Genomic DNA, 115,343 nt, shown 5'->3' on the forward strand with positions numbered 1-115,343 from the left:
GATGACCGATAATCCGCGTCCGGCGCTCTATGACTCCAAATATGAGGCGATGCTGGCAAATCGGGGGAATGACAGCAATGAAGAGACGGTGTCGATCGCTGGGAAATGCTGCGAGAGCGGGGATATGCTCATCTGGGATCTGGAGCTTCCTAGAGTAAACCAAGGGGATTTGCTCGCCGTATCCTGTACGGGGGCCTATAACTATGCGATGGCCAGCAATTATAACCGTATTCGTCGTCCGGCTGTCGTCTTTGTCAAGGACGGGGTCAGCGATGTTGTCGTCAAGCGCGAAACGCTGGAGGATATCATTTCCTGTGATGTTATTCCCGAGCGTATCTCGAAGCAGCCTTCGTATAAATAAAGTGTAATTATCCGCTGCCAAAATTGGTGGCGGGCTTTTTTTTGCTCATCGTCCGATTTCATAGTAAACTGTAAGAGGTTTGTCTTAATCGAGAATAAAGAAGGAAGTGATCCGATATGAAAAAAGGTAAGATCGTACTGGAAAACGGCGGAGAGGTAGAAATTCAATTTTTGCCGGAAGAAGCGCCAGGCACTGTAGCAAACTTTGAGAAGCTGGCTAACTCCGGTTATTATAACGGACTGTCTTTCCACCGCGTTATCCCTGGCTTTGTAGCTCAAGGCGGCTGTCCGGTAGGCAACGGGACTGGCGGACCTGGCTACACGATCAAATGCGAAACAGCAACGAACACGACTAAGCACGAGCGTGGAGTGCTCTCTATGGCGCATGCGGGCAAAGATACGGGTGGAAGCCAGTTCTTTATCGTATACGAGCCACAGCCGCATTTAAACGGCGTACACACGGTATTCGGAAAAGTAACTTCTGGCATGGAGCTGGTGGATCAAGTTCGCCCTGGCGACAAGATGAAGGAAGTTACTGTCTGGGATGAAGCTTAATCCTGGAGTTCAAGTTTAACTAAACGTAAATTGCAACATAAACAAAAGAAATGGCATCGATCGGTGGATCGGTGTCATTTCTTTTGTCTTTGAGGAGCGGAAGAATAAAGAAGAGAGAGAACGGAAGATGCGATGATCTTTGTTCTCTCTGGGGGATTCGGATATTCGATAAAAGGGTGATGTTATTCCTTAGCATTGTCGGCTTCGTCTTTTACCTCTTCACGGAAGCCTTGGATGCTGTGCAGACGGCGTTGATTTTTGGCCTCAATCTGGGCTTCCTCTTCGCCGCTAATTTCGTCGGCATGCTCGCTTAAATAATCCTGTCCCTCACGGAAATTTTCGATGGTATCCTGAATAGCATCCTGTAATTTTTCCACGTTATCGGAACGATCATCCGGCTTGGCCACAATAATTACCTCCTTGTAAGCATGTTGAGTCGTTAGTTTTCCTCTTTTTTATGCTTTTATGCAAGCGGAGGGAGGAATGAGGAAGGCGGGTTAGTCCTTAGAACAAGCCTACACGAAATATAGTACAGTTATAATGTCATAAAAGTTCTTGCTGCTTATGTGTGTCTCATTGACGCGTAATGATTTTGAGCTAATTGATTCAAGTCTTAATTATGTTTTTCTTTGCCCTTAAGCAAAGCGATTTTCTCTTTAATGAATTCTGGGAAGGGGAGCTCTAGTCTCCCGTAATTCTCGGCCAGCGAAATAATTTCATTGGCGTACCAGAAATAAATACTCCCGATCATGACGGCATTCGTATTCATCACGATGTCTACATGGTGAGCAATTAGCACGGCAAGAAGCATTAGGCCTTTCTTGATCAGACCCCAAAATGATGCGGCGCTTGCGATACCCCGGCCTTCCTTCAGACTGGCGAGAATTCCTGTAATGTAGTCAGAACCCATTAGGATAATAAGTAATGTCATTGCTGGACTCCAACCCCCATATGTTTGAGCAATCATGCTTCCAATAACGCCAAAAATGCCATAGAATCCTATTTCCTTTGTAGTAAGCGGTTTAAGATAGGTGAAAATCAAATCTTTAATTTCGAGTAATAGCGGCATTATTTACTCCCCTTTATATAAAAATAAAAGGAATGCCCTTTTTGAGGACATTCCTTATGAAATTATTACAGAATATACACATAATTTCTATTTCCTCTTCCTCTCACAGCAATGGAGCTGTCAAGGTCAGTAACATATCTTTTCCTGATCATAGCAGATGCAGTCAACTCTTCAATTCTTTCTACACGAGGGCTTAAGAAACCAGCTAGATCAGGCTGACTGATTACTATTTCAGTGTCTGTCTCATTAATTTGCTTTGCGACAATGATTGAATCAAGCTCATTGATGTTTCTTACATCTACTACAGAGTCTAAATAATTCCTTTCTTTAACCTCAATGAAGGCATCTGTTTCGCTTATATGTTTTACTGTGATTGAGGAGCTAAGATCAGGGCGCGAAGCCCTTATGATGCCATCCAAGTCTTCGTAATAAGGAATTTCTAGTACGCTGTCAATGTCGTGTTCATCTTGAACTCTTGCGATAATATTAGCACTTAAATCCTGTCTGGATACCGAAAGAAAAGATTCGAGAAACTCTTCTCGCTCTGATACAACAGTTATTTCGGCTTTAATATCACTTGCTTCTCTTGAATAGTCAGATACCTCTAAAGCTGCTCCTAGATCTCTTTGGTTAATAGTAATAGTAGCATTAATTTGTGAACATTCTTTACGTGATACAGTCATTACACTTGGCAAGGAAATGTTAGGATCAACTGTAATGGCTGCTGTTAAATCAGGCTTACTAATACTAATCGTAGAGGACAAACTCGTCTGTAGCTCATTCCGCACTGCTATGGTAGATTCTAATTCATCATACCTACGGATTCCAATGATAAGTGAGGAGCTGATTTCTCTCCTGTTTACGGCAATCAGTGCATCTCGATCCTCATCCAGAGGGTCTTCTTTTCGATGAACATAAATAGAGGATTCAAGCCACTCTAATCCAACATCACTTTTAACAGTGATCATGCCAGTTATATCTTTATGGCCCTTGCCATGAATGAAAATCCCAGCCTCTAGCTCACTGCGTCCAATGGAGTATACTTGTGAGGTGATATAATCAATAATCAAAAGAGGCGAGTGATCTGACTCCCTAGTGAAAAAGCTAAGAGAATTCCCGTCAGATGTTTTAATAATGAATCCAAAGTTATCCAAGGATTTCTCTTGCCATTTCAAAGCGATATCAAGAACATCGAATTCAACATATCTCTCTTTTGTGTTAATTACATATTGATCTTTTAACAGCTCAACAGAGTATGGCTGGTTTGCGTGAGTAATCCCCAATTCTCTCCATATTGTATTTGGCTGATGCAATTCCAAATTGCTGTTGATGGGGAAATTGATGTAATAGAGTCTTAGTTTTGCTGACTCTAAGTACTTCAAATCAGGAATAGATGCTTCAAAGTTTGCGAACTGTATAAAAGAGCTAAATTCCTCTTCACTACTTTTCCCAGTCAACATACTTCTAGCATCTCCATAGTTGATCATTTGGAAATCAGGACGGCTTCTCGTCGTCGAGTCTGCAATTGGAGGCATTTTCACTTGCACTCTAGGAGCCTCAAGAAGCTCAAACTTCCCGAACATTTGATTATGCGGTCTGACCTCAATTATTGAATCTAGAAAATCTGCTGCTATTGCCAGAATTTCAGAATCAATGTCATCATTTCCACGATATTTAATATCGATAGCAGCATCTAAATTCAGTTCATGCTTTGTCCTTATTGACAAAATTGAGTTTAGATCACTACCGGACGGCTTTTTTATCAGAACAGTAGATTCCAAATCTTCATCAAGGGAGCGATATAGAATAAAGCTGCCCCCTAATCGGTTGGACAGCTTACTCTTTACGATTATTTCGCTGCTTATGTCAAATACTTCATCCAAAATGTCACTTCCCATCTCATTGTATTGAGACTATTACACGGTGTCTGCTTTTGCTCTAATTTCAAAAGTACCGTTTGGCCTAGGTGGAGCTAATAAATCTGTTACAATTCTTACGTAGAATTCAAACTCCTCATCCTCATTAAAAAATCTGTTGAACAGAAGAGGATCTTCAGCAGTGAACGGAAAGTTAGAGCGTGATAATTCTATGGTCACTCCCTCTGGCAATTGTTCCTTTACTACCTCTAGTATCAAGTTTTGCACACGATAGCCAATCTGGTTCTTTACAATTACTTTTTGCTCCAGCGTGGTTTGCCCAGCAATAATGACCCCGAAGTCGAGATATTTCAAAATTTCGCCAAAAGAGTTGGATAGATACTCCTTATTACTGTCCATAAATATAATGCCAGAGTAAGTGCCGATAAAGGTGGTTTCCCAATAGTCTTCTTGTCCCCAAGCATCCTGGAAATCGATTCGTAGTGTATTATATACACCAAACAAAATGTCCCGATCTGAGATATTAATATTAATTGCTTGCGGGGAATTCATTAATGGTGTGTAGCTCCCGCTTGAAGGATAATACGGATTTCCATTCAAAGATACTCTATACTGCACTTTGCCCAAATCTTCATCGGAAATTTCACCACTTAATTTATTTCCAGCAAATTCAACTTGAATAGTAGCTGCTGTATTAAGTATGTAGAATGCAACATCACTAAATTTAACTGTACCTGTTGGGGATGTGACACCTACCTTTGTGCTATGTAGAAGAGTATGTCCATCAGCAAGGTGGATATTATCGGCAATTAAATAACCAATTCGTATCTTTTCACCTTTATTCATGAATGATTTCTCTTTTAGCTTCGAAACATCATGCGGTGACATGCCACGGGAAATGATTACATCTTTGTTCGTATGGTCAATAGTTAGCCATTTTCCATATTTATTGGATTCCCATGTTCGCCCACCGTCAAAAGACATGATCACTCTTAGTTTTCCTACAGATTCATTTGAATTCTGCTCCAGAATAAGGGATTGCAGCTTGCCGAATATCTCTTGGTCACTGGCCTGAAGCACGATTTGCTCAAACGGAACCCCTTCGACTTGAAGCAGGGGAGGGGTATCTGAATCACTCCAAGTTACAACTTCAAAATCCCCATCCAATTCATCGAGAGGGGAGTAGTTGGCGTTGATTTCCAGTTCAGCAGAAGTCTTGTTTGGATCATCGGTGTAGTATAGAATATCGACTTCATCGCCCAGCTCATCGTATAGTGTAAATGGCTCTGTTTCTAAAGTGATGCTTGACTCTGTTTGATTTGGATTGTCGGTGTATTCGATAATCTTGATCGTTTGACCTGCGAATTCATCTTCGAGTGTGAATGGTTCAGTTTCAATGGTGAATTGAGCTTCTGTTTTGTATGGATCGTCTGTCCAATGGCACAATTCAACATCTCCTGAGAGTTCTGCCCATGCGGATTCGGGAATGATTGAGATATCGTCCATACCCTCTGTGAGAAATAACTGATCGGTTGGAGTATTAGAAAGAGATATCCATCCGCTGTCGTATTTTTTGTATTCATTATTGTGGTAGATTAGCGTTTTGTTGTCGTAGACTAACTCAAACATTTCTACTTCGTCAATATAAATATTGTTATGCCCATTATTGGCAGAGATGTTTATTCTGTACTTTATATAATTTATCGTATTAAAAATAGAAAACTCTTTTCGCTCACCTTGATTCCATGTTATATTTGATTGAGTGTCTAGCACTACCCAATCTACACTATTATTCGTCGCTTCAAACAGCCATGACTTGGGGGCGGCTGTAGGGGCGGAAACTTTAATTGAATACTTTACTACAGTTTTTTTATTAGGAAATTCATATGCTATCCACTCCGTCGCCTTTCCATAGGAGCTCCAAAGCAGAGAAGATGATTGATCAAATGCTCTAAAAGCTGCATATGCCTGATTGTTATTTAGATAACTCCCCGCACTAGCAATTCCACTTGGAGTTGTATTTGATGACATTGCAGGAATAGCTGTTGTATCACTTATATATGCCATACTGTGCACTCTCACTCCTTTCATATCCACTTAAAACAATCATTTTATAGATACATTTTTAATTGATTTGCTCAATGTATCTATTTCTTTTCTGAAAACCTTCCCTGAATCGAGAGTTTCATTATCACTAACAAGATAACTCACCTTAGTGATTATAGAATTTAAATCAATTTCTGCTCCCGCATCCATACCATGGTTGATAAAATTGTTTTCCGATGATGTTTCAATTTCTACAATCTCACCAGGTATGTGCTCGTACATTTTCAACTCATTTATATCTGTATAGCTGGGGAAACCATTATTTTCACTCCATTTTATTCTATACTTTTTATAAGGCTTAGGATTTTTTATTAAATACTCTTTATCTGTGTTAACCGTAGTCCAAGACTGGTTAGCCTGTGTATCTAATAAGTCCCAACCAACCCCATCAATCGACCCCTCAAACATCCATGACTTGGGGAGTTTATACAAATTAGAAGCGGAATTCATACTTCTAACAGCATATTTTGCTATCGCTATTTTTGCAGGAAACTCATACCCTAAATGACCAGCTACTCTGCCGGATACACTTGCATATCCTTCGTTATCATCTACTTGATTGAATGCATACCAAGCATCGTAGCTTGCAGAAGAAATTGATTCAGCAAACGCTTTGCCTGATGGGGATGTATTGCTAGTCATTTTTGGGATCGCGGATTCAGTTGTAATTTTATTGGGTAAAAAGCTGTAGACGTTATTGCTTTCTGTGGTAATCAAGAATTTATCTTCCCACTTTCTAAAGGGTTTTATCTCTCCGTTTGCGTCAATATCAATTGCATCTAGAATAAAATCAGTACTAAAAGTACCTTTATTAATTTTTGTTAGTTCAATGCTGTGTTCTCTAAATTCTAATCCTTCTTTTATATATGCAACCGCTTTGTTTAAATTTTTTGTGGCAAGAGAATAATAATCTACAACTTCTCCATCAATTTTCACTTCAATTTTGTCTGAATAAGTAGTATAGAGACTTGAAATAATTAAAAAATTGCTTCCCACAAAATTAAATTTTATCTTACTGTTTTCGCTTGTGTTTAAACAAAAATGCCTGCTTCCCCCACTGTATGCAGTGTTGAAATGAGAGTCCCAGGTTCCTTCATATAAAATGTTAGTATCAGAGTCTTCAATTCTTCTCCACCCTGCCTCTGGCTCTGGCAATGCCTCTCCTACAATTATCATTTTCCCATCCCCTTTCTATTAAGATTATTCCTCTACTCCAATATAATCTTGTCTACCCTTCGTTTGCTCAAATCAATAGTGTGAGTAAACTTTCTACCAGATTCATATGGAGTGAAAGTAGATTTGATAAATTTAGTACCTGCAAGTTGAGTAAGGTTTATTGGTGACTCAACACCATAATTGATGAAAAATTGCTCCGATTGATCTGGTAATGATAGCAGAGTAAGAGAGGCTTCATACATTTTTAACTCATTGATACACGTTGTTACACTTCCGTTATTGCTAGTCCAATTTAGTCTATACATTTTATAATTATTAATTTTCTCTGGAGCGACAAAATAGTTTTTGTCCTCAGATATGTTTCCCCAAATCTGATCTATTCTACTGTCTAAAATTTTCCAACTAGAACCATCATTAGACCCTTCAAAAGTCCAATTTTTTGGTGGGGTATCAGCAGCACTTGCCCTATTTCTTACAGCATATTTCCCAATCGCAATAGGATTAACAAATTCATATCCAAGGTGACCAACTTTTCCCACTGTATTTACAGCACTATAATAACTTTCAGTTCTGTCAAATGCTTTCCACGCTGCTTCAGAGGGGCTTCTTACACTGCTGGCAAAGGCTCTTCCATTAGGGGATATATCAGATGTCATTTCAGGAATAGTTGTTTCAGTTAAATAAACTAGTGACCTCAGTGAATAAGTTTTGTTTTTAGATGAAAGTAAGATTTTTTGAATATTGGATTGAGAGTCATCATAAGACTTATAATTTATTGGGAGCTCATATATAAAAGGAGTCGCACCAAAATTTGCTGTCACCGTACCATTGTTACCTGTCGATTCATATCCAGATACTATTACCCATTCTTTTGTATTATCAATTCCGCTTACAATTGCCTGACCAATTCCATTTTTCCAAAATTCAATAGTGCCACTGTCTAAATCTAAAAGAACGCTAACGATATCTCCTGTAGTAAATTTACTTCTAGTTTCTTTTATTACGCCTGAAACGGCTATATTTCCTACTCCCCCATTGTAGATTATGCACTCTGATCTGGTACTTATAAATTCAGAATTGGAATAATTAATTGTTGGACATATGCCAATTGAAAGATAACCATTGCTAATAGCTCCTAAAGTAAATTCAATATAATATTTCCCATTCGTACGACCTATCGAAGATCTTACATTTGATCGACTATTTGAAAAATAAGCCGTCAGGTCATTATTGCTTAGAGTTACCATCGTTCCCTTTGTTATTGAATCCCACGTAACAGTTTGTACTGCCATTTTCTCACCATCCCATCTTTTTAAAATTGGTATTTTAAACGCAAAAAGAAGTAGTCAAATTTAATCAACTACTTCACATTAATACTGTTTATTTCTATAAATTTCTTAAGATTGATTTTTTCTTTAAATACTTTACCATTGCCCAAAGGTTGTCCTTGTGGAGTATTATCATCCATTGGAATAGTGAATGTCGTTGGATCGCGATCTAATATTGATAGATCAGGCATTCCATCGCTTATAAAAATGTCTCTTGAGGGCAATATTTCAGAGACTGCGACCCACGAATCCCCCTTTAAACTTTTGTATGTATTGCTGTTCTTGATAAAGCTTTTGGTAATATTTGTGTCGATAATAAGCACAGGTCGAAAACCAAATGATGCAGAATTAGAAGTTGTAGTGCTACTACTGTATGATGAAGCAGCGGTATTACCTCTAAGTACCCTATTTACGGATGAAGTAGTAGGTGTAGTTGATGTAACACTCCAAACACCTGACCAATTCCATATGTCATTGCTTCCCGGGGTAATTTTTTCGTTTAGAGTAGAATTAATTATATATTCATACCACTCGTTGTTATTGCCATCCTCTGAAACACCGCCAGATAGTAGTCTAACACTTAGCTCTTTGCAGTCTTTTATTTGCGGTTGAGAGTCTGAATATGGTGAAAATCCTTTCGGTGGAACGTATTTAAAAGGCCGAGAACCAAAATTATATTTTGTTTGACTTGCCCACTTTGATGCATTAAATGGAAACCATTCAATTCCTGGTTCAATTGGAGATTTAAGTTGCTCAGCTCCATCAAGATAAACTGTAAAAACATAGTTTTCGAGATCAACAGCTATCCCAATTGTTTTATTAACACTATCACAATAATAGGATAAGCATTTATTAACAGATGACAAGAACTCACCGTTATTTGCCCCATTAGAGGAGGAGATATTTGATATTTTGTCAATTAGTCCGATTATCAGTCTGTAGCCCGGCCATCTACTATCGTAGCTAATTGATGTAGCTTCATAGTACCATTTACCGCTTGTAACCCCATTAGTTGCTCTTACAGCTACAAAATTATCTCCACTAGTCATTGCAGTGTCTGAAACAGTTATTCCTAAATCAGATACTACCTTTTTTATACCCCCGTCATTGTTGAATACAGTTTTTGATATATTGATACCACTTCCACTAGCAATACCAGCAGCATTTAGAGTATCCCAGCTAATGGTGTGTTGGATATTTCTATCAGCAACTAGCATTTTCTTTCCGTTCCAATTATCGACCATTATAAACCTAAAATAACCATCAGGTGTTGCACTTGAGGTTGTAGGAATTAGTTGATTTATAACATCCGAGTCTGTTTTGGTTGCTACATCACTAAAAACTCCAACCTTGCCAGGGTTGGCTGTATATTTACACCAAAAATAATCGCCAACTTCCATCAAGAGGATGTCATTATTTAATGCTATACCCAAAATTTACACCTCCTTATACTCAAAGATTGGGCGAAAGCCTATTTTATCAGAAGAAAATATACTAGGCACTGCCCAAAAATCAGTAATTAATCTATTGTTACCAGCTTCAATGTTGCTTCCTCTATAGGTTCTTCTTGACGAATCTGCAACCTTAGTTGCAGAACTCTTGTTGATTGCTATTCCTAGCATTGGGGTATCACTAGTTGCTGAAATTATACCTGACCAATGAAAAACATCGTCTAATGTTTTTCCATCCTCAATCAATTCATGTGGAAAATTAACGATATATCTATCCCATTCGTTATTTGATGGAAATGCACCAAAGCCCATATTGGTTGGCGACACTTCCCCAAATTCATTAGTATATGCAACTCCGCCAGTTAGAGATCGGATAACACCTTCAATGCCACTAATAGATTCATATTTCGACTCAATTGATCGGGAACTATTAATACTGCCCCAAGACCAGGAGTATCTAATAACTCTGTCTGAAATTATTAGACCCTTTGACGCTTTAACACCATACCAATACATGGCTAATCCTGATATGCTATTCGATTGCCCTTCGGTTGGAATCTCCGACATGCTGCCTGTGTTATTGTTCATCACATAGTTAACACCATCATGATACCATCGAATATAATCACCAATTTTCATATCCTCAATTCGATCACATAATTTACCCGTTGTAGCTGGAACAGCCATTAGATCACCTCTATCTCACTATAACTTTGTTTATCTTATTAAAGCTATTTCTTATTATTAGTTTTGTAGATATTGATTCGTTAGATGGTAAAACATTCATCTCATATTCATAAACCCTCTTTAACTCCAAAACACCCTTGTCACTATTCACAAACTCATTGCTATACTTTCCCTCAATCATAAAATCATCAATTGTTACAATTTCATCTGACATTGTAGATTTAATTTCAATTCTAACCTTGGCATAGCTGTTCTTAGGGCTCTTAATTGTGCCATCTGTATAATCAATTTCTTCCCAAGCACTCCACGCAGATCTATCCTCGGAGGAAGAGGTGAAGATCTTATAGGTTGCGCCATTAACCAATTCAGACGTTTTACTAATTCTTTTGAATGCTGCAATCTTATCTTTTATATCAATAACTTCAGATTCCCAATAGCCAGATTCAGCAAAAATGGCATTACCCTTGTCAGAGATTTTCATAACTTTTAATTGCAAAAATCCATCTATATGCTCTGTATTAGCGAATGTGCCTTTGCTTAAATCAAGAGGTAATCCAACCTCATGTGTCACAGCCATATTTTCACCTACTTTTAAATAGAGTTAAAGAACTCATCAAAGAATGAGCCATTAATATCCTGAATCTCTGATCCATCTGATAAGCGGAAAACTATTGAGTTGTATTTTACATCCTTATGATTACCACCGAGATACACTTGAACAGGAAATTGGTTGTATTCAAACTCTTCAGCAATTGCCTCAATAAGTTCAGATTTATTCAATGTATACTCTGTATGATATGTACCTGGTGGAATTGTAATCGTATAAATATTGCTGCCTGATTCAATGTTCAAGGTATTGTTTGTGGATGTGATTTGCACGGCTCCACCAATGTCCTTGTTGCCCCAAACCTTGTTATACGTATCAATATAAAAATCCTCTAGCATTCGAACACTTCCTTTCCATTTTTTACGGTGTCCAATTAATAATTCCAGCCATATTAGCTTTGAGAGGTGCTTCAATTTCACTTGCAATTAGTCCATTCATACGAACTATTAATTTTCCGTTTAAGTCCTGACTGGATGAGATTTTAATTTGTAAATATGCTGGCTGATCTAGCGGAAGATGCAGTATCGTTTGAAAGTGAATTTTTACCCCAGAGATATCCATTGCTTTTTTATATCCAATGGCGTGAGTCATAATAGTGCTATGCATTCTTCCTTCGGATTTTCCCTTAGTTAGCAGGTTTGCTTCAGCCGCTGCCTCTTTAAATTGGATGATGTCATTATAGAGAATAGCTCTTCCTGTTAGTGGATACTCTGTTCCATCAGCAACATATGAGAGCATGATCCTATCACGATTAATATTATAAATACCATTAGCTACATCAAAATAGATTTGGTTACCGCAACCGATTAACCCAAACTTAATGAGTTTATTTTTGTCTATATCATAAAAACTATTTGTTTTTCGATTTTCAAGATCATATTCTGTTAAAAAAGTACCGTCATAATATTCTGCCAGCCAGATATACTTTTGAGACTGGACTGGAGATTTAGCAAAGTGACCATTGCCAAAAATCATTAAAGCGTACCTCCCATTGTATTGTGAGCTGTGTTGCAAAAAATAAAAAAGAGACAGAATTAATTCTGCCTCTTCAAATAACATGAACCTAATTAAACGTAGCGATAAGAAATACGTTTCTTAAATTGTTGCTGTCCACTTTTTGCATCGAGTGGGACTTCGGCCCGAAAACTAATTGTGACATAGTTTCCTGCTGCGTCTGTAGGGTTTCCATTGTTTCTGACACCTAATATTTCTCTTGCTCCTGGAACAAGGGGAGTGGGATAGCTTGCCCCAGTGTCGTCTTTTGTGGTTACACCTGTAGTACCAATCGGCTTTGAATAATCTTTGCCAATGCGACTAGACTCTTCATTGATATCTGTTTCATCTAAAGAATCAACTTGGGCATGAAACCAATTGTTCTTTACTACTTCAATCTCATTTCCTACTGTGTCACCAAGTCCACCTGACATATCTCTAGTTGTAATGGTGCAATCTTCCATCTTAGATACGTCAGTTGTTCCACTTCTGTTATTCCAGATATTGAATGTATGGACAGGAGACCAATCCCCTGCATCAATTACTCCATAGTTATGCGGAGCCGTTACTTGCTGAGTATGAGTAGCATTCATCCATGTAATGACGGGTTGAGACATTATACATTTCTCCTTTAGTTTTAAATTTTAATACGCATGGTAACCGTGGCATTGTTGATACCAACTCCCAGGTGGGTTACGTTTATCCGAAAAAAATCACCAGGTTCGACTTCATAGCTGGCCAAGACCATACCTTTATCGTCTAGATGGGAATTGGGCTCAAAGCGCATTCTACGAGAGGTAATTTCCGTCCAATTAATTAAATTTCGAGACTTTTCAATTGATAGTTCTGTTCTTGTTTCTCCTGCTGAAATACAAAAGCCATCCACCGCAACAATTTCTCCCTTGAAGGGAAATGGGGTGAATGGCATATCTTGAATCCCTTGCGCCATATCTGACAGGCAGAACACTAGGACTCGATCTTTTAGCTCTACTGGAAATGATTTTAACTTTAAATGCTCCGCAACGGACATGAGCCCATCTTTATGCTCAGTAACCACTTGAAGATTTGATCCAAAAATATCAATGAGCACCCAGTGATTGCCATCAAATCGATATCGCTTGCCATCTCGTGTGGTCTGAACAATCCAGCCGACAGAAGGGTGGGGGTAGGTCGTATAAATATCCTGCTCACGATCAACAGGTTCTTTCCAAACAAGCCTAGTTGTATCATAGGCATCTAAGGCCAAATCTCTTGCAGCATCGGCTTCTTGGGCGGCTCGATTGGCATTATCTGTAGCTTTCTCGGACTTATCAATCACGATCCTTGTTTCGGAAATCAAATCTTCAACACGTTTTATTAATGAAGTATTTTCTTTTATTTTTATTTCTATTTCTACTATGTAGTCTTGCAATGTAATAACCACGTCAGGATTTCTTCTAACCATGGCATAGATACGCGAGGCTGGATACATGATTAATCCACGGCCTTTGTATCGGCACAGAAGAGATGTTCCTTCATTTTTAGGATGAAATTGAATGATACCAATGGAATAATGAACGAGAAATTCATTTTCCTTAAGCTCTTTTCTTCGTTCATAGACTTCCTGATCAATCTCTATCAGTCCAGAAATTTGAACTCTGTCTCGCAGTGAAGGTATCTCAAAAAGAGTAATAATACCATTCACAACAGGCAAGGAGTCTGCACGATCTTTATAGGGATCGTCGTCCGTACCTTTTCTGTAAATGATAGTTAAAGGGTCATTGTATTGTAGCTGTGTTACTAAATCTGGCAATATTCCACCTCCTCTCTAATTACAGCAATGTATATTGGTATCTGAACTTGATGTCAGCATTGCCGCTTACACGAAGCACATTTTTCCCAGGAGGGAAGTTTAGATAGTTGTCATTGAAATCTTTGTATCTATAAGTAACTGCCAATGTGGTTTCAATGTCTTGGTTTTCATTGTCTACATAAACTGTTTCCCCATCAAGCAGATTAGTAAAGGCAAATTCCTCATTGCTATGAGTGATGTTTTGAATACTGAAATCACCATTTCCCAGTTTAGTAATCCAAATTTCTGGCTTGCAATTTAAATCACCTTTATTATCAAAAACAAGCACAGGTTCGAAGAAAAAAGTGATTTTTTTAAATTTCGGTTTAATGCTATAAGAATTAGACTTCATGATGACTCGATACATAATGTATGTCCCATGTAGCGGTGTATCCTCGTTAACTTCAGGGATTTGCCCCCCATTGGTGCAAGCTCGCCATTCCGTCCAGTTAACAGCGTCAAAGCTTAGTCGGGTCTGTACTACAATCTGGCTGCCCCCAGGAGTGCTGCTTTCCCAAGAAACTTTGCTTAAGGCTCCATCTGCTTGCAACGGAATTAAAATAGAAGGGGAGGTGTATATGCCTTGTAGGTTTAAAAGAGATATCCATCTAGCCATAAATCATCACCTACTCTATTTTCCCGAATGGTCTGTACAGTGCTGCAACGCCAGATTCTTGCCATTTAGCTATTTTATAGCCATGCCAGACAGCGTTTTTGTCATAAGTTGTTGCACCATCAACTAGGCTCCACACTGGCTCAACATCACCTGACTCACCAGCTTGAATACAAACGTAGAATCGTCCATTGTCAATTGTAGGCAGAGCAATGTCATTTACCTGATATAAGTGATTTACATTCCATGTATTTGCCCCTCTAGTATCTTGCACTTGCCCTTGGTCAGAAACGGGGAAGATGGGTTCGATTAAGCCAGAATATCCACTTTGAATACAAGTGTAATAATGGCCGTTATCATTTTTCGGAACGGTATGCGAACCATTGGCATAATACTTTAACTTCTCCCAAATAGGAGCTGCTTTTCCAGTCCGAATATTTACCCAGCCGATGTGTCCACCAATCGACAACTGATTAGCATACAATATATGTTTTGCAGGCCAGTCACCGGATAGGGGAGGGGAGTCGGCATAATCAGCAGAGATATCATCAAGTATCTGAAAATTTTGAGCTATTGCATCGATGCTCGAGCCAATCTCATCATTTGCCCAATCGGGCTTCACCAAGCCTAATTTAGTAGTGGTAGTTGCCATCTTAACTCCTTTCTCATATTAGCAGCTGATCCAGTTCAGTCCACTTCATGTCGTATGAAAAGTCGCTCCATTTTGTTCGTTGAGGATTGAGAATCAGTCCGCCGTCGGTATCGGAAATCAATGATAGTTTCTCTCCCTGAGAGAAATTCGTTATGGTATTCATATGACTGCTTTTATCCCATTTGTACAACTGCGATGTTCGGGTTGGAGCGTATGCATACGGACTATCGCATCGGAAAGTAAGATTTAAGTAGCCCTGTGACAGACCATTGTGAACCAAGGTAGGATCGTCAATTACAAGTGCATAATAAATGCGCTCTGGATCTCTTCCAATATCGTTGGTAAAATAAAGCTCTTGGTAGTAGTCGTGCTCGGTGAGCCATCTAGTTACTTCACGTAGCTTCTGAGAATCCCAGTGATTCTTGAAGGCGAATGAAACGTTAAACCTTAATGGATCTTTCTCAATGCTTTGAAAATAGGGCTGATCTCTTCCTTTGATGGAAACCTCATGAATCTCACGGCTTGCCACCAAAGGTTCTTCTGCCATTCCGCCGCTGCTAAGGCTGACATTTAATATGTCGAACTCTGCGGACACTCTGCCAGCGTATGAAAAATATAACGAATCCCGAATTGTGATTTTGAACACCTCCTTTCCTGGACTTAAAAGATTGGATTTTGAAATATTTTATTCTTAACTGTTGAATTTCATCTTATCGCTGCCTGTTTTGATGGTAGTTATCGTCCCTAAGCAGGTTTCAACGGTTGAGCCGATTAAGGCGATGGACTTGCCATTCAGTTTTCCTCTGTTGCTGCCTGAAATGATTTTGCCTTGGCCGCTGCCTTGTGCAGCGGAAGTTGCAATATATCTGTACCTTCTGGTATCTGAAGGGATAGGGGGAAAAGCAGTCCATGATTCAGAAGTTTTATCACCGACTTTAGCAACATTTACTCCAGAAACTTTCATATTTGAAATGGTGGCAACTACCGTCCCTGTTATCTTAGCTCCGGTACTGTCAGGACGATCGTAAACCCAATCACCACCACCAGAATTCCCATTTTCATCTGGCCCCCATGGTTCAACATATCTTTCTATGTCATAAGTTACATGTCCAGGCTTTATAACCTCATAAATCTCCGAGCCATGAATAGCCACACCTGGCATAATAATCACCTCATTGCTATGAAAATATATATTCCGTACCGGTTAAGTTAATCGTACCAGTTGACTCGATTTTGATATGATGAGCCTGGATCGTAACATGTCCTTGGCCATCCGATTGAATCGTAATGCCGTTGTCGGCCAGATCAATGCTTCTTTCGATCGCCGAACCACTGGAATGATAGGAAGTTTTTAATCCGCCGTCATATTTGTCGATCAGCGATTTTCCGCCAGAAGTATCATTTCCATCCCCGATGCCCATACGAATGAATGGAGTAGCATTAGGCCTGGTGTCGTTAAGTCCGATGACCATTTTATCCTTCTCCTCCATGTCATAAGTCATGACCGGCCAATTCGTTACTTCTGTTGTCATTTGTCCGCTTTGCGAGGCATTGATCCAATAGAGCAGTCTGCCGTCCGGGAGCGACTTGTGCACGGCAGAACCAGGTTTAATGTTACCTCTAATGAACTTTTGCGTATGGCCGTCAATCCGAATATAATCCATTGCTCTTTCTCGGATCGCACCGGTCAAGGTAGTCATCCGAGATGCCGTCAGATCGGTGACGAAGCCGTCCGTTGCAGTTACAATGTTGGCGGATAGCAGATCCGTGTCAATGGCTCCGGCGCCTACGATATCCCAGTTGTTCATGAAAATCTTCTTTTGTTCGCTATCGATCAATAGTTTATTGTTCCCATCAGTAACAATTAATTTCTTGAACTTCGCCGTACCATCCATGGCTATGCTTGCGATGGCATCGTTAAATTGTTCCGCTCCAAACCACAGTCCATGATCAGGATACATCTTGATAACCCCGCCAAGGGCATCACGCAACACGAGGGAGGAGCCTTCAATGTGACCATCTTTGAATAGCGAGTTTTTTATTTCAGCGTTATTAGCGAATAAAGAATCCAGCCAACAGTTTCCGTGCATGTCTACACGAAAAGGGGCGTAATCCCAAATGCTCGCGCCCACGCTTATCCCATTGCGGTCTGCAATGAACACTCGCTCATCTTCACCAACCCGCAGATTGCCAATCATATATAAATCCCCGTCCGTGGAGGTGTAGAGCGTTTTTTGGAATGAACCATTCCGGTTTCGTTCCAGCACAAGACCTTCGTCGGCGGTAATATTCACCCGGTTCAGAATTGTTGTGTTGTTGCAGTCCGTTGGAGAAGCATAACGATTTACGAAAATACCGAACTTATCCGGGGATTCGGACAGTAAGCCAAGCTTGAGAACTTCCCTGCCACAGCGGTCATCGATCATGAGCCGAGAGCCTTCAATCGTAAAAACTCCCGTCGTATCGCCGATGACGACCCTTTGTCCGAGGATGATTTTACCAAGCACCATTTCGGCAATCACGCCGTCGGGGGAGATAGCCGTCTCGTACTTCAATCCGCCAGAACGCGTCAAGCCCAATACACCATGGGTTGCGCGCAGAAATCTCAGAGGATCATTAGGATCGATGATCGTAATGCCTTTGCGGTCGATCACGACGTGTTCATTGGAGGCCATATTGATATCATTGGTGACCTTGTTCCAAAAATTCTCGAACAACTGCGACATTTCGGACACATCGACGATGGCTTTGCCCCATTTATGCTTGCTGGCGTCGACGATGATATTCGTATTGGTCGAGTTCTGGATGAATTTCTCCATATCCTTGCTGTCATCGCTGACGTCTTTAATGTTGGATAGGGTAAGGCTGATTTCTTGTCCTTCATAGTCGTAGCTGATACTTACAATTCGCGCCGTGACATAGGTAGCCGTAGGTTCATACTTGATATTTACAAAATCGCCAAGTACAAGTTTGTGCCAATTGCGCTGCTCGCCGACGATTTCTAGAAAGTTCACGATATCGATGTCGATCGAAAGCTGAGGCTGCTGGAGCTCTCGCAGCTTTTCTTGAGCCGCCTCATAAAGATCATGTTCGTTGACGTACACATCGTCACTGAACTCGCGCTCTATTACGAACTCGTTCAGCTCCTGAAGCTGAGCAGGGGAGAAGTTGTTGTCGGCTGCTAAAACAACTTGAAGTGCATCGATTTGATTTTGGATATCGTCGATTTGATCCATCTTGTTGTTGATTTCAATTTCCTTTAGCCGCAGCTGATTTTCCTTGTGATCCAGGCTGTATCTCTCCACGATGTCCTGCTCGTTGCCTGGGCCGTTCCATTCATCGAGGCTAATATTGGCTACTTGAATGAATACCCCCGTGTTGCCCCCTTGGAGCGCAACTTGAATTGAGGCGATGTCCTTCACTTTGCCAAGCATAGCCCATTGTCCAGATGGCAGGCTCCGAAGCTGCCCATTTAGGTAGACAGATAAACCTGATGTGTTGTCGGCTTTGATCAAAATGGCATAGGCATAAGTGCTGTTTACTTCAAAAGTGTGCGAGGAACTTCCGCTATGCGCATATTTTTCGAAAAACATTTTTCCATCAAACTGCTGGCTTAGCATTGTGCCTGTTATGACTTTCTCGTTGTTCTTGAGCCTATTATGGTCAATGTCTAATTGAGTCAGCTCATCTTCATATACTTGCCGCTGCTTAATGTAGCCTTCAATCAAGCCTGTCTTCGATTTCACAAGCTCTTCGTAGTCGAGCAGGGCGTGACAGAGGGAGTCGCTCATATGGAATGAAGAAGAGAGGACCGTTTGCTGGTCATTTCTTCTAAATGGGTATACAAAGTAGCTAAAGTTCTCAATGTATCCCTGACCCGTAGGATTGACGTGATGGATCGTTAAATCGTCTTTGCCTTTGGCCGTAAGCCTGGTCACCATTTGATCAGCCGAGGTTTGTTTATTCATGCTTTTGAGATATTTGCCGAAGCTGAACGTAAGGCCTCGATTAAGGCCGAACAATTCCGGCTTTTTGAAGCTAACGGTTTTTGCGTCCGTATTAAACTCGACGATGGCATTATATTTGTCGGCAATCGAATAAATAGCGTCCAGAACCGTACTCGACTGGAACTCGAAAGCGCGGTAGGCCAGGTCGAAATCGGCATCGATATAGTCGATATCCCATACGGTATTAGCCAGCATATCCGTCAGCACCTGCCGGCAATAGTAGGCTTCGACGCTATAGCTCTTGATCATCTTATCTGTCAGCATGTGATAGGTAGAATAACACTTTACCGTCATGCTTTCTTGATCGTTCTCCGAAGCTTGGGAAAGACTGACCACGATAAACCAGTCGATTTTTCGGCCGCGAACCACTTTGATTAAATATCTCTCGCGGATGAGCTCGGCATATTTATTTTTGATCAGCTTATGATGAATATCGATTTGCAAAGGGATGGTGAATTCTAGTTCTCCTACCTGGTTTAGCGGCTCCTGGATGGAATCATTATAAATATGTTTCAGCTTGCCAATGATTTCCCGGTTTGGTTTGCAGAGAAAATACTGCGGTTGTATCGGCTTTAAGTTGTAATCGATCTCTCCGAGCACGTGGATATAACCTCCTAAATCGCAAAAAGCAGAGCGGGCCTTCGGATGGGAAAGCGGCTCTGCCAGCATATCATTTTTTAAACGTTCCTTTCTTAATGGATCTGTTCATCGCGGATTCGAACTTGTTCAGCAGGCTGGTTCCCGTCTCGCGGTCATTGGCTTGAATGATAACAGTATCGATCGCGACACCTCCGCCAGAGACCGCCGGAACCGCATTGGCAGTGCTACTGGATGGAGAGAGGAGAGAGAGCTTCTTGGACATTTCGCCGGCAAAATTATAAACGAATTGCAGAGGATTATCCAAGACTACCTCGCCAGTTTTGAGAATGCCTAATTCTTCGTTAGGCTTCAGGGTGCTCTTTATTTTTTCCCACCAGGTTTGAGTCGTGGTTCCAGCTACTCCGACTTCTCCGCCGTCATGGTATAATTGGACGTCATTTTTGTACCATATTCCGGTTTTGTCGTCGCGTGTAGCTCCAATCTGAGCTCCGAGCCGCAGGTTTTCTGCAGCAATCTCATTTCTTCTGTTCTGATTTGTTGCTGCTGCCCATGCTTTACTGTTGCCTTCCATGATCCTAATTATTTCTTTTTCTTTATCTGTGAAAGAAGGGGAGACAGAAGAATTGTTGCTGCCAGCATTGTTACTGCTATTATTCGCCAAGGGGAAATTGAGCAGCTTCTCATAATCCATTTGCATAGCATAGTTCAGGTTCTCGAAAGCTTGGGAAGTATCGAAGGCATGGTTCTTTAGTATAGAGAAAAATGTATCATATTTGCCTTTTAGTTCAGCAAGAGTTGCTTCGACAACTTGAGCATCCTGGCTGAGCAGATTTTTCTTTATTTCATAAAAATACTTCTCGTTTTCGAGAATATCTTTATATTTTTGCTGCGTCTTCTCTTTCTCGCTATCGATCTTCTCGAGCGTATCTTTATGAAGATCGTCTTGATCTTTTTTGACCTTCTCTGTATATTTCTTGCGATCATCCAACTGATCCTGCAGGCCTTCTTTGGTGAGGGTTCTTTCACGCTCCAATTTATAGCGCTCGATCTCTTCATCCGCAGCATCCAGTTGCTCCTGCAGTTCTTTTCGTTTCGCTTTGCCCTCCATGGATTGATCCAGAGACCATTTGTTCAAGTTTTCCTGAATCTTTTGCCGCTCTTTGAGTTTTTTCTCCAGTTCGCTTTCATAATCATCGGAAGTGTTTTGACGGTCAAGCAGCTTGATTTGTTTATTGATATATTCTTCAAACCGCTTGTCTTCCTCGTCGATGTTTTGCATGAACTTTTCGTGTCTTTTGTTTTCCGCCTTGGTGCGTTCCTCAAGGGCATCCAGCTCCAGATCGCGCTTCGTTTCGATCATTTTCTTGAAGTTGGTGATGATCTGATCGGCGTAGGTTTCTCTGATATCCTGGATGGAACGGTTATATTCATGGTTAGCAATGATTAAGCTATGCAGTTCTTTGGTTAATTCTTCTTTGGCTTTTGCTGACAGCTGTTCGCTTCGTAATTGCTGTTCAAGATATTTGATGGCTTCTTCATTAATGTCGATTTGCTGACTGGTTAGCGAAATTTGTGCAGACAGTTCTTTAGAGTATTCAGCTGAAATCTCATTTACCTGTGCCATTCTAGCCTTAGAAAGTTCAAGCTCTTGATTAACGCCGGAGGCTTTTTCGCTGAATTCATCAAGCTTGCTATTGATGATGCCGAGGTTTTTGCCGTTAATTTCTAGTGTAATATCATCGATTTCTTGTAATAGCTTTCGTAGATCGGCTTCAAAAAGTTCGGGTTCAAATCCTTTCGCATCAATTGTATTTTGGAACTCTTGATATTCCTTTTTTTTTATATCTCTCTTTTTAATTAAATTACCAACGACATCAGCTTCATATTTTCTCCAAACCTCAGAGTGATCAGAGTAATTCGACTGGTTGAATTGAGATTTGTGAATATTGTCGTCTTCGATGTCTAGTAAATTTGCATAATAGGCGCGGACGCTTTCTAGATAATCCCGTTGTCCTTGATAGATTTTAGCATTATTTTCCACTATCTCTTGAGCAGCCTGTTTGCCTGCTTCGTCGAGGTCTTTTTGCGCATGATCGCCACTTATCGGAGTGCTGCTGGAATAGCTGCTGTTAGTTACTCTTTTTGCACCTTGGTATTTTTCTGACCAATATTTGCTGTCCAATTTTTGAGTGCTTAACCCGCTATTGACACCCATCTGGATGAACTCGCCGTTACCCATATAAATACCGACGTGAGAATTATCTTTTCCCGTGGTATTAAAAAATACAAGATCCCCTCTTTGCAAATCTGCTTTATCGATCTTTGTACCTTGTTTGGCTTGTTCAGCAGCGGTACGAGGGAGGTTGATTCCTAAAAACTCATCGAACATTTCTTGTACGAATTGGGAGCAATCCGACACGGCTTGCTTCGTGAATTCCTCATAGGTTCCTTTGAACTTACCGGGAACTTGTTTATAAGTGAAAGTACCTTGTAAACTGGAAGCAGCCGATAGCATATTATGGATAGGGTTACTAGACGAGCTGCTAGTTCCAGAACTATTAACTTCTTGTTTGACTGGCAGCAGCTTAGAAGGGTCTTTAACACCTTCTTCTAAAAGTCTATTTTTTTCAGCCAGTAACTTATTTTCAGCAATTATCGAATCACGATACTTTTGAGAATGCTTGGCGTATCGTTCACGCTGGTTGTTGACTTTTTTGATTGCATCGTCAACGGCATTTATTTGCTGCTGAAGCCTTGAAAGGATCTCTGTCGTTTCTTTCAAGGTTTCTTTTGAATTTTTGGTTTCTTTTTCGTTTAATTTTTGTGTCTTGGTAAGCTCATCGAGGGCAACTTGATATAACTTTAGTTTGAGAGTCTCGTCTTCAAGTTCAGATTCTAAACTATTTTGTATTGCAGACGTTTTGCCAAATGACAGTTTTTCTGCTTGAAGATCAGTCATTGTACCATTTGCTACCTTAGCAGCATATGTCTCAATTAATGCCTGACGTTCTTCTTTGATTTTTTTAATTCTCTCATTTGCATTATTGATTAAGGTTTGAGTTTCTTTAATGTCTGCTGTTATTGACTCGATTTGCTGTTTCTTTTTTGCTTGCAAGAAAAGAAGGATTTCTTCGCGTCCTAGTTTTGTAACGTCAGCGAAATCGCCATATTTATCATTGAGCATCTTTATGGTCGATATTGAGAGGGACTGGCCTTCTTCGAGCTCTTTCTCAGCGTCATTCAGAAGTTTCATTTCTTCTCTTGCATTTTGCAAATACTTGCTCAAATAGCCGATCGTACCTTCGGTATTAGTTAAGTAACCCGTAAATCCAATGACTTCGTTGTTTTCCCCAAGAACTTCCTTTAATCCATGGAAGCTGCTGGCCGCTTCATCGGCTGCACTTGCTATTCTGCCGATTTCCCTTCCGGTTTCATCATATACTGGTAAGCCTGCTTTGCCATTTTTGGATGTTTCGGCTAATGAAATGGCCAGATCGTCAAGAACATTAATGTAATCAGGGAATTTTAACTTTAAATCTTCAATAATCGCAGCGGTGTCCCCTGATTCAATTGCTTGAGCCAGATCTATTTTATTGTCTGTTAGGTACTGGTTGATATCTGAGGCTAAGTCTTCATATTGAAAAACCAATTCATCCGAATTCGACTTCGTAACATTCATTGTTTTCGAAAAGGAATTACTCAGATTGTCTAGAAATAGCCTGACATTATTATCCGTCACATTTGTTTCATTGATGAGGTTGTTATTATAGGTTTTAAAAAGATCCGTAAAGTTTTTTAATCCACTTTCATATATGCTTTCAGCATCCTGAAATTGTCCATCAAGTTTGCCCAGTTCTGATCTGGACGCAGTAACTGCTTGAGTAATGCCGCCATGACCAAATATTTCTTTAGAAAGCCAGCCTTCATCAACGTACTGGCCTTTTTTTCTGAAAATAGAAGCAACTTTATCATTAAGTTCTTGGACTATTTCAATATACTCTTTAGAATTTGTATCCAGCTCATCGAGAACTTTTCTATTATTATTAATGAATTCTTCGGCAGATAATAGTGCTTCAACCTTAGTTGAGGCGTAGTCATGTCTCTGCTGCAGCTTTTCAACTTTCTTTTGGTTTGATGCGATTTCTTTCGCGGGGCCTTTTAATGATTCCGCTGATTCTTGATATAATCTTTTGCTTCTTTCTAGATTTAGGGCTTTTTCAGACTCAATAAGTTTATCTATTTCTGCTTTAGTTTTGTAAACAGCTTTTCCCTCGGTGGTGTAATGACTGATAATATCTGGGACGGACTGGGAGGTTTGTTCAAGAGCCTTATTTAATTCTTCTTGAGATTTACTTCGGTCGCTGAGTGTTTTGCTTAAATTCTCAAGAGATACGATATTGTTTTCAGTATCCGCAATATTTTGCTTTAAATTTTCAAAATACTCTTCTTGAGACTCTTGGGCACTCCCAAATAAATTAATAACCTTCTCAAGTACAAAACCTAATGCAGCTAAGGCTAGTCCTACTCCTGTACTTGCAAGTAAGCCCTTTATGGCAATACCAGCCGCTCTTGCGGACACTCCAAGCGATGTCATACCTTTACCGAGTGTTAAAACGGCAATCGTGGTTGTTCTAAAATTTTTACTTACAGTGGCAGCCGAAGTACCAACGATTCCTAGCAGGGTAGGGAGCAAACCAAACGTATCAACACACGAGGTTAATACCTTCATCAAGCCCGTTAATATACTCGTTACGCCAATAATGGAGTCGTTGATCACGGCGTTTCCCATCGATAAGGCGAGCGTGTCCCAGGCTGTTCTCATCGTTTGCATTCTTGCTTCGAGGGAATTCATATGCTCGGCATTCTCCCGCATCGCTGATCCTTGAGAGTTAAGGGCAGTTTCGCTTGCTCTCGTACTGATGTCATAGTTCTCCATCAGGCCGATAAAACGGGATAGCTGGGACTGGCCAGCTAACTGGAGTGCGGTGTTGTACTGCTGCTCCTTGCTTAGATTGCTCCATTTGCCGGCAACTTCGTCCAGAACCACAGATCCGTTTTTCACATTGCCGTTCATGTCTTTCATGGAAATGCCAATGCTATTTAGTACCTGTTCGGATTCTCTAAGTGTCGTCAGGCGCGAGTAAATCGTGGTCAGTGAGTTCAGGCTGTTACTTTCGGACATGTGGCGTCCTACGGACTGCACAATCTTAAACCAAGAAGGCAGCGGAAACGGTGCTTCCAAGAGTGTCTTTACACTCGACCGCTTCTCACACTATTGCTAGTGTGTTCAGACTATCGCATCATCTTCATATTCCTAACTACAGGAAGGGAAGATGTCTCAACATTTAGTCGTTCAGGCTGTATTTAAACTTGCCCCTTGTCGTCCTATTTTTGAAAATAGGAGTTCCAAGTCCATTAGTTGAGATTTTCACTAATCAATCACTTGATCAGGCGGCAACGAGTTTACCGATCACTTCACCACTCTCACGCGTAGCTATGGAAATGGCTGTCGTATCACCGATCAGCTTTTCCATAGAAATTCCATAGTTGCTAGCCGCAGTTCCGGCCTGGGTTAAGCTGCTGGCCAAATCCTGGCTTGTCACGGTGAATTTGTTATCTACCGCGTTAAGCCTGTCGGCAATTAGAATGCTGTCCTTCGCTTCGATATTGAACGCGGACATCGCTGCCATCATGGTCTGGATCGCTTGATCCGAGGTCAGCTCCGAGATGTTTTGAAACAGGGCGGCCGTTTTGGCGAGGGCGAGGGTTTGCTTCTCGTCATAACCCATACGGCCAATATCAATCAGCAGGCCATTGACTGCACCGATGGAATGTCCCAGCTCATTCGCCGTTTGAATGCTTCCACGCAGCATGCTTTTGAAATCCGTTCCTTCGTTCATGACCCGCTTGAGCTGCGTGATTTGCGTATCGACCTCAAGAATGGTTTTAACAATATCCTGCATGCCTTGCTTCAGGAGAGCCTTGTTACTTTTAATGAAAGTTTGGGTTTGTTTGTAAACGGATTTTAGTGCTTGGCCAAAGCTTTTACCGACCTTATCATTTTCTTGCTTGTCGATTTCGATGGTAATTTTGATCTTCTTCAAAGAAGGGTTCTTTTCGATATTTTTTATAGCTTTATTCAGCGCGGTGATCGACGGGCTTATGTTGATATCTGCCGTAATTAGAATCTTCGTATCATTTGCCATGTTCTCACTCCTTTACATAAAAAAACGACCAATCGATGGCCATTTTTTACAAACGGTATATTAAATTTCGTCCAGATTGAGTACTTCAAACTTTGAAGCTAAAGCATCGTATTTGAACTGATCGTCACCTTCGAACTCCAGACCGCAATGCAGCACGGAGTAGGCAACGCTCTTGAGCATGTTTCGGTTGTTGTCCGTAACCTCAATGAGAAATTCCTCATTCAGCAGGGGGGCAAGGGAGGTTTGGAACGCATTCAGATCTTTGATATTGTAACGCTGGATCTCGCCCTCTGTAATAATTTCCGGTTGACCATCGTCGTCCAGTACACAGTGCTCCATCACGAGGTCAAAATATTCTTCCTTATATTGCTGAAAGCGCTCTGCCAATATTTTAATGAAGCGGGTTCTCATGCGTGAGCTAGAATCGATCAATTTCAGACGATATAAAAAAGAGAGGACATATTCCAGTTCATGTATGAAAAATTTCAAAGCGAGTCACTCCTTTGGCTTTTGGTTATTCTGGTTCAGAAGATTATTAATGACATCTTTATTTTCTAAATTCGCATTTTCGATGTAATCCCACAGTTCGCTTTGCAGCTCTTTGTTGTTTTGAACCATTTCCTCGTACATGGAGAACTTTTTCCAAATACGAGAATAAATTTTTTGAATTTCTGTTTTGTCAAAATGCTCAAAAATGGTCTCGGCCAGCTCACTGTCCAGCATTTTATTGAAGATATTGATTTTCTCCTCAAAGGAATAGTCCGTCCGTTCTGTTAAGGTAGAGAAGAATAACAGGATATGGAGACTTAAATAATCCATCAATTTGCTTTCTTTCATTTCCGGAAATCTGCGATTATATTCCGTGATAAATTCGGAGAAACTAACAAGCATTTCATCGATTTGCGTGGGTCTGAAGCAGGCATACACTTCCGTATAACGACCATCTTCAAAGCTGACCCGGTGGAGCTGCTCGTATTTATCAACATCCTGAATTAATGTATCCAATGTTAGTTTCGTATTTTTTATTTTATTCGCTTTCGTGGATTTTTTACTGCTAGCTGTTGCTTTGGTCTCTTCAGTAGTTTTGGTCGACATATCAATCATCTCCTAGGTTCGTATTCTGCTTACGCAGGTATTAATATCATAAGAATGTGATGAGCTGGTTTCTTTTCATCTGAAAATGAGCAAAGGGACGCATTCACTAGCTTTAAGATAAGAAGAAAGAAGGGAGGAGGGGAGAACCCCTCCTCAATCCTTACGCCAAATCTTCCTCATCATAAATCCGCATTACGTACAGATCGTGCGAGTCGGCTGGCTTCAACGCCTCCATCGGAATATCAAGTGGAGAAGGTTCTCCATCTGGCTGCATATTGAGGTTCCAGTTATCTTCGATCTTTGCATTGTCGACCGTAATTTGTGCTGCATAGTCCTTTTGAAGGTGATAGTCGCGCACCAATACGTCGAGCACGAGCTTGAAGCTGCCAGCGAATTTATCGGACGATGCACGAATTTCCTTCGTATCTGGACTTGCCGCTGTTTCGTAGTAAACGATGATTTTGCTTTGATCCGGAATTTCACCGCTCGCGAAGGAAATGGCTTTGCCGCTTACGGTATAGCTGTCCGCGGCTGGTGCCGAGGCAACGTATTCAAAGGCTTCGCCCACCGTTCCGTCCGCATGGAGCAGGTTTACACTCACCAGCGCTCCGCTGCTTGCCGGCGTATATGTAAGTGTAGCGGTATCTCCATTCACCACGCATACTTCATTTTTAATGACATTCTTCGCACTGGAAGTGACTTCGTTGCCGAGCAGCATGCCCAGCATTTCGTTGGAGAACAGGGCATCCTGCAGCACGAATCTTGCAGAACGACCGCCGGAGAATCCGACCAACTTAGGATTGCCGCTTCCGCCAACGGCATATACCGTTTCTGCGGTGTTCTCAATGTTAGACATTTTCAGCGTGTCGATTTTAACTTTCAGCTTTCCTGTTTCGATATCGAAAAATGATGCTGTTGCAACATCCCGTACTGCCCATCTATTTGTAACTGCCATAAAAAAATTCCTCCTAATAAATAATTTTTGTCCAATTGATTTCTTGCATATTAATCTTTTTTGCATCGATGTTGCCGGTATAAATACCAGTGACAACACTGTTGTAATGATCGATATTTTCAAGCCGGTAATAGCCGTCATAGAACTGGTAAATGCTCAGCTCAAAAATATTATTAATATTAATGCCGCTAGTCGATTTCCAGGATAGGCCCGATATGATGCTGTGCAAATTGATAACTGGCCTCTTGGCCGGCTTGTTCGCTTTGCCCTTCATCAGCTTCTCGATCATTTCCCTGGCTTTGGAATTGCCAGGATTATAGTCTTCCTCATCGTTGGTCAACTCTGCCTTGTTCGCTATTTTTACAATCTCTTGGAAGCGATGAAAATTTCCTTCGTGAAGAGTCAGCCCATCCCCTAAGTCAAAATAAGGAACGCCCTCCATCTCTACAAGCTCGATTTCCTTATGTAATAGAAGTCTGATCCCGTTAGAAAACGAATTTCGGAAGTGATCGTCCTGCATGAAAAAATAACACGCCAGCACAAATGCTGATTCCATTATTGTTCCCAAGCCGGATATCCGCGACTTGTCAAACAAAAGAGACGACAGTGCCTCGATGTAGTTGCTGTAGCCCAGCTTGATGACATCTCTCAGCTTCGGTGAGCGAATATAACCGATATCCGCGACAAACACGGGTTCATTTGCCAGCAAAGTCAGATGAATATCTTCTTCCTGGGTCATTTCGGCTGCTCCACCCATTCCGGTTGATTCATAGTTAAGCACCTCCTTAAAAGTAAAATATTTATTTAAAAGGAATATTCCAATTCCTATCACTAATACAAATTGGGGGGGATACCGTCAAAGTCTTGATGTATCAATGGTTAAGAGAGTTTTCCATCACTTCACGAACATATGTTCCCTTATTTTCTTCATGCTATTCCGCTGCCATTCCTTTTGTTTTATCCTGGAGCATTCGCTGCAGTACTTCTTGCGATTAGAGGTTTGGCGAAGCAGGATCCCGCAGGTACTGCAGCTCATGATCTTATCGCCGCGCCACTCCAGGTAGAGATAAATGTAATTTCTGAAATCTCTCACAATGATTCCTGCTGCGTCCTGATCATTCGCAAACAAAACTCTTTTGCTCAACTTTTTAGTGTTCAAGGTTGGTTCAATCATGCCAAGCGTCATGAGGTCATTGACGAGCAGCCCCTGCTTCACGCTATTCGCCGTGACCTTGGCATCTTTAAATATGTCGCTTCGCGGAGTGTTTACCCAATAGGAGTCATTGCCGTTCATCTTGTTGAAAATTTTGCCGTACACCAAGTAGACAAAGGCCAACTTTTCATGAACCAGACTATTCAATCCCCTGATGTATTCCAGTTCTTTGGCGGTAATGACGACTTCCTTGATTTCCAAGAGTGAATGATCTTGTTTTTCAATCGTTTTGACCCATCGGTCTAACGTATCCTGCCACTTGACGCTGTTGAAATGCGGATAATGGTTCTGCATAAACAGTTCGATTGCATCACGAGCTTCCAGTCGATTCATACCAAGCGAATAGTAATGTTTGATTAGACTTATCAGTGTTTTAGAAACTTTTTGATGGATAAAACCTTCTGTCAGCGCCTGTTGAACCAGCTCTTTTTCGTTAATGATCAATTTCATGCGGGCTTCAGCTCCTTATCATCAGAATCTTTTAGATTTACGGTTTCCAAGGAAAATAAGCTTCCTCCGAAGGAAATGCTGCCATACCGATCCAATTGCGGAAAAGTGATAGTATGACCCTTTTTCTCAAGCAGATTCACTAGAATCTGGTCGCTGCAAATATCCCAAACGATTTGTTTGGTCGTGTTTTTGCTGTAGCACAGATCTAGTAATATATTGCACGCATCTTCTGTATTGCTGCATTTTTCATATACGTCAAGCTTTAAGGCTTGTATGAACATCATTCTGGCGGACTGTGCTTCATCTTCCGTCATTCTAGTTTTTCTTGCAGAGAGAGCATGGCTTTTGACGCTTTCCTGATATCTCTCCAGTACCTCGGATAATTGCTGATAGATTCTTCGGGAGTAAGGCTTTGCTGTTTTGTAAATGCTGTAGTCAAATTCTGTATTTGAAACGGTATTCCTCGTGCGATCAAATACATCCTCAACCATCCAGCACAGCCGGTTCATGACGGACTTGCTGATGGAGAGAGGCATATAGCTATAGTAATTTTGTACAAATAATTGCTCGTCATCAGTTTGTTCTTCTTTGGCGATCAGCTCGCTAAGGCTGATTCTGAATCTTTCTATGCAATTCATTTCATAGGCTTTGATATGGCTGCGATATTGTTTTTGCAGCTCGGGATAGATGTAACCGAAAAAATAGGGCTTCCTATCAGCCAGAATACGCAGATTCATCTCCCGATCCTTTGAGGCGTCGGCAGCATGCCGGTCATACCATTCTTTGGGCATGTCCTTGCTATTAATACCTTTCGTTTTATCAATTGCGTTCTGCTGATAATTTTGGCCGCATTGAATGCGGTAGGTTAATGTTTTGTATTCTTTGCTGTCTTTGTGAAACTTGGCGCGGACATCGAACATGGACGTAATTCGGTTCGTGACTTTACCGATTTCGTCGCCGAAGCTGTTTTTGTTCGCTAGGATTGCATCTTCTTCGGTTACGATTTTTTTCTCGGCGATTTTTTGGACGCATACGATGGCAGGCAGTTTCTCGATGCAATCCAGCAGCACCTTGTTATTAGTAGTAAGAACGGCATCACCGTCCTTGTCCGCTCCGTTCAGAGCATGGGTGGTGGTATCCCATGAGTTAAAAATCGTGATCGTATTCATATATTTGTACCAGTAGTTCATTTCCGGTGTGTCTTCCAATTGCAAAATTCGTATATTTTCTGCACAGGTCATCGGCGCCCTGAAGCAGGCGACCTGGCTGACATTTCTATCATTCCAGTATTTTGAATAGAAGGAACCTGCATGGAGCAGCCCCGTAACCTCCATCCCGAACATGCTCTGGCATAGGCTGAAGGGGTCACCGGAAATGGTGGAGAAGTTGCCGGCTACTTTTACTACGCCAACCTTGGCGTCGTTAATTTTTTTCTTAATCATTCCGTATATTTTATTCCTTATGAACGGGTCATGAATAACGCTTGGATCAGCCATAAGGGCTTTGGAGAAATCATTGCCTTGCTTGTGAAAAGTATGCGCTGTAATATCTTTGCCGTTTAAAAATAACATGCTTTTATAGGGATCCAGTCCTAAAATATCACGGATCTCATTCAGCGTCGGCGTAATTAGCGCTCGGATTTGCCCGTCGGACAGATCCAGGGCTTGAATAAACTGGTAATTGAGGTTTCGTTCATCCTCCAGCGTTTCCGGCGTCATTTTGGTTACGCTGAAGGAATAATTGTTTTGTTGGCAGTTTTGGATATAGTGCTCCAGATGATCATAGGAATCCCATAGCTTAAGCATGGAGGCTGTCAGTACGATCTCTGCTTGTCGAATGTCTCTTTCATGTCCCCAAACATCTTTTACAATATAGCTTCCAGCTATTTGCTCCGCGAAAGCGTGGAAATCGAACGTAAAGAGCATGCCTTTCGCAAAAGCATTTCTGATGCAAAAGCCGCTCGGAATATAATTTCCCCCCAGCTGCTTGGCCCATTTTTCGCTAAGAGAAGGGAGGATCAGTCCGTAACCATCGCTTTCGTTCAGCTTGATGCCGTAATTTTCTTTGTGTCTCATCTTTGGAAACTTCTTCGTGACCGAATCGTCAATTTCAATGACATGACTGAGGAACGAGGTCTCGCAATCATTTACGACCACAATTCCACTAGGATGCGGCACCGGTGTGCTCGTACTGCACACTAGAGATTTGTAAGCTTCAAGTCTGGCAGGGACAAATGGTTTGTTCATATTCCTGCCGTTATCAATCCTTTTGATTAACTCGTCGTAAATGTCATAGTTCACGAAGACGACGGTACTATTCTTTGCTCCGCTTGTTGTTGCTAGCAATCTTCTATATTTTATTCCATTGATATAAAAGCCTTTTTTACTATTTAAGCGGTCATAGTCCTGATTGTTGTCAATAACGACACTCAGGTAACTGGAAATAAATGAGGCTTCGTATAATTCTTTATACAAAGCTCTAACCTTGTTTTTATTGGCAGCGATATTATCTTTCATTTTTAAAGATTGAATGTTATTCCTGATGCTTAATATGTACTGATCTTGATTTTCTTGTTGTTCTATTTCCGATATGAAACGTAATGCCGTGCTATCTGCCAATGTTACGATCTCTTCGTTTCTCATCGCTTCTTCAATCGAGAGAGTGAGATTCCATTTGGCTTTTCGAAGCCTGGAGGAGCGAATTTTAAATATGTATTTTAAGGACGCTGAATGTTTGGACAATAAAATTACCTCCCGCAGTATAACGATCCTCTGCACCAATAATAATGATTTCCTGCATGTCGTCGTCAAAGATTTCGGTTCTTTCGTCGATTTCACCGTCGTAGTAAAGATCTTGCCAACTTAATCTGGAATGTCCGCTTTTCATCCAGTCACCTCCTTTAGGATGTTACCAAAATGGCATCTTTTAAAAATAAAGCTCGCTACGTATTTTAGGGGTTCTTCTTCATAAAATATAGAGATACCTCCGAAATCCGCATGATATGCTGATTTTCTTGTTGAATTTTCTGCCCAGTCATGTTTTAATATGAATTAATCGATGTTGCCAATAAGGTAATACTAACATGGAATTAATCTGGTGGCAAACAAGCGTTCGTATAATGCCTATTTATAGCTAAGTATTCATTTTTTGAATGAGATTAATATGTTTCCTATAAAATCATTCATGCAGAAGTTGATCGAATACTCGCCAATAGAGAAGGGGATTGCTGAACACTCAAATCTAAGACCAAGTTATATTCATTACGCAAGTCATTATACGCTGGAATCTAGTTGCATCATTAGCAACTACCATTGTCATAAGCTCAGTGTAATCCTTATACCTATTGAAAATAATGGCTTGAAAATGATTGTTACTAGAGATATTCTTTTCCTCAAAGCTCTTAGGCTGTAGTGCGATAAATAAAATAGATTAATGAATAGCGGGTTGGGTATCACTGGGCGGCTAGGAAAGCATTATTCAAAAAATACTAGGTAAAGATAAGGGAATTCATATTATTTAAAATGAGAGGGGGATAATATGTACAGCTGTGTACATTGCGGCAGTATTTACTTAAGAAAATCAGATGCAGATGAGTGTACTGCTAAAGAGGTTGAAACCCCGCTTATTGAAGTGGGCAAGTTATTGGTAGATTACTCATATGACCAGGAAACAATTATACGATGCTTCAGTATGAGAAAGAGGGGACATCACATATCTTATTTGTTCGAATGGCTTGAACCTGAGGACAACGAATGGAAATATGTGTTTACCGTACGCAGCAACAAATGTTTAAAGGATCAGTTTTCCGATCAATTATTAATGGCTAAGGGACAATAGAGTGAATCAAAAAACGTTTATATTTCTAATTTTAGATATAGAATTCGTAAGAAGTTTTGTTCTGCAAGGTGTTCCTTTAGATTAGCGCCTTGCTTTTTATTTTTTTTGATGGTACGATTTTAACGAAGTCATTAGTTATTTTATCACTAACAACTAAATATCATTAACGTTAACTTCGGGGCAGGGTGAAATTCCCTACCGACGGTGATGACTGCTTCACTATTAGGACAGAACCATTGAAGCAAGTACAAGTCCGTGACCCGCATGTACTACATGATAAGCATGCGGCTGAGCCGGTGGGATTCCGGAACCGACAGTATAGTCTGGATGGGAGAAGGAAACGCAGAATATATGACGTATCTAAATACGTGTATATTCAAATTAATCAAAGCATAGCTTCTAAGTTCCAATTTTCACAAAGTGGGTTTAGCGGTTTGTCGGCGAATCCTAGTGAGATTGAGATGCTTGAAGTGTTGGCTGAGTGATGGCGGATTAGGATGCTTGTATCCTTCTACTTCCGCTTTGTTTACTCATATCCGAAACATTGCTTTCATTTTGCGTATCATTACTCTCATTGCCCCATCGGAATTTTTCGATGGGGCTTTTGCATTATCTAATGCACTAATTAGTATGAATAGCGTCTTATTGCAGTTTGTCAATCAACGGAGGTGAAACAGATTTGGAAGTTATTAATGACGAATACTATATGAGGTTGGCGCTGGATATGGCGAATCGATCACAAGGTCAAACCGGGGTTAATCCGGTCGTTGGAGCCGTTGTCGTAAAGGATGGCGAGATCGTCGGGCTCGGCAGCCATTTGAAGCGCGGAACTCCGCATGCCGAGGTTCATGCGCTGAATATGGCCGGTGAAGCGGCTAAAGGAGGCACGGTATACGTCACCCTGGAGCCATGCAGTCATTATGGGGCGACGCCTCCCTGCAGTGAAGGCTTGATCAAGGCAGGCGTAAGCCGCGTCGTTGTCGCCTGTGAAGACCCGAATCCTCAGGTTGCGGGCAGAGGGATCGAGCTGCTGCGGCGCAATGGGATCGAGGTGCAGGTCGGTGTGCTGCGAGATGAAGCGATCAAGCTGAACCGTAAATTTATTAAATACATCACAACGAAAATGCCGTATGTTACGATCAAAACCGCGAGCACGTTAGATGGGAAAATCGCATCTCGAAGCGGGGATAGCAAATGGATCTCTAATGCAGTGGCACGCGAGCGTGTGCATACGATGCGCCATCGCCATGACGGGATCATGGTGGGGGTAGAAACGGTAATCGCGGATGATCCGTCATTAACGACGAGGTTGACGGTTCCCGGAATTTCGCCGATCAGAATCATCGTCGACTCGAAACTCCGGATTCCCGATAATGCGAAAATGCTTCATGACGGCGCGGCCCAAACTATTCTGCTCACGACGGCGCAAGCCTCCGAAGAGAGGCGGAGTTCGCTAACCGAGCGCGGAGTACAAATCATTGTTTGCGGCGAGGGGCCTCAGGTGAATCTTCGTTTCGGTCTAGAGAAGCTTGGAGCGATGGGGGTATCGTCTGTGCTTGTCGAGGGGGGAGGCCGCCTGAATGGCTCACTGCTTCAGGAGCAGCTCGTTGATGAAGTAATTCTATTCCTAGCCCCGAAACTGATTGGCGGCTTGAATGCCCCGGGCAGCTTTGTGTTTGACGGCTTTGAGCTGATGAAGGATGCGGTCACATTAAGCGAGTTATCTGTAGAGCAAATCGAGGACAATGTTTGTATCGCAGGATATCCTGTATGGGACGCCAAGTGAGTGAATCCATGATGGACGTAAATGAAGTAAACGCAGAGCGTGCTCGAATAATCTTTAACCATGGAAATAGCATGGAGTCAGCGTAGAAAGGAGGAGGCCGCATGTTTACTGGACTAGTTGAAGAAGTAGGGGCGATTAAGTCGATTCAAAGCAAAGGCGAAGCTATGTTTATCCGTATAACGGCGAACACGGTGACGCAAGAGATGAAGCTTGGCGACAGCGTGGCTGTCAATGGAGTATGTCTGACGGCTACGCACTTTGACCGTTCATCCTTTACGGTTGATGTTATGCCGCAAACGTTTCGCAACACGAATTTAAGCCAGCTTAGATCGGGCAGCAAAGTGAATCTGGAACGGGCAATGGCCGCGGACGGCCGATTCGGCGGACATATCGTTCAAGGGCACGTGGATGGAGTAGGAACGATTACGGGGATAAAGCAGGATCAGAATGCGGTTGTATTCGAAGTAACTCCTGCGGAGAAATCCTTATTTAAATATATCATTCCCAAAGGCTCCATTACCATCGACGGGATAAGTCTAACGGTAGTCGGCACCGAAGCGAATCGATTCAGCGTATCGATTATCCCCCATACGTTGGCAGAAACTGTTCTTGCCTATAAACGTCAGGGAGATACGGTAAATTTGGAATGTGACATCCTTGGCAAATACGTCGAGCATTTGCTTGCCTTCGGCAAAGGCAATGCGGGCGAGCCGACAGGAGCGGAAGAACCGTCGCCAGGCATTGATATGCCGTTTCTGATGAAGAACGGATTTGCATAAGTCACTTTAATATAACTTTTATAGAATAGCTAAGGGGAGGGACTTGAATCATGAGTGACATTCAATTGGATCGGGTGGAAGAAGCCATTTACGAGCTCATGCGCGGCAAGGTCATTATTGTCGTTGATGATGAGGATCGGGAGAACGAAGGGGATTTCGTCGCGCTCGCCGAGAAGGCGACGCCGGAAGTGATCAATTTCATGATTACTGAAGGGCGCGGGCTAGTCTGTATGCCGATCACGGCGGAAAGAGCAGAAGAGCTGGACTTAAAACCGATGGTTGCGCAAAATACGGATTTTCACGGTACGGCTTTTACCGTATCGATTGATCATAACGATACAACAACAGGAATATCCGCGCATGAACGATCGGTGACTGTGAAAGCAATCATGGATCCGGACGCAAAGCCTGCCGACTTCCGCAGACCGGGGCATATGTTCCCGCTCATAGCGAAGAACGGCGGTGTTCTGCGGCGTGCGGGCCATACGGAAGCAGCGGTTGATTTGGCGCGGATGTGCGGGTCGTATCCGGCAGGGGTCATCTGCGAGGTTATTAAGGAAGACGGGACAATGGCTCGATTGCCCGATCTTGTCAAAATCGCCAAGCAATTCGACTTGAAGCTCATTAGCGTGAAAGATTTGATCCACTACCGGAACGAAAAGGAGAAGCTGGTTACCCGCGAGGTTGAAGTGCGCATGCCTACCGATTATGGCGAATTCCGCGCGATCGCGTATACGAACGATGTAGACTCCAAGGAGCATGTTGCCCTCGTCAAGGGAGAGATTGGCGGCGAAGAACCCGTGCTAGTCCGAGTGCATTCCGAATGCTTGACTGGGGACGTATTCCACTCGCATCGCTGCGATTGCGGCCCGCAATTCGAAGCTTCGCTTAAGCAAATTGAAGAGGCGGGCAACGGCGTTCTGCTGTACATGCGACAAGAAGGACGCGGCATCGGGCTTATTAATAAACTGAAGGCATACAAGCTTCAGGAGCAAGGGCTCGATACGGTGGATGCCAACCTGAAGCTCGGCTTCCCGGCCGACCTGCGGGACTACGGAATCGGTGCTCAAATATTGAAGGATCTCGGAGTCAGCAAGATCCGTCTGCTTACTAACAATCCTCGAAAAATCACCGGACTTGAGGGTTACGGGCTGGAGGTCGTAGAGCGTGTGCCGATCCAGATGAAAGAAAATGAAGACAACAGCAATTATTTGCATACGAAGCAAAAGAAGCTTGGGCATCTACTCAACTTCGATGTTATCGAGCAAAACGAAACAACCCAAAGCTAAGAATAAATATTTTTAATATTCGAAAATAAATTACAACTTACTTTTAATGGAGGAATTGAATTATGGCACAAGTATTTGAAGGTCATCTCGTCTCGGAAGGTTTAAAATATGGCATCGTGGTCGGTCGGTTCAACGAGTTTATTACGAGCAAACTGCTCGGCGGGGCGCTTGATGCTTTGAAGCGTCACGGTGTCAAGGATGAGGAAGTGAACGTAGCTTGGGTTCCGGGAGCTTTTGAAATTCCGTTTGCTGCACAAAAAATGGCCGAAAGCGGCAAGTATGATGCCGTTATTACGCTAGGTACGGTGATTCGAGGTTCAACTTCTCACTATGATTACGTATGTAACGAAGTGGCTAAAGGAGTAGCGGCGATCGGCCTGAAGACAGGTGTCCCAACGATCTTTGGCGTCGTGACGACGGAGAACATTGAGCAGGCAATCGAACGCGCGGGCACTAAGGCAGGGAATAAAGGCTGGGATGCAGCAATGGCTGCCATCGAAATGGCTAACTTGACGAATTTGCTAAAATAGTGCTTATTTAATGTAGTACCCTTTTTTAGGGTACTGCATTTTTTATTTAATTCGCGTGTTCAGAAGGGAAGCCTTTTGAGCTGCCTCTAACGGGTGGAGGATGTCCATTGACGACAGTAACCTATAAGCTGGATACCTTTGAGGGTCCGCTGGATCTGCTGCTGCATCTGATCGATAAGGCAGAGGTCGATATATATCAAATTTCAGTAAGTGAAATCACCGATCAATATCTGGAGTACTTGGATAATATGCAGGAGCTGGAGCTGGAAATTACGAGCGAGTTTTTGGTGATGGCTGCGACGCTGCTATCTATTAAAAGCAAACAGCTTCTTCCTAAACCGCCAGTAATTGAATTCGATGATGAATTCGATTATTTGATGGAGGACGAGGAGGATCCGCGGGACGAGCTGATTCGCAAGCTGATCGAGTATCGCAAATACAAGGGGATTGCCGAGCATTTGCATGAGCGGGAATGGGAGCGGAGCCTAATCTTTACGAAAGAGGCCGAGGATTTGACCCCTTTCATGCCTGAGGTCATTGAGAATCCGGTCAAAGGTCTTCATGCGGCCGACTTGATTGCTATGTTTCAGAAGGCGCTGCGCCGCGCCGTAAAACGCAGCTCCGTCGCCCGCATCCATCGCGACGAAATTTCCGTCAAGGATCGGATTCGCGATGTCGTTTCTTCGCTGGAGCGCATGGGGAAAGGCGGCAGGCTGTTATTTTCCAAGCTGCTGCATCCGGATATGTACCGGCATGAGATCGTTGTAACCTTTCTGGCAATTTTAGAACTAATGAAAATGAAGCAAATCGTTTGTTATCAGAACAAGCTGTTTGATGATATTGTTATGGAGTGGAGAGGGGAAGTAAAGGCAGATGAATTATCGGGACTTGAAATCGATTATTGAAGGATTGCTGTTTTTGGCCGGAGAGGAAGGCCTCAGTGTAAAGCAGCTTGCAGAAGTCACCGAGCAGCGTCAAGACATCATTACCGATGCTCTGTTGGATATGAAGTCATCGTTTGAAAGGGAGGAGCGAGGGCTGCAAATAGTTCAGCTTGCGGGAACGTATCAGTTGGCTACTTTGCCGGAGCATGCTCCGTTTTTCGAAAGACTGGCTTACTCGCCGTCCCGTTCTTCTTTGTCTCAAGCGGCGCTGGAAACGTTATCCATTATTGCCTATCGTCAGCCGATTACTCGAATTGAAGTGGAAGAGATCCGCGGGGTCAAATCGGAGCGGGCGATTCATACACTGGTGAATAAGGACTTGATTCAAGAGGTAGGACGCGCCGAGGCAATTGGTCGGCCGATTTTATATGGAACAACGGCGGCTTTTTTGGATTATTTCGGACTTGGCAGCCTGGAGGAGCTGCCGGAGCTGACCGAGTTCGAAAGTACCGAGCAACTGGAGGAAGAGACGCAGCTTTTATTCCAGAAGCTGGAGGAGCAGCAGCTTACATTTGACGATGTAAATGAGGATTAGCTCTTCGAAAAACGAATTATTTCCTTTTTTTGAAGCCATACTATTTCAAGATGTTCATTTGAATTGGTATGGAGGGCTTTCCTGTGTGGATTTGGCTCGGAGTCATCCTGATCCTGTTACTTGTACTCATCGCTGTTGTCATTATCTTGTTATCTCCGATCAAGTTCCACTTGGTTGCCCGTAAAGTAGATCAGCACGAAACAGTTCAGCTTGAGGTGACGATGCTCTACGGGTTGGCTCGGCTTCGCTACGAAATTCCTTCCATCATATTCAAAAATATGAAAGAAGGTTTTAAAGTGGAGCAGCAGAGCGCGAATAACCTATTGTCAGGTCGGACGTCGAGCAGCGAGCAGGATGTCAATAAGGATAAAGTTCGCATATGGTCAGAGCAATTTTATGATTTGCTGCGAGCAACCAAGGGACTTAAGAAGTGGATGACAAGTACGTTGAAGCATATTTCCTTCAATAAGCTGGATTGGTCTACAAATGTGGCTTTATCGGATGCAGCCTATACGGCAACTTTATCGGGGGCCTTGTGGGGCGTAAAAACAACCTTCATTGGTTGGCTGTCATGCTACATACGTTTAAAGCAAAGACCGAGGCTGTTCGTTGTGCCGGTTTTTGGCAAGCCGCCGTTATTTGCAACCGAAATGGAGTTGAATGGAGAAATGCGCTGCGGACCCGCGCTGTATGCGGGATTCGTGCTTATGGTTCGCGTATTAAAAGTTAAAGGCGGATTCAAAAAATGGCTTAGCATCGCCGCCAAAGGGCAGAAGAAGGGGAGCTCGTGATCTTTAGAAAGATCAGCGTGCTCCTTTTTGTTCTTTATACCGCGCATATTCCCCTTCCGGGCTGAGCAAACTGTAGGAGTGAAGGTAGTTCTTATTATTTAGTTTGAAGAGGAGGAGTAATCATGTCCGATCATCCGATCCAAGGGTTAATGCAAACGGCTATGGAAAACATCAAGGATATGGTTGATGTCAATACGATCGTCGGCGAGCCTGTGGAAACCCCGGACGGCAGCGTCATCATGCCGATAAGCCGCGTGGGCTTCGGATTTGCTGCGGGAGGCAGTGATTTTAACGTGGATGAAAATGGCGGCACCTCAAGTACATCAGATAAAGCGCGTCCTTTTGGCGGAGGCAGCGGGGGAGGCGTGTCGATTAATCCGATTGCCTTTCTCGTCGTGGGCCAGCAGGGTGTGCATATCGTTCCGCTCGATAATCAAACCCATCTGTTTGAGAAAATGATTGATGCTGTTCCTTACGTGATGGATAAAATCCAATCCATGATTCCTAATAGTACGGGAACGTCGCAGACAGCTTCGATTCAAGGTATTCCCCTCAATAATCAAAATAATGGGAATACTTACAGCTAAACAGCGCTAGACAAGCCGATTAGGTTGACCGATCCTTTCCGCCATTTCGGGAGGGGTCTTTTTTTGCCGGGATAAGTGGACATACTCCCCTCAGTTCCCGCATATAGTGTACAAGTATTAGCGCCACATACCGGAGGAGTTACACGATGACAAAACAGTCGATATTTCCCTTTAGCCTTACAGTAATGATGGTAATAACGCTGCTGCTGACCGCAGGCACCCTCGCTGGAGCAGTAGAAAACAATGAACCACGTCCACCGAGAACGAATGCGCAGGCGGCTTCCCTAATTGATGTAAAGTCGGGCCGCATTCTGTACAGCCATCATGGGGACGCTGAAATGCCAGTGGCCAGCTTAACTAAGATCATGACAGCGATCGTCGCGATCGAGCAGGGCAAGTTGGATGAAAGAGTGACCGTCTCCAAAAATGCTTATCGTAAGGAAGGCTCTTCTATTTATTTGGAGCTCGGGGAAGAGATGACCTTGGAGAACATGCTGTATGGTCTTATGCTTCGATCAGGCAACGATGCCGCTACAGCGATTGCCGAGCATGTCGGCGGGTCAGAAGAAGGCTTTGTCCACTTGATGAATGAAAAGGTAAAGATGCTTGGCCTCAAGCATACTCAGTTTCAAAATCCCCATGGCCTTGACGCCAAAGGCCATTATTCCTCGGCGAATGATCTGGCGGTCATTACCGCCTATAGCCTTCAGAATCCGGTGTTCAAGGAAATTGTTAAAACGCCAATCAAGAAAGCTCCTAACCCAAATAATCCTTGGGATTATAAATGGGATAACAAAAATAAAATGCTGCGGTTCTATGAGGGAGCAGATGGTGTCAAAACGGGATACACTAAAATCGCGCGACGCTGTCTTGTGAGTTCGGCAAGCCGTGCCGGACAGCAGTTAGCTGTCGTTACACTCGACGATGGAGACGATTGGAATGATCATCAGAAGCTGCTCGATTTCGGATTTGCCCATTATCCGCTGAGGGAGATCATCGAGGCCGGGCAGCCTGTTCAGGACGGGTTTATAACTGGGTCTGGCTTTAGCTATGCCCTAGCGAGTGGAGAGCATGAAAGAATACAGCGAAAGCTATTTCTTCAAAACGCTCGAGCTAACGACTTTGGATATCGCGGGCAGATCAAAATCTCATTAGATGGTCATGAGATCGGGCAGGTTCCTATATATAAGAAAGGCAGTTTCATTCCCCTGCCAGATTTGGCGAGAGGCAAACAACCGGCATCCAGGCTTGCACTTGCCGGAGGCAGCATAGGGAATACGTTTACTGCAGTCATTAAATCACTTTTTTTCGTAGATTAGATTAGCTATACCCTATGGGAGAGGGGATGATCGTGTGGTCAACAAAATTTGGTTAGGGCTTATCGTAGTTGGCTTTGCCTTTGCAGCAATAAAAGGAGACATTAATCTCGTCACACAGGCCGCTTTCGAGGGGGCAGCCACCGGGGTAACTGTGTGCTTCGGCCTGATCAGCGTCCTTGTCTTCTGGATGGGCATGATGCGTATGGCCGAGGATGCCGGACTTGTCAAAGCGATATCCAAGCTGCTTGGCCCTGTCGTAACCTATTTGTTCCCGGACGTACCAAAAGAGCATCCGGCGATGGGGTATATTCTTTCGAACATGAGCGCCAACCTGCTTGGCTTGGGAAATGCTGCGACACCGATGGGGATAAAAGCAATGCAGGAGCTGCAGAACCTCAATCCGGACAAGGAGACTGCTTCGGCAGCAATGTGTACGCTGTTGGCCTTGAATACGGCCAGCATCACCTTGATTCCGACGACATTGATCGCGATTCGGCTTAACTTTGGCTCTGCCAACGCAGCTGAGATTGTCGGCTCTACTTTGTTAGCCACCGCGATTGCAACGACGGCAGCGATCATTGCCGATCGCTGGTATCGCAACAGAACTTTTCGCCGCACTCCGAATCCGCCTGCGCCTGCTTCCCCATTAACTTTGAAGAGGTGATCGTCCTTGCTAGGTTGGATTAATATCGTTTCAGCCTGGGCTGTGCCTGTAATGATTGCGTTTATTCCATTATACGCTTTTATGAAGAAGGTTCCGGTGTATGAATCGTTTGTAGATGGAGCGAAGGACGGCTTTTCTACTGCCGTTGGCATTATTCCACATTTAGTGGGCATGATGGTAGCGATTAGCGTGTTCCGGGCATCTGGAGCGTTGGAATTCTTTGTAGGCTGGATGGCGCCGTTCCTGGAGAAACTGCATGTTCCTGCCGAAATTTTGCCTCTGGGGATTCTGCGGCCGCTGACAGGAACAGGCTCACTGGCCTTTACTACCGATCTGATCAAGACGTACGGGCCCGATTCGATGATAGGTCGGATAGCTTCTACGGTACAAGGCAGCACGGATACGACGCTATACGTCCTCACGGTCTATTTCGGGGCTGTCGGAATTCGCAACGGCCGCTATGCTCTGAAGGTGGGGCTTTTCTCGGATGTCGTTGGATTTGTGGCAGCAATCATGGTATGTTTATTGATTTTTGGCTGAGGATGCCGTTTCGACTGTTCATAAACAGCTCGAACGGCTCTTTATTTTTATCGGCTGACCTGTCCTATTGTGATTTTTCTTTCATATAGGTATCATGTTTATGAGGTGACTATTAGACAATGGAAAGATTACAAAAGATATTAGCAGGTGCCGGTGTGGCATCGCGTCGCAAATGCGAGGAATTGATTTTGAATGGTCAGGTGCAAGTGAACGGCGAAACGGTAACTACGCTCGGAACCAAGGCCGATCCGGCAGTTGACGTTATTACCGTAAACGGGAAAACGATCGGTGCGGAGAAGAAGATTTACATTATGCTCAACAAACCTAAGGGTGTCATAACAAGCGCATCCGATCCGCAGGGAAGAAAAATTGTCACCGACTATTTGAAAGGTATTTCTGAGCGGCTGTATCCAGTGGGCCGCCTGGATTATGATACAGAGGGCTTGCTGTTATTAACGAACGACGGCGATTTTGCCCACCTGCTGACGCATCCGAAACATCATGTTCCCAAGACCTACTTGGCAACGGTAAAAGGAGTGCCGCATGGAACAGAACTGGACAAGCTGAAGCAGGGCATTATGCTGGAGGATGGGATGACTTCTCCAGCCGAGGTTGAATATTACGATGTGGATCCCGAGGGCAAGCAGTCGGTGATCAGCATTACGATTCACGAAGGGCGTAACCGCCAGGTTCGGCGGATGTTTGAAGCGATTCAGCATCCAGTCACGAAGCTGAAGAGGATTTCTTTTGGCGATGTGTATCTCGATAATTTAAAAAGAGGAATTTACCGCCATTTGAGCAAAGAAGAGGTTGAAGGCTTATTTAAACAAGCACGTAATGCAGGTAAACCAAGAAAACACTAGAAGGTCACATAAAGTTCATATTTACCCCTACTGAATCTATGACATATTTCGTTATAATGTTCATAGGATATTCACTTTTTGTTCATATAATATGAGATTTGTCATAGAAGGGGTGTTGATAATGGGTAGGGCGAGACGTCCGATACAAATTGTTATATTGATGCTCATTGTCATCTTAGGCGGCTATGCGGTAGGCACAGCTGTATTTGGAGGCGGCGAGAATATTAGACCTAAGGTAGGCGACAGCCCTCCTGACTTTAATTTGCGCGGTTTAGACGGGCAGGTACATAATCTGGATAAATATCAGGGCAAGTCGCTGGTGATCAACTTCTGGGCTACCTGGTGTAAGTTCTGCGTGAGTGAAATGCCCGCTTTACAGACGCAATGGGAGAAATGGCAGGATCAAGGCGTGGTCATCCTTGGGATTAATACCGGTGAGGACGATATAACCGTATCCAATTTCGTGAAGCAGACCGGGGTCGATTTCCCCATATTATTCGATAAGCAAAATGAAATTGTCGGCAAGTATGGGGTAGTGCCGATGCCGACTACTTTTTTTGTGAATAAGAAAGGAAAGATTACCTCCATCATTCAGGGTGAGCTGGATTTGAAGACGCTTAACCAACAAATTGACCAGTTGGTGAGATCCCGATGAGAATAGGAGGACAAGACCTTGATTAAAAATACGAAATGTGAATGCGGGCATCAGAATCCTGTCGGAACGGTGCTCTGCGAAGCTTGCGGCAAACCGCAGAATGAAGAGAAGGGCCACAAATCCAGCGAATTGCTGGAAATGCGCTACGATGGAGTAGCTCGCCGCTCCCAGCGGGCAAATCCAAATTTTATTGATAAAGTTTGGAATTTCTTTTCTTCGGTTAAGGTAGCGGTATATCTGATCACCATTACATTAATCGGGGCTATGCTGGGAACCATTTTTACTCAGGAAACGATGTTTGTACAAATCGATCCCGAAGACTACTACAAACGGAAATATGGAACCATCGGAGAAATTTACTACAGGCTCGGGCTATCCGACACGTATAATTCCTGGTGGTTCATTCTGCTGCTCGTCATGATCGGTGCATCGCTCGTCATTTGCAGTCTCGATCGAGTGCTGCCGCTATACAGAGCGCTATCCAAACAGAAAATACGCAAGCATATGCAATTTTTGACCCGGCAAAGAGTCGTTTATCAAGGGCCTGTATCTGAGAATGGCGATGCCTGGGTTCAGAAGGCTGTCGCCCCATTGAAGAAGAAGGGCTATCGCGTTCATACCGAGGGTGGGGCGCTGCTTGCGGAGAAGCAGCGTTTCAGCCGCTGGGGGCCGTACGTTATCCATATCGGATTGATAGTGTTTTTGCTTGCCGTACTATTCCGCGGTCTGCCCGGACTTCATATGGATAAACATTACTGGTTTCCTGAAGGGGAAATCACGCCTATTCCAGACACGCCTTATTACTTGAAAAATGAGAAGTTCACGGTAGAGTTTTATCAGGAGGACGAAATGTCCGAGGAATTCAAGCAAACGGGCAAAATCGTACCTAAGCTGTTCGAAACGCAAGCGGTTCTTTATCAATGCATCGACAATTGCAACGACCCATTGAAGGAACCGGCCCTTGAAGAGGTAGACCGGCATAATATCCGTGTAAATGATCCGTTGAATTACAAAGGCTTCCAAGCGTATCAATTTGATTTTGAAGAAGTGATGCTGCTTCGTGCGGTTCAGGCGACGCTCATCGATAAACAGACCGGAGAGCACTACGGAAAAATCAAGCTCAGCATGAAAGATCCCCAAACCGAATTTGAGGTTGGGCCATACAAGCTTAAGCTAAAGGATAAGTATTTGGACTTTGGCCTGGACGACAAAAAAAGACCAATCAGCCAATCGGGGGAACCTAAGGCACCTGCCTTTTTGTTTACGATTACAGGGCCGGGCTTGCCTGAGGACGGAGGACAATATTTTTACTTCCCTTTCTTTGAACAACAGGAGTTCTTCGAACAAGATAAGCTGAATGAAGCGCTTGGCGGAGTGAATGAGAAGCTTGTGCTCGATGTGGTGGCTATGGAAGATGTCGATTTTATAAGGTTTAAAAGTTATTTGAATGTTCGCATCGACCGTGCCATGCCGTTCGTATGGGCAGGTCTTGGAATCGTCATGCTCGGGCTTATTATGGGCTTCTATTGGCAGCACCGAAGAATATGGCTGCGTGTTGATGACGGTGTCCTGACCTTAGGTGGACACACGACCAAGAATTGGTTCAGTATGAGGCGTGAAGTGTCCATGTTCTTGAAAAATATGGGGATTGAAGTGGATGAGAAGTCTTTGGATAACGGAGGAAACCGGTCATGAATTTATTAGAGATTAGTAAACAGGCATTTGTCATTGCTTTTTTGCTCTATTGTGTGGCATTTTGTTTCTATGTGGTGACAATCACGGGGAAAACGTGGAAAAATCGTGACCCGCAACTTCATGAGCGCAAATGGGGGAGAATTTCGTTTGTCGCTTCAACATTGGGTTTAATCACTCATTTAGTTTATGTTTTTACGAGATGGGCTTGGTCAGGGCATATTCCCGTCAGTAATATGTATGAATTCATGACCTTCCTTTCCTTAATGATCGTATTGGCATTTACGATTTTATATTTGATTTATCGCAAAGCCTTGCTCGGTCTATTCGCCACGCCGTTGGCAATCGTCGTCATGGCGTATGCGGCGGTATTCCCGAAGGACGTGCAGCCGCTGATTCCTTCCTTGAATTCGATCTGGCTGTATATTCACGTAACGCTTGCCGCAGCCGGTGACGCCTTCTTTGCTGTCGGATTTGCCGCGGGGCTAATGTGTCTCCTGCGTACGATCGATTTCAAAGGCACCGATAAATCGGCGCGTCGACAGAAACTATGGCTTGAAATTACGTTTTATTCTATTATTATAGTAGTGGGCTTTATTGTTTCCGTTTTTGCATTCCGTGCCTCAGGATATGAAGCGGTGTTTACATCTAACGCTGCTCAGAGCAATGATAGCGAGCAGGTCAAAGTAGTTAAAGAGATCTATAATTTACCGCCGATCGTGGCGCCCCATGGCAGTCAATTGGAAAGCGCAGACTCTTTCCTTGGTATGAGCAAGCCATTAATTGAGGTTCCGTCCTGGTTCAAAGGCGTGAATGCAGGCCGCAAATCCAATACGATTGTATGGGCGTTCATTACCGGAACTGTTCTATACGGTCTTTTGAGACTTATTATACGTAAGCCGTTAAGCGAAGCGCTTGCTCCGGCTCTGAAGGGCATTGACGCTGATGATCTGGATGAAATCAGTTATCGGGCGATCGCGATTGGGTTTCCGGTGTTTACGCTCGGTGCCCTTGTATTTGCGATGATTTGGGCTCAGCAGGCTTGGGGCCGATTTTGGGGCTGGGATCCCAAAGAAGTATGGGCGCTTATTACCTGGTTATTCTACAGTGTATATCTCCATCTTCGGTTATCCCGAGGATTCCATGGCCGCAAAGCCTCGTGGCTTGCCGTACTAGGATTTCTAGTTGTCATGTTCACGCTCGTAGGCGTCAATCTGATCATCGCCGGCTTGCATTCTTACGCGGGCACGGACTAATGATATAATGTAACCATTACTAGCGCTCAAGCGAATGGGAAGATGATGAAGGGGTTGTTGTTCATGTCAGATCAAGAAAACCGCATTCTCGTAGTGGATGATGAAGAACGTATTCGCCGTCTGCTCAAAATGTACTTGGAAAAGGAAGGTTATGAAATCGATGAAGCGGAAGATGGTGAGACCGCTCTCAAGAAAGCAACCTCCAATGATTATGGGTTAATCCTGCTCGACGTCATGCTGCCTGGAATCGACGGAGTTGAAGTATGCAGCCGTCTACGGCAGATTAAATCGACACCGGTGCTGATGCTCACGGCTAAGGGAGAAGAGATTAACAGGGTACAGGGATTTGAAGTGGGGGCAGATGACTATGTCGTCAAGCCATTTAGTCCCCGTGAGGTGATATATCGCGTCAAAGCGATCATGCGGCGGGCTTCGGCTACAGCATATTTGACGAAAGAGAGCGGAACCAGCAACAATATTGTGTTCCCGCATCTTATTATCGAGCATGATGCTCACCGGGTTACTGCAAGCGGGCAAGAGGTTAGCCTTACGCCAAAGGAGTACGAGCTGCTTCATTACTTGGCAATTTCTCCTGACAAGGTGTTCTCGCGCGAGGAATTGCTGAAGGACGTATGGAATTACGAATTCTTCGGCGATTTACGAACGGTGGATACTCATGTCAAGCGACTTCGCGAGAAGCTGAACAAGGTATCGCCAGAATCGGCTGCCATGATCACTACCGTTTGGGGAGTCGGCTATAAGCTGGAGGTCGCGAAATAAGTGAGCTTCTGGAGAACGCTTGTAGGTAAACTGTGGATTACGATCATCGGTCTCGTGGCCTTTGTGTTAATGAGCATGGGATTGTTTCTATTGCCGTATATCGATACAAATTTCACCGATCCTGTTGCGGTTAAGAAGCTGTTTGTCATCGTGGCCATTATCGGCTTCTCGCTAACGACGTTCTTTGCCTTGTTTCTCTTTACGAAGATTACGCAGCCGATGCAGCAGCTGATCGGCGCTGCGGATTCGATTCGGAAGGGGAAATACGATACTCGGCTCTCCCTGCAAACGAGCGATGAAATCGGTGAACTAGCGAATACGTTTAATCATATGGCTGAGGAACTAGAGAATACCATCCGCAGCTTAAACCATGAGAAGGAACACCTGTCTAGCGTTTTAAGAAGCATGAATGATGCGGTCATTACATTGGATTGGGGGGGAGCCGTCATTCTGACCAACCCTCCAGGCGATCAGCTTATGCAATTGTGGGGCGATTTGCCGGATGAAGAGAATGATGCTCTCCAATTCAATATTCAAGGTGAACGGTCGATTATTATTCCTAAACCTCTACTCCCGATGTTTCGGAAAGTACTCGACCAGGAAGGCGACCAGAGCGCCAATATCCACGTCAAGCAGAGTGTGTGGTCGGTGCATATGGCGCCGCTCTCCTCGGATGGCGAGGTTAGAGGAGCGGTAGCTGTCCTGCGGGATGTGACTGAAGAGGTTCGTTTGGAGAAAATGCGGCGGGATTTCGTTGCCAATGTATCGCATGAAATTCGGACTCCGCTGTCAATGATGCAAGGATATAGCGAGGCCTTGCTGGACGGAATGGCTGCCTCTCCGGAAGAGAGCCAGGAACTGGTACAGGTTATCCATGATGAATCGCTGCGCATGGGGCGCTTGGTGCGCGACTTGCTCGATCTGGCCCGGATGGAAGCGGGACATACCGATATTGCGATGCATCAGGTTGACGTGAAGGAGCTCATCGAGCGGGTTTACCGAAAATTCGCCGTACGGGCAAAAGAGCACAATGTTCATCTGGAATTAGAGATGAGTACTGCTTCGATGGTTGCTGAGGCTGCGAATGAGGATCGGCTGGAGCAGGTGCTGACCAATTTGCTGGACAACGCCTTTCGGCATACGCCAGAAGGACGGAGCGTATATATCGTTGCGGATACCCAGCAAGGCAAGCAGGGGCAGGAATTGCATATTTCAGTCCAAGATGAAGGCTCAGGCATTCCGACGGAGGATTTGCCGTTTGTGTTTGAACGGTTTTACAAAGCAGATAAAGCGCGAGTTCGCGGTACAGCAGCTGGAACGGGTCTAGGCTTAGCCATCGTTAAAAATATTATCGATGCGCATCACGGCACGATCCAGGTTCACAGCGGAGTAGGCAAAGGAACGAATTTCCGTATCGTTCTTCCTGTCGAAAAGATACAATAAACGTAAAACATCCTTAATCGTAAGGATGTTTTTTGTTGATTTCGGAAGATTAATCTTGTTCATCGTGGAACATCAACTCGTGAGACAAACAAAAAAAGGCTGCTTCAGGGCGTAGTGATCACACGTACGCCTGAAGCAGCCCTACTTCTATGAATTCGTCTTATTAACCAAATACGATTTGCTGGGCGCGGTTCAACTCCTGAACGCTTGTCAATTCATCAAGCACTTCCTTGGAAACCGTCTTATCTACGGTCAGCACCATAATTGCCTCGCCGCCAATAATTTTGCGTCCAACTTGCATCGAAGCAATGTTTACGTCATTTTCGCCGAGCAATGTGCCTACGCTTCCGACAATGCCTGGCTTATCATTATGAGAGATAAAGATCAAGTTGCCTTCCGGTGCGATATCTACCGGGAACTTGTCGATCCGTACGATCCGCGCGCCATACTCTTTCAGTAAAGTGCCTGCAATGCGGCGATCCTGGCCGTCTTGTGTTTTCAGCGTAACGCTGATTCGGTTCGTAAAGCCTTTACTAGCCGAGGATTGAGATACAACCACATTAATGTCGCGTACTTTGGCCAGGTGCACCGAGTTGACAATGTTCACGTCATTGCCGAAATGGCGCGATAACACACCTTTGATAATGTAGCGCGTTAGCGGCTGAGTATCTACCTCTGCCAAATCGCCGGCGTATTCGACATGGATTTCATGCACAGCCTGGTTGTTCAATTGGGCAGCAAATGCGCCGATTTTCTCGCCAAGCTCGAAGAACGGCTGCAGCTTGTTCATAACGCTGGCTGCGACCGGCGGCATGTTAACCGCGTTCTTGAACGGCTCATTGCGCAGAATGTGCAGAACTTGCTCCGATACGTCGATTGCTACGTTTTCTTGAGCCTCTACGGTCGAAGCGCCCAAGTGCGGAGTAACGATAATTTTTGGATTGTGAAGGAACGGATGATCCGCTGCCGGTGGCTCCTGCTCGAATACGTCGAAGGCTGCTCCAGCGACGATCTCTTGATCGATAGCCTCGATTAAAGCTTGTTCATCGACAACACCGCCGCGAGCGCAGTTAATGATTCGCATTCCTTTCTTCATTATTTCGAATTGAGGGCGGGAGATCATATGCTTCGTCTCAGGAGTAAGCGGCGTATGAATTGAGATGAAGTCCGCGTTCCGCACGATATCATCAACGCTGGAAAGCTTTACGCCTAACTTCTCAGCACGATCCTCCGTCATGAACGGGTCATAGCCCAGAATGTCCATTCCGAATGCTTTTGCACGTTTTGCGACTTCACTGCCGATCCGACCCATACCGAGAACGCCCAGCTTCTTGTTGCGAAGCTCAACGCCGAGGAATTTGCGATCCCAAATCCCTTGAATCGTCTTGCTGTAAGCTTGTGGAATGTGACGAGCCAAAGCCATCATCATCGCAAAAGCATGCTCGCAAGTCGTAATCGTGTTGCCATCGGGAGCGTTGATGACGATAATACCGCGTTTGGTCGCTGCGTCCAGGTTGATGTTGTCAACACCGACGCCAGCGCGGCCGATGACCTTCAGATTAGTCGCGGCTTCCATGATTTTTTCAGTAACTTTCGTTTGGCTGCGAACAAGCAGAGCGTCGTAGTCGGGAATGATTTGGATGAGCTCATCCTCCGATAGTCCCGTCTTTTTCTCTACTACAACATCGCTTGCGTCCATCAACTGTTGAATACCTAGGTCGCTGATTGGGTCTGATACTAGTACTTTGTACATGATTTCTTTTCCTCCTAAAAGTTTTGTATATAGCATTGCTTCTTCAGAAAAGTCTTCGATACAAAACTCTCTTCGGAAGCATTCGCTTAAGTTTTGTATATAGCATTGCTTCTTCAGAAAGTCATCGATACAAAACTCTCTTCGGAAGCATTCGCTTACTAATACTATGACTCGATACCGTTCCAATGCGTTAGAGAGGCGAAGCGCAGGCGTTCGAAGGGACGAAGATTCGCCTACAAAAGAGCTCGCAAAAGCATAAAAAAACTCTCAATCCGCACACTACTTCCGTAGTAAGGGACGAGAGTTGTTCGTGGTACCACCCTAATTCGCTGCTTCTTCGCAGATACAGCCTCAGTTGTCACAAGGACATGTTGATAACGGAGTTCCTCCGACTGCGCCTACTATTCTCGTTCAGCACAGTTACTCAGGATCGCTGGAGTTCTCATTCCGCTACCGGTTTGCAGCACCACCGGCTCTCTGTAAGCTTCGCGACAACTCGTTTCCTTCATCGTGTTTTACAAATGCAATTTTTCATAATGTATCATGACCTGAACTAAAGTGTCAATACCCGTAAATCAAGGGGACGGAGGAACCTTGAATAAGCTTGGTATTTTGGTTATGATTTTAGTGTTGTTGAAATACCTCGCCCCCCATGAAAACAGGCAGCAGCCTATTGCTCGGAGAAGAATGGGAGCTCAGGAATGAACTCGGTTGCATAGTATGTAGATTTCCATCTTAAGAATTCTTTTCCTTGCACCGCTTCCGTATCCATAAGAACTTTGACGATCGATGTTATGGAATTAAGCTTCATGGAGCTCGCTTTGCCGCTATCGATCATCTGGTCAATTTTAGCCGTCATATCCTGCGGAAGGTAAGATACATAAAGATTGCTGTTAGCCATCATATCGCTGACAATTTTGTTCTTTACCGCCAGCGGAAAGTTTGTCCATTCCTTGACAGTTGTGCTGTCTTGGAAAGAAAAGTCGGCAGGGATGGACTGATTGCTCTTAGCGGCCCATTTCATCATCGATGTATAGTATTTTTGCTGGGCTTTCAGTCCGTAGTTTTCAGCGCTTTTTGTAAATTCTTCGTTGGCTAGCGATTTAGCAAGCTCAGTTCCGTTTTTACTGCCGATTTCGATTCGGCCGGCGCTTTCATCAAAGAGCTTCAGACTTTTCAAAACATCAGTTTGTGCATCTTTTAACAAGGGTGAAGACACGGTAATCGACTGCGATTGAATTTGGTCATACTGTTTACGGGCAGCTTCACGGATCTCTTTCATAATACCGATTGATTTTAACCGGGAGTCACTGCGGCTCAGTTGATCGACAAGATTGAAATATTCATCCTTGAACTGCTGGTAAGGTTGGAACACAACATAGTAATAGGCGACCAGATCCTGCTGCTCATAGGAAGCCGTTGTTTCAAACCCGGTATGATTCGACAGGTGGGCATACTTGGCCTCGGTCTGAGTAATTCCCATCTTAAAGCCCAGGAAGAAAGTGCCGAAGGCAGCGACCAATGTGAATAGAAACCCGAGCATAAATAAAATTTCGAAGCGATAAGATTTTTTTTGCATTGTTAGAAACGCTCCTCTTTCAAGTATTTTTTGAGTCCGAGAGCACTAAGAAAACTTAAAATGCCTGGTAGTGTATTTGTATTTAGAACTATAATAAAGGACAGGGTTTGACGAATACTATGAGAAAAAATAAGTTTGGCAAAATAAAAATTCAAAGAGTCGATCCCGGTCAACTTAATGAGCGCTTATTATTGATTAATTTATACATTACTCAAGGACTTACTTTATTTATCGGTATCATCGTCCTATTTTTTCAGAAGCGAAACCCAATCTCGGTACTCCGATTTCCGGAAAACTATGAATTTCTATTGTGGGGCTTCGGGCTGACCGCGGTGATGTTCGGTTTTGATTTCATTTTGTCCCGGTTCGTGAAGGAGGAGAGCCTTGATGACGGTGGGATCAACGAGATGCTTTTCCGTAATCGTCCGATTTGGCATATTGCCCTCATTTGTGTCATCGTGTCCATTTGTGAAGAATTATTGTTCCGCGGAGCGATCCAGCATGGAATTGGACCGTATTGGACGAGTATTATTTTTGCGCTGATCCATATTCGTTATCTCAGGCACTGGATACCGACTGGATGGGTATTTCTAAGCAGCTATGCGCTGGGATATATTTATATACAGGCGGGTACGTTATGGGCACCGATCGTATGCCACTTCCTGATCGATTTCATATCGGGACTCGTCATTAAATATCGGAGGGGAAAATGAGTGAACGCTTGAGCAGGATGGAGCGGTATGGTCAGCGCCGCAGTCCGAAAGACAAACAACATCGATCCGGGAACGCTACCCGGAAGCAGCCAGAGCACCAAATTTCGAGCGAAGCTAAATCTAGAGTCCAGTCGTTGAAAGGCAAGAAATTAACACGCAAACAACAAAATCGGGAGACGGGCTTTTACACCGACCGAAGTACGAATGCTGCGGCAGATGCCGCCCTAATGGAACAGCAAAGTTACGAAGTAATTCCGGTCAGCCGGCAGGTTCTTGAGGAAGCGGCGCCGACGCTAACAGCGGAGGAACTGCCATCCAGGCGGGAGGTATATCCATCCCAACGAGTGAAGCTGACGAGATATTTTTTTAATACATTGCTGTTTATCTTTATCGCTGTAATGGTGGTGTTGTTCTGGTGGGGGATTAGCGAGTCTCCATGGGGCCAGAACCATAGCATGTAACAGAGCAGTCTTGTCAAACGGCCACCTATTGTCATATACTATGATGAATAATTTCAAATCCGGAACATGCCGATGAAGAGAATCCAACTCGGAGGCGTTCTCGCCAAGGGAGCTTGTAATTTCTGCAAATGCTGCACAAGCCCTCTAAGTTAACCGGCACCGCCCGTTACCGCGGACCAAAGAGATTGGACGGCTGCTGCCGTCCAATAAATTGGGTGGCACCGCGAGCAGAGCGCTCCTCGTCCCAAAGGATGAGGGCGCTCTTTGTGTTTGTCGGACATTTAACTAAATAGCCCATTAGGGGAAAGGAACGGTGCCGGTATGCTGGATGTGAAATGGATTCGAGCTCACGCAGAAGAGGTTCAGAGAGCGGCGGATCATAAACGGATTAATTTTTCGGTCAGAGAGCTCTTGGAGTGGGATGATCGGAGAAAAAGGCATCTGCTGGAATGTGAGGAGCTTCGCAGGCAGCGGAATGAAGGAGCAGAACAAGCGCAAGGAATGCTTGCTGCCGATAGAGAGGCTGAAGCTGCTGAGCTTAGGGCAGCATTAAAGGGTGTCAACAGGGCGTTGAAGGAATCGGCCAAACGTTTGGAGGAGGCGGTTCAAACGGTGGATAGATTGACTCTGCTCGCCCCGAATGTCGTTTCTGAGGACACACCTATTGGAAGCTCGGAGGAAGATAATGTTGAGATTAGGCGCGTGGGACATATTCCCGAGTGGAGCTTTGTGCCAAGAGATCATGTGGAATTGGGAAGGCTGCATGATATGCTGGACATTCCTAGGGGAGTGAAGGCAGGCGGAAGCCGCACCTATTATCTCAAGGGAACGGGGGCATTGCTGCATCGAGCCGTACAGCAGCTTGCATTTGATTTGTTAATAGAGCGTGGTTTTGTTCCGATGGAGGTTCCCTTGCTCCTTAAGGAGCAGCCTTTCGTTCATAGCGGATATTTTCCTGCGGGTCAGGATCAATCTTTTTATGTTGAGGATGAGCGGAAGTGGCTCGCAGGGACATCGGAGGTTCCACTCCTTTCTTATTATGAAGGTGAGTTATTGGATCTAAGCGAGCCATTGAAGCTAGTCTCCGCATCGAATTGCTTTCGCAGCGAGGTAGGCTCTGCTGGCCGGGACGTGAAAGGCTTATATCGTGTGCATCAATTTGCTAAGGTGGAGATGGTTGTGCTGTGTCAGCCCGATCCCGATTTGTCGGAGAAAATGTTGCAGGAGATCACGAGCCATGCAGAGGAATTGCTTGCTCTTCTTGAGCTTCCTTACCGTGTAATGTCGGTCTGTACTGGAGATATGTCTGGGAGGACATACAAACAGTATGATATTGAAACCTGGATGCCGAGCACGGGCAGCTATGGGGAGACCCATTCGTCTTCCAATTTGCACAGCTTCCAATCGCGCCGGGCAAATATACGATGTATCGGTGATGGAGGTGCTGCTCTGCACTGTCATACATTGAACAATACGGCGGTTGCCTCGCCGCGAATTCTTATCCCTCTTCTTGAAAATCATCAAGACGAGGACGGATCGATCTATATTCCTAAAGCACTCCGCAAGTATGTAGCGGGCAGGGAGCGGTTCGACATTCTATAGATGGGTACTCTACGATTAGACATCCATCGAATATAGGGGAGCGGTGCAGCCATGAATCAAGCAAAATTGGAGCATGACATTATCAAAGCGATTGAGAACAATAAGTTTGGCTCACTGGGAACCGCTCAAGGCTCCGAGCCGATGGGATGGAAAGCGTAAAACGCATTATCATGAATCAGGGGCATTCCGCGCTTGCATGACGTGGAATGCCCCTTTTCTCCGTTCAAGTATGATGTTGATTAATGCGTTAAGAGTCGGGCGAATCCTGGGGCTGAACGGATATTGTACGCGGGTCAACGAATCCATAGCCTTCCGCTTTGATTCTCGTGAGCAGCTCATCTAGAGCTTCTGCTGTCCAAGGCAGTTCATGCATAAGGATATTGCTGCCGGGATGAAGCTGCTCCATAACATTGTTAATAATGCCTTCCGGCTTATTTTTGAACTTCGCGTCCCAATCGAGTGAGCCGTTGGACCAGGTCATGTAAATCATTTCGTTTTCTTCAACGATGCCGTGGAGCGCGTCATTGCCGGAACCGAAGGGAGGACGGAAAAATCGGGGGCTCTCGCCAATCGTTTCAGAAACAATTTGCTGCACGTCCTCGACCTGCTTGCGGGCGCTGTCTGCGGCCTCCTTCTTCAAATCGATATGATCCCAGCTATGATTGCCGATAATTTGACCGCGCTTATGAATGAGCTTGAGCAAATCCGGATTGCTCTTGACCCGGTACCCGTTAACGAAAAATATTGCCTTGGCCTCGTGTTTATCTAGGGTATCGAGCATCACCTCCAGCATTTCCTGTTCTTTAGGCCCATCATCGAATGTCAGCAAGACGACCTTCTTTTCGATTCCTTCCTCATTGGGAGCTACGCGGTATGCTTTGTTAATGTGATACTTAAATTCTGGAATTTCTAGAGCATCAGGGGTGGTAGCTAGTTGTTCCATATCTTCTTCTGAGGCTTGGCCATTTTCGCTATTCAGCGCGTTGTCATTGCTTTCAACCGCCACATCTTCCTGATTCGTTGCAGCAGGTGAGTTTGCCCCGGAGGACAGATTTTGGGTGGAGTTGGAACCGTTTTTCTTAGCGGATGAATGATCCGAACCGCATGAGCTAAGAATAAGGCAGCAAGCCGCGATGAGGAGAATCTTCTTGTTGAGCAAATGAATTCATCTCGCTTTCCGTGTTTCTTCCTGTATTTAATGCGCATGAGTTTGAACTATTACGTGAACACTACAAATGATTTTAACACAATCAAGGAGGTTTTTTGGGTGAAATCTGTCTCATTCTTATGTGGTGCGTTGGTCGGAGCGGCAGCTGTCATTTGGTCAGCAAAGCGGAACGGTTCGCAAATGGGCGGCAATGGCAAAGGCATTATGAAGCTGGCCGGGCTGTCGATGAACTCCTCCGGCAAAGGCAGCGAGCAACAATCGTCGAGTGAAGCAAGCTTTTCCTCATCCAGCGAATCCAAGGTGTATCCCAGTTCTACATCCTCGTCCGATGCGAGTCATTCGAAGGAATACAACTTAAAGCAAATTACGGACTTTATTAAGGGAAATGCCGATGTGCGCCGAGAGGTTGAGCAAATTTTGAAAGAGACAAATTCGGTCATTCCCGGGCTATAATTTTCACTGATTTATGGATCATTTTCAGCTCCTTGGAGGTCGAGCAGAAAATGATTCTTTTTTTGTCTATTTTATTACGTGCATTTAGGTAAGATAAATGATAACATACTTACAAAGAACCATTTCCAGCACATATTACAGCAGGTTTCATAATCTGTTATTACAAGGTTAGGGGAGGAGGATCCTGTATGAGAATTGAAAGACTTGGCCAAGATAAGATACGGATTTTCCTCACTTTTGACGACCTTAGCGAACGCGGCATTCAGAAAGAGGACATGTGGCAGGAGATTCCCAAGGTTCATGACCTGTTCACTGAAATGATGGATCAGGCTTATAATGAAGTGGGATTTGACGCTACAGGCCCCTTGGCCGTTGAGGTTTTCGCGCTTCCTGCTCAAGGGATGGTCGTCATAGTGACGCGCGGTAAATATGATCACCATCATGGGATCGGATCGCACTATGAGGATGAATTACCGGATGAAGTCTACGAGATGGAAGTAACGCTGGAGCAGAGTGATACAATTCTATATTCCTTTGATGATTTTGAGGTAGTAATTGAAGCGGCTCATGTTCTGCGACCTATGCTTACGGAATCTGGAAGACTATTTAAATATAATGGGAAATGGATTCTTCAGCTGGAGCCGGAAGATTTGGAAGAAGGCAGACATCCAGCAGTCATTGCAGTTCTCGCTGAATTTGGCGAGGCAACTTCTGTAACGCCAGCGATGCTGGAGGAATACGGTAACCAGGTCATGTCTGAGAATGCGATTGGGGTTATTTGTAGTAACTTCAAACGTCAGGACTAGATGATGAAGCGGTGCCTTATGTATCGATACAGCCAAAGCTTGAATTGTTGTAAGTGGTCGATGAGGGGGGATTACCGTTGATTTTTTTCTCGATTGCGACCGCAGCGGTAGCCCCCGGAATCGCCTTGCTTACTTATTTTTATCTTAAGGACAAGTATGAAGCCGAACCGCTGCACATGGTCATAAAGGTTTTCTTGCTCGGCTTTATAATCGTTCTGCCTGTTATGATTGTTCAAAGCGGCTTGATGCTATGGCTGGGAGAAGGTTCCTTGGTAAATTCCTTTTTAATTTCAGCCGGCGTCGAGGAAGCCTTGAAGTGGTTTGTGCTGTTTCACATGATTTACAACCATACAGAGTTCGATGAACCCTATGACGGGATACTTTATGCTACAGCTATTTCGCTCGGCTTTGCGACAGTGGAGAATGTGATTTACTCCTTTGCGCAGCAGGCGACTGTGGGCACCTTGCTGTTCCGGGCGCTGCTGCCCGTTTCAGGGCATGCCATGTTTGGGGTGATGATGGGCTACTATATGGGGCGCGCTAAATTCTCCAGTGGCAAAGATAGCCGCAGGTTTCTTGCATATTCATTATTACTTCCTTTCTTCTATCATGGTGTTTACGACTGGATTTTGGATAATATTACACATTACTGGATTTGGTATATTGTTCCTTTGATGGCGTTTCTATGGTATGGAGGCATCGGCAAAATGTATAGAGCCAACAAGAGATCTCCCTTCCGTCGACTGCTCGAGGACAGGGTTAACAAAACTGAAAAAAGGGCATCCTGATGACAGTTTATCCGCGATTTGATTAGATCGTAAAAACTGAAAAGGGGTGCCTTTTTTGTGCGTGTAAAAGTGAAAATTACTTGTAAAACATGCGGGGAACGGTTTGTTTTGCGTGGCAGAAAGGAACGCGGGGAAATCGAGACTGGCTTCAAGCAATGTCTTTGTGATAATCGTCATTATTTTGACATTGAAGAGGATTTGCCTTAATAGTCAGGCCTCTACAGACTGAATATGATTTTTATTAGCTGTGAAAAGTGAATAAACTTCCTTCCTTCTAGTCAAACTAACTTCAGTTCTCTGAAGGAAGGAGTGTATATGATTTGTATAAACGACTAAGTGCCATCTTGTTCCCGATCGCTACGGTTTTGTTAATCGGTTCTTTAATGTGGGGCTATCAAGAAAACCAGGAAAAGAACGCGATCCTGATCAAGGCGGAAAATCAGTATCAGCGAGCATTTCACAATTTGTCGTTTCATGTTGATAAGCTGCATGGAGAGCTGGGCAATACACTCGCGGTGCATAGCGCCTCTACGGGGACACAGCGCAAGGGCTTGGTGAACGTGTGGAGAATTACAAGTGAAGCACAAAATGAAATCAACCAATTGCCTTTGACCTTGCTTCCATTTAACAAAACAGAGGAGTTTCTGTCCAGGATCTCTAAATTTTCCTATCAGGCCGGAGTCCGAGATTTGACCAAGCAGCCGTTAAGCGAAAATGAAATGAAGAATTTAAAGGAGCTTTACAAGAGCTCGGCTCAAATCTCTAAGCAATTGCAGGAGGTACAGGACAAGGCTCTCTCGAAACGTCTTCGCTGGATGGATGTAGAGACAGCGCTAGCGAATCCGAATGATCCGCAGGATAATACGATCATTGACGGCTTCAAGACGGTAGACAAGAAAGTCGGAGAATATCCTGAACTGGATTGGGGGCCGTCCGTCTCAAGTATTTATAACAAACGCTCTGTTAAGAAACTTGGCGGACAACCCGTAACTGCACATGATATCAAGAGCAAAGCTGCCAGGTTCGCAGGAGTGCATTCTCCGCAGAACATCAAGGTTACCGAGAACGGAAAGGGGACAGAATGGGCCTCTTATACTGCTAAAGTCCAAGGGGGCGATAAGGCAGAATCCGTTACACTGGATTTCACGCGCCATGGGGGCCATCTGATTAACTATTGGAGCGACCGCCATATCGGGCCTAAGGCAATCTCTCATGAAACAGCGAGAGAAAGGGCGGATCAGTTCCTAAAAAACAAAGGCTACACGGATCTGACTCCGGTGACTTATGACGAATACGATAATATCGGCAGCTTTACTTTTGTAAAAAAGGATGGAGATGTGCTGATTTATCCAGAGAAAATTTCAATAAGAGTTGCTATGGATAACGGTCATGTCATTGGCATGCAGGCGAGTGATTACGTGTATGAGCAACAGGATGGGAAAGATCGCAAGCTAAGCAAGCCTAAGCTGTCGGCCGAGCAGGCTCGCAAGTACTTGAATCCGGAATATAAAGAACAATATCACCGCCTTGCTCTGATTGAGAACGATTTATCTGAAAAAGTGCTGACCTACGAATTCGGAGGAGCCATTAACGGTTCGCGGTATCGAATTTACCTCAATGCCGATAATGGGAATGAAGAAATCGTAGAGCAAATTCGCGACGGTCATGCGAAGAGAAGTTCAATGTAGCTTTGCGGCGGCATAGCAGAAAATGGATTATACGGAAGACGGATTAGAATGGATGATTCTAATTCGTCTTTTTATTTTCAACGAGGAACATTTATTTGATTGCTCCAATAGACCTATGGCGTGTTATAATCTAATGGTAATAATTATTTGAAAAAACAAGGTGGTGCAGGGTCTTGTTTCCTAGTGTAAATGACCTGTTATATATTCAGGTCGCATCGGCAGACAGTAAGGAAGTGGATAAGGAGTACAAGTCACGTATCGCCGATGTCGAGGACGACACGCTTCTGATTGAGATTCCGATTGAGAGCGGCAGCGGACGAATGAAGCGGCTGTTTATGGGGGATGAGCTGTCGATATACTTTTTGACTGATCAAGGAGTTAAAAATTATTTTAATACATATGTCCTTGGCTTTGCTGACGATATAGTCCAGCTTGTAAGGATCAGAAGACCTGAGTTGGAGACGATTACGAAGATTCAACGCCGCCACTTCCTAAGGGTTGTAGCTAAGCTTGATATCGCGGTTAAGCTAAAGGACGATACCCGTTTCGTTGCTTTGACGGAAGATGTCGGCGGGGGAGGAGTATCTCTGCTGACTGAAGGCAAATACCGAATTTCCGAAGGGGAGCAGTTGTATTGCTGGCTTCTGTTGGCGTATAAGAATGGTTCCATTGACCACGTTCCTTTCGAGGCTGAGGTCGTGCGCACAAAGAAGCTCGAGACAGGGCGAATTATGCTGATGCTGAAATTTGTCAGTATTTCTGATATGGAGAGGCAAAAGCTAATCCGCTACTGCTTTGAACGTCAATTTGATTTCAAGAATCGCTAAGTCTCGTGGAAGTCCGGCTATGGCAGACGACTGACTTCTCCTTACATTGGATAAGATAAAATTATCCAGAAGTAGGGGGTGGCTTGATGTCTAGAAATAAGGAAGCTAAAGATACGCAAGAGGATGCCGGTGCCGAAGAGTATACAGAACTGTTTTTGACGTTCAGCGGCTGGATGGAAACCGTGCTTCGAAAGGCTTTGATCATCACCTTGGCAGGGCTTTGCCTTTTTCAAATTATACTTTTTATCCCTGCATTGAAAGGCTATATTGCCTCGGCGGATCGCTTCGAAGGTGTGGCCATCGACCGTCCGGCAGGATGATAACGAAGATGGAGGGCAGGTGGTTGGCGTTTCGATCTTTTGCATCCAACCACGTTGTGTGGTATAATTTTCACGTCGCAGGCAATGCCTGCTTTTTTATTGAGACCGTGTTTTTTCGAGGAGGCGTACCCGTTTGGCAAGGACAACGTCATCACATAATGGCAAGATCAACATCGCGATCGACGGGCCTGCCGGTGCGGGTAAAAGTACGATTGCCCGGATGGTTGCAAGCCTGCTGTCATATGTCTATGTTGACACTGGCGCAATGTACCGAGCAGCGACCTGGTATTTGCAAAGTCTCGGAATTGAACCTGAAGAAGTGAATAAAGTGCTTCATTCGGTACAAAACTTGGGTATTGAATTAATACCGGGAGAAGACGGACAGCAAGTCATTGTAAACGGTCAAGACGTGACTGCTGAAATTCGCTCTCTTACGGTCAGCTCACAGGTATCCCGATATGCGCAAATCGAGGGGCTGCGGACTTGGCTCGTGTCTCTTCAGCGGCAAATGGCTTTGCGCAAAGGCGTCGTCATGGACGGACGCGATATCGGTACGACGGTGCTTCCGGATGCGGAAGTGAAAGTCTACATGACGGCAACCGTCGAGGAGCGCGCTCGTCGTAGATTTAGAGAAATGCAGGAGCAGCAGGGCATTACCTTGGAAATGATCGCTCGCGATATCGCTGAGCGTGATCGGCTGGATCAGGAGAGGGAAGTATCCCCCCTGCGGCAGGCTGAGGATGCCATACTGCTGGATACGACGCATCTGACCCCTCGTGAAGTGGCAGACCGCATCGTTTCATTAAGTGAAACTTATGGGAGAGAGAACAGGAATGATTTATAGCTTTTGCCGTGGTGCATTATTATTGATTTATAAAGCGCTATTCCGTTTGGAGGGGAAGGGGCTTGAGCATATCCCCAAGGAGGGCGGCGTGCTACTCTGTTCCAATCATATAAGTTTGCTGGATCCGCCAACGATCGGCATTCTCCTGAAACGAAAAGTGCACTTCATGGCCAAGAAGGAATTGTTCGACATTTTCGGATTTGGCTGGCTGATTAGGCAGCTTGGCGCGTTTCCTGTCAAAAGAGGCGGCGTCAGCAAGGAGTCGATCAAGACCTCGTTAACCATTTTACGAACGGGTAAGGTCATGGGGATTTTCCCTGAGGGCTCTCGCTCAGGCGGGATGGGAAAGAGAGGGGCGGCCACATTCGCTCTTCGCAGCGATGCTGCTATTGTTCCCGTAGCCATTGTTGGCAATTATAAGTTGTTTAGAAAAATGAAGGTGGTTTACGGAGCTCCTATCGATATTTCGGAGTTCAAGGAGGGCACGATTCCTGATGCCGCTGAGCGCGTGACGGAAATCATTATGGCCCGCATTGCTGAGCTCAAGGCTCAGGGATAACTAAGCTGGACAAGAGCTTTTAATGCATGAAGGCAGGGGGCTTTTGGAAAGCTATCAACATCAAGTTGTTTTGAACTTCGCTTCAAGCGGGTTTAAATAAATGGGTTGCTGAATTGAGGAGGGTATTGACATGTCGGAAGAAATTAAGAATCAAGAAGCTGCTGAGGTAGCGAACCAGGATGAACTGGAACAAATCGTATCCTTGAAAAAAGGGGACACCGTAAAAGGAACGATCGTCAAAATCGAGGACAACCAGGCTTATGTGAGCATTGGATATAAATATGACGGCGTTATTCCTATTCGTGAATTGTCCTCTGTTCATTTGGACAGCGCTTCGGATGCCGTTGAGGTAGGCCAAGAAGTAGAGACTAAAGTCGTCAGTATCGACGATGAGAAAGAGCGTCTTGTGCTATCCAAACGTGCGATCGACAGCGAGAATGCGTGGGAAGAGCTGCAAAAGCGCTTTGAAAGCCAAGAGACTTTCGAAGTAACTGTTGCCGATGTCGTAAAAGGCGGTATCGTTGCAGACGTTGGCGTGCGCGGATTTATCCCTGCATCGATGGTTGAGCGCCACTATGTAGAGGACTTCAGCGATTACAAAGGTCGTACGCTTCGCGTAAAAGTGAAGGAAATCGATCCTGAGAACAATAAAGTGATTTTGTCGCAAAAAGACGTTCTCGATGAAGAGTTTGAAGCGAATAAGCTTAAAGTAATGGGCGAACTGCAGGAAGGCCAAGTTATCGAAGGCACAGTGCAACGCCTAACTCAATTCGGTGCATTCGTGGATGTAGGCGGCGTAGACGGACTTGTTCACGTATCCGAAATTGCCTGGAGCCATGTTGATAAGCCGTCCGATGTTCTCTCTGAAGGAGAGCAAGTGAAGGTGAAGGTTCTTAAAGTAGATCCTGAGAAAGGCAAGATCAGCCTGAGCATCAAGGCGGCAATGCCTGGGCCTTGGGATACGGCTGCAGAGCAATTTAAGACGGGAGATATCGTAAGTGGTGAAGTGAAACGTCTTGTCAACTTCGGTGCTTTTGTCGAAATTGCGCCTGGAGTAGAAGGACTTGTTCATATCTCGCAAATTTCCCACAAACATATTGGAACACCGCATGAAGTATTGAAAGAGGGACAGACGGTTCAAGTTAAAATTCTGGATGTTAACATTGCAGAGCAGCGGATCAGCCTGAGCATCAAGGAAACGGAAGAAGCTCCTGCTGTTCAGCCGAAGAGCGAGAAGCCGTCCAGAGGCAGCAGCGTAAGAAAAGAAGACTTGAACGACAACCCTAACGTTTCGCTCAACAATCAAGGCCTAAGCGTTACTCTTGGCGAGCGGTTTGGTGACAAATTGAGCAAGTGGAAATAGACGGGATTTAGCAGGCACAAAGATCGGCGGCCCCCTAACACGGGTTCGCCGATTTTATTTTTTCTGCACATGGTTCCTCGGGAGTAAAGAAATCTAAGGCGGCTATAATAAAAACGTTTACTTTTCCTTAATATAGGCAATATGTACGCGGAAAATGAGCAATGAAACGTTAGCCAATTAGTGCTTTTTTTGCTATGATGATAATCGTGAATCATGGACTAAGAAATTAATTTCGTTTAAATATAGGAACAAAATAGGAGGTATCCGTATGGCAAGACCCGTTGTGGCTATTGTAGGAAGGCCGAATGTGGGGAAATCCACGATTTTCAACCGAATTATCGGCGACAGGCTCGCGATCGTGGAAGACAAGCCCGGTATTACCCGCGATCGTATTTATGGCGTTGGGGAATGGAACGGCAAGCCGTTCAGCATCATTGATACGGGCGGAATCGAACTTGGCGATGAAGAACCGATTTTGAAGTCGATCCGCATGCAAGCAGAACTCGCAATCGAAGAAGCAGATGTTATCGTCTTTATGTGCGATGCCAAGGCCGGGGTAACGAGCTCGGATGAGGAAGTCGCCAACCTGTTGTATCGCTGCGGCAAGCCGGTTATTGTGGCCGTGAATAAGGTCGACAATATCGGTCGAAGTGATCATATTTATGAGTTTTACAATTTGGGCTTCGGAGATCCGATTGGCATCTCAGGCAGTCACGGTACCGGAATCGGCGATTTGCTTGATGCGATTGCCGAGAATTTGCCTGAGCTGACGGATGAAGAGTATGACGAGGATGTCATTCGCGTTGCCTTGATTGGCCGGCCGAATGTCGGCAAATCGTCGCTTATTAACGCGATTCTCGGGGAGGAGCGAGTCATTGTCAGCGATGTAGCCGGAACGACTCGCGATGCGATCGATACGCCGTTTGAAAAGGACGGCCAGCGGTATGTTTTGATTGACACGGCAGGCATGCGCAAGCGTGGGAAAGTATACGAGTCGACGGAGAAATACAGCGTCATGCGTGCGATGAAAGCAATTGAGCGAGCGGATGTCGTCCTCGTATTAATCAACGGGGAGGAAGGCATTATCGAGCAGGACAAACATATTGCCGGTTATGCTTTTGAAGCGGGCAAGGCTTCTGTATTTGTCGTGAATAAATGGGACGTCGTCGAGAAGGACGATAAGACAATGCATCAGTTTGAACAGAAAATCCGAGATCATTTCCTGTTCATGACATATGCGCCGGTCGTCTTTCTTTCCGCCAAGACCAAGCAGCGCTTGCACAGATTGCTGCCTGTTGTTCAGCATGTAGCGGATCAGCATGCCAAGAGGGTGCAAACGCACCTGCTGAACGACGTCGTTTCGGATGCGATTGCTATCAATCCGCCGCCTACGGATAAAGGAAGAAGGCTGCGGATTAATTATGTCACGCAGGTGTCCGTTAAACCACCGACAATCGTCGTGTTCGTGAACGATCCTGAGCTGATGCATTTTTCCTATGAGCGTTACTTGGAAAACAGAATCAGAGCGGCTTTTGATTTCGAAGGTACCCCAATTCGGCTGTTCACGCGCCGGAAGTCTGATGAAGGTTAGGAGAGGGAGAATGTGATTTTACCCGTGATTGCAGTAATTTTCAGCTATTTGTTGGGATCGGTCAGCTTCAGTGTCGTGCTGGCGAAGTCCTTGAAAGGAATTGATATCCGTCAGCATGGAAGCGGCAACGCTGGAGCTACCAACACACTGAGAGTGCTCGGCAAGGGACCGGCGATCATGGTGCTTGCTCTAGATGTACTGAAGGGAATAGCTGCCGTCTGGATCGGCAGGTGGCTTGGCGGGGATTATGTATGGGTTCCTCTCCTATGCGGCCTCGCTGCCATCGTAGGCCACAATTGGCCAATCTATTTCCGCTTTCGCGGGGGCAAGGGAATTGCTACAACGATTGGCGTAATGGCCTCCTTGTTCTTCTTCCCTGCGCTCTATGCAGGAATCATCGCTATTGTATCTATCGTTTTTACGAGGTATGTATCTCTCGGATCTTTGCTGTTTGTTCTGCTGACTCCTCTATTTCTTGTGTTCTCCGGACAAATTGGTCCTTATCTGTGGACAAGTCTCATTATTTTCGCCTTTGCATTTTGGCGACATCGCACGAATATTGTGAAGCTGGTTCAGGGCAAAGAGAATAAACTAGGCTCCAAGGGAGGTAAACGAGTTGTCTGAGAAAGCGGCCGTATTAGTGGCAGGAAGCTGGGGAACCGCATTAGCCAGCGTTCTGGCCGATAAAATGGATGTGACGATCTGGACTCGTAACGAGGCGCAAAGAGATGAGATTAATGAGAAGCACCGAAATGAGCGGTTTTTACCCGGGATCGATTTATCGTCGCGCATCGTCGCCACGACCGATATGGGAGAGGCTGTCGCGGGTGCTAAAGCGGTCGTCATCGTAGCCCCGTCCTCCGCCATGCGGGAAGTGGCTCGGTCGTTGAAGGCGCATTGGAATGAGGGGATGACGATTGTTCATGCGACCAAAGGCTTCGAGACGGAGAGCCTCAAGCGCATGTCGGTCGTGATTGCCGAGGAGCTAGGCTGTGAGGAGGGGCGAATCGTCGTTCTGTCAGGCCCGAGCCATGCCGAAGAAGTCGTCAAACGCTGCCCAACGACTGTCGTTGTCGCTTCTATGGTTGAGGAGCAGGCGCAGCGGGCGCAGGACTTGTTCATGAATTCGTATTTCCGGGTTTACACGAACCGGGATATGGTTGGCGTAGAGCTTGCAGGTGCGCTCAAGAACATTATTGCCCTTGGCGCTGGCATGTCCGATGGACTCGGCTATGGTGATAATGCCAAAGCGGCGCTGCTGACGCGTGGCCTTGCAGAGATTACGCGAATCGGGGTAGAGATGGGAGCGAACCCGCTCACTTTCGCCGGATTAGCTGGCGTAGGAGATCTAGTTGTGACGGCGACGAGCCGACACAGCCGGAATTGGCGTGCAGGATATATGCTTGGTGAGGGGAAATCGCTAGATACGGTCCTGGGTTCCATGGGGATGGTTGTTGAAGGGATTCGGACAACTAAAGCGGCGCGTACAATTTCGGAGAAGTACAAGGTACAGATGCCGATTGCTCAACAGTTGTATCACGTTCTGTTTGACGGCATCGAGCCGAGGGTCGCTGTGGAGGCTCTAATGGGACGGGATCGGAAAACCGAGATGGAAGTCATGTCATTGGAAACTTGGGAGCAGTGGCATAATTAAAGGATAGGCGCGGGTAAACTTAGGTAGCTTGCCTCATGTGATACACCTTTTTCGCATGATCCTCATACACTGTGGGAGAGGAATGCGAAGGGGGGAGAATATGAGCAAAATTTCGAAAGATGCCCTGAACGCGATTAACAAAAAAACCGGAAAGCATATTTCCGAAAACTCTGTCAAAAAACTGGCAGGTTCAGTGAAACCATCTACATTGCAAAGTGAAGCGGAGCTCCGAAAGCTGATTAAGCAGGTATCGGCTATGGCTAAAGTGCCTGTTACGGAAAGCACGATCTCGGAAATTATCGGAGCCGTGAAGAAGAGCGGCATGAATCCGAACAATATGGAAGCTCTGATGAAATTAATGCTCAAGAAATAAATAAAGAAGGCACCGTTAAGGTGCTTCTTTTATTTTTTTATTAAATTGCAGGCATTGCTTCGTTCTGCGTAGCCTGTTCGGACTCAAAATGCTATAATATTCATCATATCAATTATGGTCAATGGGAGAGTTACATTCATGGATGCAATGACGAAGATGTGGTTATCGATCGCGGCGATTCTCGTGATGGGTGTGTCTGTTTTTCTGGTAACCTTTGCCCGTACTAAGACGAAAGGCTTTGTGAAAGTAATTTTATCCTTGGTCGCCTTCATTATTATGCTGACTGGTTTTCTAATGGGGCTTGTATCGATAACCTAGCAGCCGGCCCTGTAATAACCGGAATGGAAGGAAGCCCAAGTATAACGCAGCTTAGGAAGAGGTATTAAATGAGTATGGGAATCGTAGAGGAAGGACAAGCCCCTTTAGTCTCGGCTTTAAAGGAGCTAAGCGCCCGGCTAGGTCAAGCTTCGGCAATCTGGCTGCTCGGCGGGAGCTGTGGTTTATGGCTGCAAGGCGTGTCGCTTGAACAGCCTCCTCGAGACATTGATGTATATTATGATAGAGCCGACGTGAATAATCTGCATGATCGTTTAACCGAATTGGCTTTGGATAAGCCGATATTGGATGAGAGCGGCCGCTATGCTTCCTTGCTAAGTCACTACCGGATAGGCTCACTTACAATGGAGCTTGTCGGCGGTTTTGAAGTGCGGAAAGGCAGCTCCCAATACCGTACAGAGGTGGGCGGCATCTTGTCTGAATATTCCAGTTCTATCTTGCTGGAGGGTTCAACGATACGATTGATGCCTCTTGCACATGAGCTGCTCTTTAATGTGCTTCGAGAGCGCCCAGATCGTTACCATGCTATCGCTGAGGTGATCCGTCAGTCGCCGGAGCCGCACGTTGGCCTGTTGAAAATGCTGCTTGCTCGGAACGAATGGGAAGCAGAGATGGTTAAGAGCGTGGCAGAACTGCTAGATGCCCCGGAAATAGTTGAAGAATGGCTGCAGGAGCCAATGCGAAACCAATAGGAGGAACCCGTCAGTGGAGCTTAAAGTCAGATTTATGCCCCAGGATAAGGCCGTCAAAGTCCGTCCGGGGACTACTGTTCTCCGCGCGGCACGCGATGCCAGAGTTCATATTGCTACACGATGCGGGGGCAATGCAGGCTGCCTGATGTGTAAAGTGGAGGTTGAAGCCGAGCATAGAGGAGCTTTAGCCTCTCCGACCACTGCGGAGCAGCGCAAACTGGGCCCATTACTGGATCAGGGAATCCGTTTGGCCTGTCAAGCTGTAATTCGGGGTTCGGCTGAGGTACGTTTGCCTGAAGATCCCCTGAAGGCAGCTATCCGCAAGCAGCTTGAACGGCAGCAAGAGGATGATTTATGGTAAGAAAACTAGCTTGAGGTATGATATTGCAAAGGATGAAGAGCTTTGAACAAGACTTTAGTTCGGTATACGGTAAGTATCCTTATATTTGTCGCAGGGATATCTCTACTGTCAGGCTGTATGTACCCGGGCGGCCGACAGCAAGAACAAGGGGTATCTTACCGCGAGAGCGTCGAGCGAATCCAAAGCGCGATCGATGCTTTCCAGCAGGATAAAGGTATTTTACCGATTATTACAGCTGGTGAAGAGGTGCCGAGGTACGAGAAATTTCGAATTGATCTTGATAAGCTGAATAAGCAGGGATATATCGACCAAATACCGGCAACAGCTTTCGAGCAAGGAGGAAGCGCTTATTTTCTTGTCATAAATGAAGAGGTTGATCCGGCGGTTAAAGTGATGGATCTGGTCACGATGCAGAAAGTAAACGATGTTCAAAGACTCGTGGATCAGTACGGGAGATCTCATTCGGGACAATGGCCGATCTCTGGAGGGAATGAAGTGTATCCAGGTCTTCATGAGATCGATTTACAGAAGATTCGCGGGGAAGAGCATGCGCTTGCTAGTGTATATTCCAGACAGCCACTGCCTTATTTAATCGATGGGGAAGGGCGTGTTTACGTTGATTATGCCTGGGATATTATGCAGGCTGTCGATAAATCCGGCAAGTCAGTGAACGAAGATCAATCCGATCTTAGAGTGCTGCTGACGGAGCAGTCCTACTTCGTCCCGGTGAAATCTCTGCCTTATGCTTGGAAGGGTGGCGTGCCCGTACCCCAACTCGAAAAGTGAGCCCCTAGCACAATAAGCTGTTTATTGTTGATTATGCCTTTCTATGATCCGTTCATAGGAAGGTATTTTTCGTATGTCTAGAATTGAAATGATGAACATACAATGGTGATATGGCGGAAACCGTGGTGCGGGAGGTCGCGGCTGAATCGTAAAAAAAAGTAGGCTCGGACGGTATAATCCGTCATAATAGTGCATTTGCTACATATGATGTTACTAGTCCAAATGAATGTACGAGTTGTTGTAAATAGCGAAGCGGATGCTCTCAAAGCATTTTTCCTTCGGCGAATTTTGAGGAGGGGATATCATTGGTATTGGAGAAAGTGGACATTTACAAGGACATTGCCGAACGCACCGGAGGAGATATCTATCTTGGTGTGGTCGGAGCCGTCCGTACCGGAAAATCGACCTTTATTAAACGCTTCATGGAAACCGTTGTTCTTCCGAACATTTCCAGCGAAGCGGATCGGATCCGTGCAGTGGATGAACTTCCGCAAAGCGCAGCCGGCAAAACAATCATGACGACCGAGCCGAAATTTGTGCCAAATAATGCCGTGCAAATCAAAGTAGCAGAAGGACTGGAAGTGAATGTACGGCTCGTTGATTGTGTTGGCTATGCCGTCGAAGGAGCTAAAGGCTATGAGGACGAGAATGGCCCGCGCATGATCTCTACCCCGTGGTTCGAGGAGCCGATTCCTTTTCAGGAAGCAGCGGAGATCGGTACGCGCAAGGTCATTCAAGAGCATTCGACGTTAGGCGTTGTGGTGACCACGGACGGCACGATCGCGGACATTCCGCGCTATTCCTACGTGGAATCCGAAGAGCGCGTCATTGCTGAGTTGAAGGAAGTCGGCAAGCCGTTTGTCCTAGTCATTAATTCAACGCGACCGACGAGCGAGGAAGTGCAGCAGCTTCGCGGAGAATTGTCCGTTAAATATGACATTCCAGTGATCGCTTTAAGCGCAGCCTCGATGACGGAGGAGGACGTGACCGGCGTCCTGCGGGAAGTGTTGTATGAATTCCCGGTACATGAAGTCAATGTGAATCTACCGAGCTGGGTCATGGTGCTGAATGAGAATCACTGGCTGCGCAGCAATTACGAGAATTCGGTCCGTGATACGGTAAAAGATATCCGGCGCCTTCGCGACGTCGACCGGGTTGTGAGCAATTTCCTGGAGTATGAGTTCATCGACCGAGCCGGACTCAGCGGCCTGAATATGGGGCAAGGCGTAGCGGAAATTGATTTATACGCGCCGGATGAACTGTATGATCAAATCCTGATGGAGGTCGTCGGCGTTGAAATCAGAGGCAAGGATCATTTGCTGCAGCTGATGCAGGAGTTCACGCATGCGAAGAAGGAATATGACCGCTTTGCGGAAGCGCTGGAGATGGTCAAGACAACCGGCTATGGAATCGCCGCTCCATCCCTCGCGGAAATGGCGCTGGATGAGCCGGAGCTGATCCGCCAAGGCTCCAGGTTTGGGGTTCGCCTCAAAGCGACGGCTCCGTCGATTCATATGATCCGGGTGGACGTGGAGTCTGAATTCGCTCCGATCATCGGCACAGAGAAGCAAAGTGAGGAACTGGTTCGCTACTTAATGCAGGACTTTGAGAATGACCCGATCAAAATTTGGGAATCCGATATTTTTGGCCGCTCCCTGCACTCCATCGTTAGAGAAGGAATCCAGGGTAAAATCGCCATGATGCCAGATAATGCCCGCTATAAATTACAGGAGACGCTGGGACGGATTATCAACGAGGGCTCGGGCGGACTTATTGCCATAATTTTATAAAAGAATACTAATTCCCAACCGTGCACCAAGCTGAAATGGCTGTGTGCGGTTTTTTATTTTTATAAAATAGTAAAAACCGATTTACATACTTGGGATTAAGTTATATATTATTCTATAATGAATTTTATAGATACATATCAAGGGGGAGAAACAATGAATAAAATCACATTTTGGCAAAAAAGCTGGGCAACGGCGCTTATTCTATTGCTGGTGCTCGTTGTTAGCGCCTGCGGAATTAAGAAGGAGCCTGCGGCAGCTCCGGCAACGGAGTCGGCATCAGTGGCGGAGCAAGGCAATGAGGCTGTAGACGTTAGCGGTAAAGAGCTTGCAGGCAAGAAGGTAGCGCTGATTATGGAGTTCAATACAGGGACGTTCTCGCAGCAGTATGTGCAGGGCGTGACGGAAGAAGTGAAGAAGTTTGGCGGGGAGCTGACTACCTTCGTAGCGGAAAATGATAAAGCGAAAATGTCCTCACTGCTTGAATCTGCGGTTAATCAAAATTTTGACATAATTTTGACGGATCATGGTGCGGCAGAGTTTTTAGAGCCTGGCATCAAGAAAGCAGTTGAGAAGGGGATTGCGGTTGTCGTATTCGATGCGCTGGTTGAAGTGCCCGGTGTAACTGTATTGTCTCAGGACGATCAAAGCATGGCGGCATTGTCCCTGGAGCAACTGAAGCAGGATTCGGGAGGCAAAGGAAATATCGTCAAGGTCTGGGTAGCCGGGTTTGCACCAATGGAACGCAGAGACGTGGAATACAAGAAGTTTTTAGAAGATAACCCGGAGATGAAGGAAATCGCCAGCTTTGGAACGGCTTCCAATCCAGCTCTTGATTCGCAGACACAAATGGAAGCCATTTTGAAGAGATATCCGAAAGGCGAAATTACGGCGGTATGGGCCGCTTGGGACGAGTTCGCCAAAGGAGCGGCCAGAGCGATTCAACTCGCCGGACGTGATGAGATTAAAGTATACGGTATTGATTTAAGCGACGAGGATTTGCAAATCATTCAAGACCCGGAGAGCCCGTGGGTAGCTTCCGCAGCTGTAGATCCAAAGGATATCGGCCGTGTGCAGGTCAGATATGCTTACCAGAAACTGCATGGCGATGAGACCGAGGACAAAGTGGTTCTTCAGGCCGTGCTTGTCACGCGGGATGCGCTGCCTGATCAGCAGGTATCCACGGATGATCTATCCGAGTATGTAGAGGGCTGGGGAGGCTCCAAACAAGGCATTGAAGAGTGGATGAAAGAGTATGGCGTAGAATAAGGAGCCGGAGGCTGTAAAATGCGAAGAGCGCGCCGAGAGGCGCGCTTTTTAAGTAGGGAGTGCTGTTAAGTGGCATTAGCAAAAAAAACGACTGAACAACAATATGTGCTGGAAATGACGAGGATCACGAAGTCGTTTGCCGGCGTTCCCGCCCTTCACGGCGTGGATTTCAGCTTAAGGAGCGGGGAGGTACATGCGCTGCTTGGGGCCAATGGGGCCGGCAAAAGCACATTAATGAAGATCGTATCCGGAGCTTATGAATACGATGAAGGCACGATGCTGCTAGAGGGGCAGGCCGTTAGGCATAAATCGCCTGCAGATGCTAAGAAACGCGGCATCCACTGCGTCTATCAGGAAGTAGATGCAAGTCTTGTTCCTCAGCTGACGGTCGCCGAGAACGTCATGCTGGACGTGATCGGAGCTGCGGATGGCAGGGCATGGCTAAGCCCAAAACGCCAGGTCAGGGAGGCGGAGCAAATCCTTGCATCGCTGCAAGTGAACATTCCAGTCAAGAAGAAGGTTGCCGACTTAAGCATCGCGGAGAAGCAGATGGTGCTGCTGGCGCGGATCGTCAGACAAGAAGCGAAGGTCATTATCTTTGACGAGCCAACGGCTCCGCTGAGCGGATCGGAGGCGGATACCTTTTTCCGTATTTTGAGTGAGCTCAAGCATCGGGGGACAGCATGCGTCTTTATTACCCACCGGTTGCCTGAAGTGATGGAGCATGCCGATTATGTCACCGTGATGCGGGATGGGAGGAAGGTGCACTCCGGCACGGTAGAGGCATTAAGTATGGAGGGGCTTGTCGCACAAATGCTGGGCAAGACATTTGCCGAAGAGTTCCCCAAAATCCCGGCGAAGATCGGCGAAGTCATATTGAACGTTAACGGACTGCGGCAGGGACGGAAGGTCAAAGGCGTCGACCTTACAGTGCGCAGCGGACAAATCGTGGCGGTCGTCGGGCTGGTTGGCGCCGGAAAGACCGAAATCGCCAGAATGCTCGCGGGCGCGGAACGGCCGGATGGCGGCGAAATTTATGTGCACGGCAGGCGCATGCGGTTTAAGCAGCCGGCTGACGCGATTCAAGGAGGCATTGTCAGCGTACCCGAAGAACGGCGCAAGCAGGGAATCGTCATCCAGGAGTCTGTGGAGCGCAATATCAGCCTGCCGCTGCTCGACCGCATCAGCAAATTCAGCTTTATTTCCGGTCGCCGGGAGCGGGGGCTGGCTGAGCGTACAATAGCCTCATTGGGCATTAAGACGGCTTCATCGAAGCTGCCAGTAAAATATTTAAGCGGCGGAAACCAGCAAAAGGTGGCAATTGGCAAGTGGCTGGAGAAAGAGGCGGATATATTCCTGTTCGATGAACCGACCAAAGGGGTGGATATCGGGGCGAAAAGCGATATTTTCCGTATTATTGGGCAATTGGCTGCCGCAGGCAAAGGGGTGCTGTACTTGACTAGCGAATTGGATGAGGGGTTGGGTATCGGGGACGTCATCGCCATATTGTACGATGGCAGTATTGCAGCCGTGCTGCCGCGCAGCGAGGCAACTTTGGAGAAGATTTTGTATTATGCAAGCGGCGGACAGGAGGAAAAATTGTGAAAGACAGATTGATGAATGTAACGTTCCGTTATGGAACGATAACGGTTGTGCTGGCAGTCATCGCTTTTTTTTCGATCAAGCTGCCTTATTTTTTTACTTATAGCAATCTTAGCGATATTTTGAATTCGATCGCAATTGTCACTTTTGTGGCAATCGGCGTTACGCTGTCGCTGGCAGTGGATGGCTTCGACTTATCCGTCGGCTCGACGGTTTCGCTGACCACCGTTGTCTCGGCATCGCTGATGATTTGGTATCAGATGCCGCTCTATGTCGTTATTATTTTTCCACTATTGATCGGTGCGCTAATCGGTTTGCTTAATGCTTTTTTGATTATCAAAATGAGAATTCCGGATTTGCTGGCAACATTGGCGATGATGTATATTGTAGCAGGAATCCAGAAGACTTATGCCCAAGGATACACGATTTATAACAATATGCAGTTCCCGGACGGCAGTAAAGCTGCGGGGAAAATGGATAAAACATTCCTGCTATTGGGTCAAGGAGAGGTACTTGGCATTCCGATCAGTGTTATTCTCCTAATCTTCTTCGTTGCTATAGTGCACCTGTTTCTGACCCGGACGAAGTATGGACGGCAAATCTATATTACGGGCGGTAATGAAGAGGCGGCAAGACTGTCCGGGATCAAGGTGAAAAAAGTGCGGATGTTCGCCTATATGGCGTCCGGCGTCTTTGCAGCCATCGGCGGCTTGCTCTTCGCTTCCCGGGTGGGCTCCGGGCAAATCGATGCCGGTGCCCCTTTATTGATGGAGGCCGTCGCTGCAACTTTTGTTGGCTTCTCCGTCTTCGGTGCAGGCAAGCCGAACATTATCGGCACCTTTATCGGCTCCGTGCTCATCGGCGTGCTTGTCAATGGACTGACGATGATGAACGTGCAATATTTTGCGCATGACATCGTAAAGGGCTCGGTGCTGGTGCTGGCATTATCGATCACTTTTTACGTATTAAATCGATCTAGAACTTAAAAAACTTGAAATTATAGATGGGCTGTATTACTATAAGTTTGTTCCGCGATGTTGCTTGTCTCGGTAAATGAACTTTTTACTGGGCAAAATTCCAGTAATAATGTAGTATAACGTATATTCTGCGGTAAAACGGAAACACAGAATATCAGTGATGTAATTTTCTATGGGGAGGTGAATTTTAATGAATAAATCCGATTTGGTAAACCAAGTTGCTGAAAGCACCGAGCTTTCCAAGAAAGATGCAACTAAGGCAGTTGATGCTGTATTTGAAGCGATCTCCACAGCGCTGCAAAACGGTGACAAAGTTCAACTGGTTGGTTTTGGCAACTTTGAAGTTCGCGAACGTTCCGCCCGTAAAGGACGTAACCCGCAAACAGGAGAGGAAATCGAAATCCCTGCGAGCAAAATTCCTGCATTCAAACCAGGTAAAGCTCTCAAAGACGGAATTAAATAAAGATTTCTACATATCTTCTCTGATATAAAAGTCCGTGGGCTATCGTTCACGGCCTTTTCTTTTAGAAAAAAAGAATGTAGAGGTCATTTATCCGATGGGAGGAAGGCACAGGATGGATCAGCACAATCAGAATGCCGGAAGCGGTGACGAGCGAAACGTAAATAACGGAGATTATTTCGTCGTCAAAGCGAAGGAGCAGGGTGTTCAGGTCATCGGGCTTACCCGCGGCAAGGACACGCGTTTCCATCATACGGAGAAGCTGGACAAGGGTGAGGTGCTCATCGCCCAATTTACCGACCACACGTCGGCGGTGAAAATTAGAGGTAAAGCTGTCGTAATGACCAAGCACGGCAGAATCGATACGGAAGAATGATTTTGATTTTGCAGGCATAGCCTGCTTTTTTTAATTGTACAATGGGGTATAGAGGTAATGGGCATAATAATACCAGGTCATAAACCAAGGGAGAATGCCTCATGAAGCGAACCATTATTGTACAAACACTGTTCATTTCACTGGGTTGCATTGCTTTGCTGACCGCTTTATCCTGGCTTACCGGAAAAGTGGGCGAAGTGCGGCCTGTCCATGCCGCTTTATCGGAGAAGCATGGGCAGCCTTCCGTGCTGAAGAATGATAACCTTGTCGATGAGCTCATCGCCTGGGAGCTGTATGTTCCCGTCGATAAAGTCGAACTGAGCGGAAGTATTCTAGCGATTGACTTCAAAGTGACTGAGGGAGCAGGCAATGCCGAATGGCTATACCAAGGTCTGGCGCAGGCCGTTGACCGTTCTTTTCAGAACACGAGCAACATTCAGCGGTTGCTGGTGAGGTTCATTGCAGAGGATCGGTGGCTCGGAAATAAGTATCTGCTGCTAGCCGCGGATGTCCGCAGGGGAGAGTGGCCGACCGATGCGCTGGAGGAGCTGCGAGCCTGGGGCGATCGCGAATTAAGCCATGAAATGAAAAGCTGGTTCAGAGTCACGGAAACGAATCTGTGGAAGACGATGATCCATAAGTAATTCGTGCATGGCTGCAAGCTAATATTTTATTGCGAAATAAGCGCCGCATCTTGTGCGCGGCGAAATAACATATGCTATAATAGACAGGATTGTGACATCTCCATGAATTTCTTCTGAAATTATGCAGAGATTGTCAGTATTAGCGGCTCGGAGGCAGAGGATGAAACCTTATCGCATAACTGAAATGGCACATAAATATGTCGGATACGACATGATTACCAACCACACGGCGCTTCCGGAATATCCGGTTGCCCGTGTTCGTTTGCTTTATATGTTTTTAAATCTTCGTGACAACGGCAAAATAGGGGCGCATGAGACATCGGCCTTAGCGGCGTTTCTTGTTCAGCTTGGACTCGATACCCATGATATGATCGATGTGGATTCTACTTGCAAAGCAGAACGGAGCATGCGATCCCGCCAGCTGAAGGTACTGGCGGGCGACTATTTCAGCAGCCTGTTCTATGAATTGCTGGCGAAGGCGGGACAGATTGAACTGGTGTCTTCCATGAGCTCAGCGATTTGTGAAGTAAATCGGCTGAAGGTTGGACTGTATAACCGACTGAAGAAGCTGCTGTCTACGGAGGAGTATTTGAAGGAATGCACGCATATCAAAATGGGATTGTTCCAGTCCTTCTCCCACTTGCTGGACAAGTCGTTGCAAAACCTGTGGAGATTGCTGCTGGTTGAGCTCAGTCGCTGCGAGGTCGTACTGGGCGAGATGAAGGCGAGCGGCATGCTGCCGGAAGAACGCCAAGGCTATGCCTATTTGCGTATTATGGAGACGGGAACCGTAGAAGACAAGGAAGTCCTATCGCGTCGTAAAATAGATAAGCGTGAATGGTCTTCGCTTCTCGCAAAATACGATGTGAATGAGCAGCTTGCTCACAAGCTTCACCAATCCGTTGAGCGGGTGCAGGCGCTGGTACACGAATTGAAGGGCGATAAAGAGCAGTCCGAGTTGACCGCCATTGTCGAACCATTTCGTGCTGCGCTGGCCATGCAGCGACGTGCGATGCAGGAAGGGTAAGGTGATTGACAATTATGAATAATTCTACTTCTGGGCCGAAGGAGCAGTTTGTCCATTCGGTATTCGAGAGCATCGCTCCTAAGTATGACATGATGAATGATATCCTGAGCTTTAGACGGCATAAAGCCTGGCGCAAGTTTACGATGAACAAGATGAAGATGTCGTCCGGGGATACAGCGATAGATCTTTGCTGCGGAACTTGCGATTGGACGATCAGCATGGCGGAAGCCAGCGGAGGGCAAATTACCGGCCTGGATTTCAGCGAGAATATGCTGCAATTCGGTCGGAACAAGGTGAATATGCGCGGGCTGGGGGAGCGCATTGCGCTGGTTCAAGGGAATGCGATGGCGCTTCCTTTTGAAGATAATACATTTGATTATGCCACTATTGGCTTCGGTCTTCGCAATGTGCCCGACTTGTATCAGGTGCTCCGCGAAATGCGGCGGGTTGTAAAGCCTGGGGGCATGGTTGTCTGTCTGGAATTGTCCAAGCCTACCTGGCAGCCGTTTAAAGGCCTCTATTATTTTTATTTCGAGAAAGTGCTGCCGCTGCTCGGCAAGCTGTTCGCCAAACGCTATGAGCAGTATAAATGGCTTCCCGATTCGCTCTCCGCGTTCCCAGGAAGGGCTGAGCTGGCGCAAATATTTCGGGAGACTGGACTTCAGAAGGTCGAAGCGTATCCTTTAACGGGTGGAATCGCCGCCTTACATATCGGAACGAAGGAGACGCCTTATGCTTAGAAAAGCTGTTGTTTTTTTGCAAATGATTAAGTTCGAACATACTGTATTCGCTCTGCCCTTTGCCTTCATGGGCTCACTGCTCGGCTCGGTGATGATTCACCAGGCGCTTCCGTCCTGGGGGCAGATCGGCTGGGTGCTGTTGGCGATGTTTGGTGCCAGAAGCGCGGCCATGGGGCTGAACCGTCTCATTGACAGGGTGAGCGATAAGAAGAACCCCCGCACAGCAAACCGAGCAATACCGGCCGGGCTGCTGAAGATCGGTGAAGTCATCGTGTTTATCATCCTATCATTTGCCCTGCTGTTCTGGGCTGCGGCCGAGCTAGATCCCTTGGCGATGAAGCTGCTGCCGATTGCCGTCCTGATGCTTGTTCTGTACTCATACACTAAGCGTTTTACCTGGCTCTGCCATGTCGTGCTCGGCTTGACGATCGCGTTGGCTCCGCTCGGCGGCTGGGTCGCCGTGACGGGCAAGGTGGATCTTACGGCGATGATTCTGTTTGCTACCGTGACTTTTTGGGTTGCTGGTTTCGATATCGTATACGCTTGCCAGGATATGGAGTTCGATAAGAAGGAAGGGCTCTACTCCATCCCAGTGCGATTTGGGATTGCGGCTTCATTGAAAATAGCCCAAGCCTTCCACGTCGTGACCGCTATTGGATTTATCGCTCTACTGCTGCTTAGCGATCTGGGCTGGTGGTATATCGCTGGAATGATAATCGCTTATCTAATTTTATTCTATGAGCATTATATCGTATCGCCAGGTGACCTTAGCCGCTTGCAGACCTCCTTCTTTCTGATGAATGGCGTACTTAGCATTGTGGTATTTTCGTTTACCTTGATAGACTTGGTGGTGCGTCATACTTGATGACGAGCAGCGAAGGAAAACGCAAAGGAATTGTTGTAGGGATTACGGGTGCCAGCGGCTCGATTTACGGAGTGAAATTAATTCAATCCTTGCTGCAGCTGGGTTATACGGTGCATCTGGTCATTACGAATGCAGGCTGGAGAGTCATCAAAGAGGAGCTGGGCTGGAATACTTCAGATCGCGAAGCCGTGCTTCGCGAGCACTTTGCCGATTTTGCGGGGCAGTATGTCTATCACCCTATCGCTGATATCGGCGCTTCGATTGCCAGCGGTTCTTATTTAGTCGATAGTATGATCGTCATGCCGTGCTCCATGGGTACCTTGTCGGGGATCGCCCACGGGACATCGGACAATCTGCTCACCCGCGCAGCGGACGTGATGCTTAAGGAAGGGCGCCCGCTCGTCCTTGTCCCACGCGAAACCCCGCTGCATGCGATCCATTTGGAGAACATGCTGAAGCTGGCCAGGCTTGGAGTACGGATCGTACCAGCCATGCCGGCCTTTTATTTCAGTCCGCAGAATATCGATGACCTGGTCTCTTTCTTGGTAGGTAAAGTACTCGACAGCCTAAGAATTGAACATAATCTGTTTACCAGATGGGGGGAGCAAAGTGAAGAGCAGGGACAATGACGACGTATTGATTGGACGGATAAAATATAGCAACGTTTGGCCCGTATTTCATTATTTTAATCCGGATAGTCTGCCCGGCAGTCCTCGCCTGGTCACTGAAGTACCCTCGGTGCTGAACCGGGGAATGCTCAGTGGGTTGCTTGACATCGCACCGGTCTCCTCGTTTGCTTTCGGACTCGGCTGGGAACGTCTCTTGCTGTTGCCTGGGCTATCCGTAAGCTCGGACGGCCCCGTGAATTCGATTCTCTTATTTTCTCGGAAGCCACCGGAGGAGATTGGCAGTGGCGTCATCGCACTGACCAACACCTCCGCGACCTCTGTTAACCTGCTTAAGATTATTATGGAGAAGGCTTATGGCGGGAAACCGTCGTACTGGGACAGCGCGCCGAACCTGGATGTTATGATGGAGAACAGCGATGCGGCACTCTTGATCGGCGACCATGCGATAGAGGCTTCATGGCGGAATCATGATTATATCGTGACGGATTTAGGGGAAGTCTGGAAGAGATGGACAGGTTACGGAATGACCTTTGCGGTATGGGCCGTGCAGAAGTCATTCGCCGAGGAGAGCTCGGTTTTACTATCGCGCATTTGCTCGGCCTTTGAAGAAAGCAAGCGCCGGAGCTTGAACGATTTAAGCCCGTTAGTGGAGCAGGCATGCCGGATCATCGGCGGGACACCCCAATATTGGCGCCATTATTTTAACAATCTATGTTATGATTTTAACGATGAGCAGCAGAATGGATTAGCATTATACTTCTCTTATGCTCGGGAGCTGGGACTTCTGGAGAACGAGGTAAGAATGAATATATGGAGTGACAATACGTTGATACGGGTGAAAGAATGAAACTAATGGATATTTTCGGTACATTGAAGAAAGATATGGACTTCATCGAACGGCAGTTGTACCGGAGCATCGAAGGCGATGAGCAATTGCTGAAGGATACCTCGCTTCATCTACTGAAGGCGGGAGGCAAGCGATTGCGCCCGATTTTCGTGCTGCTGGGTGGTAAATTCGGCACATATGATTTAAATCGGCTGCAGTATGTGGCCGTGCCGCTTGAACTGATCCACTCGGCTTCGCTCGTTCACGATGATGTGATCGATGATGCGGGAACGCGGCGAGGCAAGCCGACGGTAAAGGCGAAGTGGGACAATAAAATTGCAATGTATACGGGGGACTATATTTATGCCAAAGCATTAATGCTGGCCACTCAGTTGCCCAACCCGGAGGTACATCAAATTTTGTCCAAAGCACTGGTGCAAATGTCGATCGGCGAAATGGAGCAGATTCGGGATTTTTTCAATACGGAGCAATCCGTCCGCCATTATTTATTGCGGATTCGCCGCAAGACTGCTCTGCTGATCGCGATTAGCTGCCAACTCGGCGCGGTGGTCGCGGGAGCCTCTCCTCAAATCAGCTCGCTCTTGTATCGATATGGCTACAATATCGGCATGGCCTTTCAGATTCGCGATGATCTTCTCGACCTGTGCGGCACGGAGAAGAGTATCGGCAAGCCGCCGGGCAGCGATATGCGTCAAGGGAATATAACAATTCCGGTGATTTATACGCTTGAGTATCCAGAGCTGAGGAAACCTCTGCTTGAGGCGATTGACGGGATACGCAGTGGAGATGGCGGTAATCATAGTTCCGAAGCGATAAGTATTATCAAGTCTGGCCCGGGCATAGCGCGAGCAGAGCAGCTGGCAGAGACTTTTACCGATAAAGCATTGGCAGCTCTGGATCAGCTTCCAGAGAGCAAAGCGAGAACTCATTTGAAAGAGATCGCTCTATTTGTTAATAAACGTTCATACTAGGGAAGAAGCCGCCATTAGCATGTTAATTTTTGTGGTACCCACATTACCTTTTTTCTGGTAAAATACGCTGTAGTTCCAGCTTAAATGGATGGAATAATTAGTCGAAGTAGTCAATGTGACAACATTATGGGAGGTTAACCATGGAACGGACATTTTTAATGGTCAAGCCAGATGGAGTTCAGCGCGGTTTGGTGGGAAGAATCATTAGCCGCTTTGAAGACAAAGGATTGAAGTTGATTGCGGGCAAGCTCGTGCATGTCACGGAAGAGCAGGCCAAGCGTCATTATGCCGAGCATGAAGGTAAGCCTTTCTTTGAAAGCCTTGTACGCTTTATTACATCGGGTCCGGTGTTCGCAATGGTATGGCAGGGGGATGATGTTGTTACCTTATCTCGGATGGTGATCGGTAAAACTCAGGTTACGGATGCTCTACCGGGTACGATTCGCGGAGACTTCGCCGCACATACGCCATTTAACCTTATTCATGGTTCTGACGGTTTGGAGAGCGCAGAACGGGAAATCGCCAATTTTTTTGAGCCTCACGAAATACTTAACTACTCCAGAAGCATAGATCCATGGATATGAGAGATTTGACTTCCGATCCGGTTCGCTTGAATCAGGAAGGTGCCCCCGATCCGGACTATATTGGCTTTATCAGCAATATCAAAAAGCTTACAGGAATTGATTTAGCGAAGTACAAAGAGGCTCAGATGAAACGGCGCTTAACTACGCTTCGAAATAAGAACGGATATTCATCCTTTTCAACATTTTACTCCGCAATGACGACAGATAAGGCTCTATTCTACGAATTCCTGGACAAAATGACGATCAACGTATCCGAGTTTTGGCGAAATCCGAATCGCTGGGAGACGCTGAGAGATGTTGTCCTACCCGAGCTTGCGGCTGGAAAATCAAGGCTTCGGGTGTGGAGCGCTGCTTGTTCGACTGGAGAAGAACCGTATACGCTGGCTATGATCCTGAATGATCACGGTCTTCTGCAGAATACATATTTGCTGGCTACCGATATTGATGACGGTGCACTTGGTAAGGCGGCAGAAGGATTATATCTGGAGCGATCGCTTAAGGATGTTCCGCCCGATGTGGCCAAGCGGTATTTTACACCGGAAGGTATGATGTATCGTTTTGACGGCAAGCTGAAGAAGGCGGTTACATTCAAGAAGCAAAATATGCTGCTCGATGAGTTTGAAGAGGGTTTTGATCTTATCGTATGCCGCAACGTCATGATCTATTTCACGGAAGAAGCGAAGCAGCAGCTTTACCATCGATTTGCCAAGGCGCTTCGTCCGGGCGGCATATTGTTCGTAGGCAGCACGGAACAAATATTCTCTCCCGGAAATTATGGCTTGGAGGCTTCGGAAACTTTTTTCTACCGCAAGAAAGATTGATGTATATTCGTGGAAGTCTTGCCCGATACTTGGAATATCCAATGTCGTGGAGGGTTAGTCATGGATAAGAGAAAAGTGATCGACGCTTATCGGAGAGGGTTCCTGACGCCACAGGAATGCGCGCAAGTGCTTGGCGTGGAACGCGGCCAGTTAAACGGACTGCTGGACTTGCAGGCTGATTCGTTGCGGATTGTCACGGCTTCGGCAAACAACCGTCCGGCTTCAAGCTAGTCCAGTAGATATGATCCAGGCGCACCGTAGTTACTGTGAGGACAGTAACTACGGTGCGTTTTTAATAGCCATAGATGACTGCTGAATGATGGCCGCTCTGTAAAGGCTTCCTTGTCAAAAGGAAAGAACGTATACTATAATTAGCAAAGATATGTTCGGATTTTAGCTCTTTACTGTTTAGAAGTTTAAAGGGGGAACGCATCATGAGTTTGCGGTATTTGACAGCGGGAGAGACGCATGGCCCTCAGCTTACGGCGATTATTGAAGGCATGCCGAGCAATCTCGATTTGGATTTCGATGCGCTTAATTTTGAACTTGCCCGACGCCAGAAGGGGTACGGAAGAGGTCGGCGGATGCAGATCGAGAAGGATACCGCCCAAATCGTCGGCGGGGTACGCCATGGTTATACGACAGGTGCGCCGATAGCCCTCGTCGTGGAGAATAATGACTGGAAGCACTGGAAGAACATAATGAATATTGAGCCGATCGAAGGCACGGATGAAGAGAAGCGGCGGGTACACCGTCCTCGTCCTGGCCATGCGGATTTGAACGGTGGCCTTAAATACAGCCATAAGGATTTGCGTAACGTCCTGGAGCGCTCCAGCGCGCGTGAGACGGCAATTCGTGTCGCTTGCGGTGCGGTAGCCAAGCAGCTGCTAGGACATTTCGGAATCAAGGTCGCCGGCCAAGTCATCCGGATCGGCGAGATTGAAGCGCCGGCACACAACCTGCCGATCGACGAATTGATTCGCGTGACGGAGGAATCGTCCGTCCGCGTCGCTGACCCGGAGATTGAGAAGCGGATGGAGGCTTACATTGATCAGATCAAAGCCGAAGGGGATTCCATCGGCGGAATCGTCGAATGTATCGTTGAAGGAGTGCCTGTTGGACTTGGCAGCCATGTTCAATACGATCGCAAGCTGGATGGCAGAATCGCTCAGGCTGTCATGTCGATTAATGCTTTCAAAGGGGTGGAAATCGGCATCGGTTTTGAAGCGGGCAGACTGCCTGGATCTCAAGTCCATGATGAAATCCTGTACAATTCTGAGCTTGGATACTACCGTGCCAGCAATCGGCTTGGCGGCTTTGAGGGCGGGATGACGAATGGCATGCCTGTCGTCGTTCGAGGCGTAATGAAGCCGATTCCAACGTTATATAAACCGCTGCAAAGCGTCGATATCGATACGAAAGAGCCGTTTACGGCTCAGGTTGAACGCTCTGACGCCTGTGCGGTTCCGGCGGCGAGCGTCGTTCTTGAGAATGTCGTCGCTTGGGAAATTGCCAAGGCGTTCCTTGAAAAGTTCGGCGGCGACTCGATTGAAGAGATTGAACGCAATGTGCAAAATTACAAAAAACAGTTGGAGAGTTATTAATGAGAACGTTAATGGTAGATTTGGGGGATCGTTCATATCCCATTTATATTGGCGAAGGTTTGCTGCATAAGTCCGGGGATTATTTCAAGCAGCACGAATTGACAACGAAAAGTCCAGTACTGATCGTTTCCGATGAGAATATCGCCCCGAAATATTTGCATGTCGTGGAGAGCTCGCTGCAGGCTAGCGGATATCGCACCGTCAGCTCCGTCGTCAAAGCCGGTGAGAAATCTAAATCGCTTGATGTCTTCGAAGAGGTAATGACTGCGGCCATTGAAGGCGGTCTCGACCGTAAGTCGACCGTAGTAGCCTTAGGAGGCGGAGTTGTTGGCGACCTGGCGGGCTTTGTAGCGGCATCGTTCATGCGCGGAGTACACTTTGTGCAGATGCCGACGACGATCTTGGCGCATGACAGCAGTGTAGGGGGGAAAGTGGCTGTCAATCATCGTTTAGCCAAAAATATGATTGGCGCATTCCATCAGCCCACGATGGTGCTCTATGACGTAGATACGCTGAAGACTTTGCCGGAAAGAGATGTTCGATCCGGTCTGTCCGAAATGATCAAGCATGGCTTGATCTGGGACGAAAAATTCGCCGATTGGTGCCGGGATAATGCGGAGCAACTGCTGGCGCTTGATCGCGAAGCTCTCACTTATGGGCTGACAGAGGGCTGCTCCATTAAAGCGAAGGTGGTTTCCTCCGACGAAACGGAGCAGGGGCTCCGGGCGATCCTTAACCTGGGCCATACGATTGGCCATGCGCTTGAAGCTATCGGCGGATATGGCGAATTCTTGCATGGCGAGGCCATTTCCATCGGTATGGCTGCTTCGGCCCTGCTTGCTGTGAACCGGGGCAGAGATCGTTCCATTTACTGGGAAACGACGGCCTTGCTGCGCAAATTCGGCTTGCCGACAACGATTCCAGGACATCTGAACGACGAGGATATCATTTCGGCGATGCTGCATGATAAGAAGTTTAAAGAAAACAAAATCGTCTTTGTATTGCCTGTCCGTATTGGAGAGGTAGAAATCGTATCCGACATGACGTTGGATGAAGTGCGTAGAGTGATCACTGAATTGAAGGGGGAAGGGCAGCATGTATAATCGAGGTATTCGTGGAGCTACGACGGTCACCCGCAATGATGAGACAGAAATTTTGCAGGAAACGGCTGTTCTCCTGAAAGATATCGTCGCTCGAAATGAAATCGAGCCAGAGGACATTTGCAGTGTATGGATAACGGTGACGGCTGATTTGGATGCAACTTTTCCAGCTCGCGCCATTCGGGTGTTGAAGGGATGGGAGCTGGTTCCCCTTATGTGTTCGACAGAAATTCCGGTCAAAGGCAGCTTGCCGATGTGCATTAGGTTTCTCATTCAGGTGAATACAAATAAGAGCCAGCGTGAGATGAAGCATGTGTATTTGAATGAAGCGAAGAGTTTACGTCCAGATTTGGCGGCGTCAGGTTCTTAGAAAATTTTAGTTTTATAAGGTTGCCAACGAACATGGAATCATGTATATTAAAAACAGTATTTAGTGTTTTATGAGCTGAGTAGAGTTGAGATGAGCAGAGTTTAGCCGAGTTGCAGTATTCCTGAGCACAGTATAGAAGGACGATAGTTATAGATTCGGATATTCTTATTAATGATGAGTAGGGGCATAGTGTCTCCAGCTGTCGTTATTTTGAGATACCGTGGTCTATCGCTAATTTGTTTCTTGTATTCAAGGGATCTGCATAGCCGTATATAAACTTGTGAGTCTAACCAACCTCTACTTCGGTAGAGGTTTTTTTATTTATACAGCAACGAAGCTTTTTACCTAGAGCCTAATTGTTTGAAAGGATCATAAACGTTGAGGAGAAGGAAGTGAAGGACATGACAACCGCGCATGTAGAAGAGGTAATCAAACTGGCCAAGGAATATAATTTAATCCCCATTGTACGTCCACTGCTGGCTGATATGGAGACGCCGATCCGCATTTTTCGCCGGGTCGCTCAGCGAGACCAGGCATTTTTGCTGGAAAGTGTAGAGGGAGGAATTCAGTGGGCCAGATATTCCTTCATTGGAACGGATCCTTTCATGATGGTTAAAGCAAAGAAAGGCAAGGTGGTCATCGAGCGGGCGGGAGAGCAGACGGAATTAGCTGGCAAGCCGTTGGAAGAGTTAAAAGCGATTCTGCGGAAATACCGCAGCCCGAAGCTGCCGGAGATGCCTCCGTTTACAGGCGGTGCGATCGGATTTTTCGGTTACGATTTGCTGCAATATTACGAGAAGCTGCCAGCCCATCAAGTAGATGATATGAATTTGCAAGACATTCAGTTTATGTTCTGTGACCGTGTGATTGTGTTCGACCATGTCAAACAGCAAATTTTGCTCGTCTCGAATGTCCATGTTCAGGAAGGCGATAGCGACGAAGATATTCGCCAAACCTATGAGCAGGCACAGCGAGCATTGGATGAGATGGCAGATCTGCTGCTGGATGAGGGGCCGGGCGAACGATTGAACCGCAGACCGGTTCCCGGCGACGTGGAGCTTGGGGATATTCAATCCAACATGACCAAGCAGCAATACCTTGAAATGGTGGAGAAAGGCAAGGAATATATCCGGGCGGGTGATATTTTTCAAGTAGTGCTGTCACAGCGTTTCCATATCGAGACGGAGGTAGATCCGCTCCATGTTTACCGGGTTTTACGCACGATGAATCCTTCCCCCTACATGTATTATTTGAAAATGGGCGAGGAAATCATTGTTGGAACTTCACCGGAGGCGCTCGTAAAGGTTGAAGGGGAGCGGGTTGAAACGCGCCCTATTGCTGGAACAAGGCCACGGGGAGCAACTGTCGAGGAAGACCAGGAGCTGGAGGCCGATTTGCTTCAGGATGAGAAGGAGCGGGCAGAGCATGTGATGCTCGTTGATTTAGGACGGAATGACCTGGGCCGTGTCTCCGAATTTGGCACCGTGAAATGCGAAAGCTACATGGACATCGAGCGGTATTCCCATGTGATGCATATGGTATCCAAAGTATCCGGCAAGCTGCGGAGCGACAAGGATTTCTTCGATGCCTTCATCTCTTGCCTGCCGGCAGGCACAGTTTCCGGGGCTCCGAAGCTGCGGGCGATGGAGATCATCGCCGAGCTGGAGCGTGAAGCTCGTGGCACTTATGCAGGCGCAATCGGTTATTTAGGCTTCTCAGGGAATATGGATTCCTGTATTACGATTCGCACGATCGTCTTCAAGAACGGCAAAGCGTATGTGCAGGCTGGTGGCGGAGTCGTATGGGATTCGCTGCCGGAGAATGAATATCAGGAGTCGATGAACAAGGCGAAGGCGCTGTTGAAGGCGATCCGAACCGCTGAAGCGATGTTTCCACCAGAAACGGGCGACGAGGCGGTCATCAACCAAGATTATTTGTATGAATATACCCCGTAATGAAAATAAGGATGAGGAGGAAGGAACTATGAGCGGACAGCAAATACTGCAAACGGTATTTAACCGATTGATACAAGGTCAGAATTTAGAGCGGGAGGAAGCGCGCGGTGTGATGGAGATGCTGATGAACGGCGAACTGACCCATGCCCAGATCGGTGGGCTCTTGACGGCTCTTCGCATCAAAGGAGAGACGGTCGACGAGATCGCCGGGTTTGCTGAAGTGATGCGCAATCACGCCAATCGTCTGCATACGGAAACGAAACAACTGCTGGATACTTGCGGTACTGGAGGCTCTGGCATTCATAAATTCAATATTTCTACGACATCGGCTATCGTTGCTTCATCGGTATCCGTCCGTGTCGCCAAGCATGGCAATCGTTCGGCCTCGGGCCGTGCCGGAAGTGCTGATGTGCTTGAAGCGCTCGGCGTGAACATTCATCTCAGTGCGGATCAGGCGAAGCATTGCTTGGATGATATCGGCATTTGCTTCCTCTTCGCCCAGTTGTATCATCCGTCCATGAAATATGCCGCGGCTCCGCGTAAAGAGTTGGGCGTGCGCACGGTGTTCAATATGCTTGGGCCTTTGACGAATCCGGCAGGAGCGGATCGTCAGGTGCTGGGCATTTATGATCGGGATAAGACAGAGACTGTTGCTGAAGTATTAAAAGAGCTGGGGCTAAAGCGTGCTCTTGTTGTGACGAGTCACGAAGGACTGGATGAGATCAGCATCTCATCGGCAACGCGAATCTCGGAATTGAGAAACGGAACCGTGACGACCTATGATGTGCATCCAAGCGAGCTTGGCCTTGGCACTTATCCGCTTAGCGAGATGATGGGTGGCGACCCGGCCACGAACGCGGACATTATTCGCCGCGTACTGCAAGGAGAGAAGGGAGCTTATCGGGATGTTGTGCTCGCCAATGCTGGTGCATGCATTTACGTTTCGGGTCTAGCGGACAGTATCCGCGAAGGAGTAGTTATCGCTGCGGAATCGATTGATTCTGGCAAAGCTTATGGTAAACTGGAGCAGCTAATTAAAACTACGGAGGCACTTAGCTATGTATCTTGATAAAATTGTGGAAACGAAGCGTCAGGAAGTTGCTGCATTGGCAGCTGATTTCTCGCAAAATGAAGCCGAGCGGCTCATTGCCGGCATGAGCCCGGCTCGCGGCTTTCATCGGGCATTGACGGAAGGGCGTAAGCGGAAGCTGGGGCTAATTGCCGAAGTAAAGAAGGCCTCCCCATCCAAAGGCTTGATTCGTCCGGATTTCCATCCGGTGGAAATTGCCCGCAGCTATGAGGCTGCTGGAGCAGACTGCATTTCTGTTCTTACTGATGTAGCTTATTTTCAGGGCAGTGGTGACTATTTGCAAGCCATTCGCGAGGCTGTCCAGCTGCCGTTATTACGGAAGGATTTTATTATCGATGAACGGCAAATTTATGAAGCAAGGCTGCTTGGGGCAGATGCGGTGCTGCTGATCGCGGCTATTCTAGACGATACACAGCTGCGGGATTATCTGCAGGTTGCAGCTTCGCTAGGGCTTGATTCCTTGGTGGAAGTTCATGATCAAACTGAACTGGATCGTGTGCTCAGCCTCGGAACGGCTAAGCTGATCGGCATTAATAATCGTAATTTAAAGACGTTTGAGACGACGCTGCAAGTGACGGCGGATTTGGCGAAGCAGATCCCTGACGATGTTACGCTGATTAGCGAGAGCGGCATCCAAACGCCGGGGGATATTCAGTTTTTGGCGGATTGCGGGGCTAAAGGCGTGCTCATTGGCGAGACGTTCATGCGTCAGCCGGATGTGGAGCAGGCCGTGTATGATGTTATGGGTTCACGGAGCAAAATCGGACAATAATCTTATAGGTGAAGGGAGCCCTTAGAAAATGAGCAGTACAGCGGTAAAAATTTGTGGACTTCAATCCGTTGAAGTGCTAAAATCTATGGTACACTTACCTATAGATTATATTGGCTTTGTGTTCGCCAAGAGCAAGCGTCAGGTAAGCGGGGCTCAGGCTGCTGAACTAATTCCTATACTTCAGGAATGGATAGCGGGAACCGCTCCAGCAAGCGTGGGCGTGTTCGTTAATCCGACTCTACCGGAGCTTTCGCGAATTTTAGCGGAGGCTCCTCTCGATATAATACAGCTGCATGGTTTGGAAACGCCTGAGTTTTGCCGAGAGGTGAAGCAGGCGTTCGGGATGAAGATTTTTAAGGCTTTGTCAGTTAAAGAAGATGGCTCGATTCATCACGAACGTCCGTTGGCCGGATATGAAGGCGTAATTGACGGTCTGCTATTGGACACGTACGATCCGTTATATGGCGGAGGCTCAGGCAAGACCTTTGCTTGGGAACGAGCGGAGCCCTACAAGGCATGGGCGAAGCAGCATAAGATAGAGTTCCTTGCTGCAGGCGGTCTTCATCCCGGTAATGTGGAGGAACTGATTAGTTGCCTCTCGCCGGATGGGGTAGACGTATCCAGCGGTGTAGAGACGGACGGAGTAAAGGATATTACTAAAGTAAGAGCATTCGTGGAGAGGGTGAAAGGGAAATGACGCAAGTACCTGACGAACAGGGGCGATTTGGTCCCTTTGGCGGCCGTTATGTGCCGGAGACATTAATGAACGCGCTCATCGAACTGGAGGAATCATACCGTAAATACGAGGATGATCCAGAATTTTTGGAGGATATCCGCTATTTATTGAAGCAATATTCGGGCAGGGAAACTCCGCTCTATTATGCGAAGCGATTGACGGAACATCTGGGCGGAGCCAAGATATATTTGAAGCGCGAGGATTTGAACCATACCGGAGCGCATAAAATCAATAACGCGATCGGGCAAGCCTTGCTGGCCAAGCGGATGGGCAAGAACAAGGTCATTGCGGAGACCGGCGCCGGACAGCATGGTGTAGCGACTGCAACGGTAGCCGCCTTGCTTGGGCTGGAATGCAAGGTGTTCATGGGCGAGGAGGACACGAAGCGCCAGCAGCTTAACGTATTTCGAATGAAACTGCTTGGAGCCGAGGTTGTGCCTGTTATGTCCGGGACGCGCACATTGAAGGATGCGTGCAACGAAGCGCTTCGCTATTGGGTGAGCAACGTTCAGGACACCTTCTACATTCTTGGGTCAGCGACAGGGCCGCATCCATACCCGATGATGGTGCGTAACTTCCAGCGTGTTATCGGCGATGAGACGCGCCGGCAAATCATAGAGGCGGAGGGGCGGCTGCCTGATATGCTCGTTGCTGCGGTCGGCGGGGGCAGCAATGCGATCGGCATGTTCTATCCTTTCGTAGAGGACACATCCGTTCAACTGATCGGTGTAGAGGCTGCGGGCAGAGGGGTGGATACCGAGTATCACGCGGCAACGATGACCAAGGGGACAAAAGGGGTATTCCAAGGATCGATGAGCTATTTGCTTCAGGATGATCACGGGCAAGTGCTGCCGGCGCATTCCATTTCGGCGGGACTCGATTATCCCGGCGTCGGGCCCGAGCATTCGTATTTGAAGGATATTAAGCGAGCGAAGTATGTGCCGATTACGGATGCAGAGGCCCTGGAAGCGCTTGGAATGCTAAGCCGTACGGAAGGCATTATTCCTGCGCTGGAGTCCGCGCATGCCGTGGCACAGGTTACGAAGCTTGCTCCTTCGATGAACAGGGATGAAATTATCGTCATTTGCCTATCGGGGCGCGGGGATAAAGATGTCGAGTCGATCATGGCTTATACGGAAGGAGCGGAGCACTCATGAATGCAGCGGCATTAAATGAATTGGATTTGACTTTTGAACGGCTTAAAGCCGAGGGAAAAACAGCGCTTATGCCGTTTATCACCGTCGGCGATCCGGATCCAGATACAACCGTAGATATTCTCGTGACTCTACAGGACGCCGGTGCTGATATTGTGGAGCTTGGCGTTCCGTATTCTGATCCATTAGCTGACGGCCCCGTCATTCAGCGTGCTTCCGAGCGGGCCCTTGTGCGCCAAATAACAATCCAGACTTGTCTGGATACCGCGCGCAAGGCTAAGGAGCGCGGTGTGACGATGCCGTTCGTGCTGTTTACTTACTATAATCCTGCCCTGCAAATCGGGCTTGAGCGATTCTTCGCCATGCTGCAGGAGACGGGGATTAGCGGTCTTATTATTCCTGACCTACCTTTTGAGGAATCGCCGGAGGTACTTGCGCTTGCTGATGCGGCTAACATTAGGCTCGTTCCGCTTGTCGCTCCAACCTCCAACGACCGGATTGCCCGGATCATGTCCTCTGCAAGAGGGTTTATTTACTGCGTCTCGTCCCTTGGCGTTACTGGGGAAAGGACTTCGTTCTATGATGGCGTGGAGCAGTTCATAAATACTGTTAGAGCCCAAACCGACTTGCCTGTAGCGATCGGCTTCGGAATTTCCAGCAAAGAGCAGGTACGCCGCTTCTCGGAAATTTGTGACGGTGTCGTAATCGGCAGTGCGATTGTACGTAAAATTGAGGAATCTATTCCTTTATTACAAAATAAAGATACGAAATCACAGGGCTTATTGCAAATCCGTAACTTTGTGGCACAATTAAAATCATAGTCGTTATTGAAGGAGGAGCTTCAGATGCTGCCAAAATCCCGAATAGTCAACCTTCCTGTTTACCAGCCAGGCAAGCCTGCTGAGGAAGTGAGAAAGGAACTAGGCTTGGAGGAAGTCATTAAACTGGCCTCCAATGAAAACCCATATGGCTGCTCTCCGCGTGCCCGCGCGGCCATTGAAGCAGAATTCACCAACATCACGCAATACCCGGACGGCAGCGCGGCGGAACTAACAGAAATGCTTGCCGAGCATTTGGGTGTGAAGCGGGAACAAATTATTTTTGGCTGCGGCTCAGATGAAGTTATCGCGTTGATCTGCCGGGCGTTTTTGCTGCCTGGGGACGAAACGGTTATGGCTGACCAGACCTTTTCGGTCTACGATACGAATTCGCAGATCGAAGGAGCGGCCGTTATTGAAGTCCCGCTGCAGGACGGGACGCATGATTTAGAGGGGATGCTTGCTAAAGTCGGAGAGAAGACAAAGATTGTCTGGATTTGCAATCCAAACAACCCGACGGGTACTATCGTTTCAGATGATGCTTTGAGATCTTTCCTTGACCGCGTTCCAGATCATGTTCTCGTTGTACTTGATGAGGCTTATGCGGAATACGTCACCGACGATTCTTATCCAAACGGAATCAGTCTGCTAAGCAAGTATCCTAACGTCATTGTACTGCGTACGTTCTCCAAAATTTATGGGCTTGCTTCCTTGCGGATTGGTTATGGTGTTGGACTGCCGGAGGTTATTCAGTTAATTAATCGGGTACGAGAACCGTTTAATACTTCCCGCTTCGGTCAAGCGGCTGCCAAGGCCTCGATTGCTGATCAAGAGTTCGTACAGGAGTGCCGCGAGAAGAACGCCGAAGGCATTCAATTTTTAAGCGCAGAGTTCGATCGTCTTGGCTTGGCTTATTTTCCAGCGCATGGCAACTTCATGATGGTTAAGGTTAATAAGCCGGGCGGGGAAGTGTTCCAGGCGATCATGAAGCTTGGCATTATCGTTCGTTCCGGTTTTGGCAAGTACCCGGACTATATCCGTGTGACTGTAGGAAGCAAAGAACAGAATGCGAAGTTTATCGCTGCTTTAGAGCAAGTATTGAACAAAGATCAAGTCCAAGTCTAGCTTGGAACAAAAGTGTGTTGTAAATCCAAATCGTAGAAATCGAGTGAGAATTCATGTCAATCAAAGTAGCTATTTTCGGAGTAGGATTGATCGGCGGCTCACTGGCGCTTTGCCTGAAGGGCAAGCCCGGCATAACTGTTGTCGGGCATAGCCATCGCCGGGAGTCTCAACAAAGAATTATGGAGCGCGGCGTCGTAGACGCCGTGACCTTATCTATGGAAGAAGCGGCGTCAGACGCCGACTTCATTTTTTTGTGTGTGCCAGTAGGAAAGCTAGAGCCGTATTTGCATAAGCTGAGCGAGCTGCCGCTGAAAGAAGGATGTATTATTACGGATGTAGGCAGCACGAAAGCCTCGGTAGCTGCTTGTGCGGCAACGTTCAACCGTTCGGGGGTTCATTTCATCGGCGGCCATCCGATGGCCGGATCGGAGCGCTCTGGGGTGGAGGCGGCCTCTTCGCTGCTATTTGAAAATGCGTATTATGTGTTGACACCTTCAGAGGATGTCCCAGAGGAGTCCTATGAGCAACTGGAGAAGCTCCTATCGCATACGAAAGCGCAGATCGTCCGGGTGGATCCGGTGCTGCATGATGAAATTGTCGGTGCGATCAGCCATTTGCCGCATATTATTGCGGTAGCTCTTGTGAATCAAATTCGCGGTTACAACGATGCAGACGCCAATAGCTTGTATCGCAGGCTGGCCGCTGGCGGGTTTCGGGATATCACGCGGATCGCTTCAAGTGATCCCGTTATATGGCGCGACATTCTCCTCAGCAATCGGAAGATTCTGCTTACTTTGCTGAAAGATTGGAACTATGAAATCGAGGGCTTCATTCAATTGCTGGAATCGCAAGATGGAGAGGGCATTGAGGCAGCGTTCAAAACCGCCAACCAATTCCGCAGCGAGCTGCCGGAGCGGCGCAAAGGCGCGATTACTTCGCTGTATGATATTTATATCGACGTCCCGGATCACCCTGGTATTATCGGACAGATTGCAACGCTGCTCGGCGATCAGCACATTAACCTCAGCAATATGCAAATTATTGAGAGCCGTGAGGACGTACCTGGGGTCATGCGCTTGTCATTTCGCCAGGAGCCGGAGATGGAGCGGGCGAAGCAGCTGCTGCAATCTTTGAATTATAAAGTGTATGTTTAAGCGGCGAAGGTGCTCGGCACCTTCTGCTAAATGTAAATGTAAGCGATTTTAAAAATAGTGTTGACAGAATGAAAACGTATACAATATAATAGAACTACAGTATGGTTTCTCTCCACTCCTATCCAATAACTGTTGCTCTAAATTGAGCAGTGACCACTTTGCGAAGTGGTCTTTTTTTTTTGCTTTCTGAATTGAATAGAAAATTTATGCAACCTTATGCCGGCGGCTTGCGTCTAGTCATTAGAAGTAGGCTACATAGCTTTTATTTTTCAAATCAAAATTCTATGGTATAATATTCAAGGAATGTATGACTGCCTGTAGTACAGAAATAATTTGGTTTTTAAAATATTTTGTTTAGAAACCGCAACTTTTTGGATCCTGTTCGGTAATAAAGAGGAGAGAGTCGAACGGGAAGAAGCACATGGATGGGCGAGGAGGATCGCACTCAAATGACGGATTCCCAAATGATTCGTGAAATTAAGGAAGGCAATACGGAGCTGTATTCGGAATTAATGCGAAGATATCAACGTAAAATTTTGGCCTTCATCTACCACATGTTAAAGAGTGCTCATTTAGAGCTGATGGCAGAAGATTTATGCTCGGAAACGTTCTATAAAGCATTTCGGAGTTTGCACTCCTTCCGTGAAGTGGATGCATCATTTTCAACATGGCTGTATACGATCGCTAGGAATACCGTGCTTAGCGAGCTCCGCAAGCAGCGCGCTGGAAGCGTTCCGCTGGAAGAAAGCGGCGTTGTGCCGGTAGCGCCAAGCGAGCTTGTGCCAGAGCAAGCGATACTAAGAAGCGAGAAAGTTGGAATGGTGCGCGAAGCGATTAACAACCTTCCGGAAAAGCAAAGGTCGGCGTTAATTCTCCGCGAGTACGACCAATTGGACTATCAAGAGATCGCGAACGTGCTAGGACAAAGTGTGAGCGCGGTGAAATCCTTGTTGTTCCGTGCACGCAGCAGCGTGAAAAGTCAGCTTGAACCCTACTTTTATGAACAGATTTACGAGCCGTATGAAGGGATGAAAAGCAGATGAATTGTAGAGAGGCCCAAGAGCTGTTCGGCTTAATGCCCGACTTACCGGACAATCACCCCCAGCGTAAAATGCTGGAGTGGCATGTTTTGGGCTGCGAATACTGTGCAGCTGAATATTCTGCGTGGCAGGAAAGTATGGAAATGATCCATGAACTGCCAGCGGAGGTGTCAGCTGAGGAAGCCGAGCGAATTAACCGCATAGTTATGGATCGAATCTATGCGGAATCTCCTTGGCTCGCGCCTGGCGGTGAGCATAGCAGAGTGACCAATCGCCTTAGAAAACGTGTGTCGATATGGTCAGCCTGTTTTTTGGCAGTATTCTTGTGCAGCTTTCTCGTTTTTATCATTGGCGGGTATGGCCAGAACAATCAATCAATCAAGCCAGCAACAGGCGTTTTGCAGCCTGCAGTGGTGACGGCGGATCGGAGCAACGCTTCCGAGTTGCCTATATTTGACCTGTCGAGCGTATCAAGAGGAATTGTTGAGCCATTTGTTGTGCAAATGGGCCCTGCATATCCACAGTACTGGATGATTTTATCGATGGCTGGAATGGTGCTGGCGTTGATCTCTTTCAAGGGCATACGCCGGGTAAGAAGATAATTGAAATAGCAATCCCCAGCGCTTCTTCACCTCTATCGGGAAGGAGCGTTTGTTTTAAAAAAAATGAACCAACCATATATATTGCCCATCAACATAGCAAACTAGGCGGAGGTACTACATGATTGTCGGATTAATTCGTCATGGACTAACAGATTGGAACGCGGCAGGCAAAATTCAAGGACAGAGTGATATACCGCTCAACGATGAGGGGCGGAAGCAAGCTGTCAGGCTAGCGGAAAGGCTTAAATACGAAAGTGATACGCAGCCTTGGGATTTTATCATTACTAGCGGTTTATCGCGCGCTCAGGAAACGGGGTTGATCATTGCCGATATATTGGGCATCCCAGTATATGATCCCGATTCGAGATTAATGGAGCGGGCATTCGGTCAAATCGAAGGCTTAACCTCTGAGGAGCGGGAATCGTTATGGGGCAAAGATTGGAACACGCTTGATCTTGGTCAAGAGAAGGACGAGGATATTCGCAAGCGTGCCCTTGAATTTATGGAAGAGCTGAATGGGCGCTATCCTGATAAGCATATTCTTGTTGTATCTCACGGCGCGCTGCTGGCTCAACTTTATATCGCCTTGTATGACAACAAATACACGGAGCGGATCGGCAACCTGTCGCTGACAATCGTGGAGAAGAAGGAACGGGATTGGAATTTGCTGCTGTATAATTGTACTCGGCATTTAGAGGGAAATTTGAAAGGAACGAAATAATCCGGCAGACCAGCCGGGTTATTTTTTTTGCGAATTTCGGAATAAAAGCTGCAAATATTCCCATAATGGTAGTAAAACAGCGAGGCGGTAAAATATGAACTTGGCGGAAATGCTCACTTTTGCCGATATCGGACAGCTTAGTAGAATAGCGGATCATTACCAATGCGAATGCAACGGAAATTCCAAGCGCGATTTGATACAGTCGATCCTTCAAACGATTGGGCGAAGAGAGTTTATAGAACAACATATCGATCAATTAAGCCTGGAAGACTTACGCTTTCTGAATATGCTGCTCTTCGACGGTAGACGCCAGTTCAGTTTGGAAGAATTAATCGCCTGTGCTCAGCAGTCGCGTTTCACCCAGGACGCAAAAGACCGCGAGAGCCCCAGGGATGTCATCACTAGATTCAGGCAGCGAGGATGGCTGTTTAACGGTTCAACGGCAAGGACGATGTACCTGTTCGAGGTTCCCGAGGATTTGAAACGGCGCTTCAAAGAGACGCTGGAGACCCGCTTTAAATCGTCGATCAAAAAAGCGGACACGGAGCCTACAGTCTACAGGGAGGAGTACGACCTGCTCCCAAAGGATTTAACAGAGCTGCTCGGTTATGTGAATCATCATGACATTCCCTTGAATGCGGAAGGTGTCATGTATCGCAGAAACCAAATGCAGCTTATGGAGAAGCTTCATGTTGCCGAACCGCTGGTAGGGAGAGGCTGGAGGTTTGGTTATGGACGCAGGTTCAAGGATTATCCGAGCCGCCTTGCGTTATTGTACGACTACGCTTATCACATGAGGTGGATTCGCGAGGAAGGTGGATTATTGGTTTTGACCGCTAACGGAAGCGAGTATCTTGCGGAGAATAAACATGAACCGATGATACAGTTTGTTAGCTTTTGGTTAAGACTTTATAAAGGGCCTATCCCTAACTTGCTATCTCTGATGTATTGGATAGAGCGTTGTTCCGCCGAATGGGTGACAGTAGCTTCGCTGTTCGAGAGAATGGAGCTATTGATCAAACCGTTTTTCTACGATACTCCGGAGTCGATTTTTGAAGAACGCATTTTGCGGATGATGCTGCATCTGGGAATGCTGCGGATCGGTGAAGACGATTCGCGCGAAAGATTTGTACAGACGACGCCCTTCGGGAAACACTGTGTTCAGCAGCTTCAAAAACGTTGAGTTCTCATGAAGAATAGGCTTCCTTACATCATTGACAACGGCAAATCGTACTGTTACAATCACTCCCAATCAATTGCGGAGGAGTGGCTATCATGTTACTGGAATACGGTGGAAAACGACCTGTTGTGGACGCTTCAGTATTTGTCGCAGAGGGTGCAAAGCTTATCGGTGACATAACCATGGGTAAGGATAGTAGTGTTTGGTTTAACGCTGTACTTAGAGGAGATTTAGCGGAGATCGTCATTGGCGAGAGAACCAATCTTCAAGATGGGGTTGTTGGCCATGTGAATACCGGCCAGCCCTTGATCGTTGGAGATAATGTCTCTGTCGGCCACGCCGCGATTATCCACGGCTGTCATATAGGCAAAGGCACTTTAATTGGGATGGGGGCTATCATCTTAAACGGAGCTGCTATTGGTGAATATGCTTTAATAGGAGCAGGTTCTTTAGTCACGGAAAACACAGTTATCCCCCCATATACGCTTGCTTTGGGTTCACCCGCAAGGGTTGTCCGCGAGCTTACGGAAGCCGATTTGCGGCGGATGAAGCTTACAACCGACAGTTATGTAGTGAAAGGAAAAGAATACAGGATCTAGTTGGAGGTGCATCCTATGGATCAAATGAAGGTAACTTACGAAGTGATGCTTGGCCTTGCTGCGGAGATGATATGGGATGAAGCTCTGCGTAAACATCGTTCCGAGCAAATTTACAGTGAAATTGATTCCGCTTTGGCCAAGGGTGACGAGGAAGCTTTTCGAGCTTTGACAGAAGAGCTGAAGGCGCTGGAGGACTTGAAGGAATGCCGCTGACGGCATTCCTTTTTCTTCGTTCTTTTAATTCATGGCATCCCTGTATATAATGTTTACAGAATTAAGGAAGGGGATAATTATGAAATTCAGTGAAATAGAAGCAGACACATGGGAAGAATTGCGTCCGTATTTAGACACATGCCTTATACCGGTTACTGGGCTAAGCGGGAGCGAGCAGCCCTATGAAGTAACGGCAGCGTTGGAGAGATTGAGAGACGTGATGGACTGGATCGAGCTACCTTTCAAAGGTAGAGTAGTTACTTATCCTTCTTTTCAATATGGTAGGGAAAATATTTTGTCGCAAATAAATGAAATATGTCATAATGTCAAGTTATCCGGATTTGCCTATATTATTGTCGTATCTGCTGATATGAACCTGCCTTCGGAAAGGATTACGAATGCCGATCTAATCGTTGACCCAAGCTGGGTTGAGGGGATTGGCAGCCAGGAAGCGGGAGCCGTCTTGGGAAGGCAAATTCAACAAATGTGGATAGAGAGCTAAAAATGCTAATTGTGACAAATTATCAACATTTTATAGACTCCTTAAGCGTCGGGAGCGTAAAAAGACGACGGATATTCTTGACGCTCTCAGAACCCTAATATATTATTAATATGTCTTACCAAAACATGTGATATTTATCATTGAAACGGGAGAGAGAATTGGCTTGCAAAGGGGGTTGAAGAGAGTATGAGCATTCATAACGACGAGCATGAATCATCGCATAAACCGCCTACACGTAAGGAAATGTCCCGTCGGCAGTTTCTTACATATACGCTGGGAGGCGCTACCGCTTTCATGGTAGGGGGTGCAGCGCTGCCAATGGTACGTTTTGCTGTAGATCCGATTCTGCAGAAGAAAGGCGAGGGCACTTTTGTTAAGGTGGTTGAAGCCAGTAAGATAACCAATGAACCGCAGGAGTTCACGTTCGAACTGCAGCAGCAGGATGGCTGGTACTTGAGTACAGCGTCACTCGTCGCTTGGATCCGCAAAGATGACAGCGGCAAAATTTATGCGCTTTCACCGATCTGTAAGCATTTGGGTTGTACGGTCGGCTGGAATAGCAACGCGAATTTCCCTGACGAGTATCATTGTCCTTGTCATGGCGCGCACTATACGAAAGAAGGCAAGCAGTTGGCTGTTGCATCCGCTCCGCTTGACGAATACAAAGTCATGCTGAAGGATGATTGGGTCTATTTGGGAGATATCATCCCGAATAGTATCGTGAAATAAGGAGGCGTAGATTCGGATGTTTAAAAATGTGTACAACTGGATTGATGAACGTCTTGATATCACGCCGATTTGGAGAGATGTTGCAGACCATGAGGTTCCGGAGCACGTTAACCCTGCGCATCATTTCTCCGCTTTCGTGTACTGTTTCGGCGGCTTGACGTTCTTTATTACTGTAATCCAGATTCTGTCGGGAATGTTCCTTACAATGTATTACGTTCCTGATATTATTAATGCTTATGCCAGTGTCGAGTATTTGCAGACTCAGGTCGCATTCGGCCAAATCGTCCGCGGTATGCATCACTGGGGAGCAAGCTTGGTTATCGTCATGATGTTCCTCCACACCCTGCGTGTATTCTTCACAGGCTCGTATAAAGCGCCGCGGGAGATGAACTGGGTTGTGGGCATGCTCATATTCTTCGTCATGATCGGACTTGGTCTGACCGGATATCTGCTGCCATGGGACAACAAAGCCTATTTCGCAACAAAAGTTACATTGGAAATTGCTAACTCTGTACCTGTTCTCGGACCTGTCATCAAAGAACTGCTTCAAGGCGGTTCCATTGTAGGGGCTGAGACGCTTACTCGGTTCTTCGCTATTCACGTGTTCTTCCTTCCGGCCGTGCTGCTTATCCTTCTGGTAGGACACTTTATTATGATCCGCAGACAGGGTATTTCCGGTCCGCTATAAAATTGAGAAGGGAGGCATTAACATGGCTAACGTAGACAAATCGAAGGAAAAAGTCGTATTTGTCGGCGATTCGCGCGTACGAAAGGGCAACGGATTTATCACTCCTCCCGATTATACGGCATATCCAGGCAAATCGGAGGCATTTATTCCGAACTTTTTGTTAAAAGAATGGATGGTTGGCGTAGTTGTACTTGTTGGCTTCCTAGTACTAACCATTTCGGAGCCAGCGCCGCTCGGTTATCCAGCCAACCCAAGCGCGTCGGTCATCCCGATGCCGGACTGGTACTTCCTGTTCCTCTATCAGTACTTGAAGTATCCGTACGCTTCAGGAGATTGGGTAGTACTTGGAACATTGGGTATTCCCGGCGTAGCTTTTGGCGGCTTAATGCTCGCTCCGTTTCTGGATCGGGGGAAGGAACGCCGCTTCTATCGCCGTCCGATTGCTTCCTCGTTGATGTTCCTGTCTCTTGCAGCGGTCGTTTACTTGACGAACGTAGCCTGGACGCATTACAAGCATGAGCTTGAAGCGTCGGGAGCGCAGCCTGAGCACATTCAACGCGAAGAAGAGGCTAGGGAGAAACGGGAACAAGGCTTGCCTACCTCAAATGCGGTAAGGCAAAAAGAAGTTGCCATTGTAGATAAGGACGATCCTGCCATGGAATTCTACAAGAAGGCGACCTGTATCAACTGCCACGCCGCTGATTTGAAGGGAACAGCCGCTCCTTCATTGCGCGGGATCGGAGACAAGCATAGCAAGGATGAGATCCTAACAATCATCAAAGATGGATACAAGTCGATGCCGCCGATGTATGATGCTGCTACTACTGCGGGTCTTACGGATGAGGATATCGACCACTTGGCTGAATGGCTTGCGAAACAAAAAGCCGAGCAGTAAAATAGATATGAAACAAAAACCTGATCGTTATTATGCGATCAGGTTTTTGTTTCATGGAATCCAGGGTTGCCAAGCGAAACCAAGGTATGGAAGGGGCATGTGTGTTGAGACTGTCTTTGTTATGGAGCCGGGAATTTCTTTCGAGCCGATTCATATTATGGGCTCTATTTATTAGTAATCTTCTAGGCACGATTTATGGATACATATGGTATGGCGAGCAGCTGCAGGAGACATGGGCCAACTATCCGCGTTGGTTAATTCCATTTGTTCCGGACAGCCCGACGGCGAGTCTGTTTTTTACGTTAGCACTGCTATTTCTAATGTTTCCTAACCCCTTATCGAAGTATCATAGAGTTCGGACACTAATAGAAGCGCTGGCGGTCGTGACGAGCGTCAAATACGGTGTCTGGGCAGTAAGCATCATATTTGCCGGAGCCTATCAAGGTAATGCGCTGGTATGGCAGGATTGGATGCTAGTCGCTTCTCATTTAGCTATGGCCGTGGAAGCGTTATTGTTCGTGCGTCTATTTAAATACGGAACGATCATGCTGCTTGTAGCTGGCGCCTGGACCTTCCTCAATGACTTCGTGGATTATTCATTTGGCGTATATCCTTGGCTGCCGCAGGTGCTTTGGGATAATGTCGGCGCAGTTATGATCTTTACCGTAGCGTTAACAGGTGTCAGTATAGTTGCCGGCTGGATTGCAATGAGAGCGGCCCAAAGAATATAACTCTGTTCTAACGAGGGACAGCCTGCCATACCATGATTGGTAAGGGGGGATGTCCGTGATGCGGGGAAAGAATAGACGGGCGCTGCTGGTGCTGTTGTCTGTACTGCTATTTGTAGGCTGGACTGTACAGCTCCCGGGTATGGTCGCTGCCATGGGAACGGATTCTGCAGTGCTTTCCGCTAAAGAGCGGGATGAGAGATTGAGGAGCTTCGAGGCGGTGACGGAGCGATTGTACAATGCGATGCAGCAGATGGATACATCTACAGTTCATCGTGAAATGGATCAATTAATTCAGGCGCTGGAGGGGCTCTCTTTTAAAGGCTTGACATCGGTAGACGGAATTCATGCTTTGGCTGAATGTATTATAGACACGCGCGAGTCGATAAATCGGGTGAAGCTGTCCCCGGAAGCGTGGATGGAGACCTCTGCGAGGTTAAGATTGGCTGTAAACAGCTTGACGCATAAACAGGATGCCTTGTGGCGGCAATACTACAAAGTGATGTCCAGCAGTTTGCAGGATATGGGTAAAGCGCGCTCGGGCGGTAACCGAACGGAATTTAAGGAGGCGCTGCAGTCTTTGCAGGCAAATTATGACTTGATCAGACCGGCAGCGATTATTCAAAGAGAACCTTGGGATATTCATAAATTCGATTCATGGCTTTCGTATATCGCGCGGGTCGGCAGCGAAGCCTCCTGGGACGAAGCGGCGTTGAAGGAGGCGATCAACCAGGGAGCTCCGTTGCTGCAGGAGCTGTTCGGGCGCAAGGGTCATGAGCCTGTGTTTATGCCTCTTATCGGCTCAGGAAGCCCATGGTATTGGAGCGGCCTGATTGGCGGCTGGATTATGCTCGCCCTGACCTATACCGGAATGCGCAAATATCAAGCCGAACAAGCCGTTTCTTCTGTGCGCAGACCCAAGGGGAATGGCGGTTTGTTCAACAAGCGAGAATGAAGCCGCGACTAATGATGATTTTTCCGTTTAGCCCTGCCGATGCCAAACAGCAGGGCTAATCCTCTTTAAAACCCTCTCCGTGTACGTCATGAACATCGCTAATAATAATGAAGGCTCTTGGGTCTACGGATTTGGCGATGGTTCGAAGCCGCCTCATCTCCTGTCTGGACACGACGCAATAAGCCACATGCTTAGCTTGTTTGGAATATGCGCCGACCGCTGGTATTAGCGTGACGCCTCGTTCCATTTCCTTCGTAATGATATCGGCGATTTCAGGGGCGAAGTCGCTAATAATGGTGAATGCCCTGGCTGAATAGGCACCCTCTTGAATGAAGTCGATGACCTTGGAGGCGATGAAGACGGCAACTAGCGTATACAGTATATTCTCCTCTCGGATATAGAAGAGCGAAAGGCCGATAATGATAACGTCCAGGCTTAGGATAACCTGTCCCATACTCCAGCCATATTTGCGGCCGAGAATTCTGGCGATGATGTCTGAGCCTCCAGTCGTGCCGCCGAAGCGGAAGACGAGGCCAAGACCCGCTCCAAGCGTAACGCCCGCGTATAGGGAAGCGAGGATGTAATCATTTTGGGTCGTGAATGGATTGATCCAGCCGGTACGAATCATACTTTCGAACATCCACAGGAAAAAGGACAAGGAAGCGATGCCCAGACCCGTATAAACGATCGAGCGCCCACCTAATATTTTCCAACCCAATAAAAATAGAGGTATATTCAGCACAAGGTTTGAAATGGAGGGGGAAATCCCGAACGCATAATTTAGAAGGATGGTTACGCCTGTAACCCCGCCTTCCATCAATTGATTGGGAATAATGAAGTAGAGCAGTCCAAAAGCGTAGATCGCCGTTCCAAGCATGATGGGAAGTATCGTGCGCAGATAGCTTGTAAGCTTGAATGTTCTCATGAATATCCCTCACCTGTTAAAAATATTGATCGCCTTTTTTCTGATTTTTCCCTAATTTCAGTAGAAGCCAACTCATATAGTATACCTTTTTATTCGGGGATTAAAAAATGATTTGTTTTCAAAACGTCTTTACGATAACATAGGGTTAAAACCTGAGTAAAGACGGGGAGGCCTAGGCATTGCAAGAGAAAACACTATTAGAAATGCAGCGCGAAGTGGACGAATACATATCGCAGTTTAAGGAAGGCTACTTCAGTCCGCTCAGTATGCTTGCCCGGATGAGTGAAGAGGTTGGTGAACTGGCTCGGGAAGTTAATCATCAATATGGTGAAAAGCCGAAGAAGCCGGAGGAAGCAGATAATTCCATTGAATTGGAGCTTGGCGATATATTATTCATTACGATTTGTTTTGCTAATTCACTAGGGATCGATTTGACCGAGGCCCATAATAAGGTGATGCATAAATTTAATACCCGCGATGCGGATCGCTGGACTAAAAAGGACACCGATTAACCTGCTTTTTCATATGCTGTAGTAATATCAGCCCATAATCGTGGGGGGACAGCATATGCAGGTTGAACGAAATTTGAAGAAAGCCTATCGCAGCATCTTCGATAATGATTTTGAAGGAGCGATTCACTGGTTTGAGCAGGCGCTAGCCGATGGCCCGGACAATGCTGACATTCATTATCGTCTGTCTATTACTTGTGCGCGCAGTGACCGACTGGAGAAGGCAATTCATCATGCGCGTTTGGCTGCAACATTGGAGCCCGCCCATCTGGAATATAGATCACATTATGATCGGCTGCAGTCCAAGGAATTGACAGTCATGGCGAAAAAACAGCTGGAGCAGTCCGATGCTCGTCATAGAGGTTTGATTAAATCCGCGGTTACACTGCTTGAGCGGGCGGTTCACTTAGATCCGCTGTCCGTGATCGCTCAATTATGGCTTGCGATAGCTTATGGCGAGTTGCAGCAATACTCACTGGCTTTACAGGCGGTTCAGGAAGCTAAGCAGCTTCCTCAGGACGAGGCCATTACAAAGCAGCTTCAAAGGTTAGAACAGCGGTTTAAATCCGAGATCAATTAATCATCATCCTAGGAAATGTGAGGTAATCATGAAATGACTGAACAAATAAGAGTAGCTGTTGCTGGAGCAGGCGGCAGAATGGGTAAAGAAGTAATAAAGATGGTTCTGGAAGATCCCGATTTTCGTCTTGTAGCCGCCGTGAACTTATCGGATGAAGGCGTAGATGCTGGAGCATTAGTAGGTCTTCCTGCTTGCGGCGTGACATTAAGCAAAGACCTGGAGCTGGCTTTGGTAGAAGGTAAGCCTCAGGTATTGGTCGATTTTACTACGCCGCAATCGGCGTATTCCAATACGATGCTTGCGATCAAGCACGGGGTACGTCCGGTCATCGGTACGACAGGGTTCACTCCGGAGCAAATCGAGGATTTGGACAAGCAGTGTCAGGAGCGAGGAATCGGCGGGCTGATAGCTCCAAACTTCTCCATTGGAGCTATTCTAATGATGAAATTCGCAGCGCAGGCGGCCAAATACTTTCCTCACCTCGAAATTATTGAATACCACGGGGATCAGAAGCTTGATGCTCCTTCTGGAACCGCGGTGAAGACGGCGGAGTTGATCGCCATGAACCGCGAGGAATTACGTCAAGGCAATCCGAATGAAGAGGAGACGATTGATGGATCGAGGGGCGGCTATTACAACGGCTTCCGTATTCACAGCGTCCGCCTTCCGGGAGTATTTGCCCAACAGGAAGTCATATTCGGAGGATTTGGCCAGACCTTGAAAATTCGCCACGATTCATACGAACGTGCAGGCTATATGCCGGGGGTTAACCTGGCAATTAAGAAAGTACTTGAATATGAAGGCTTAATCTACGGCTTCGAACATTTTGTGGACTGAGATCAGACGCTGCTCAAAAAGGAGATAACGGACATGATGAACATCGCATTTATTGCTCACGATCGTAAAAAAGAAGATATCGTTAACTTAGCTATCGCCTATGAACATGTATTTAAGGATAAAAAACTGTTCTCCACGGGAACGACAGGCGCGCGGATTATGGAGAGCACGGAGCTGAAAATTCACCGTTTCCTATCCGGCCCACTGGGCGGCGACCAGCAAATCGGCTCGTTGATCGCCCAAAATGAGATGGATCTCGTTATCTTTTTGCGCGATCCGCTCCTGGCTCAGCCGCATGAGCCGGACATTACAGCCCTGCTCCGTCTTTGCGATGTGCATGGCATTCCGGTGGCTACGAATATGGCTACAGCTGAAATACTGATCCGTGCCCTAGATCGGGGCGACTTTGCATGGCGTGAACTAGTAGAACAGAACAAGCCGGGATTAACCCAATGAGCATTAAGCTGGATATTCTGGTCATTGGCGCCCATGCCGACGACGCGGAAATCGGTATGTCCGGTACGATCGCTAAGCAGGCTGCGGCAGGATATAAGGTTGGAATCATTGATTTGACGGAAGCGGAGTTATCGTCCAACGGTAATGTCCAGCTGCGGCAAGAGGAGGCTGCAGCTGCTTCGCGGGTACTGGGGCTGTCGCATCGGAGCAATCTGGGATTACCGGATCGATCGCTGCATGCCTCGCCTGAGAATATTGCTGCTGTAACCGAGGCGATTAGGTCACTGTCGCCGGACATCGTATTTGCTCCATACTGGGAGGATCGTCATCCGGATCATGTCGCAGCGAGCAAGCTTGTGGAAGAAGCTGTCTTTAATGCCAAGTTGCGCCGGTATATGCCGAATATTTCAGCGATTCCGGCACCCGATTTATATTACTATTTCATCAACGATTGGAGAACGCCTGATTTGCTTGTTGACGTGACCGCGTTCTATCCGCTGAAAGAACAGGCCTTAGAATGCTACCGCTCACAATTCGGACAGGCCGTTGCTGGAGAGGATGTGGCTCTTACGCCTTTGAATCAGGGTTATGTGGAGCGGGTTAAAGCGAGGGATGCCTTGCTGGGACAGCGGAAGCTAATACCTTATGCCGAAGGCTTTGCAGTCAAGTCACCGTATTTAATAGAACTATTCGGATCCAGCAGCACATAAGTTCAGAAGGTAAGGCACAAGACAATGAAGGAGGTCCCTGACTATATGGACCCATTTCTAAAAATCGGCATAACCTGCTATCCGACACTTGGCGGTTCCGGGGTTGTGGCAACCGAACTTGGCAAGCTGTTGGCAGAGAAAGGGCATGAGGTTCACTTTATTGCGCACAGTGTTCCTTTTCGCTTGGGAAGTTATCACAAGAATATTTTTTATCACGAAGTGGAAGTAAGTGATTATTATGTGTTCCGGTATCCGCCCTATGATTTGTCCTTGGCCACGAAGATGGCGCAAGTAGCGAAGCAGCAGGATCTTGATATTTTGCATGTGCATTATGCGGTGCCTCACGCGGTTTGCGCTTTTTTGGCCAAACAGATGGTGGGGGATAAGCTGAAGATAGTTACTACTCTGCATGGTACGGACATTACCGTGCTTGCCCAGGATGAATCATTGAAAGATTTAATTCGGCTTGCTATTAATGAGAGTGATGCCGTAACCTCGGTCTCCCGCGACCTGATGAGAGAGACAAGAGATGTGCTGGACATTGCGAGAGATATAGAACTCACCTATAATTTTGTGGATGAGCGGGTGTATTACCCGCGTGATACGAAATCATGCCGGAGTGAATTTGCTGCTCCCGGTGAGAAGGTGCTAATGCATATTTCTAATTTCCGTCCGGTTAAGCGGGTTGGCGATGTTGTCGATGTGTTTAACATGGTGAATGCCGAGGTTCCATCCCAGCTTCTATTTGTAGGGGAGGGGCCGGATCTTCCGAAGATTCAATGGAAGGTAAAAGAATTAGGAATTGCCGATCGCGTTCATTTTCTCGGCAAGCAGGATGATATCGCTCATGTCATTTCAATGGCTGACGTTCTGCTTCTGCCATCTGAGAAAGAGAGCTTCGGACTCGTGGCTCTTGAGGCTATGGCCTGCGGAATTCCTACGATCGGTTCGCTTGCCGGTGGAATCCCTGAGCTAGTCGCCCACGGAGAGACCGGGTTCCTCTCGCCGATTGGCGATACGCGGCGAATGGCCGATGACACGCTCACGCTGCTTAGAGATGAGCAGCTTGCGAATAAGATGCGAGAAGCTTGCTTGGCCAGGGCGACAGGTGAATTTAGCAGCGAGCTTATAACGCTGAGGTACGAGAGTATTTACTATAAAGTGCTTGGACGCAAGATGCCCGTATTGAAGCCGCTTTGCGGATAATCTTATTGCTGAAGGCCGAAATCGGCATAAGGGGTTAAGCTGGCGAAGAACGCAAAGAGGGATAACCTCTGGAGGTTATAGATCATGTATCTATGGAAGCAGGTAGACCCCCTGATGCAGCATCAGGGGGAAAAGGTGCTTAAAGCACTGCTGGACTCTGGTCACAGCGCTTATTTCGTTGGAGGCTGTGTGCGTGACGAACTGATGGATCGTCCGGTTCATGATATGGATATCGCGACCTCAGCGAAGCCTGAGATGGTGATGGATTTGTTCGAACGAACGATTCCGACCGGCTTGCAGCATGGTACGGTCACAGTGTTGATGGGGGATTATCCATTCGAGGTCACCACCTTTCGTAAGGAATCCCATTATGAAGACCATAGGCATCCTTCGGCTGTTGAATTTGTAAGCGGCATTGTAGAAGACTTGCAGCGGCGCGACTTCACAATGAATGCGATTGCCCGCAGCCTGGACGGTGAGCTGACGGATCCGTTTCTAGGGCTGGAGGACATACGTAAAGGAATCATCCGCTGTGTAGGAAAGGCGGAGGAGCGGTTCAATGAGGACGCGCTTCGCATGATGCGAGCAATTCGTTTTGCCTCGGTGTTCGGTTTCCGGCCTGTAAAGAGCCTGTGGCGCGCTTTGACAAACGGAAGGGATAAACTATCCTTCGTAGCGATGGAGCGCATTAGAGCGGAACTGGAGCGACTAGTGCTGGGTTCCCATCCGCTCCGAGGGCTGGAGCTGCTTCGACGCAGCCGGCTGCTGCATTACGCCAAGATTCCCTTTAAAGAGCCGGGAGAGCTGACTCGGGAGCAGCATCAACGGCTTCAAGCGCTGAATCATTTGCCGGCCGAGCCCCAGGGGCTTAGGTGGTCCATGCTGCTTCAAGGATTAGCGGTTTCTGGATCTGAAGCGGAAGCTTTGATGAAGGAATGGACTTTCTCGAATCAGGTTGCCGAGACAACGGCAGAAATCATGAGGTTCGATGCGTCTTGGCGCGAGATAAGAAGTAGCTTGGAAGTGGAAGAAACCGAGCGCCTTCGTCGCAGTTGGGTGTCGCAGCAGTTGCTGTACGGACAAACTATCAGTGGATTATGGTTGGAGCGTGAGAGCCAATGGCTGGCTTATACAGGAGGAGAAGGACGGGAAGCGCGGCTCCGTCTTCATGAGGAAGAGATGCAGTGGCATCTTGCTGTGCCTGTTCATGATTTGAAAGAGCTGGCCATACGCGGCGGAGATGTGCTCGCTGCGTTAGACTTAAAGGGCGGGCCTTGGCTTGGTGAGCTGATGAAGCAGGTTTTGCTGCTTGTGGCTGTCGGCGATGCCCCGAATGAGAAGAAAGCGTTGCTTGAATATGTGAAAGCTGTGGTGAGGCAAAATGAGTCATAGTCGCTTGCTCGATCTGCTGCTGTCCCAGCCGGGGCAGTATGTGTCCGGAGAAGAGATAAGTCGAAAGTTGTCGATCAGTCGGACTGCGGTTTGGAAGCAGATCAATAAGCTCCGTGAGGAAGGCTATGAATTTGAAGCGGTGTCCCGCAAGGGGTATCGGCTTATCAGCAAGCCAGAACGATTAGAATATAGCGGCCTGCTGCAGGCGATGAACACGAAGTCCTTTGGGCGGAGATTGAAGCTGTTAGATGTAACGACCTCCACCCAGGAGGAGGTTCGCCTGCTAGCAGAGCAGGGGGCTGACGAGGGAACGCTTGTCATTGCTGAGGAACAGACGATAGGCAGAGGCCGCCAGGGCCGGAAATGGCACTCCCCTGCCGGCAAGGGGATATGGATGAGCTTGCTGCTTCGCCCTCAGCTCCCCCTATCATCGGCGCCGCAGCTTACATTGCTGAGCGCCGTCGCAGTATGTCGTGCGGTTCGAGCGGTAACGGGAGTAGATGTCGGCATTAAATGGCCAAATGATCTGCTGGCTAATGGCCGGAAAGTATGCGGGATTTTGTTGGAGTCGGTCGGAGAGGATGAAATGATCCGGTACTGTATTGCAGGCATCGGCATCGATGTGAATCTCGAATCCAGTGACCTGCCGCCTGAGCTTGTGCCTATTGCGACTTCGCTGCAAATTGAAAGCGGCCAGAAGGTCGATCGAGCCGTGCTGGTCGGTTTGATTCTGGCGGAGATGGAGAAGCTCTATGGGCTATATTTGGAAGAAGGATTCGCCCCGATAGGTCATTTATGGGAGGCGTTGTCGATCACGACGGGTCAAGATATTACTGTAAAGACAGCTCAGGGAGAAGTGAGCGGGCGGGCAATGGGTCTGGATGAGAATGGCGGACTTCTCGTCATACAGGAAGATAAACGGCAAACCACTATTTTCTCTGGAGAAGTACAATTTGTAGGATGTAATCCGTAAAAAACTTTGCTATACTGTCCACATAAGGCGGTATCGATGATTCGAGCTGCACTTATGTGGACATTGTAATGAGGAAGTGAATAACCGTCATGACCGTAAATTTATTCGGTTGCGTCGGATTCTGCTCTGAGCCGAGAAGGACCGAGACAGAAGGGACGAACGAGAAAGTGACTCTTCTTTGGATTCGGACCTTTTTAGCGCTGCGACGATTGCGACGATAAAAGGTTTATTTGTCGTTGGCGCGAGAATTGATGAGTAGTAACCAATCTGCGGGCTTCGAAAAACCAAAGGAGATGAAGAGAATGGCTGCGAAACACGCTCTGAACATTGTTAAAATGAAGAAGATGAAACAGGAACAAATTCCGCTCACGATGATTACCGCATACGATTATCCCTCTGCCAGCCTGGCGGAGGAAGCGGGGGTCGATATGATCCTGGTCGGGGACTCTCTCGGCAATGTGGTGCTTGGCTATGAGACGACGATTCCGGTAACGGTCGAGGATATGGTTTACCATACTCGTGCCGTAGCCCGCGGAGCTCAGCACACTTTTATCGTTACGGATTTGCCGTTCATGACTTATCATGGCAGCATTGATGAGACGCTGCGGGAGGTCAGAAGAGTGATGCAGGAGGGCCATGCCCACGCTGTTAAGCTGGAGGGCGGCGCCGAGATCGCTCACACGGTTCAAGCTGTCGTACAGTCAGGCGTCCCTGTGCTGGGGCATATTGGCCTAACGCCGCAATCCGTCAATCAAATCGGCGGGTATCGCATCCAGGGCAAAGACGAGCAGGATGCTAGACGCCTGCTGGAGGATGCCAAAGCTCTAGAGCAGGCAGGAGCGTTTGGGATCGTTCTCGAGTTGGTGACCGAAGAGGTCGCTGCAGCGATTTCCAAGGAACTCGCCATTCCGACGATCGGGATTGGTGCCGGACGAGGATGTGACGGACAGGTGCTCGTGTTCCATGATGTGCTAAAATATACCCCGGAATATCGGGAGAAGAGATTTGTGAAAACTTATGCCGATATCGGAGAACAAATCCGCAGCGGCATTTCAGAATATGTAAACGAAGTGAAGACTCGTGCTTTCCCTGGGGAGCAGCATGTTTTTGCCGCCGATGAGAAAGTATTGGATGGTCTGTACGGAAAAGGGAAGGTGGACACTCAGTCATGATTGTTTTGACACAAATAGAGGATGTAAGGGCGCATTTGCGGGCTGAACGTCTTGCTGCTGCCAAGGAGGGGAAGGAGCTGCAGGTCGGCTTCGTTCCCACGATGGGATATTTGCACGATGGACATGCCAGCCTGCTGCGAAGTGCCCGGATGGACAATGATCTCGTCGTATTAAGTATTTTTGTGAATCCAATCCAATTCGGGCCCAATGAAGACTTAGACCGTTATCCGCGCGACCGGGACAAGGATATGGCTCTTGCCAAGCGCGAGGGGGTAGATATTGTATTTCTGCCAACGGTGGAAGAAATGTATCCGGAGCCGACAAAGACCAAGGTTCTCGTCTCCGAGCTGACGGATCATTTGTGCGGTGCGACGCGTCCGGGCCATTTTGACGGAGTGACGACGGTAGTTAGTAAGCTTCTGCACATCGTCGTACCGAACCGGGCCTATTTTGGACAAAAGGATGCGCAGCAGCTTGCGGTTATCACGCAAATGGTGAAGGATCTTAATATGGATCTCGAGATTATCCCGTGTCCGATCGTGCGAGAAGAGGACGGCCTCGCTCTTAGCTCCCGCAATGTATACTTATCGCCAGAGGAACGGCAGGCTGCACTCGTGTTATCCCGCTCCTTGCGCCAAGCTGAGCAGTTGGCCAGGCAGAGCGAGGGTGCTACGGCTGAGGACATTTTTCAGGAACTGGTTCGAACCATTGAGACTGAGCGGGCGGCGCAAATCGATTATGCGGAAATCCGCCGTTTTCCTTCTTTGGCACCTGTGTCCGGCTCCTTGCCTGTTAAGGAAATAGAAGGGAAAATTTTGATCGCTATTGCCGTTAAATTCGGAGCAACGCGACTGATCGATAATGTTATTTTAACGATGGAGGGAGATAAATAGCCATGTTTAGAACTATGATGAAATCCAAAATTCATCGGGCCACAGTTACCGAAGCGAATTTGAATTATATCGGAAGCGTCACAATCGATGAGGATTTGATGGAGACGGCAGATTTGCTTGAGAACGAGAAGGTTCAAATCGTGAATAATAATAATGGCGCGCGCTTGGAGACTTATGTCATTCCGGGGCCGCGCGGCAGCGGGGTCATTTGCTTGAACGGGGCAGCCGCCCGTTTGGTTCAGCCGGGAGATAATGTCATCATCATCTCCTATGCGCAAATGTCTGCGGAAGAACTGAGAAGCCACAAACCGACAGTCGTGTTTGTCGATGAGAACAATCGCCCCGTGGAGATTGCGAAGGAAGAAATCCACGCCACGGTTCGTTAAGACGAAAGCTTCTTGCTGCCTCTGTCATGCAATTTATGCCTTCGGGAATGAAAAGCCCGCCGGAAACAAAAAATGAACGTAAGGCCTCGCACTGATTTCATTTTCGTTAAAGGGTGGGTTGCGGATGATGTTTCAAC

121 protein-coding genes, 1 riboswitch and 1 other annotated feature (2 of these 123 running past the window's edge) are annotated in these 115,343 nt (G+C 46.5%); of the genes, 90 read left to right on the forward strand and 31 right to left on the reverse strand.

Annotation, left to right across the window (positions count from 1 at the left end):
- Positions 1-361, forward strand: the end of a protein-coding gene (gene lysA, locus CZ379_RS15375; protein WP_110932415.1) for a diaminopimelate decarboxylase. The gene continues 971 nt to the left of window position 1, outside the view; 361 of the gene's 1,332 nt are visible here — the last part of the coding sequence; its start codon lies off the left edge, out of view; the stop codon is at positions 359-361.
- Between the two features lie 116 nt (positions 362-477).
- A complete protein-coding gene (locus tag CZ379_RS15380) occupies positions 478-915 on the forward strand; it encodes a peptidylprolyl isomerase (RefSeq protein WP_110932416.1) in 438 nt (145 codons plus the stop codon).
- A gap of 182 nt (positions 916-1,097) precedes the next feature.
- Here the strand turns inward: CZ379_RS15380 and tlp are convergent, their stop codons facing one another.
- The 27 genes from tlp to CZ379_RS15515 form a co-directional block, all read right to left on the reverse strand.
- Complete coding sequence (gene tlp / locus CZ379_RS15385; RefSeq protein ID WP_110932417.1) at positions 1,098-1,322, reverse strand: small acid-soluble spore protein Tlp; 225 nt, start codon at positions 1,320-1,322, stop codon at positions 1,098-1,100.
- A gap of 206 nt (positions 1,323-1,528) precedes the next feature.
- Positions 1,529-1,984: a phage holin family protein gene (locus CZ379_RS15390; protein ID WP_110932418.1), complete on the reverse strand. Its 456-nt coding sequence runs from the start codon at positions 1,982-1,984 to the stop codon at positions 1,529-1,531.
- 65 nt (positions 1,985-2,049) lie between these two features.
- Complete coding sequence (locus CZ379_RS15395) at positions 2,050-3,867, reverse strand: DNRLRE domain-containing protein (RefSeq protein WP_110932419.1); 1,818 nt, start codon at positions 3,865-3,867, stop codon at positions 2,050-2,052.
- Between the two features lie 33 nt (positions 3,868-3,900).
- Positions 3,901-5,928: a hypothetical protein gene (locus tag CZ379_RS15400; protein WP_110932420.1), complete on the reverse strand. Its 2,028-nt coding sequence runs from the start codon at positions 5,926-5,928 to the stop codon at positions 3,901-3,903.
- A gap of 39 nt (positions 5,929-5,967) precedes the next feature.
- Positions 5,968-7,143, reverse strand: coding sequence for a hypothetical protein (locus CZ379_RS15405; protein ID WP_110932421.1), 1,176 nt, complete (start codon positions 7,141-7,143; stop codon positions 5,968-5,970).
- A 32-nt stretch (positions 7,144-7,175) separates the two neighbouring features.
- The gene (locus CZ379_RS15410) at positions 7,176-8,435 is read right to left on the reverse strand and encodes an SPRY domain-containing protein (protein ID WP_110932422.1); all 1,260 of its coding nucleotides are present in this window, start codon (positions 8,433-8,435) and stop codon (positions 7,176-7,178) included.
- Between the two features lie 68 nt (positions 8,436-8,503).
- Positions 8,504-9,904 carry a hypothetical protein gene (locus CZ379_RS15415; protein WP_110932423.1) on the reverse strand — a complete coding sequence of 467 codons (1,401 nt, stop codon included), beginning with the start codon at positions 9,902-9,904 and terminating at the stop codon, positions 8,504-8,506.
- Between the two features lie 3 nt (positions 9,905-9,907).
- The gene (locus CZ379_RS15420) at positions 9,908-10,609 is read right to left on the reverse strand and encodes a hypothetical protein (RefSeq protein WP_110932424.1); all 702 of its coding nucleotides are present in this window, start codon (positions 10,607-10,609) and stop codon (positions 9,908-9,910) included.
- 10 nt (positions 10,610-10,619) lie between these two features.
- A complete protein-coding gene (locus tag CZ379_RS15425; RefSeq protein ID WP_110932425.1) occupies positions 10,620-11,186 on the reverse strand; it encodes a hypothetical protein in 567 nt (188 codons plus the stop codon).
- A gap of 14 nt (positions 11,187-11,200) precedes the next feature.
- Positions 11,201-11,554 (reverse strand): hypothetical protein, encoded by a 354-nt coding sequence (locus CZ379_RS15430; RefSeq protein WP_110932426.1) that lies wholly within the window; start codon positions 11,552-11,554, stop codon positions 11,201-11,203.
- 22 nt (positions 11,555-11,576) lie between these two features.
- Positions 11,577-12,191, reverse strand: coding sequence for a hypothetical protein (locus CZ379_RS15435; protein ID WP_110932427.1), 615 nt, complete (start codon positions 12,189-12,191; stop codon positions 11,577-11,579).
- Positions 12,192-12,283: 92 nt separating this feature from the next.
- Positions 12,284-12,826 (reverse strand): hypothetical protein, encoded by a 543-nt coding sequence (locus tag CZ379_RS15440; protein WP_110932428.1) that lies wholly within the window; start codon positions 12,824-12,826, stop codon positions 12,284-12,286.
- A 20-nt stretch (positions 12,827-12,846) separates the two neighbouring features.
- Entirely contained in the window at positions 12,847-14,001 is a 1,155-nt protein-coding gene (locus tag CZ379_RS15445; RefSeq protein ID WP_110932429.1) for a hypothetical protein, read from the reverse strand.
- Positions 14,002-14,020: 19 nt separating this feature from the next.
- Entirely contained in the window at positions 14,021-14,656 is a 636-nt protein-coding gene (locus CZ379_RS15450) for a phage tail family protein (protein ID WP_110932430.1), read from the reverse strand.
- Positions 14,657-14,666: 10 nt separating this feature from the next.
- Complete coding sequence (locus CZ379_RS15455) at positions 14,667-15,305, reverse strand: hypothetical protein (RefSeq protein WP_110932431.1); 639 nt, start codon at positions 15,303-15,305, stop codon at positions 14,667-14,669.
- 13 nt (positions 15,306-15,318) lie between these two features.
- Positions 15,319-15,951 (reverse strand): phage tail domain-containing protein, encoded by a 633-nt coding sequence (locus CZ379_RS15460; RefSeq protein WP_110932432.1) that lies wholly within the window; start codon positions 15,949-15,951, stop codon positions 15,319-15,321.
- A 45-nt stretch (positions 15,952-15,996) separates the two neighbouring features.
- The gene (locus tag CZ379_RS15465; RefSeq protein ID WP_110932433.1) at positions 15,997-16,467 is read right to left on the reverse strand and encodes a PAAR domain-containing protein; all 471 of its coding nucleotides are present in this window, start codon (positions 16,465-16,467) and stop codon (positions 15,997-15,999) included.
- Positions 16,468-16,483: 16 nt separating this feature from the next.
- Entirely contained in the window at positions 16,484-19,912 is a 3,429-nt protein-coding gene (locus CZ379_RS15470) for a phage tail spike protein (protein ID WP_110934405.1), read from the reverse strand.
- 70 nt (positions 19,913-19,982) lie between these two features.
- Positions 19,983-25,094, reverse strand: a complete 5,112-nt coding sequence (locus CZ379_RS15475) for an NlpC/P60 family protein (RefSeq protein WP_234404922.1) — start codon at positions 25,092-25,094, stop codon at positions 19,983-19,985.
- 265 nt (positions 25,095-25,359) lie between these two features.
- Entirely contained in the window at positions 25,360-26,118 is a 759-nt protein-coding gene (locus tag CZ379_RS15480) for a phage tail tape measure protein (protein ID WP_110932435.1), read from the reverse strand.
- 60 nt (positions 26,119-26,178) lie between these two features.
- Positions 26,179-26,607, reverse strand: a complete 429-nt coding sequence (locus CZ379_RS15485) for a hypothetical protein (RefSeq protein ID WP_110932436.1) — start codon at positions 26,605-26,607, stop codon at positions 26,179-26,181.
- 6 nt (positions 26,608-26,613) lie between these two features.
- Complete coding sequence (locus CZ379_RS15490; RefSeq protein WP_110932437.1) at positions 26,614-27,213, reverse strand: hypothetical protein; 600 nt, start codon at positions 27,211-27,213, stop codon at positions 26,614-26,616.
- A 160-nt stretch (positions 27,214-27,373) separates the two neighbouring features.
- Positions 27,374-28,168 (reverse strand): hypothetical protein, encoded by a 795-nt coding sequence (locus CZ379_RS15495; protein ID WP_110932438.1) that lies wholly within the window; start codon positions 28,166-28,168, stop codon positions 27,374-27,376.
- Between the two features lie 13 nt (positions 28,169-28,181).
- Positions 28,182-28,907: a hypothetical protein gene (locus tag CZ379_RS15500; RefSeq protein WP_199925628.1), complete on the reverse strand. Its 726-nt coding sequence runs from the start codon at positions 28,905-28,907 to the stop codon at positions 28,182-28,184.
- A 156-nt stretch (positions 28,908-29,063) separates the two neighbouring features.
- The gene (locus CZ379_RS15505; protein ID WP_110932440.1) at positions 29,064-29,831 is read right to left on the reverse strand and encodes a hypothetical protein; all 768 of its coding nucleotides are present in this window, start codon (positions 29,829-29,831) and stop codon (positions 29,064-29,066) included.
- Positions 29,828-32,572: an RNA dependent RNA polymerase gene (locus CZ379_RS15510; protein ID WP_110932441.1), complete on the reverse strand. Its 2,745-nt coding sequence runs from the start codon at positions 32,570-32,572 to the stop codon at positions 29,828-29,830. The genes CZ379_RS15505 and CZ379_RS15510 overlap by 4 nt, the downstream gene beginning before the upstream one ends.
- Complete coding sequence (locus CZ379_RS15515; protein WP_110932442.1) at positions 32,535-32,717, reverse strand: hypothetical protein; 183 nt, start codon at positions 32,715-32,717, stop codon at positions 32,535-32,537. Before CZ379_RS15515 ends, CZ379_RS15510 begins: the two co-directional genes overlap by 38 nt.
- A gap of 1,118 nt (positions 32,718-33,835) precedes the next feature.
- Positions 33,836-34,011, forward strand: a riboswitch (FMN riboswitch).
- 336 nt (positions 34,012-34,347) lie between these two features.
- Between CZ379_RS15515 and ribD the strand changes: the two genes are divergently transcribed.
- From ribD to CZ379_RS15605, 17 genes are all read left to right on the forward strand, one after another.
- Positions 34,348-35,454 carry a bifunctional diaminohydroxyphosphoribosylaminopyrimidine deaminase/5-amino-6-(5-phosphoribosylamino)uracil reductase RibD gene (gene ribD, locus CZ379_RS15525; RefSeq protein ID WP_110932444.1) on the forward strand — a complete coding sequence of 369 codons (1,107 nt, stop codon included), beginning with the start codon at positions 34,348-34,350 and terminating at the stop codon, positions 35,452-35,454.
- A 101-nt stretch (positions 35,455-35,555) separates the two neighbouring features.
- Positions 35,556-36,233, forward strand: coding sequence for a riboflavin synthase (locus CZ379_RS15530; protein WP_110932445.1), 678 nt, complete (start codon positions 35,556-35,558; stop codon positions 36,231-36,233).
- A gap of 50 nt (positions 36,234-36,283) precedes the next feature.
- Positions 36,284-37,522 (forward strand): bifunctional 3,4-dihydroxy-2-butanone-4-phosphate synthase/GTP cyclohydrolase II, encoded by a 1,239-nt coding sequence (locus CZ379_RS15535; protein WP_110932446.1) that lies wholly within the window; start codon positions 36,284-36,286, stop codon positions 37,520-37,522.
- Positions 37,523-37,584: 62 nt separating this feature from the next.
- Positions 37,585-38,052 (forward strand): 6,7-dimethyl-8-ribityllumazine synthase, encoded by a 468-nt coding sequence (ribH, locus tag CZ379_RS15540; RefSeq protein WP_110932447.1) that lies wholly within the window; start codon positions 37,585-37,587, stop codon positions 38,050-38,052.
- Positions 38,053-38,159: 107 nt separating this feature from the next.
- Positions 38,160-38,957, forward strand: coding sequence for a segregation and condensation protein A (locus CZ379_RS15545; protein ID WP_110932448.1), 798 nt, complete (start codon positions 38,160-38,162; stop codon positions 38,955-38,957).
- A complete protein-coding gene (scpB, locus tag CZ379_RS15550) occupies positions 38,926-39,531 on the forward strand; it encodes an SMC-Scp complex subunit ScpB (RefSeq protein WP_110932449.1) in 606 nt (201 codons plus the stop codon). Before CZ379_RS15545 ends, scpB begins: the two co-directional genes overlap by 32 nt.
- Positions 39,532-39,614: 83 nt before the next feature.
- Positions 39,615-40,322: a DUF2953 domain-containing protein gene (locus tag CZ379_RS15555; RefSeq protein ID WP_110932450.1), complete on the forward strand. Its 708-nt coding sequence runs from the start codon at positions 39,615-39,617 to the stop codon at positions 40,320-40,322.
- Between the two features lie 122 nt (positions 40,323-40,444).
- Positions 40,445-40,909, forward strand: a complete 465-nt coding sequence (gene ytfJ, locus CZ379_RS15560; protein ID WP_110932451.1) for a GerW family sporulation protein — start codon at positions 40,445-40,447, stop codon at positions 40,907-40,909.
- 146 nt (positions 40,910-41,055) lie between these two features.
- Positions 41,056-42,228, forward strand: a complete 1,173-nt coding sequence (locus tag CZ379_RS15565; protein WP_110932452.1) for a D-alanyl-D-alanine carboxypeptidase family protein — start codon at positions 41,056-41,058, stop codon at positions 42,226-42,228.
- 34 nt (positions 42,229-42,262) lie between these two features.
- Positions 42,263-42,892: a nucleoside recognition domain-containing protein gene (locus tag CZ379_RS15570; protein ID WP_110932453.1), complete on the forward strand. Its 630-nt coding sequence runs from the start codon at positions 42,263-42,265 to the stop codon at positions 42,890-42,892.
- A gap of 6 nt (positions 42,893-42,898) precedes the next feature.
- Positions 42,899-43,432: a spore maturation protein gene (locus CZ379_RS15575; RefSeq protein WP_110932454.1), complete on the forward strand. Its 534-nt coding sequence runs from the start codon at positions 42,899-42,901 to the stop codon at positions 43,430-43,432.
- A gap of 119 nt (positions 43,433-43,551) precedes the next feature.
- A complete protein-coding gene (locus CZ379_RS15580; RefSeq protein ID WP_110932455.1) occupies positions 43,552-44,295 on the forward strand; it encodes a pseudouridine synthase in 744 nt (247 codons plus the stop codon).
- Between the two features lie 121 nt (positions 44,296-44,416).
- Entirely contained in the window at positions 44,417-44,950 is a 534-nt protein-coding gene (locus CZ379_RS15585; RefSeq protein ID WP_110932456.1) for a redoxin domain-containing protein, read from the forward strand.
- An 18-nt stretch (positions 44,951-44,968) separates the two neighbouring features.
- The gene (gene resB / locus CZ379_RS15590) at positions 44,969-46,645 is read left to right on the forward strand and encodes a cytochrome c biogenesis protein ResB (protein ID WP_110932457.1); all 1,677 of its coding nucleotides are present in this window, start codon (positions 44,969-44,971) and stop codon (positions 46,643-46,645) included.
- Positions 46,642-47,898: a c-type cytochrome biogenesis protein CcsB gene (gene ccsB, locus CZ379_RS15595; RefSeq protein WP_110932458.1), complete on the forward strand. Its 1,257-nt coding sequence runs from the start codon at positions 46,642-46,644 to the stop codon at positions 47,896-47,898. Before resB ends, ccsB begins: the two co-directional genes overlap by 4 nt.
- Positions 47,899-47,961: 63 nt before the next feature.
- The gene (locus CZ379_RS15600; RefSeq protein ID WP_110932459.1) at positions 47,962-48,678 is read left to right on the forward strand and encodes a response regulator transcription factor; all 717 of its coding nucleotides are present in this window, start codon (positions 47,962-47,964) and stop codon (positions 48,676-48,678) included.
- Positions 48,679-50,121, forward strand: coding sequence for an ATP-binding protein (locus CZ379_RS15605; protein WP_110932460.1), 1,443 nt, complete (start codon positions 48,679-48,681; stop codon positions 50,119-50,121).
- Between the two features lie 163 nt (positions 50,122-50,284).
- Here CZ379_RS15605 and serA read toward each other — a convergent pair whose 3' ends face one another.
- A complete protein-coding gene (gene serA / locus CZ379_RS15610) occupies positions 50,285-51,874 on the reverse strand; it encodes a phosphoglycerate dehydrogenase (protein ID WP_110932461.1) in 1,590 nt (529 codons plus the stop codon).
- A gap of 290 nt (positions 51,875-52,164) precedes the next feature.
- Positions 52,165-52,392 (reverse strand) — a binding site (T-box leader).
- Between the two features lie 152 nt (positions 52,393-52,544).
- Complete coding sequence (locus CZ379_RS15615) at positions 52,545-53,453, reverse strand: hypothetical protein (RefSeq protein WP_110932462.1); 909 nt, start codon at positions 53,451-53,453, stop codon at positions 52,545-52,547.
- A 119-nt stretch (positions 53,454-53,572) separates the two neighbouring features.
- Here CZ379_RS15615 and CZ379_RS15620 point away from each other — a divergent pair, with 119 nt between their 5' ends.
- The 3 genes from CZ379_RS15620 (at position 53,573) to serS (ending at position 56,229) form a co-directional block, all read left to right on the forward strand.
- Positions 53,573-54,166 carry a CPBP family intramembrane glutamic endopeptidase gene (locus CZ379_RS15620; RefSeq protein ID WP_110932463.1) on the forward strand — a complete coding sequence of 198 codons (594 nt, stop codon included), beginning with the start codon at positions 53,573-53,575 and terminating at the stop codon, positions 54,164-54,166.
- Positions 54,163-54,627, forward strand: a complete 465-nt coding sequence (locus CZ379_RS15625) for a hypothetical protein (protein WP_110932464.1) — start codon at positions 54,163-54,165, stop codon at positions 54,625-54,627. The genes CZ379_RS15620 and CZ379_RS15625 overlap by 4 nt, the downstream gene beginning before the upstream one ends.
- 321 nt (positions 54,628-54,948) lie before the next feature.
- Positions 54,949-56,229, forward strand: coding sequence for a serine--tRNA ligase (serS, locus tag CZ379_RS15630; protein WP_110932465.1), 1,281 nt, complete (start codon positions 54,949-54,951; stop codon positions 56,227-56,229).
- A 247-nt stretch (positions 56,230-56,476) separates the two neighbouring features.
- Here serS and CZ379_RS15635 read toward each other — a convergent pair whose 3' ends face one another.
- Positions 56,477-57,388 (reverse strand): polysaccharide deacetylase family protein, encoded by a 912-nt coding sequence (locus CZ379_RS15635; RefSeq protein ID WP_234404923.1) that lies wholly within the window; start codon positions 57,386-57,388, stop codon positions 56,477-56,479.
- A 108-nt stretch (positions 57,389-57,496) separates the two neighbouring features.
- Here CZ379_RS15635 and CZ379_RS15640 point away from each other — a divergent pair, with 108 nt between their 5' ends.
- The 56 genes from CZ379_RS15640 (at position 57,497) to CZ379_RS15910 (ending at position 105,167) form a co-directional block, all read left to right on the forward strand.
- The gene (locus CZ379_RS15640) at positions 57,497-57,850 is read left to right on the forward strand and encodes a hypothetical protein (protein WP_110932466.1); all 354 of its coding nucleotides are present in this window, start codon (positions 57,497-57,499) and stop codon (positions 57,848-57,850) included.
- 188 nt (positions 57,851-58,038) lie between these two features.
- Positions 58,039-58,656 carry a genetic competence negative regulator gene (locus CZ379_RS15645; protein ID WP_110932467.1) on the forward strand — a complete coding sequence of 206 codons (618 nt, stop codon included), beginning with the start codon at positions 58,039-58,041 and terminating at the stop codon, positions 58,654-58,656.
- A 77-nt stretch (positions 58,657-58,733) separates the two neighbouring features.
- Complete coding sequence (gene prsW / locus CZ379_RS15650; RefSeq protein ID WP_110932468.1) at positions 58,734-59,444, forward strand: glutamic-type intramembrane protease PrsW; 711 nt, start codon at positions 58,734-58,736, stop codon at positions 59,442-59,444.
- Positions 59,445-59,764: 320 nt separating this feature from the next.
- Positions 59,765-61,132, forward strand: coding sequence for a germination protein YpeB (gene ypeB / locus CZ379_RS15655; protein ID WP_110932469.1), 1,368 nt, complete (start codon positions 59,765-59,767; stop codon positions 61,130-61,132).
- Between the two features lie 173 nt (positions 61,133-61,305).
- Positions 61,306-61,959, forward strand: a complete 654-nt coding sequence (locus CZ379_RS15660) for a flagellar brake protein (protein ID WP_110932470.1) — start codon at positions 61,306-61,308, stop codon at positions 61,957-61,959.
- Between the two features lie 86 nt (positions 61,960-62,045).
- Entirely contained in the window at positions 62,046-62,279 is a 234-nt protein-coding gene (locus CZ379_RS15665; RefSeq protein ID WP_110932471.1) for a hypothetical protein, read from the forward strand.
- Between the two features lie 133 nt (positions 62,280-62,412).
- A complete protein-coding gene (gene cmk / locus CZ379_RS15670) occupies positions 62,413-63,123 on the forward strand; it encodes a (d)CMP kinase (protein ID WP_110932472.1) in 711 nt (236 codons plus the stop codon).
- Positions 63,113-63,682, forward strand: coding sequence for a lysophospholipid acyltransferase family protein (locus tag CZ379_RS15675; protein ID WP_110932473.1), 570 nt, complete (start codon positions 63,113-63,115; stop codon positions 63,680-63,682). The genes cmk and CZ379_RS15675 overlap by 11 nt, the downstream gene beginning before the upstream one ends.
- Before the next feature lie 130 nt (positions 63,683-63,812).
- A complete protein-coding gene (rpsA, locus tag CZ379_RS15680) occupies positions 63,813-65,045 on the forward strand; it encodes a 30S ribosomal protein S1 (protein WP_110932474.1) in 1,233 nt (410 codons plus the stop codon).
- A gap of 268 nt (positions 65,046-65,313) precedes the next feature.
- A complete protein-coding gene (der, locus tag CZ379_RS15685) occupies positions 65,314-66,636 on the forward strand; it encodes a ribosome biogenesis GTPase Der (RefSeq protein ID WP_110932475.1) in 1,323 nt (440 codons plus the stop codon).
- Positions 66,637-66,648: 12 nt separating this feature from the next.
- A complete protein-coding gene (gene plsY / locus CZ379_RS15690; RefSeq protein WP_110932476.1) occupies positions 66,649-67,260 on the forward strand; it encodes a glycerol-3-phosphate 1-O-acyltransferase PlsY in 612 nt (203 codons plus the stop codon).
- A complete protein-coding gene (locus CZ379_RS15695; protein WP_110932477.1) occupies positions 67,253-68,290 on the forward strand; it encodes an NAD(P)H-dependent glycerol-3-phosphate dehydrogenase in 1,038 nt (345 codons plus the stop codon). Before plsY ends, CZ379_RS15695 begins: the two co-directional genes overlap by 8 nt.
- A gap of 100 nt (positions 68,291-68,390) precedes the next feature.
- Positions 68,391-68,663 (forward strand): stage VI sporulation protein F, encoded by a 273-nt coding sequence (locus CZ379_RS15700; RefSeq protein WP_110932478.1) that lies wholly within the window; start codon positions 68,391-68,393, stop codon positions 68,661-68,663.
- A 138-nt stretch (positions 68,664-68,801) separates the two neighbouring features.
- Positions 68,802-68,981, forward strand: a complete 180-nt coding sequence (locus CZ379_RS15705; RefSeq protein WP_110932479.1) for a DUF2768 family protein — start codon at positions 68,802-68,804, stop codon at positions 68,979-68,981.
- A gap of 68 nt (positions 68,982-69,049) precedes the next feature.
- The gene (locus CZ379_RS15710) at positions 69,050-69,691 is read left to right on the forward strand and encodes a nucleotidyltransferase family protein (protein ID WP_110932480.1); all 642 of its coding nucleotides are present in this window, start codon (positions 69,050-69,052) and stop codon (positions 69,689-69,691) included.
- A 13-nt stretch (positions 69,692-69,704) separates the two neighbouring features.
- On the forward strand, positions 69,705-70,052 hold the full coding sequence (locus CZ379_RS15715) for a 2Fe-2S iron-sulfur cluster-binding protein (protein ID WP_110932481.1): 348 nt from the start codon (positions 69,705-69,707) through the stop codon (positions 70,050-70,052).
- Between the two features lie 42 nt (positions 70,053-70,094).
- Positions 70,095-70,838 carry a hypothetical protein gene (locus CZ379_RS15720; protein ID WP_110932482.1) on the forward strand — a complete coding sequence of 248 codons (744 nt, stop codon included), beginning with the start codon at positions 70,095-70,097 and terminating at the stop codon, positions 70,836-70,838.
- Positions 70,839-71,149: 311 nt separating this feature from the next.
- Complete coding sequence (gene spoIVA / locus CZ379_RS15725) at positions 71,150-72,628, forward strand: stage IV sporulation protein A (RefSeq protein ID WP_110934407.1); 1,479 nt, start codon at positions 71,150-71,152, stop codon at positions 72,626-72,628.
- A 153-nt stretch (positions 72,629-72,781) separates the two neighbouring features.
- The gene (locus tag CZ379_RS15730; RefSeq protein ID WP_110932483.1) at positions 72,782-73,894 is read left to right on the forward strand and encodes a sugar ABC transporter substrate-binding protein; all 1,113 of its coding nucleotides are present in this window, start codon (positions 72,782-72,784) and stop codon (positions 73,892-73,894) included.
- Between the two features lie 114 nt (positions 73,895-74,008).
- Positions 74,009-75,499, forward strand: coding sequence for a sugar ABC transporter ATP-binding protein (locus CZ379_RS15735; RefSeq protein WP_110934408.1), 1,491 nt, complete (start codon positions 74,009-74,011; stop codon positions 75,497-75,499).
- 11 nt (positions 75,500-75,510) lie between these two features.
- Complete coding sequence (locus CZ379_RS15740) at positions 75,511-76,482, forward strand: ABC transporter permease (protein WP_407668704.1); 972 nt, start codon at positions 75,511-75,513, stop codon at positions 76,480-76,482.
- Positions 76,483-76,663: 181 nt separating this feature from the next.
- Positions 76,664-76,936 (forward strand): HU family DNA-binding protein, encoded by a 273-nt coding sequence (locus CZ379_RS15745; protein ID WP_110932485.1) that lies wholly within the window; start codon positions 76,664-76,666, stop codon positions 76,934-76,936.
- Between the two features lie 112 nt (positions 76,937-77,048).
- The gene (mtrB, locus tag CZ379_RS15750) at positions 77,049-77,309 is read left to right on the forward strand and encodes a trp RNA-binding attenuation protein MtrB (protein ID WP_110932486.1); all 261 of its coding nucleotides are present in this window, start codon (positions 77,049-77,051) and stop codon (positions 77,307-77,309) included.
- Positions 77,310-77,410: 101 nt separating this feature from the next.
- Positions 77,411-77,953: a hypothetical protein gene (locus CZ379_RS15755; protein WP_110932487.1), complete on the forward strand. Its 543-nt coding sequence runs from the start codon at positions 77,411-77,413 to the stop codon at positions 77,951-77,953.
- Between the two features lie 160 nt (positions 77,954-78,113).
- On the forward strand, positions 78,114-78,980 hold the full coding sequence (locus CZ379_RS15760; RefSeq protein WP_110932488.1) for a heptaprenyl diphosphate synthase component 1: 867 nt from the start codon (positions 78,114-78,116) through the stop codon (positions 78,978-78,980).
- Between the two features lie 14 nt (positions 78,981-78,994).
- Complete coding sequence (locus tag CZ379_RS15765; RefSeq protein WP_110932489.1) at positions 78,995-79,720, forward strand: demethylmenaquinone methyltransferase; 726 nt, start codon at positions 78,995-78,997, stop codon at positions 79,718-79,720.
- On the forward strand, positions 79,713-80,585 hold the full coding sequence (locus CZ379_RS15770) for a UbiA-like polyprenyltransferase (RefSeq protein ID WP_110932490.1): 873 nt from the start codon (positions 79,713-79,715) through the stop codon (positions 80,583-80,585). The genes CZ379_RS15765 and CZ379_RS15770 overlap by 8 nt, the downstream gene beginning before the upstream one ends.
- Positions 80,585-81,214 (forward strand): UbiX family flavin prenyltransferase, encoded by a 630-nt coding sequence (locus CZ379_RS15775; RefSeq protein ID WP_110932491.1) that lies wholly within the window; start codon positions 80,585-80,587, stop codon positions 81,212-81,214. The genes CZ379_RS15770 and CZ379_RS15775 overlap by 1 nt, the downstream gene beginning before the upstream one ends.
- Positions 81,195-82,061, forward strand: coding sequence for a menaquinone biosynthetic enzyme MqnA/MqnD family protein (locus tag CZ379_RS15780; protein ID WP_110932492.1), 867 nt, complete (start codon positions 81,195-81,197; stop codon positions 82,059-82,061). The genes CZ379_RS15775 and CZ379_RS15780 overlap by 20 nt, the downstream gene beginning before the upstream one ends.
- On the forward strand, positions 82,058-83,032 hold the full coding sequence (locus CZ379_RS15785; RefSeq protein ID WP_110932493.1) for a polyprenyl synthetase family protein: 975 nt from the start codon (positions 82,058-82,060) through the stop codon (positions 83,030-83,032). The genes CZ379_RS15780 and CZ379_RS15785 overlap by 4 nt, the downstream gene beginning before the upstream one ends.
- 140 nt (positions 83,033-83,172) lie before the next feature.
- Positions 83,173-83,616 carry a nucleoside-diphosphate kinase gene (ndk, locus tag CZ379_RS15790; protein WP_110932494.1) on the forward strand — a complete coding sequence of 148 codons (444 nt, stop codon included), beginning with the start codon at positions 83,173-83,175 and terminating at the stop codon, positions 83,614-83,616.
- Entirely contained in the window at positions 83,607-84,437 is an 831-nt protein-coding gene (locus tag CZ379_RS15795) for a CheR family methyltransferase (protein ID WP_110932495.1), read from the forward strand. Before ndk ends, CZ379_RS15795 begins: the two co-directional genes overlap by 10 nt.
- A 60-nt stretch (positions 84,438-84,497) precedes the next feature.
- Positions 84,498-84,668 carry a hypothetical protein gene (locus tag CZ379_RS26250; protein ID WP_199925629.1) on the forward strand — a complete coding sequence of 57 codons (171 nt, stop codon included), beginning with the start codon at positions 84,498-84,500 and terminating at the stop codon, positions 84,666-84,668.
- A gap of 203 nt (positions 84,669-84,871) precedes the next feature.
- Positions 84,872-86,041, forward strand: coding sequence for a chorismate synthase (aroC, locus tag CZ379_RS15800; protein WP_110932496.1), 1,170 nt, complete (start codon positions 84,872-84,874; stop codon positions 86,039-86,041).
- Positions 86,041-87,144 carry a 3-dehydroquinate synthase gene (gene aroB / locus CZ379_RS15805; protein ID WP_110932497.1) on the forward strand — a complete coding sequence of 368 codons (1,104 nt, stop codon included), beginning with the start codon at positions 86,041-86,043 and terminating at the stop codon, positions 87,142-87,144. The genes aroC and aroB overlap by 1 nt, the downstream gene beginning before the upstream one ends.
- Positions 87,137-87,511 carry a chorismate mutase gene (gene aroH, locus CZ379_RS15810; protein ID WP_110932498.1) on the forward strand — a complete coding sequence of 125 codons (375 nt, stop codon included), beginning with the start codon at positions 87,137-87,139 and terminating at the stop codon, positions 87,509-87,511. The genes aroB and aroH overlap by 8 nt, the downstream gene beginning before the upstream one ends.
- Before the next feature lie 401 nt (positions 87,512-87,912).
- Complete coding sequence (trpE, locus tag CZ379_RS15815) at positions 87,913-89,466, forward strand: anthranilate synthase component I (RefSeq protein ID WP_110932499.1); 1,554 nt, start codon at positions 87,913-87,915, stop codon at positions 89,464-89,466.
- Between the two features lie 28 nt (positions 89,467-89,494).
- Positions 89,495-90,535, forward strand: coding sequence for an anthranilate phosphoribosyltransferase (gene trpD / locus CZ379_RS15820; protein ID WP_110932500.1), 1,041 nt, complete (start codon positions 89,495-89,497; stop codon positions 90,533-90,535).
- The gene (gene trpC, locus CZ379_RS15825; protein ID WP_110932501.1) at positions 90,525-91,328 is read left to right on the forward strand and encodes an indole-3-glycerol phosphate synthase TrpC; all 804 of its coding nucleotides are present in this window, start codon (positions 90,525-90,527) and stop codon (positions 91,326-91,328) included. Before trpD ends, trpC begins: the two co-directional genes overlap by 11 nt.
- A gap of 28 nt (positions 91,329-91,356) precedes the next feature.
- Positions 91,357-92,025 carry a phosphoribosylanthranilate isomerase gene (locus CZ379_RS15830; protein WP_110932502.1) on the forward strand — a complete coding sequence of 223 codons (669 nt, stop codon included), beginning with the start codon at positions 91,357-91,359 and terminating at the stop codon, positions 92,023-92,025.
- Positions 92,022-93,221, forward strand: coding sequence for a tryptophan synthase subunit beta (trpB, locus tag CZ379_RS15835; RefSeq protein WP_110932503.1), 1,200 nt, complete (start codon positions 92,022-92,024; stop codon positions 93,219-93,221). Before CZ379_RS15830 ends, trpB begins: the two co-directional genes overlap by 4 nt.
- Positions 93,218-94,039: a tryptophan synthase subunit alpha gene (gene trpA / locus CZ379_RS15840; RefSeq protein ID WP_110932504.1), complete on the forward strand. Its 822-nt coding sequence runs from the start codon at positions 93,218-93,220 to the stop codon at positions 94,037-94,039. Before trpB ends, trpA begins: the two co-directional genes overlap by 4 nt.
- Before the next feature lie 24 nt (positions 94,040-94,063).
- Positions 94,064-95,161: a histidinol-phosphate transaminase gene (gene hisC, locus CZ379_RS15845; protein ID WP_110932505.1), complete on the forward strand. Its 1,098-nt coding sequence runs from the start codon at positions 94,064-94,066 to the stop codon at positions 95,159-95,161.
- Between the two features lie 53 nt (positions 95,162-95,214).
- Entirely contained in the window at positions 95,215-96,315 is a 1,101-nt protein-coding gene (locus tag CZ379_RS15850) for a prephenate dehydrogenase (protein ID WP_110932506.1), read from the forward strand.
- A gap of 449 nt (positions 96,316-96,764) precedes the next feature.
- Entirely contained in the window at positions 96,765-97,358 is a 594-nt protein-coding gene (locus tag CZ379_RS15855) for an RNA polymerase sigma factor (RefSeq protein WP_110932507.1), read from the forward strand.
- Positions 97,355-97,957 (forward strand): anti-sigma factor, encoded by a 603-nt coding sequence (locus CZ379_RS15860; protein WP_110932508.1) that lies wholly within the window; start codon positions 97,355-97,357, stop codon positions 97,955-97,957. Before CZ379_RS15855 ends, CZ379_RS15860 begins: the two co-directional genes overlap by 4 nt.
- A gap of 118 nt (positions 97,958-98,075) precedes the next feature.
- Complete coding sequence (locus CZ379_RS15865) at positions 98,076-98,678, forward strand: histidine phosphatase family protein (RefSeq protein ID WP_110932509.1); 603 nt, start codon at positions 98,076-98,078, stop codon at positions 98,676-98,678.
- Between the two features lie 94 nt (positions 98,679-98,772).
- On the forward strand, positions 98,773-99,861 hold the full coding sequence (locus CZ379_RS15870) for a hypothetical protein (RefSeq protein WP_110932510.1): 1,089 nt from the start codon (positions 98,773-98,775) through the stop codon (positions 99,859-99,861).
- Positions 99,862-99,953: 92 nt separating this feature from the next.
- On the forward strand, positions 99,954-100,457 hold the full coding sequence (locus CZ379_RS15875) for a gamma carbonic anhydrase family protein (protein WP_110932511.1): 504 nt from the start codon (positions 99,954-99,956) through the stop codon (positions 100,455-100,457).
- A 15-nt stretch (positions 100,458-100,472) separates the two neighbouring features.
- Positions 100,473-100,670, forward strand: a complete 198-nt coding sequence (locus CZ379_RS15880) for an IDEAL domain-containing protein (protein WP_110932512.1) — start codon at positions 100,473-100,475, stop codon at positions 100,668-100,670.
- 79 nt (positions 100,671-100,749) lie between these two features.
- A complete protein-coding gene (locus tag CZ379_RS15885) occupies positions 100,750-101,172 on the forward strand; it encodes a DUF2487 family protein (RefSeq protein ID WP_110932513.1) in 423 nt (140 codons plus the stop codon).
- Between the two features lie 186 nt (positions 101,173-101,358).
- The gene (locus tag CZ379_RS15890) at positions 101,359-101,901 is read left to right on the forward strand and encodes a Rieske 2Fe-2S domain-containing protein (protein ID WP_110932514.1); all 543 of its coding nucleotides are present in this window, start codon (positions 101,359-101,361) and stop codon (positions 101,899-101,901) included.
- Between the two features lie 16 nt (positions 101,902-101,917).
- Positions 101,918-102,589: a menaquinol-cytochrome c reductase cytochrome b subunit gene (gene qcrB, locus CZ379_RS15895; protein WP_009226991.1), complete on the forward strand. Its 672-nt coding sequence runs from the start codon at positions 101,918-101,920 to the stop codon at positions 102,587-102,589.
- 22 nt (positions 102,590-102,611) lie between these two features.
- Positions 102,612-103,484, forward strand: a complete 873-nt coding sequence (locus CZ379_RS15900; RefSeq protein WP_110932515.1) for a menaquinol-cytochrome c reductase cytochrome b/c subunit — start codon at positions 102,612-102,614, stop codon at positions 103,482-103,484.
- A gap of 104 nt (positions 103,485-103,588) precedes the next feature.
- Positions 103,589-104,215, forward strand: a complete 627-nt coding sequence (locus tag CZ379_RS15905; protein ID WP_110932516.1) for a DUF1405 domain-containing protein — start codon at positions 103,589-103,591, stop codon at positions 104,213-104,215.
- 58 nt (positions 104,216-104,273) lie between these two features.
- Positions 104,274-105,167 carry a sporulation protein YpjB gene (locus CZ379_RS15910; protein ID WP_234404924.1) on the forward strand — a complete coding sequence of 298 codons (894 nt, stop codon included), beginning with the start codon at positions 104,274-104,276 and terminating at the stop codon, positions 105,165-105,167.
- 55 nt (positions 105,168-105,222) lie between these two features.
- Here CZ379_RS15910 and CZ379_RS15915 read toward each other — a convergent pair whose 3' ends face one another.
- On the reverse strand, positions 105,223-106,092 hold the full coding sequence (locus CZ379_RS15915; protein ID WP_110932518.1) for a YitT family protein: 870 nt from the start codon (positions 106,090-106,092) through the stop codon (positions 105,223-105,225).
- 203 nt (positions 106,093-106,295) lie between these two features.
- Here CZ379_RS15915 and CZ379_RS15920 point away from each other — a divergent pair, with 203 nt between their 5' ends.
- The 12 genes from CZ379_RS15920 to CZ379_RS15975 form a co-directional block, all read left to right on the forward strand.
- The gene (locus CZ379_RS15920) at positions 106,296-106,604 is read left to right on the forward strand and encodes a nucleotide pyrophosphohydrolase (protein ID WP_110934409.1); all 309 of its coding nucleotides are present in this window, start codon (positions 106,296-106,298) and stop codon (positions 106,602-106,604) included.
- Between the two features lie 55 nt (positions 106,605-106,659).
- The gene (locus CZ379_RS15925; protein ID WP_110932519.1) at positions 106,660-107,181 is read left to right on the forward strand and encodes a tetratricopeptide repeat protein; all 522 of its coding nucleotides are present in this window, start codon (positions 106,660-106,662) and stop codon (positions 107,179-107,181) included.
- Between the two features lie 33 nt (positions 107,182-107,214).
- The gene (gene dapB / locus CZ379_RS15930; protein ID WP_110932520.1) at positions 107,215-108,018 is read left to right on the forward strand and encodes a 4-hydroxy-tetrahydrodipicolinate reductase; all 804 of its coding nucleotides are present in this window, start codon (positions 107,215-107,217) and stop codon (positions 108,016-108,018) included.
- A gap of 33 nt (positions 108,019-108,051) precedes the next feature.
- Positions 108,052-108,474 (forward strand): methylglyoxal synthase, encoded by a 423-nt coding sequence (locus tag CZ379_RS15935; RefSeq protein ID WP_199925630.1) that lies wholly within the window; start codon positions 108,052-108,054, stop codon positions 108,472-108,474.
- Positions 108,471-109,184: a bacillithiol biosynthesis deacetylase BshB1 gene (gene bshB1 / locus CZ379_RS15940; RefSeq protein WP_110932521.1), complete on the forward strand. Its 714-nt coding sequence runs from the start codon at positions 108,471-108,473 to the stop codon at positions 109,182-109,184. The genes CZ379_RS15935 and bshB1 overlap by 4 nt, the downstream gene beginning before the upstream one ends.
- A gap of 45 nt (positions 109,185-109,229) precedes the next feature.
- A complete protein-coding gene (gene bshA / locus CZ379_RS15945; protein WP_110932522.1) occupies positions 109,230-110,390 on the forward strand; it encodes an N-acetyl-alpha-D-glucosaminyl L-malate synthase BshA in 1,161 nt (386 codons plus the stop codon).
- 84 nt (positions 110,391-110,474) lie between these two features.
- Entirely contained in the window at positions 110,475-111,782 is a 1,308-nt protein-coding gene (locus CZ379_RS15950; protein ID WP_110932523.1) for a CCA tRNA nucleotidyltransferase, read from the forward strand.
- The gene (locus CZ379_RS15955; protein WP_110932524.1) at positions 111,772-112,755 is read left to right on the forward strand and encodes a biotin--[acetyl-CoA-carboxylase] ligase; all 984 of its coding nucleotides are present in this window, start codon (positions 111,772-111,774) and stop codon (positions 112,753-112,755) included. Before CZ379_RS15950 ends, CZ379_RS15955 begins: the two co-directional genes overlap by 11 nt.
- Before the next feature lie 302 nt (positions 112,756-113,057).
- A complete protein-coding gene (gene panB / locus CZ379_RS15960) occupies positions 113,058-113,927 on the forward strand; it encodes a 3-methyl-2-oxobutanoate hydroxymethyltransferase (RefSeq protein ID WP_110932525.1) in 870 nt (289 codons plus the stop codon).
- Positions 113,924-114,820: a pantoate--beta-alanine ligase gene (gene panC / locus CZ379_RS15965; RefSeq protein ID WP_110932526.1), complete on the forward strand. Its 897-nt coding sequence runs from the start codon at positions 113,924-113,926 to the stop codon at positions 114,818-114,820. The genes panB and panC overlap by 4 nt, the downstream gene beginning before the upstream one ends.
- Before the next feature lie 2 nt (positions 114,821-114,822).
- The gene (panD, locus tag CZ379_RS15970) at positions 114,823-115,206 is read left to right on the forward strand and encodes an aspartate 1-decarboxylase (protein WP_110932527.1); all 384 of its coding nucleotides are present in this window, start codon (positions 114,823-114,825) and stop codon (positions 115,204-115,206) included.
- 124 nt (positions 115,207-115,330) lie between these two features.
- A protein-coding gene (locus tag CZ379_RS15975; RefSeq protein WP_199925631.1) for a tetratricopeptide repeat protein crosses the window boundary here: on the forward strand, positions 115,331-115,343 show its 5' portion. Its footprint extends 620 nt past the window's final position; 13 of the gene's 633 nt are visible here — the first part of the coding sequence; the start codon lies at positions 115,331-115,333; its stop codon lies off the right edge, out of view.

Origin of the sequence: Paenibacillus bouchesdurhonensis (assembly GCF_900155685.1) — a bacterium.
Lineage (GTDB): Bacteria > Bacillota > Bacilli > Paenibacillales > Paenibacillaceae > Fontibacillus > Fontibacillus bouchesdurhonensis.

Coding starts and splice junctions, on each gene's coding strand:
- CZ379_RS15380 (WP_110932416.1), top strand. CDS start 478: ATGAAAAAAGGTAAGATCGTACTGGAAAACGGCGGAGAGGTAGAAATT.
- CZ379_RS15390 (WP_110932418.1), bottom strand. CDS start 1,984: ATGCCGCTATTACTCGAAATTAAAGATTTGATTTTCACCTATCTTAAA.
- CZ379_RS15400 (WP_110932420.1), bottom strand. CDS start 5,928: ATGGCATATATAAGTGATACAACAGCTATTCCTGCAATGTCATCAAAT.
- CZ379_RS15405 (WP_110932421.1), bottom strand. CDS start 7,143: ATGATAATTGTAGGAGAGGCATTGCCAGAGCCAGAGGCAGGGTGGAGA.
- CZ379_RS15410 (WP_110932422.1), bottom strand. CDS start 8,435: ATGGCAGTACAAACTGTTACGTGGGATTCAATAACAAAGGGAACGATG.
- CZ379_RS15420 (WP_110932424.1), bottom strand. CDS start 10,609: ATGGCTGTTCCAGCTACAACGGGTAAATTATGTGATCGAATTGAGGAT.
- CZ379_RS15425 (WP_110932425.1), bottom strand. CDS start 11,186: ATGGCTGTGACACATGAGGTTGGATTACCTCTTGATTTAAGCAAAGGC.
- CZ379_RS15430 (WP_110932426.1), bottom strand. CDS start 11,554: ATGCTAGAGGATTTTTATATTGATACGTATAACAAGGTTTGGGGCAAC.
- CZ379_RS15435 (WP_110932427.1), bottom strand. CDS start 12,191: ATGATTTTTGGCAATGGTCACTTTGCTAAATCTCCAGTCCAGTCTCAA.
- CZ379_RS15440 (WP_110932428.1), bottom strand. CDS start 12,826: ATGTCTCAACCCGTCATTACATGGATGAATGCTACTCATACTCAGCAA.
- CZ379_RS15450 (WP_110932430.1), bottom strand. CDS start 14,656: ATGGCTAGATGGATATCTCTTTTAAACCTACAAGGCATATACACCTCC.
- CZ379_RS15455 (WP_110932431.1), bottom strand. CDS start 15,305: ATGGCAACTACCACTACTAAATTAGGCTTGGTGAAGCCCGATTGGGCA.
- CZ379_RS15465 (WP_110932433.1), bottom strand. CDS start 16,467: ATGCCAGGTGTGGCTATTCATGGCTCGGAGATTTATGAGGTTATAAAG.
- CZ379_RS15475 (WP_234404922.1), bottom strand. CDS start 25,094: ATGTCCGAAAGTAACAGCCTGAACTCACTGACCACGATTTACTCGCGC.
- CZ379_RS15480 (WP_110932435.1), bottom strand. CDS start 26,118: ATGGCAAATGATACGAAGATTCTAATTACGGCAGATATCAACATAAGC.
- CZ379_RS15490 (WP_110932437.1), bottom strand. CDS start 27,213: ATGTCGACCAAAACTACTGAAGAGACCAAAGCAACAGCTAGCAGTAAA.
- CZ379_RS15495 (WP_110932438.1), bottom strand. CDS start 28,168: ATGGCAGTTACAAATAGATGGGCAGTACGGGATGTTGCAACAGCATCA.
- CZ379_RS15500 (WP_199925628.1), bottom strand. CDS start 28,907: ATGACCCAGGAAGAAGATATTCATCTGACTTTGCTGGCAAATGAACCC.
- CZ379_RS15505 (WP_110932440.1), bottom strand. CDS start 29,831: ATGAAATTGATCATTAACGAAAAAGAGCTGGTTCAACAGGCGCTGACA.
- CZ379_RS15515 (WP_110932442.1), bottom strand. CDS start 32,717: ATGAAAAGCGGACATTCCAGATTAAGTTGGCAAGATCTTTACTACGAC.
- CZ379_RS15530 (WP_110932445.1), top strand. CDS start 35,556: ATGTTTACTGGACTAGTTGAAGAAGTAGGGGCGATTAAGTCGATTCAA.
- CZ379_RS15535 (WP_110932446.1), top strand. CDS start 36,284: ATGAGTGACATTCAATTGGATCGGGTGGAAGAAGCCATTTACGAGCTC.
- ribH (WP_110932447.1), top strand. CDS start 37,585: ATGGCACAAGTATTTGAAGGTCATCTCGTCTCGGAAGGTTTAAAATAT.
- scpB (WP_110932449.1), top strand. CDS start 38,926: ATGAATTATCGGGACTTGAAATCGATTATTGAAGGATTGCTGTTTTTG.
- ytfJ (WP_110932451.1), top strand. CDS start 40,445: ATGTCCGATCATCCGATCCAAGGGTTAATGCAAACGGCTATGGAAAAC.
- CZ379_RS15565 (WP_110932452.1), top strand. CDS start 41,056: ATGACAAAACAGTCGATATTTCCCTTTAGCCTTACAGTAATGATGGTA.
- CZ379_RS15580 (WP_110932455.1), top strand. CDS start 43,552: ATGGAAAGATTACAAAAGATATTAGCAGGTGCCGGTGTGGCATCGCGT.
- CZ379_RS15585 (WP_110932456.1), top strand. CDS start 44,417: ATGGGTAGGGCGAGACGTCCGATACAAATTGTTATATTGATGCTCATT.
- ccsB (WP_110932458.1), top strand. CDS start 46,642: ATGAATTTATTAGAGATTAGTAAACAGGCATTTGTCATTGCTTTTTTG.
- CZ379_RS15600 (WP_110932459.1), top strand. CDS start 47,962: ATGTCAGATCAAGAAAACCGCATTCTCGTAGTGGATGATGAAGAACGT.
- serA (WP_110932461.1), bottom strand. CDS start 51,874: ATGTACAAAGTACTAGTATCAGACCCAATCAGCGACCTAGGTATTCAA.
- CZ379_RS15615 (WP_110932462.1), bottom strand. CDS start 53,453: ATGCAAAAAAAATCTTATCGCTTCGAAATTTTATTTATGCTCGGGTTT.
- CZ379_RS15620 (WP_110932463.1), top strand. CDS start 53,573: ATGAGAAAAAATAAGTTTGGCAAAATAAAAATTCAAAGAGTCGATCCC.
- CZ379_RS15625 (WP_110932464.1), top strand. CDS start 54,163: ATGAGTGAACGCTTGAGCAGGATGGAGCGGTATGGTCAGCGCCGCAGT.
- serS (WP_110932465.1), top strand. CDS start 54,949: ATGCTGGATGTGAAATGGATTCGAGCTCACGCAGAAGAGGTTCAGAGA.
- CZ379_RS15645 (WP_110932467.1), top strand. CDS start 58,039: ATGAGAATTGAAAGACTTGGCCAAGATAAGATACGGATTTTCCTCACT.
- CZ379_RS15665 (WP_110932471.1), top strand. CDS start 62,046: ATGTCTAGAAATAAGGAAGCTAAAGATACGCAAGAGGATGCCGGTGCC.
- CZ379_RS15675 (WP_110932473.1), top strand. CDS start 63,113: ATGATTTATAGCTTTTGCCGTGGTGCATTATTATTGATTTATAAAGCG.
- rpsA (WP_110932474.1), top strand. CDS start 63,813: ATGTCGGAAGAAATTAAGAATCAAGAAGCTGCTGAGGTAGCGAACCAG.
- der (WP_110932475.1), top strand. CDS start 65,314: ATGGCAAGACCCGTTGTGGCTATTGTAGGAAGGCCGAATGTGGGGAAA.
- CZ379_RS15700 (WP_110932478.1), top strand. CDS start 68,391: ATGAGCAAAATTTCGAAAGATGCCCTGAACGCGATTAACAAAAAAACC.
- CZ379_RS15705 (WP_110932479.1), top strand. CDS start 68,802: ATGGATGCAATGACGAAGATGTGGTTATCGATCGCGGCGATTCTCGTG.
- CZ379_RS15710 (WP_110932480.1), top strand. CDS start 69,050: ATGAGTATGGGAATCGTAGAGGAAGGACAAGCCCCTTTAGTCTCGGCT.
- CZ379_RS15730 (WP_110932483.1), top strand. CDS start 72,782: ATGAATAAAATCACATTTTGGCAAAAAAGCTGGGCAACGGCGCTTATT.
- CZ379_RS15735 (WP_110934408.1), top strand. CDS start 74,009: ATGACGAGGATCACGAAGTCGTTTGCCGGCGTTCCCGCCCTTCACGGC.
- CZ379_RS15740 (WP_407668704.1), top strand. CDS start 75,511: ATGAATGTAACGTTCCGTTATGGAACGATAACGGTTGTGCTGGCAGTC.
- CZ379_RS15745 (WP_110932485.1), top strand. CDS start 76,664: ATGAATAAATCCGATTTGGTAAACCAAGTTGCTGAAAGCACCGAGCTT.
- mtrB (WP_110932486.1), top strand. CDS start 77,049: ATGGATCAGCACAATCAGAATGCCGGAAGCGGTGACGAGCGAAACGTA.
- CZ379_RS15755 (WP_110932487.1), top strand. CDS start 77,411: ATGAAGCGAACCATTATTGTACAAACACTGTTCATTTCACTGGGTTGC.
- CZ379_RS15760 (WP_110932488.1), top strand. CDS start 78,114: ATGAAACCTTATCGCATAACTGAAATGGCACATAAATATGTCGGATAC.
- CZ379_RS15765 (WP_110932489.1), top strand. CDS start 78,995: ATGAATAATTCTACTTCTGGGCCGAAGGAGCAGTTTGTCCATTCGGTA.
- CZ379_RS15770 (WP_110932490.1), top strand. CDS start 79,713: ATGCTTAGAAAAGCTGTTGTTTTTTTGCAAATGATTAAGTTCGAACAT.
- CZ379_RS15775 (WP_110932491.1), top strand. CDS start 80,585: ATGACGAGCAGCGAAGGAAAACGCAAAGGAATTGTTGTAGGGATTACG.
- CZ379_RS15785 (WP_110932493.1), top strand. CDS start 82,058: ATGAAACTAATGGATATTTTCGGTACATTGAAGAAAGATATGGACTTC.
- ndk (WP_110932494.1), top strand. CDS start 83,173: ATGGAACGGACATTTTTAATGGTCAAGCCAGATGGAGTTCAGCGCGGT.
- CZ379_RS15795 (WP_110932495.1), top strand. CDS start 83,607: ATGGATATGAGAGATTTGACTTCCGATCCGGTTCGCTTGAATCAGGAA.
- CZ379_RS26250 (WP_199925629.1), top strand. CDS start 84,498: ATGGATAAGAGAAAAGTGATCGACGCTTATCGGAGAGGGTTCCTGACG.
- aroC (WP_110932496.1), top strand. CDS start 84,872: ATGAGTTTGCGGTATTTGACAGCGGGAGAGACGCATGGCCCTCAGCTT.
- aroB (WP_110932497.1), top strand. CDS start 86,041: ATGAGAACGTTAATGGTAGATTTGGGGGATCGTTCATATCCCATTTAT.
- aroH (WP_110932498.1), top strand. CDS start 87,137: ATGTATAATCGAGGTATTCGTGGAGCTACGACGGTCACCCGCAATGAT.
- trpE (WP_110932499.1), top strand. CDS start 87,913: ATGACAACCGCGCATGTAGAAGAGGTAATCAAACTGGCCAAGGAATAT.
- trpD (WP_110932500.1), top strand. CDS start 89,495: ATGAGCGGACAGCAAATACTGCAAACGGTATTTAACCGATTGATACAA.
- trpC (WP_110932501.1), top strand. CDS start 90,525: ATGTATCTTGATAAAATTGTGGAAACGAAGCGTCAGGAAGTTGCTGCA.
- CZ379_RS15830 (WP_110932502.1), top strand. CDS start 91,357: ATGAGCAGTACAGCGGTAAAAATTTGTGGACTTCAATCCGTTGAAGTG.
- trpB (WP_110932503.1), top strand. CDS start 92,022: ATGACGCAAGTACCTGACGAACAGGGGCGATTTGGTCCCTTTGGCGGC.
- trpA (WP_110932504.1), top strand. CDS start 93,218: ATGAATGCAGCGGCATTAAATGAATTGGATTTGACTTTTGAACGGCTT.
- hisC (WP_110932505.1), top strand. CDS start 94,064: ATGCTGCCAAAATCCCGAATAGTCAACCTTCCTGTTTACCAGCCAGGC.
- CZ379_RS15850 (WP_110932506.1), top strand. CDS start 95,215: ATGTCAATCAAAGTAGCTATTTTCGGAGTAGGATTGATCGGCGGCTCA.
- CZ379_RS15855 (WP_110932507.1), top strand. CDS start 96,765: ATGACGGATTCCCAAATGATTCGTGAAATTAAGGAAGGCAATACGGAG.
- CZ379_RS15860 (WP_110932508.1), top strand. CDS start 97,355: ATGAATTGTAGAGAGGCCCAAGAGCTGTTCGGCTTAATGCCCGACTTA.
- CZ379_RS15865 (WP_110932509.1), top strand. CDS start 98,076: ATGATTGTCGGATTAATTCGTCATGGACTAACAGATTGGAACGCGGCA.
- CZ379_RS15870 (WP_110932510.1), top strand. CDS start 98,773: ATGAACTTGGCGGAAATGCTCACTTTTGCCGATATCGGACAGCTTAGT.
- CZ379_RS15875 (WP_110932511.1), top strand. CDS start 99,954: ATGTTACTGGAATACGGTGGAAAACGACCTGTTGTGGACGCTTCAGTA.
- CZ379_RS15880 (WP_110932512.1), top strand. CDS start 100,473: ATGGATCAAATGAAGGTAACTTACGAAGTGATGCTTGGCCTTGCTGCG.
- CZ379_RS15885 (WP_110932513.1), top strand. CDS start 100,750: ATGAAATTCAGTGAAATAGAAGCAGACACATGGGAAGAATTGCGTCCG.
- CZ379_RS15890 (WP_110932514.1), top strand. CDS start 101,359: ATGAGCATTCATAACGACGAGCATGAATCATCGCATAAACCGCCTACA.
- qcrB (WP_009226991.1), top strand. CDS start 101,918: ATGTTTAAAAATGTGTACAACTGGATTGATGAACGTCTTGATATCACG.
- CZ379_RS15900 (WP_110932515.1), top strand. CDS start 102,612: ATGGCTAACGTAGACAAATCGAAGGAAAAAGTCGTATTTGTCGGCGAT.
- CZ379_RS15910 (WP_234404924.1), top strand. CDS start 104,274: ATGCGGGGAAAGAATAGACGGGCGCTGCTGGTGCTGTTGTCTGTACTG.
- CZ379_RS15915 (WP_110932518.1), bottom strand. CDS start 106,092: ATGAGAACATTCAAGCTTACAAGCTATCTGCGCACGATACTTCCCATC.
- CZ379_RS15920 (WP_110934409.1), top strand. CDS start 106,296: ATGCAGCGCGAAGTGGACGAATACATATCGCAGTTTAAGGAAGGCTAC.
- CZ379_RS15925 (WP_110932519.1), top strand. CDS start 106,660: ATGCAGGTTGAACGAAATTTGAAGAAAGCCTATCGCAGCATCTTCGAT.
- dapB (WP_110932520.1), top strand. CDS start 107,215: ATGACTGAACAAATAAGAGTAGCTGTTGCTGGAGCAGGCGGCAGAATG.
- CZ379_RS15935 (WP_199925630.1), top strand. CDS start 108,052: ATGATGAACATCGCATTTATTGCTCACGATCGTAAAAAAGAAGATATC.
- bshB1 (WP_110932521.1), top strand. CDS start 108,471: ATGAGCATTAAGCTGGATATTCTGGTCATTGGCGCCCATGCCGACGAC.
- bshA (WP_110932522.1), top strand. CDS start 109,230: ATGGACCCATTTCTAAAAATCGGCATAACCTGCTATCCGACACTTGGC.
- CZ379_RS15950 (WP_110932523.1), top strand. CDS start 110,475: ATGTATCTATGGAAGCAGGTAGACCCCCTGATGCAGCATCAGGGGGAA.
- CZ379_RS15955 (WP_110932524.1), top strand. CDS start 111,772: ATGAGTCATAGTCGCTTGCTCGATCTGCTGCTGTCCCAGCCGGGGCAG.
- panB (WP_110932525.1), top strand. CDS start 113,058: ATGGCTGCGAAACACGCTCTGAACATTGTTAAAATGAAGAAGATGAAA.
- panC (WP_110932526.1), top strand. CDS start 113,924: ATGATTGTTTTGACACAAATAGAGGATGTAAGGGCGCATTTGCGGGCT.
- panD (WP_110932527.1), top strand. CDS start 114,823: ATGTTTAGAACTATGATGAAATCCAAAATTCATCGGGCCACAGTTACC.